The sequence below is a fragment of the Citrobacter sp. Cu096 genome (assembly GCF_030332285.1).
GTDB lineage: Bacteria > Pseudomonadota > Gammaproteobacteria > Enterobacterales > Enterobacteriaceae > Citrobacter > Citrobacter meridianamericanus.
Map to the genome: position 1 here is coordinate 400578 of NZ_JAOWID010000018.1, position 115343 is coordinate 515920.

General features: G+C 52.8%; 99 protein-coding genes and 1 riboswitch (1 of these 100 only partly in view). Of the genes, 53 read left to right on the top strand and 46 right to left on the bottom strand.

The window, feature by feature from the left end; all coding sequences use genetic code 11:
- Positions 1-48: 48 nt before the first annotated feature.
- Together araC and OGX99_RS03350 are read left to right on the top strand one after the other, a co-directional pair.
- Complete coding sequence (gene araC, locus OGX99_RS03345) at positions 49-894, top strand: arabinose operon transcriptional regulator AraC (RefSeq protein ID WP_151216725.1); 846 nt, start codon at positions 49-51, stop codon at positions 892-894.
- A gap of 119 nt (positions 895-1013) precedes the next feature.
- Positions 1014-1781 (top strand): DedA family protein, encoded by a 768-nt coding sequence (locus tag OGX99_RS03350; RefSeq protein ID WP_151224543.1) that lies wholly within the window; start codon positions 1014-1016, stop codon positions 1779-1781.
- A 57-nt stretch (positions 1782-1838) separates the two neighbouring features.
- Here the strand turns inward: OGX99_RS03350 and thiQ are convergent, their stop codons facing one another.
- From thiQ to sgrR, 4 genes are all read right to left on the bottom strand, one after another.
- Complete coding sequence (gene thiQ / locus OGX99_RS03355; protein WP_278238265.1) at positions 1839-2540, bottom strand: thiamine ABC transporter ATP-binding protein ThiQ; 702 nt, start codon at positions 2538-2540, stop codon at positions 1839-1841.
- Complete coding sequence (gene thiP / locus OGX99_RS03360; RefSeq protein ID WP_151216728.1) at positions 2524-4134, bottom strand: thiamine/thiamine pyrophosphate ABC transporter permease ThiP; 1611 nt, start codon at positions 4132-4134, stop codon at positions 2524-2526. Before thiP ends, thiQ begins: the two co-directional genes overlap by 17 nt.
- Positions 4110-5093 carry a thiamine ABC transporter substrate binding subunit gene (thiB, locus tag OGX99_RS03365; RefSeq protein WP_151216729.1) on the bottom strand — a complete coding sequence of 328 codons (984 nt, stop codon included), beginning with the start codon at positions 5091-5093 and terminating at the stop codon, positions 4110-4112. The genes thiP and thiB overlap by 25 nt, the downstream gene beginning before the upstream one ends.
- A 30-nt stretch (positions 5094-5123) precedes the next feature.
- Positions 5124-5247, bottom strand: a riboswitch (TPP riboswitch).
- Positions 5248-5293: 46 nt separating this feature from the next.
- Positions 5294-6949, bottom strand: a complete 1656-nt coding sequence (sgrR, locus tag OGX99_RS03370) for an HTH-type transcriptional regulator SgrR (RefSeq protein WP_286542682.1) — start codon at positions 6947-6949, stop codon at positions 5294-5296.
- A 99-nt stretch (positions 6950-7048) separates the two neighbouring features.
- On the opposite strand from sgrR, the gene sgrT reads away from it, so the two are divergent.
- Both sgrT and OGX99_RS03380 read left to right on the top strand, forming a co-directional pair.
- Positions 7049-7177, top strand: coding sequence for a glucose uptake inhibitor SgrT (gene sgrT / locus OGX99_RS03375; protein ID WP_003018817.1), 129 nt, complete (start codon positions 7049-7051; stop codon positions 7175-7177).
- Between the two features lie 108 nt (positions 7178-7285).
- Positions 7286-8464: a sugar efflux transporter gene (locus tag OGX99_RS03380; RefSeq protein ID WP_151216731.1), complete on the top strand. Its 1179-nt coding sequence runs from the start codon at positions 7286-7288 to the stop codon at positions 8462-8464.
- Positions 8465-8506: 42 nt separating this feature from the next.
- Here OGX99_RS03380 and leuD read toward each other — a convergent pair whose 3' ends face one another.
- From leuD to leuL, 5 genes are all read right to left on the bottom strand, one after another.
- Positions 8507-9112 (bottom strand): 3-isopropylmalate dehydratase small subunit, encoded by a 606-nt coding sequence (gene leuD / locus OGX99_RS03385; protein WP_151216732.1) that lies wholly within the window; start codon positions 9110-9112, stop codon positions 8507-8509.
- Between the two features lie 10 nt (positions 9113-9122).
- Complete coding sequence (gene leuC / locus OGX99_RS03390; RefSeq protein ID WP_151216733.1) at positions 9123-10523, bottom strand: 3-isopropylmalate dehydratase large subunit; 1401 nt, start codon at positions 10521-10523, stop codon at positions 9123-9125.
- A 2-nt stretch (positions 10524-10525) separates the two neighbouring features.
- The gene (gene leuB, locus OGX99_RS03395; RefSeq protein ID WP_003845728.1) at positions 10526-11617 is read right to left on the bottom strand and encodes a 3-isopropylmalate dehydrogenase; all 1092 of its coding nucleotides are present in this window, start codon (positions 11615-11617) and stop codon (positions 10526-10528) included.
- Positions 11617-13188: a 2-isopropylmalate synthase gene (leuA, locus tag OGX99_RS03400; RefSeq protein WP_048212702.1), complete on the bottom strand. Its 1572-nt coding sequence runs from the start codon at positions 13186-13188 to the stop codon at positions 11617-11619. The genes leuB and leuA overlap by 1 nt, the downstream gene beginning before the upstream one ends.
- An 89-nt stretch (positions 13189-13277) precedes the next feature.
- Positions 13278-13433, bottom strand: a complete 156-nt coding sequence (gene leuL, locus OGX99_RS23770; RefSeq protein ID WP_348772783.1) for a leu operon leader peptide — start codon at positions 13431-13433, stop codon at positions 13278-13280.
- A gap of 588 nt (positions 13434-14021) precedes the next feature.
- On the opposite strand from leuL, the gene leuO reads away from it, so the two are divergent.
- The 23 genes from leuO (at position 14022) to mutT (ending at position 41146) form a co-directional block, all read left to right on the top strand.
- Positions 14022-14969 carry a transcriptional regulator LeuO gene (leuO, locus tag OGX99_RS03410; RefSeq protein ID WP_151216734.1) on the top strand — a complete coding sequence of 316 codons (948 nt, stop codon included), beginning with the start codon at positions 14022-14024 and terminating at the stop codon, positions 14967-14969.
- A 318-nt stretch (positions 14970-15287) separates the two neighbouring features.
- On the top strand, positions 15288-17012 hold the full coding sequence (gene ilvI / locus OGX99_RS03415) for an acetolactate synthase 3 large subunit (protein ID WP_286542685.1): 1725 nt from the start codon (positions 15288-15290) through the stop codon (positions 17010-17012).
- 2 nt (positions 17013-17014) lie between these two features.
- The gene (ilvN, locus tag OGX99_RS03420; RefSeq protein ID WP_003829566.1) at positions 17015-17506 is read left to right on the top strand and encodes an acetolactate synthase small subunit; all 492 of its coding nucleotides are present in this window, start codon (positions 17015-17017) and stop codon (positions 17504-17506) included.
- A gap of 180 nt (positions 17507-17686) precedes the next feature.
- Complete coding sequence (gene cra / locus OGX99_RS03425; protein WP_003018794.1) at positions 17687-18691, top strand: catabolite repressor/activator; 1005 nt, start codon at positions 17687-17689, stop codon at positions 18689-18691.
- Between the two features lie 610 nt (positions 18692-19301).
- A complete protein-coding gene (gene mraZ / locus OGX99_RS03430; protein ID WP_005124560.1) occupies positions 19302-19760 on the top strand; it encodes a division/cell wall cluster transcriptional repressor MraZ in 459 nt (152 codons plus the stop codon).
- Between the two features lies 1 nt (position 19761).
- Positions 19762-20703, top strand: a complete 942-nt coding sequence (gene rsmH / locus OGX99_RS03435; RefSeq protein WP_042312345.1) for a 16S rRNA (cytosine(1402)-N(4))-methyltransferase RsmH — start codon at positions 19762-19764, stop codon at positions 20701-20703.
- A complete protein-coding gene (ftsL, locus tag OGX99_RS03440; protein WP_151216736.1) occupies positions 20700-21065 on the top strand; it encodes a cell division protein FtsL in 366 nt (121 codons plus the stop codon). Before rsmH ends, ftsL begins: the two co-directional genes overlap by 4 nt.
- 15 nt (positions 21066-21080) lie before the next feature.
- Positions 21081-22847, top strand: a complete 1767-nt coding sequence (ftsI, locus tag OGX99_RS03445) for a peptidoglycan glycosyltransferase FtsI (RefSeq protein ID WP_151224550.1) — start codon at positions 21081-21083, stop codon at positions 22845-22847.
- Positions 22834-24321, top strand: a complete 1488-nt coding sequence (murE, locus tag OGX99_RS03450) for a UDP-N-acetylmuramoyl-L-alanyl-D-glutamate--2,6-diaminopimelate ligase (protein ID WP_151216737.1) — start codon at positions 22834-22836, stop codon at positions 24319-24321. Before ftsI ends, murE begins: the two co-directional genes overlap by 14 nt.
- Complete coding sequence (murF, locus tag OGX99_RS03455; RefSeq protein WP_286542687.1) at positions 24318-25676, top strand: UDP-N-acetylmuramoyl-tripeptide--D-alanyl-D-alanine ligase; 1359 nt, start codon at positions 24318-24320, stop codon at positions 25674-25676. Before murE ends, murF begins: the two co-directional genes overlap by 4 nt.
- A complete protein-coding gene (mraY, locus tag OGX99_RS03460; RefSeq protein WP_045439803.1) occupies positions 25670-26752 on the top strand; it encodes a phospho-N-acetylmuramoyl-pentapeptide-transferase in 1083 nt (360 codons plus the stop codon). The genes murF and mraY overlap by 7 nt, the downstream gene beginning before the upstream one ends.
- A gap of 2 nt (positions 26753-26754) precedes the next feature.
- Complete coding sequence (gene murD, locus OGX99_RS03465) at positions 26755-28071, top strand: UDP-N-acetylmuramoyl-L-alanine--D-glutamate ligase (protein ID WP_286542689.1); 1317 nt, start codon at positions 26755-26757, stop codon at positions 28069-28071.
- The gene (gene ftsW, locus OGX99_RS03470) at positions 28071-29315 is read left to right on the top strand and encodes a cell division protein FtsW (RefSeq protein ID WP_149691212.1); all 1245 of its coding nucleotides are present in this window, start codon (positions 28071-28073) and stop codon (positions 29313-29315) included. The genes murD and ftsW overlap by 1 nt, the downstream gene beginning before the upstream one ends.
- Entirely contained in the window at positions 29312-30379 is a 1068-nt protein-coding gene (gene murG, locus OGX99_RS03475; protein WP_151216740.1) for an undecaprenyldiphospho-muramoylpentapeptide beta-N-acetylglucosaminyltransferase, read from the top strand. Before ftsW ends, murG begins: the two co-directional genes overlap by 4 nt.
- A gap of 51 nt (positions 30380-30430) precedes the next feature.
- Positions 30431-31906 (top strand): UDP-N-acetylmuramate--L-alanine ligase, encoded by a 1476-nt coding sequence (gene murC / locus OGX99_RS03480; RefSeq protein WP_151216741.1) that lies wholly within the window; start codon positions 30431-30433, stop codon positions 31904-31906.
- Positions 31899-32819, top strand: a complete 921-nt coding sequence (locus tag OGX99_RS03485; RefSeq protein WP_286542692.1) for a D-alanine--D-alanine ligase — start codon at positions 31899-31901, stop codon at positions 32817-32819. The genes murC and OGX99_RS03485 overlap by 8 nt, the downstream gene beginning before the upstream one ends.
- 1 nt (position 32820) lies before the next feature.
- Positions 32821-33654 carry a cell division protein FtsQ gene (gene ftsQ, locus OGX99_RS03490; RefSeq protein ID WP_003018758.1) on the top strand — a complete coding sequence of 278 codons (834 nt, stop codon included), beginning with the start codon at positions 32821-32823 and terminating at the stop codon, positions 33652-33654.
- Positions 33651-34913 carry a cell division protein FtsA gene (gene ftsA, locus OGX99_RS03495; RefSeq protein ID WP_003018755.1) on the top strand — a complete coding sequence of 421 codons (1263 nt, stop codon included), beginning with the start codon at positions 33651-33653 and terminating at the stop codon, positions 34911-34913. Before ftsQ ends, ftsA begins: the two co-directional genes overlap by 4 nt.
- 62 nt (positions 34914-34975) lie before the next feature.
- Positions 34976-36127 carry a cell division protein FtsZ gene (gene ftsZ / locus OGX99_RS03500; RefSeq protein ID WP_003018753.1) on the top strand — a complete coding sequence of 384 codons (1152 nt, stop codon included), beginning with the start codon at positions 34976-34978 and terminating at the stop codon, positions 36125-36127.
- Positions 36128-36227: 100 nt separating this feature from the next.
- Entirely contained in the window at positions 36228-37145 is a 918-nt protein-coding gene (gene lpxC / locus OGX99_RS03505) for a UDP-3-O-acyl-N-acetylglucosamine deacetylase (RefSeq protein WP_003018750.1), read from the top strand.
- 282 nt (positions 37146-37427) lie between these two features.
- Entirely contained in the window at positions 37428-37934 is a 507-nt protein-coding gene (gene secM / locus OGX99_RS03510) for a secA translation cis-regulator SecM (RefSeq protein ID WP_151216742.1), read from the top strand.
- 60 nt (positions 37935-37994) lie between these two features.
- Positions 37995-40700 (top strand): preprotein translocase subunit SecA, encoded by a 2706-nt coding sequence (gene secA / locus OGX99_RS03515; protein WP_151216743.1) that lies wholly within the window; start codon positions 37995-37997, stop codon positions 40698-40700.
- Between the two features lie 56 nt (positions 40701-40756).
- Positions 40757-41146, top strand: a complete 390-nt coding sequence (gene mutT, locus OGX99_RS03520) for an 8-oxo-dGTP diphosphatase MutT (protein ID WP_151216744.1) — start codon at positions 40757-40759, stop codon at positions 41144-41146.
- A gap of 93 nt (positions 41147-41239) precedes the next feature.
- Here the strand turns inward: mutT and yacG are convergent, their stop codons facing one another.
- From yacG to coaE, 3 genes are read right to left on the bottom strand one after another with little or no spacing between them, the layout of a single operon-like run.
- Complete coding sequence (gene yacG / locus OGX99_RS03525) at positions 41240-41434, bottom strand: DNA gyrase inhibitor YacG (protein ID WP_003018740.1); 195 nt, start codon at positions 41432-41434, stop codon at positions 41240-41242.
- 9 nt (positions 41435-41443) lie between these two features.
- Positions 41444-42187: a cell division protein ZapD gene (zapD, locus tag OGX99_RS03530; RefSeq protein ID WP_151216745.1), complete on the bottom strand. Its 744-nt coding sequence runs from the start codon at positions 42185-42187 to the stop codon at positions 41444-41446.
- Positions 42187-42807, bottom strand: a complete 621-nt coding sequence (coaE, locus tag OGX99_RS03535) for a dephospho-CoA kinase (RefSeq protein ID WP_210904432.1) — start codon at positions 42805-42807, stop codon at positions 42187-42189. Before coaE ends, zapD begins: the two co-directional genes overlap by 1 nt.
- Before the next feature lie 225 nt (positions 42808-43032).
- Here coaE and OGX99_RS03540 point away from each other — a divergent pair, with 225 nt between their 5' ends.
- Positions 43033-44076: a GMP reductase gene (locus OGX99_RS03540; protein WP_003018732.1), complete on the top strand. Its 1044-nt coding sequence runs from the start codon at positions 43033-43035 to the stop codon at positions 44074-44076.
- A gap of 31 nt (positions 44077-44107) precedes the next feature.
- Here the strand turns inward: OGX99_RS03540 and hofC are convergent, their stop codons facing one another.
- The 4 genes from hofC to nadC form a co-directional block, all read right to left on the bottom strand.
- Complete coding sequence (hofC, locus tag OGX99_RS03545; RefSeq protein ID WP_252838412.1) at positions 44108-45310, bottom strand: protein transport protein HofC; 1203 nt, start codon at positions 45308-45310, stop codon at positions 44108-44110.
- Positions 45300-46685, bottom strand: a complete 1386-nt coding sequence (gene gspE, locus OGX99_RS03550) for a type II secretion system protein GspE (RefSeq protein WP_187253723.1) — start codon at positions 46683-46685, stop codon at positions 45300-45302. Before gspE ends, hofC begins: the two co-directional genes overlap by 11 nt.
- A 9-nt stretch (positions 46686-46694) precedes the next feature.
- Positions 46695-47132, bottom strand: coding sequence for a prepilin peptidase-dependent pilin (gene ppdD / locus OGX99_RS03555; protein ID WP_151216747.1), 438 nt, complete (start codon positions 47130-47132; stop codon positions 46695-46697).
- A 229-nt stretch (positions 47133-47361) separates the two neighbouring features.
- A complete protein-coding gene (gene nadC, locus OGX99_RS03560) occupies positions 47362-48255 on the bottom strand; it encodes a carboxylating nicotinate-nucleotide diphosphorylase (RefSeq protein WP_187253724.1) in 894 nt (297 codons plus the stop codon).
- A gap of 87 nt (positions 48256-48342) precedes the next feature.
- Between nadC and ampD the strand changes: the two genes are divergently transcribed.
- On the top strand, positions 48343-48906 hold the full coding sequence (gene ampD, locus OGX99_RS03565; protein WP_151216748.1) for a 1,6-anhydro-N-acetylmuramyl-L-alanine amidase AmpD: 564 nt from the start codon (positions 48343-48345) through the stop codon (positions 48904-48906).
- Positions 48903-49757 (top strand): beta-lactamase regulator AmpE, encoded by an 855-nt coding sequence (gene ampE, locus OGX99_RS03570; protein ID WP_151224556.1) that lies wholly within the window; start codon positions 48903-48905, stop codon positions 49755-49757. Before ampD ends, ampE begins: the two co-directional genes overlap by 4 nt.
- Before the next feature lie 76 nt (positions 49758-49833).
- Here the strand turns inward: ampE and OGX99_RS03575 are convergent, their stop codons facing one another.
- The 3 genes from OGX99_RS03575 to aroP all read right to left on the bottom strand — a co-directional run bounded on the left by OGX99_RS03575 (position 49834) and on the right by aroP (position 53721).
- Positions 49834-50784 (bottom strand): glycoside hydrolase family 43 protein, encoded by a 951-nt coding sequence (locus tag OGX99_RS03575; RefSeq protein WP_187253725.1) that lies wholly within the window; start codon positions 50782-50784, stop codon positions 49834-49836.
- Positions 50784-52190: a glycoside-pentoside-hexuronide (GPH):cation symporter gene (locus OGX99_RS03580; protein WP_151216751.1), complete on the bottom strand. Its 1407-nt coding sequence runs from the start codon at positions 52188-52190 to the stop codon at positions 50784-50786. The genes OGX99_RS03575 and OGX99_RS03580 overlap by 1 nt, the downstream gene beginning before the upstream one ends.
- A gap of 157 nt (positions 52191-52347) precedes the next feature.
- Positions 52348-53721, bottom strand: coding sequence for an aromatic amino acid transporter AroP (aroP, locus tag OGX99_RS03585; protein ID WP_187253726.1), 1374 nt, complete (start codon positions 53719-53721; stop codon positions 52348-52350).
- Positions 53722-54285: 564 nt separating this feature from the next.
- On the opposite strand from aroP, the gene pdhR reads away from it, so the two are divergent.
- The 5 genes from pdhR to traT all read left to right on the top strand — a co-directional run bounded on the left by pdhR (position 54286) and on the right by traT (position 62309).
- The gene (gene pdhR / locus OGX99_RS03590; protein ID WP_151216752.1) at positions 54286-55050 is read left to right on the top strand and encodes a pyruvate dehydrogenase complex transcriptional repressor PdhR; all 765 of its coding nucleotides are present in this window, start codon (positions 54286-54288) and stop codon (positions 55048-55050) included.
- A gap of 163 nt (positions 55051-55213) precedes the next feature.
- Positions 55214-57877 carry a pyruvate dehydrogenase (acetyl-transferring), homodimeric type gene (gene aceE, locus OGX99_RS03595; protein WP_040229997.1) on the top strand — a complete coding sequence of 888 codons (2664 nt, stop codon included), beginning with the start codon at positions 55214-55216 and terminating at the stop codon, positions 57875-57877.
- 14 nt (positions 57878-57891) lie between these two features.
- Positions 57892-59784: a pyruvate dehydrogenase complex dihydrolipoyllysine-residue acetyltransferase gene (gene aceF / locus OGX99_RS03600; RefSeq protein ID WP_187253727.1), complete on the top strand. Its 1893-nt coding sequence runs from the start codon at positions 57892-57894 to the stop codon at positions 59782-59784.
- Between the two features lie 175 nt (positions 59785-59959).
- Positions 59960-61384, top strand: coding sequence for a dihydrolipoyl dehydrogenase (gene lpdA, locus OGX99_RS03605; RefSeq protein WP_003018686.1), 1425 nt, complete (start codon positions 59960-59962; stop codon positions 61382-61384).
- A 193-nt stretch (positions 61385-61577) separates the two neighbouring features.
- The gene (gene traT, locus OGX99_RS03610; RefSeq protein ID WP_032940388.1) at positions 61578-62309 is read left to right on the top strand and encodes a conjugal transfer complement resistance protein TraT; all 732 of its coding nucleotides are present in this window, start codon (positions 61578-61580) and stop codon (positions 62307-62309) included.
- A gap of 68 nt (positions 62310-62377) precedes the next feature.
- On the opposite strand, the gene OGX99_RS03615 is transcribed toward traT, so the two are convergent.
- On the bottom strand, positions 62378-63172 hold the full coding sequence (locus OGX99_RS03615) for a DUF2950 family protein (RefSeq protein ID WP_187253728.1): 795 nt from the start codon (positions 63170-63172) through the stop codon (positions 62378-62380).
- A 10-nt stretch (positions 63173-63182) separates the two neighbouring features.
- On the bottom strand, positions 63183-64769 hold the full coding sequence (locus OGX99_RS03620; RefSeq protein ID WP_151216755.1) for a DUF3300 domain-containing protein: 1587 nt from the start codon (positions 64767-64769) through the stop codon (positions 63183-63185).
- Positions 64770-65217: 448 nt separating this feature from the next.
- Here OGX99_RS03620 and acnB point away from each other — a divergent pair, with 448 nt between their 5' ends.
- Positions 65218-67815: a bifunctional aconitate hydratase 2/2-methylisocitrate dehydratase gene (acnB, locus tag OGX99_RS03625; protein WP_151216756.1), complete on the top strand. Its 2598-nt coding sequence runs from the start codon at positions 65218-65220 to the stop codon at positions 67813-67815.
- Between the two features lie 174 nt (positions 67816-67989).
- Positions 67990-68352 carry a protein YacL gene (gene yacL, locus OGX99_RS03630; protein ID WP_151216757.1) on the top strand — a complete coding sequence of 121 codons (363 nt, stop codon included), beginning with the start codon at positions 67990-67992 and terminating at the stop codon, positions 68350-68352.
- A gap of 33 nt (positions 68353-68385) precedes the next feature.
- Here the strand turns inward: yacL and OGX99_RS03635 are convergent, their stop codons facing one another.
- Positions 68386-68733 carry a YacC family pilotin-like protein gene (locus tag OGX99_RS03635; protein ID WP_003018667.1) on the bottom strand — a complete coding sequence of 116 codons (348 nt, stop codon included), beginning with the start codon at positions 68731-68733 and terminating at the stop codon, positions 68386-68388.
- A gap of 153 nt (positions 68734-68886) precedes the next feature.
- On the opposite strand from OGX99_RS03635, the gene cueO reads away from it, so the two are divergent.
- Entirely contained in the window at positions 68887-70506 is a 1620-nt protein-coding gene (gene cueO / locus OGX99_RS03640; RefSeq protein ID WP_210904436.1) for a multicopper oxidase CueO, read from the top strand.
- Between the two features lie 86 nt (positions 70507-70592).
- Here cueO and OGX99_RS03645 read toward each other — a convergent pair whose 3' ends face one another.
- The gene (locus OGX99_RS03645) at positions 70593-72983 is read right to left on the bottom strand and encodes a glucose/quinate/shikimate family membrane-bound PQQ-dependent dehydrogenase (protein WP_286542698.1); all 2391 of its coding nucleotides are present in this window, start codon (positions 72981-72983) and stop codon (positions 70593-70595) included.
- A 203-nt stretch (positions 72984-73186) separates the two neighbouring features.
- On the opposite strand from OGX99_RS03645, the gene hpt reads away from it, so the two are divergent.
- Complete coding sequence (gene hpt, locus OGX99_RS03650) at positions 73187-73723, top strand: hypoxanthine phosphoribosyltransferase (protein ID WP_042312274.1); 537 nt, start codon at positions 73187-73189, stop codon at positions 73721-73723.
- A gap of 68 nt (positions 73724-73791) precedes the next feature.
- Here hpt and can read toward each other — a convergent pair whose 3' ends face one another.
- The gene (gene can, locus OGX99_RS03655) at positions 73792-74481 is read right to left on the bottom strand and encodes a carbonate dehydratase (RefSeq protein WP_151216759.1); all 690 of its coding nucleotides are present in this window, start codon (positions 74479-74481) and stop codon (positions 73792-73794) included.
- Positions 74482-74589: 108 nt separating this feature from the next.
- Here can and OGX99_RS03660 point away from each other — a divergent pair, with 108 nt between their 5' ends.
- Positions 74590-75516 (top strand): ABC transporter ATP-binding protein, encoded by a 927-nt coding sequence (locus OGX99_RS03660; protein WP_151216760.1) that lies wholly within the window; start codon positions 74590-74592, stop codon positions 75514-75516.
- Positions 75513-76283 carry an ABC transporter permease gene (locus tag OGX99_RS03665; RefSeq protein WP_042312267.1) on the top strand — a complete coding sequence of 257 codons (771 nt, stop codon included), beginning with the start codon at positions 75513-75515 and terminating at the stop codon, positions 76281-76283. Before OGX99_RS03660 ends, OGX99_RS03665 begins: the two co-directional genes overlap by 4 nt.
- Positions 76284-76330: 47 nt before the next feature.
- Here OGX99_RS03665 and OGX99_RS03670 read toward each other — a convergent pair whose 3' ends face one another.
- The 5 genes from OGX99_RS03670 to OGX99_RS03690 all read right to left on the bottom strand — a co-directional run bounded on the left by OGX99_RS03670 (position 76331) and on the right by OGX99_RS03690 (position 81734).
- On the bottom strand, positions 76331-76891 hold the full coding sequence (locus tag OGX99_RS03670; protein ID WP_252838408.1) for a DUF1120 domain-containing protein: 561 nt from the start codon (positions 76889-76891) through the stop codon (positions 76331-76333).
- On the bottom strand, positions 76888-79323 hold the full coding sequence (locus OGX99_RS03675; RefSeq protein ID WP_252838407.1) for a fimbrial biogenesis usher protein: 2436 nt from the start codon (positions 79321-79323) through the stop codon (positions 76888-76890). Before OGX99_RS03675 ends, OGX99_RS03670 begins: the two co-directional genes overlap by 4 nt.
- A 16-nt stretch (positions 79324-79339) precedes the next feature.
- Complete coding sequence (locus OGX99_RS03680) at positions 79340-80050, bottom strand: fimbria/pilus chaperone family protein (protein ID WP_256484190.1); 711 nt, start codon at positions 80048-80050, stop codon at positions 79340-79342.
- Positions 80051-80106: 56 nt separating this feature from the next.
- Positions 80107-80799, bottom strand: coding sequence for a DUF1120 domain-containing protein (locus tag OGX99_RS03685; RefSeq protein WP_252838406.1), 693 nt, complete (start codon positions 80797-80799; stop codon positions 80107-80109).
- A 254-nt stretch (positions 80800-81053) separates the two neighbouring features.
- Entirely contained in the window at positions 81054-81734 is a 681-nt protein-coding gene (locus OGX99_RS03690; protein WP_252838405.1) for a DUF1120 domain-containing protein, read from the bottom strand.
- A gap of 376 nt (positions 81735-82110) precedes the next feature.
- Between OGX99_RS03690 and OGX99_RS03695 the strand changes: the two genes are divergently transcribed.
- Together OGX99_RS03695 and OGX99_RS03700 are read left to right on the top strand one after the other, a co-directional pair.
- Entirely contained in the window at positions 82111-82551 is a 441-nt protein-coding gene (locus tag OGX99_RS03695; RefSeq protein WP_187253734.1) for a PTS sugar transporter subunit IIA, read from the top strand.
- Positions 82552-82612: 61 nt separating this feature from the next.
- Positions 82613-83842 (top strand): polysaccharide deacetylase family protein, encoded by a 1230-nt coding sequence (locus OGX99_RS03700; RefSeq protein ID WP_151216764.1) that lies wholly within the window; start codon positions 82613-82615, stop codon positions 83840-83842.
- Positions 83843-83848: 6 nt separating this feature from the next.
- On the opposite strand, the gene panD is transcribed toward OGX99_RS03700, so the two are convergent.
- From panD to thpR, 17 genes are all read right to left on the bottom strand, one after another.
- On the bottom strand, positions 83849-84229 hold the full coding sequence (panD, locus tag OGX99_RS03705) for an aspartate 1-decarboxylase (RefSeq protein WP_000621526.1): 381 nt from the start codon (positions 84227-84229) through the stop codon (positions 83849-83851).
- Between the two features lie 93 nt (positions 84230-84322).
- Complete coding sequence (panC, locus tag OGX99_RS03710; RefSeq protein ID WP_286542702.1) at positions 84323-85177, bottom strand: pantoate--beta-alanine ligase; 855 nt, start codon at positions 85175-85177, stop codon at positions 84323-84325.
- Positions 85178-85186: 9 nt separating this feature from the next.
- Positions 85187-85978, bottom strand: a complete 792-nt coding sequence (gene panB / locus OGX99_RS03715; protein ID WP_252838512.1) for a 3-methyl-2-oxobutanoate hydroxymethyltransferase — start codon at positions 85976-85978, stop codon at positions 85187-85189.
- A 117-nt stretch (positions 85979-86095) separates the two neighbouring features.
- Positions 86096-87352: a fimbrial protein gene (locus OGX99_RS03720; RefSeq protein ID WP_252838404.1), complete on the bottom strand. Its 1257-nt coding sequence runs from the start codon at positions 87350-87352 to the stop codon at positions 86096-86098.
- 10 nt (positions 87353-87362) lie between these two features.
- Positions 87363-87938: a fimbrial-like protein gene (locus OGX99_RS03725; protein ID WP_252838403.1), complete on the bottom strand. Its 576-nt coding sequence runs from the start codon at positions 87936-87938 to the stop codon at positions 87363-87365.
- Positions 87939-87944: 6 nt separating this feature from the next.
- On the bottom strand, positions 87945-88535 hold the full coding sequence (locus tag OGX99_RS03730) for a fimbrial protein (RefSeq protein WP_252838402.1): 591 nt from the start codon (positions 88533-88535) through the stop codon (positions 87945-87947).
- 16 nt (positions 88536-88551) lie between these two features.
- Positions 88552-89127, bottom strand: coding sequence for a fimbrial protein (locus OGX99_RS03735; protein WP_151216769.1), 576 nt, complete (start codon positions 89125-89127; stop codon positions 88552-88554).
- Between the two features lie 13 nt (positions 89128-89140).
- The gene (locus OGX99_RS03740; RefSeq protein ID WP_420869112.1) at positions 89141-91741 is read right to left on the bottom strand and encodes an outer membrane usher protein; all 2601 of its coding nucleotides are present in this window, start codon (positions 91739-91741) and stop codon (positions 89141-89143) included.
- Positions 91742-91762: 21 nt separating this feature from the next.
- The gene (locus OGX99_RS03745) at positions 91763-92506 is read right to left on the bottom strand and encodes a fimbrial chaperone (RefSeq protein WP_252838401.1); all 744 of its coding nucleotides are present in this window, start codon (positions 92504-92506) and stop codon (positions 91763-91765) included.
- A gap of 70 nt (positions 92507-92576) precedes the next feature.
- Positions 92577-93164 (bottom strand): fimbrial protein, encoded by a 588-nt coding sequence (locus tag OGX99_RS03750; RefSeq protein WP_151216771.1) that lies wholly within the window; start codon positions 93162-93164, stop codon positions 92577-92579.
- Between the two features lie 402 nt (positions 93165-93566).
- Positions 93567-94157: a fimbrial protein gene (locus tag OGX99_RS03755; protein ID WP_151224571.1), complete on the bottom strand. Its 591-nt coding sequence runs from the start codon at positions 94155-94157 to the stop codon at positions 93567-93569.
- 579 nt (positions 94158-94736) lie between these two features.
- Positions 94737-95216, bottom strand: a complete 480-nt coding sequence (gene folK, locus OGX99_RS03760; RefSeq protein WP_210904452.1) for a 2-amino-4-hydroxy-6-hydroxymethyldihydropteridine diphosphokinase — start codon at positions 95214-95216, stop codon at positions 94737-94739.
- Positions 95213-96607 (bottom strand): polynucleotide adenylyltransferase PcnB, encoded by a 1395-nt coding sequence (pcnB, locus tag OGX99_RS03765; RefSeq protein WP_210904658.1) that lies wholly within the window; start codon positions 96605-96607, stop codon positions 95213-95215. The genes folK and pcnB overlap by 4 nt, the downstream gene beginning before the upstream one ends.
- A gap of 71 nt (positions 96608-96678) precedes the next feature.
- Positions 96679-97575: a tRNA glutamyl-Q(34) synthetase GluQRS gene (gluQRS, locus tag OGX99_RS03770; RefSeq protein WP_252838400.1), complete on the bottom strand. Its 897-nt coding sequence runs from the start codon at positions 97573-97575 to the stop codon at positions 96679-96681.
- A 69-nt stretch (positions 97576-97644) separates the two neighbouring features.
- Complete coding sequence (dksA, locus tag OGX99_RS03775; protein WP_003018625.1) at positions 97645-98100, bottom strand: RNA polymerase-binding protein DksA; 456 nt, start codon at positions 98098-98100, stop codon at positions 97645-97647.
- Positions 98101-98277: 177 nt separating this feature from the next.
- Complete coding sequence (gene sfsA, locus OGX99_RS03780; RefSeq protein WP_151216775.1) at positions 98278-98982, bottom strand: DNA/RNA nuclease SfsA; 705 nt, start codon at positions 98980-98982, stop codon at positions 98278-98280.
- Between the two features lie 15 nt (positions 98983-98997).
- A complete protein-coding gene (gene thpR / locus OGX99_RS03785; protein ID WP_286542709.1) occupies positions 98998-99528 on the bottom strand; it encodes an RNA 2',3'-cyclic phosphodiesterase in 531 nt (176 codons plus the stop codon).
- 73 nt (positions 99529-99601) lie between these two features.
- Between thpR and hrpB the strand changes: the two genes are divergently transcribed.
- The 10 genes from hrpB to fhuB form a co-directional block, all read left to right on the top strand.
- On the top strand, positions 99602-102031 hold the full coding sequence (hrpB, locus tag OGX99_RS03790; RefSeq protein WP_286542711.1) for an ATP-dependent helicase HrpB: 2430 nt from the start codon (positions 99602-99604) through the stop codon (positions 102029-102031).
- A gap of 79 nt (positions 102032-102110) precedes the next feature.
- On the top strand, positions 102111-104648 hold the full coding sequence (gene mrcB, locus OGX99_RS03795; protein ID WP_210904455.1) for a bifunctional glycosyl transferase/transpeptidase: 2538 nt from the start codon (positions 102111-102113) through the stop codon (positions 104646-104648).
- Positions 104649-105249: 601 nt separating this feature from the next.
- The gene (locus tag OGX99_RS03800; protein ID WP_286542715.1) at positions 105250-105792 is read left to right on the top strand and encodes a fimbrial protein; all 543 of its coding nucleotides are present in this window, start codon (positions 105250-105252) and stop codon (positions 105790-105792) included.
- 51 nt (positions 105793-105843) lie between these two features.
- A complete protein-coding gene (locus OGX99_RS03805) occupies positions 105844-106557 on the top strand; it encodes a fimbrial biogenesis chaperone (protein WP_286542717.1) in 714 nt (237 codons plus the stop codon).
- 31 nt (positions 106558-106588) lie between these two features.
- A complete protein-coding gene (locus OGX99_RS03810) occupies positions 106589-109072 on the top strand; it encodes a fimbria/pilus outer membrane usher protein (protein ID WP_286542719.1) in 2484 nt (827 codons plus the stop codon).
- 14 nt (positions 109073-109086) lie between these two features.
- Positions 109087-110103 carry a fimbrial protein gene (locus OGX99_RS03815; RefSeq protein ID WP_252838396.1) on the top strand — a complete coding sequence of 339 codons (1017 nt, stop codon included), beginning with the start codon at positions 109087-109089 and terminating at the stop codon, positions 110101-110103.
- A 218-nt stretch (positions 110104-110321) separates the two neighbouring features.
- Positions 110322-112571: a ferrichrome porin FhuA gene (fhuA, locus tag OGX99_RS03820; protein ID WP_151216781.1), complete on the top strand. Its 2250-nt coding sequence runs from the start codon at positions 110322-110324 to the stop codon at positions 112569-112571.
- A 46-nt stretch (positions 112572-112617) separates the two neighbouring features.
- Positions 112618-113415: a Fe3+-hydroxamate ABC transporter ATP-binding protein FhuC gene (gene fhuC / locus OGX99_RS03825; protein ID WP_151216782.1), complete on the top strand. Its 798-nt coding sequence runs from the start codon at positions 112618-112620 to the stop codon at positions 113413-113415.
- Positions 113415-114305, top strand: coding sequence for a Fe(3+)-hydroxamate ABC transporter substrate-binding protein FhuD (gene fhuD / locus OGX99_RS03830; RefSeq protein ID WP_151216783.1), 891 nt, complete (start codon positions 113415-113417; stop codon positions 114303-114305). The genes fhuC and fhuD overlap by 1 nt, the downstream gene beginning before the upstream one ends.
- Positions 114302-115343 carry the 5' portion of a Fe(3+)-hydroxamate ABC transporter permease FhuB gene (gene fhuB / locus OGX99_RS03835; protein WP_151216784.1) on the top strand. It continues 941 nt past the right edge of the window, so only the first 1042 of its 1983 coding nucleotides appear in the window; the start codon lies at positions 114302-114304; the stop codon falls past the right edge of the window. Before fhuD ends, fhuB begins: the two co-directional genes overlap by 4 nt.

Genomic DNA, 115343 nt, shown 5'->3' on the forward strand with positions numbered 1-115343 from the left:
TAATATGGACAAATTGTTTCTTAGCAGAACATAGGGAGTATTGAAATTATGGCTGAAACGCAAAACGATCCCCTGCTGCCGGGCTATTCGTTTAACGCGCATTTGGTGGCTGGATTAACCCCCATTGAGGCGAACGGATACCTGGATTTTTTTATCGACAGGCCGTTGGGTATGAAGGGCTATATCCTCAATCTTACCATCCGTGGCGAAGGGGTTATCAATAATCAGGGTCAGCAGTTTGTCTGCCGTCCCGGGGATATTTTGCTGTTTCCTCCTGGAGAAATTCACCACTATGGACGACACCCCAACGCCAGTGAGTGGTATCACCAGTGGGTTTACTTTCGCCCGCGCGCCTACTGGCAGGAGTGGCTGACCTGGCCGGCCATTTTCGCCCAGACTGGCTTTTTTCGTCCGGACGAAGCGCATCAGCCGCATTTTAACGAACTGTTTGGGCAGATAATCAACGCGGGGCAGGGAGAAGGCCGCTATTCCGAGCTGCTGGCGATTAATTTACTGGAGCAGTTATTACTGCGACGTATGGAAGCCATTAATGAATCGCTGCACCCACCTATGGACAACCGCGTGCGCGATGCCTGCCAGTACATCAGCGATCACCTGGCGGACAGTAATTTTGATATTGCCAGCGTCGCACAACACGTCTGCCTGTCGCCTTCCCGTTTGTCGCATCTGTTCCGCCAACAGTTGGGCATCAGCGTATTAAGCTGGCGCGAGGATCAGCGTATCAGCCAGGCCAAGCTATTGTTAAGTACGACGCGTATGCCCATTGCTACGGTGGGTCGCAATGTTGGCTTCGACGACCAACTCTATTTCTCGCGCGTTTTCAAAAAATGTACCGGCGCCAGTCCGAGCGAGTTTCGCGCTGGATGTGAATAAAAAGTGAATGATGTGTCCTGAAAGTTGTCATAACTCGCAATCTATTCAGACAATTGATGGCTTGACGAAGTTGAGAAGGGTTAGCAGAATCCCTGCTTCGTAAATCTGACGGACACATTATGCAAGCATTGCTGGAACACTTTATTCTCCAGTCCGCCCTGTACTCTCTGATCGCCGTACTTTTGGTGGCCTTTCTGGAGTCTCTGGCGCTGGTTGGCCTGATTCTGCCCGGTACCGTGATGATGGCGGGGCTGGGGGCGCTGATTGGTAGTGGCGAACTGAACTTCTGGCATGCCTGGCTTGTGGGCATCATTGGTTGCTTATTGGGAGACTGGATCTCCTTCTGGCTGGGCTGGCGTTTTAAAAAGCCGCTGCACCGTTGGTCGTTCATGAAAAAGAACAAGGCGTTGCTGGATAAAACCGAGCACGCGCTGCATCAGCACAGCATGTTTACCATCCTGGTGGGGCGCTTTGTTGGCCCGACGCGGCCTTTGGTGCCGATGGTGGCGGGCATGCTGGATCTGCCTGTCGCGAAATTTATTGTGCCCAATATCATCGGCTGTGTGTTGTGGCCACCGTTCTATTTTCTGCCGGGTATCCTGGCGGGGGCAGCAATCGATATTCCTGCTGATATGCAGAGCGGGGATTTCAAATGGTTGCTGCTGGCGACGGCGCTGCTGCTGTGGGTAGGCGGTTGGTTTTGCTGGCGATTGTGGCGCAGCGGCAAAGCGGCTGTCGATCGCTTAACCGCGTATTTCCCCCGCAGCCGTTTGTTGTATCTGGCGCCGTTGACGCTCGGCATCGGCGTGGTTGCGTTGGTGGCGTTGCTGCGACATCCACTGATGCCGGTGTATATCGATATTCTGCGTAAAGTCGTGGGTTACTGACGAATCTTTTGCCGGATGGCGCTAATGCTTATCCGGCCTGGGAAATCTGCCAACTTGTCATCCGGTTTTAATGCCCAATAGCGCCGAGGCGCTAGCGTTGCCGCTTAACAGATCGTCCGTATCGCCCTGCCAGGCGATGTGCCCGTCGGCGACCACTATCGAACGTGTCGCAATGCGCGCCGCATCTTCTACGCTGTGGGAAACCATCAGTAACGTCAGTTGCTTCTCGCGACAGACCTCGGCCACCAGCGTTAACATCTCCTGGCGCAGCGCAGGGTCTAGTGCAGAAAAAGGTTCATCAAGCAGCAAAATGGGTTGTTCGCGTACCAGACAACGCGCCAGCGCCACGCGCTGTCGTTGCCCGCCGGAAAGCTCTCCGGGCAGTCGCTCCAGCAGTGAGTCAATTCCCATTTGCCGGGCGATGAAGTGCATTTTCTCCCGTTGCGATGCGTTCAGCTTCAATCCAGGATTAAGGCCCAGGCCGATATTTTGCTGCACGTTCAGATGACTGAACAGGTTGTTTTCCTGAAACAGCATCGAAACGGGGCGAAGAGAGGGCGGTGTGGTGGTGTGATCTTCACCTGCAATCATCATGGTGCCGCTGGCTGGCGTGAGAAAGCCGGCTATCAAATTCAGCAGCGTGCTTTTCCCGGCGCCGCTTGGCCCGAGTATCGCTACCTGCTCACCGCGCGCGATTGACAACGTAAAGCGCATTGGCAAATGGTGATAAAGCCATGTGATATCAATCAGTTTTAACATTTCGCCCCGGCAATTTCTCAATAACAGTAAACAGTGTAAAGCACAGGATCAGCAGCAATAACGCCGTCACCGCGCCATCCTGACTGCGATAAGATCCAATCTGCTGATATAAATAAAACGGCAGGGTGCGGAAATCCTCGTTGCCAAATAACGCCACTACGCCAAAATCACCAATCGACAGCACACAGGCAAATGCCATCGCCTGCGCCAGCGGGCGCTTCAGGGCGCGAAGTTCAACCATTTTCAGGCGCGACCATCCCTCGATTCCTAACGACTGGCACAACATACTGTAACGCGCGGTCACGTCACGCATTGGGTTTTCCAGCACCTTCAATGCGTAGGGGATCGCCATGAGTGCATTGGTAAAAATGACAATGCCGTCAGCGGATTCGGGGAGCCCAACAGTATTATTGAGCAGCAGAAAGAAGCCGGTTGCCAGCACGATGCCTGGCATAGCGAGGATCATCATGCCGCTCAGCTCCAGCATTTGTCCTGCCAGCATCTGTTGGCGGGCACGCAGTTCACGACTACTCCATAACAGCATCATGGTGAGTATGACGCACAACGCACCTGCCGCCAGCGCGATGCGCAGTGAGGTTCCCAACGCCTGCCATAGTGCTGGCTGCGTAAGCACATCCAGTACCTGACGGTTAAGACCATCGACAATCACCGCCAGCAGCGGCGGTAGCAACAGCAGCAGGGCCAGAATAATCAGCAGCGAGTCGGCCAGACGGCTGTGCAAACGATCGTCTGGATCGCGCCAGCCCTGAACCAGTGTGGTGCCCGGCGCAATAGCACGGCTCAGGCGTTGGCTGAGTAGCACCAGCGCTAAACAACACAGCATCTGGATCAACGCCAGCATGGCGGCGCGGGCAGGATCGTAATCAAAATTCAGCGCCTGATAGATAGCCAGTTCGATAGTGGTGGCCTGTGGCCCGCCGCCCAGCGACAGAACGGTGGCGAAGCTGGCGAAGCACAGCATAAAGATGAGCGCTGCGACGGGAAGGATTTGCCGACGAAGCCACGGCCATTCAACAAAACGGAAGAAATGCCAGCCGCGCATCCCGAGTTGAGCGGCTAACTGTCGCTGTTCGCCGGGAATATTCTCCAGCGACTGCAACAGCAGACGGCTGGCCATCGGCAGATTGAAAAAGACGTGCGCCAGCAGAATGCCCTGCAAACCGTAAGGCGAAAAGGTCCATTCCAGCCCTAAGGCATGCCAGAGCGAGGCCAACCAGCCCTGACGACCATAGACGCTAAGAATACCGAATACCGCGACCAGCACCGGCAGGATTAACGTCATGGCGCACAGGCGCAGCAGCGCCAGACGTCCTGGAAAACGGCGACGATAGAGCGCCCGGGCAAGGAAAATCGCCGGGATAACCGACAACACAGCGGATAGAAAAGCCTGCCAGAAAGAAAAGCGCACCACATGCCACAGGTAGTCATCTTGCCACAGCGAGGACCACTCTCCCTGCGGGGCGTTAAACCACAGCGCCAGAAACGCGGCCAGGGCCACGGTCACCATCAGCGTGGCGGCGGTAAGCCCTGGAACCAGCCAGCCGGGAATTAACGGCTGACGGCGCGTTGCCATTCGCTAATCCATGCCTGACGTTGAGCCGCAACCTGCTGCGGGGTAAATTCGAGCGCAGTGGCTGGTTTTTCCAATTGCTCAAATCCTGACGGTAGGGCGACCTGCGTCACCGGATACATCCAGTTGCCGGTTGGAATCGCATTCTGGAATGCCGTAGACACCATAAACTTGAGGAACTTCTCGGCCAGTTCCGGCTGCTTGCTGGCCGCAGTACGCGCGGCGACTTCCACCTGCAAATAATGGCCTTCGCTAAAGTTAGCGGCGGCGTAGTTGTCTTTTTTCTCGGCGATGATGTGATAAGCCGGAGAGGTGGTATAGCTGAGTACCAGATCGCTTTCACCTTTCAGGAACAGGCCGTAGGCTTCACTCCAGCCCTTGGTGACGGTGACGGTTTTTGCCGCCAGTTTCTGCCAGGCCTCTGGCGCTTTATCGCCATAGACTTTCTGCATCCATAGCAGCAGACCCAGCCCCGGCGTGCTGGTACGCGGATCCTGATAAATGACGCGCCATTTTTGGTCGCTTTCAACCAGTTCCTTCAGGCTTTTAGGCGGATTCGTCAGCTTGTTTTTATCATAAACGAAGGCGAAATAACCGTAGTCAAACGGAACGAAGGTATCGTTTTTCCAGCCACCGGGCACGTTAACGGCGTCACTTGCTACGCCACTTTTGGCGAACAGGTTAGTTTGTGTAGCGGCTTCCAGAAGATTGTTATCCAGGCCCAGCACAACGTCGGCTTTGCTGTTTTTTCCTTCCATGCGCAGGCGGTTAAGCAGCGAAACGCCATCTTCCAGCGCGACCAGTTTCAATTCACAGTTGCAGTCAGCTTCAAACGCTTTTTTGATTGTCGGACCCGGCCCCCAGTCAGCAGCGAACGAGTCGTAGGTATAGACGGTCAGTACAGGTTTGGCGAAGACAGGCGCTGCGCACAGCAGTAAAAGCGGAAGACATTTTTTAAACACTTTGCACCTCAAGAGTTGGGTGGCAAAGGACTTGAGATAAGCCTCAAATCCCTTCGCCGGCATTATCCGGATCAGGTTCGACGGGTATCTCTCAGCCCATACGCAGATCGAATGATTTTGTGTATGTTTTTATTTAGCACCCCGTTGAGAACGGCGTTAGTGTAATGATTTTGTTGCTATGCGGCAATTAAGAGCCGGATCTACGGATCCGGTGGCGCAAACCACGCCGATTTAAAATCAAACCAGCCGAGAGTATTCATACGCAGTCCGCGCATACTGCGCTGCCCCTGAATGATCAGCCAGTGGTGGATTAACGGCACAATGGCCTTTGTGGCGAGCAGCTGTTGGCACCATGCAGCCAGGTTCATTTCGCCCGTTCGCCAGCGGGCCGCATCGTTTTCCCAGTCACGCGAGATACAGTTTTGCAGTAACGGGACTTCGCACAAATGGGCGAACAGTGAGAAGTCGAGCGGTAGGGTAAAGTTGGCGCTGTTGAGCCAGATATCGCTGACGATTTCTCCTGCATGCCATTGATCGTAGTCGATCTCCTGAATATTTAACTGTACCTGATGTTCCGCCAGCAGTGTTTTCATGATCTGCGCGATATTCCGGTGTTCGATGTGATCGCGATAGTAGGTGATCGTCAGCGTTTCCAGCCCGGCTGGTTTTTCACCATGGCCGGGTTTTGCGTGATGCCAGCGGGGGAGTAAACCATACGCGGGAAACCACAGTCGCTGGTACTGTTCGTCGGCGTGGCAGATTAAATTGGCCGGCGAGAGAATGCGGCTTACCCATTCGCGGACCTCCTGGTTAGCTCCACGGTGGCTACGCGAATCAAACAGCAGGTAGTAGCAACCTTCTTCGAGGCGGCTTTCGATCTCCTTTTCATCCTCTGTGGGACCTTGTAGCGTCAAACCGCCGCCTGGCTCTTCGCCGATGTCAGGTAATACCCAAACGTTAACTTCGTCGATCAGGGCCCGGTAGCCAAAGTAATCATCAAATGCATGAATTTTCAGTTGGTTATTGGTGTTTCGTATTACCGCATACGGACCGGTACCAATCGGGTGACTGGAGAAGTTGTTTAGCGTTTCCCATTCTCGCGGCAGGATCATGGCGGGGACCTGCCCCAATAGCCAGGGAAGCCAGCGGTCTGGCTGGGCCAGATGGATATCCAGCGTCCAGGCCGTGGGAGAGACGATCTGCGTGATGTGTGAGTACAGCGGCAGGCTGTTAATGCGCATCAGTGAGGCGATAACATCTGCCATTTCCAGTTCGCGGCCATGATGAAAATGGATCCCCGGACGCAGGAAGAATCGCCAGTGTAAAGGTGAAATTTGCTGCCAGTGATGGGCAATGTCCGCTTCCAGTTCCCCATTTTCCTCATTTACCCGAATTAAGGCGCTGAAGATTTGCCGGGCGATATGGGTTTCGGAGCGGCGTAATGCCGTGCCGGGCAGCAGGTTGTGCATGGGGCGATAATAGAGAACGCGCATGATATGCCGACCCTGGCGAAAGCTGCGACCCAGATGGGAGACCAGCATTTGCCGTACGGCCGTTTTGTCACCGACCAGTTGCACCAGTTGATCGATGCGATCCTGTTCCAGTAGGTCTTCCGCGCGCTGCTGCTGGAGCGCCAGCCCGGTATAGAGGAATGTCAGTCGCGAGCGTTTACCTCGTCCAACTTCAGCTTCCCACGTTAACCAGCCGCGATCTTGCATGGTATTAAGCAGCGTACGCATATGGCGGCGCGAGCAGCTTAGCAGTTCCGCCAGCTCGTTCAGCGTCGTGTCTTGCGTTTTGCCGTCACAGCATTGCCACAGACGGATGAACTGTTGTTGCAAACGACCAGAAGACATAAAAGGGGAACTCCTGCGGAAAACTCAGCAATTTTATAATCCCTATATTAAGCCAATAATAGATTCCGATGAAGCGATGAGACAACGAAGGGGTCATCTATGCGTCAGTTCTGGTTGAAGTACTTTACCACGACAGAAAAATCGTCCTGGTTGGCTTGCCTGAGCGCACCGCAGCGCTTAAAGATGCTCGAAGAGCTGATGCAGTGGGAGATGACATCTGACTCCTGAATTGGAAATTGCAGACATCATGTGTGACTGAGTATTGGTGTTAATCGCCGCGCCAGCAGGTATTATCTGCTGGCTTTTTTCGTTTCAGCTGCGCTTAAAAGGAAAGATATGCTCTGGATTATGACCATGGGACGGCGCCTCAACGGCGTTTACGCGGCATTTATGCTGGTCGCTTTTATGATGGGCGTGGCGGGGGCATTGCAGGCACCCACTCTGAGTCTGTTCCTGAGCCGTGAAGTCGGAGTGCAGCCATTTTGGGTCGGGCTGTTTTATACCGTCAATGCGATTGTCGGGATCGTCGTCAGCCTTGGCCTCGCGAAACGATCCGACAGCCAGGGCGATCGGCGTAAGCTGATCATGTTCTGCTGCCTGATGGCGATTGGCAACGCGCTGCTGTTTGCCTTCAATCGCCATTATCTCACGTTGATCACCTGTGGTGTGCTGTTGGCCTCGCTGGCGAATACAGCCATGCCGCAGTTGTTTGCGTTGGCGAGGGAATATGCGGATAACTCCGCGCGTGAAGTAGTGATGTTTAGTTCGGTGATGCGTGCGCAGCTTTCGCTGGCCTGGGTGATCGGACCGCCGCTGGCCTTCATGCTGGCGCTGAATTACGGCTTCACGGCAATGTTTTCTATTGCCGCAGGGATTTTTGCCATTAGCCTGGTGCTGATTGCGCTGATTCTGCCGTCTGTCGCTCGGGTGGAGCAGCCCGTTGACGTGCCGTTGGAACAGACCGGCGGTTGGCAGGACAAAAATGTGCGTATGCTATTTGTTGCCTCCACGCTGATGTGGACCTGCAACACCATGTACATCATCGATATGCCGCTGTGGATAAGCCTTGAGCTGGGTTTGCCGGACAAGCTGGCCGGGATCCTGATGGGGACGGCGGCCGGGCTGGAAATTCCGGCGATGATTCTGGCGGGCTACTACGTGAAGCGCTTTGGTAAACGGCGAATGATGATCGCTGCCGTCGCGGCAGGTGTGCTGTTTTACCTTGGGCTGATCTTCTTTCATAGCCGGATAGCACTGCTGGTGCTGCAACTGTTTAACGCGATCTTCATCGGCATTATTGCCGGGATAGGTATGCTGTGGTTTCAGGATCTAATGCCCGGACGTGCGGGTTCAGCGACCACATTATTTACCAACAGTATTTCGACCGGCGTCATCCTCGCGGGGGTGATTCAGGGTGCTGTTGCGCAAAGTTACGGGCATTTTGCCGTTTATTGGGTGATTGCGGCGATTTCTATGGTCACGCTGATGATGACCGGGCGGGTGAAGGACGTGTAATGACGTTGCCGGATGCAATATGCGCATCCGGCATAACAAGGTCTAGCGCATAAACGCCGGCTGCTTGTCTTCGTACTCAGTGATGGCCGCTTCATGCTGCAGCGTCAGCCCGATGCTGTCGAGACCATTCAGCATGCAATGACGGCGGAAGTCGTCGATTTTAAAGCGATAGGACTTCTCGCCCGCTTTCACTTCCTGCGCCTGGAGATCCACTTCAAATTTAATCCCCGGATTGGCTTTTACCAGATCGAACAGTTCATCAACCTGCGCATCGCTCAGGGTGACCGGCAGCAGTTGGTTATTGAAGCTGTTGCCGTAGAAGATGTCGGCGAAGCTTGGGGCGATCACCACTTTAAAGCCATAATCGGTCAGCGCCCACGGCGCATGTTCGCGAGATGAGCCGCAGCCAAAGTTTTCCCGCGCGAGCAGAATTGACGCACCTTTATATTCCGGGAAGTTCAGCACGAAGTCAGGATTAGGTTGTTGGCCTTTTTCGTCCAGAAAACGCCAGTCGTTGAACAGATGAGCGCCAAAACCGGTGCGAGTAACCTTCTGCAAAAACTGTTTGGGAATAATAGCGTCGGTATCAACGTTGGCGGCATCCAGTGGGACAACCAGGCCGGTATGCTGGGTAAATTTCTCTGCCATGGTAGTTTCCTTATTTGATGCTGCGAATGTCGGCAAAATGACCAGTAACGGCGGCAGCGGCGGCCATGGCCGGGCTGACTAAGTGTGTGCGACCACCGCGGCCCTGACGGCCTTCAAAGTTGCGGTTGCTGGTGGAGGCACAGCGCTCGCCTGGGTTCAGGCGGTCATTGTTCATCGCCAGACACATCGAGCAGCCCGGTAAACGCCATTCAAACCCAGCTTCGATGAAGATCTTGTCCAGACCCTCCGCTTCCGCCTGCGCTTTCACCGGACCAGAACCCGGCACTACCAGCGCCTGTACGCCCGGCGCGACTTTGCGCCCTTTGGCGATTTCTGCCGCTGCGCGTAAATCTTCAATACGCGAGTTGGTGCAGGAACCGATGAACACTTTATCAATAGCGACTTCTGTTAAGGGAATGCCCGGTTTTAATCCCATGTAAGCCAACGCTTTCTCAGCCGATGCGCGCTCTACCGGATCGGCAAATGACGCCGGGTCGGGAATATTATCGTTCACTGAGATGACCTGACCCGGATTCGTTCCCCAGGTAACCTGCGGCGCAATCTCTTCTGCCTGCAGGGTGACGACGGTATCAAAGGTTGCGTTGTCGTCGGTTTTCAGTGTGTTCCAGTACTCAACCGCGTGGGTAAAATCTTCGCCCTTCGGAGCGTGTAAACGCCCTTGCACATAGTTAAAGGTGGTTTCATCCGGTGCGACCAGACCCGCTTTGGCACCCATTTCAATGGCCATGTTACACAGGGTCATTCGGCCTTCCATACTCAACGCGCGGATGGCTTCGCCACAAAACTCAACCACGTGTCCAGTACCGCCTGCGCTACCGGTTTTACCGATAATCGCCAGCACGATATCTTTGGCAGTAATGCCTGGGGCTGCTTTGCCATTGACTTCAATCTTCATGGTTTTAGCGCGCCCTTGTTTCAGGGTTTGCGTCGCCAGCACGTGTTCAACTTCAGAGGTGCCAATACCAAAGGCCAACGCGCCAAACGCGCCGTGTGTAGCGGTGTGGGAATCGCCGCAGACGATGGTCATTCCCGGCAACGTCACGCCTTGTTCAGGCCCCATTACATGGACGATCCCCTGATACGGATGGTTCAGATCGTACAATTCGACACCAAATTCATTGCAGTTTTTGATCAATTCCTGCATCTGAATACGCGCCATTTCGCCGGAGGCGTTAATGTCTTTGGTCTGTGTGGAGACGTTGTGGTCCATGGTGGCAAAGGTTTTACCTGGCTGGCGAACTTGACGTCCATGCGCGCGCAGCCCATCAAATGCCTGCGGAGAGGTCACTTCATGCACCAGATGTCTGTCGATATACAACAGCGGGGTTTCGTTTTGCGCCTCATAGACGACGTGCGCATCAAACAATTTTTCGTATAACGTTTTGGCCATGATTACACCCCTTCTGCGACATAACGGGCAATAATGTCACCCATTTCATCGGTACCGACTGCGGCAGCGCCACGGGCTAAGTCACCGGTGCGAATGCCTTCTTCTAATGCGCGGTTGATGGCGCTCTCAATTGCGGTTGCCGCATCATTGGCGTCCAGGCTGTAGCGCAGCAGCAGCGCCAGTGACAGGATTTGCGCGATCGGGTTGGCAATGTTTTTTCCGGCGATGTCCGGGGCGGAGCCGCCAGCGGGCTCGTACAGGCCAAAACCCTGATCATTCAGGCTGGCGGACGGTAACATGCCCATTGAACCGGTGATCATGGCGCACTCGTCAGACAGAATATCGCCAAACAGGTTGGAACACAGCAGCACGTCGAACTGCGAGGGATCTTTGATCAACTGCATTGTCGCGTTGTCGATGTACATATGCGCCAGTTCAACGTCCGGATATTCATTCGCAATTTCATTGACGATTTCGCGCCACAGAATCGATGTTTGCAGTACGTTTGCTTTATCAATCGACGTGACTTTACGGCGACGCTGGCGAGCGGATTCAAACGCGATACGCGCAATACGTTCGATCTCGAAACGGTGATAAACCTCGGTATCAAACGCTTTTTCATGCTGTCCGCTGCCTTCGCGACCTTTTGGCTGACCGAAGTAGATCCCGCCGGTCAGTTCGCGCACGCACAGGATGTCGAAACCGTTGGCGGCAATATCTGCACGCAGAGGGCAAAATGCTTCCAGTCCCTGGTACAGCTTAGCCGGACGCAGGTTGCTGAATAATTTAAAGTGCTTACGCAATGGCAGCAGCGCGCCGCGTTCAGGTTGCTGGTTTGGCGGCAGGTTTTCCCATTTCGGGCCGCCAACGGAGCCAAACAAAATGGCGTCAGCTTGCTCACAGCCTTCAACCGTCGCAGGCGGCAGCGGCTGGCCGTGGTTATCAATGGCCGCACCACCCACGTCGTAGTGGCTGGTGGTAATGCGCATGTTAAAACGGTTGCGGATTGCGTCCAGTACCTTCAAGGCTTGCGCCATCACTTCCGGGCCAATACCGTCACCCGGCAAAACAGCAATATGATAATTCTTCGACATCACACGGTTTCCTTGTTGTTCTCGTTGTTCTGAGCTTTGCGTTGCAATTCTTTTTCGACTTCTTCAGCGCGCCAGATGTTGTTCAGCACATGAACCATCGCTTTTGCGGAAGATTCGACGATATCCGTTGCCAGACCGACGCCATGGAAGCGACGACCGTTATAGTTGGCAACGATATCCACCTGACCCAGCGCATCTTTACCGTGCCCTTTGGCGGTCAGACTGTATTTCACCAGTTCGATGTTATATTCGGTGACACGGTTGATGGCCTGATAGATGGCATCGACTGGACCGTTACCGTTCGCCGCTTCGGCTTTAACTTCTTCACCGCAGGCCAGTTTGACGGAGGCGGTGGCGATGTCATTTGAGCCGGACTGCACGCTGAAGTAATCCAGACGGAAATGCTCTGGCTCTTCTTGCTGTTTGTTAATAAAGGCCAGCGCTTCCAGGTCGTAATCAAATACCTGACCTTTTTTATCCGCCAGTTTCAGGAAAGCGTCGTACAGGTTGTCCAGGTTGTATTCATTTTCTTTATATCCCATCTCGTCCATACGGTGTTTTACCGCAGCGCGTCCGGAACGAGAGGTCAGGTTCAACTGTACCTGGTTCAGGCCGATGGATTCAGGGGTCATGATTTCGTAGTTTTCACGATTTTTCAGCACACCATCCTGATGGATACCAGAAGAGTGGGCAAACGCGCCGCTACCAACAATCGCTTTGTTGGCCGGGATAGGCATGTTGCAGATTTGGCTGACTAACTGACTGGTACGCCAGATTTCCTGGTGATTAATGCGGGTCTGTACGTTCAAAATATCTTTGCGTACTTTGATTGCCATGATCACCTCTTCCAGTGAGCAGTTACCGGCGCGTTCGCCGATACCGTTCATTGCGCCTTCCACCTGGCGAGCACCTGCGTGAACGGCTGCCAGTGCGTTGCCAACGCCCAGACCTAAATCATCATGGGTGTGCACGGAGATAATGGCTTTATCGATATTCGGTACGCGCTCATACAGGCCGGAAATAATTCCGCCAAACTCAAATGGCATGGTGTAACCGACGGTATCGGGGATATTGATGGTTTTTGCACCTGCGTTAATCGCGGCTTCTACCACGCGGGCCAGATCGGCGATAGGAGTACGTCCCGCATCTTCACATGAGAACTCCACGTCATCCGTATAATTACGCGCACGCTTAACCATGTAGATTGCTCGTTCGATCACTTCATCCAATGTGCTGCGTAATTTCGTCGCGATATGCATCGGTGAGGTGGCGATAAACGTATGAATACGAAAAGCTTCTGCGACCTTCAGCGATTCCGCGGCAACGTCGATATCTTTTTCTACGCAGCGGGCTAAGGCGCACACGCGACTGTTCTTAACCTGACGAGCGATGGTTTGTACGGATTCAAAGTCACCTGGAGAAGAAACCGGGAAACCCACTTCCATCACGTCAACGCCCATACGCTCGAGGGCCAGCGCAATCTGCAGTTTTTCTTTTACACTCAGGCTCGCCTGTAACGCCTGTTCACCGTCGCGTAAGGTGGTATCGAAAATAATGACTTGCTGGCTCATGGTTTTGGTCCTTGGTCTTTAGGGCGCCTTGCTTCGAGCATAAAAAAACCCGCGCAACGGCGCGGGTTTTTGTCTTAACTGGAGCTGACTTAATGCTGAATGTCGTCCACCAGTCTACCGCGCAATGAAGATGCGTTTAGTAGTAGTAGACCGTTAAAACGAGCAATGTAAGTCATCAATCTGGCTCCAGGCGAATGCGATATGCTTTTAGTGGTACTGGATATGAGGTCTGATGTCAACCCCATGCCTCGTAAATGCCCTGCTTAAGGGATAAAGTTTCAACAAAACTTAAGCGAATTGTGCTGAATTTTTCTGGGTATATAAAATTAATTCACTGAGGGCTGAACACAGTTTTCACGGTTTGACATATTTGAGCATACTTATTTGCATTTATTGTAACGATGAACTAGAGATATCATCCCGATTGGGATTTTATATCTTTATGATTTATCTATTTTTATAGTAACTATGAATGGGTATGACCAGTGTACCACCCCAAAATTGATAAATTAATGTTAACTTTTAATGTATTAATAATATAAACATTTAATTAAAACTTAAATACGTATTCATGAAGCGTATGATTGTTTATTCGCCATGCTTATGGTTATATTGCTTTTGAAATTTAAACATATGAATCATCGCGCAATGACTTCTTCCGCGCGGCGTTTGTAGTGTTTTTTTGCACATTCAGATTTGTGCCTTTATGTTTTCCTAATTTTAATGTTTTCTCTTTTTCTCATTTTATATGCATGGTAAATCATATTAACGGAGGTTATTTCTTCACTCCGTCTGGGATTAAAAGGGAGTTTAGAGTGACAGTGGAGTTAAATATGCCAGAAGTAAAAATAATAGATAAACCAAATCTTATAGAGATGGGGAAGCCACAGCTTCGCATGGTTGATCTAAATTTATTAACCGTCTTTGATGCGGTGATGCAGGAACAAAACATTACTCGTGCTGCCCATTCGTTGGGGATGTCGCAACCTGCAGTCAGTAATGCGGTTGCGCGCCTGAAGGTCATGTTCAACGATGAACTTTTTGTGCGTTATGGTCGCGGGATCCAGCCGACTGCCAGGGCCTTCCAGCTATTTGGTTCCGTTCGCCAGGCGTTGCAATTAGTACAGAACGAACTGCCAGGTTCGGGCTTTGAACCTGGCAGCAGCGAGCGTGTATTCAATCTTTGCGTATGCAGTCCGTTAGATAATATCCTTACTTCGATGATTTATAATCGGGTTGAACAAGTCGCGCCAAACATTAATGTCGTATTTAAATCTTCGCTCAACCAGAATACAGAACATCAATTACGTTATCAGGAAACTGAGTTTGTTATTAGCTATGAAGACTTCCGTCGTCCGGAATTCACCAGTATTCCGTTATTCAATGACGAAATGGTGTTAGTGGCGAGCAAAAAGCATCCGCGCATTAGTGGTCCGCTGCTGGAAAGCGATCTCTATAATGAACAGCATGCCGTGGTTTCGCTCGATCGCTTCGCTTCATTCAGTCAACCGTGGTACGACACCCCGGATAAACAATCCTGCGTGGCCTATCAGGGCATGGCATTAATTAGCGTTCTTAATATTGTATCGCAAACGCATCTGGTCTCTATAGCGCCACGTTGGTTGGCAGAGGAATTTGCCGATTCTTTAGAGCTGCAGGTATTGCCTTTACCTTTAAAATTGAACAGCCGCACATGTTATCTTTCCTGGCATGAAGCTGCGGGGCGCGATAAAGGGCATCAATGGATGGAAGAACTGTTAGTCTCTGTCTGTAAACAGTAGCCACTGGCAGAATAAACTGGATAGCTCATCTGGTTTATTCTGCTTTTCGATTTATATCTGAAATTTTATGCTGAACTCTGGTTTTTACGCTTACCTGAAAGTGTAAAAAAATAGACTAATTGCTGTAAGCCCCCCTTTTTAAGCGATTATTTATCATATCAATTGCTTATGCTGGTTTAATTCTCCATATATTCGATTCTTTCCTTCATTTTATTCTTATTTACTCCGGTGTCACCCCTTCGGAGTCAATTGCCATGCGTCATCGTCAGCGGTTAATGTGTTGTTAAACCGTTATTCATTATAAGAGTGAGGCAAGCCATGGAGATGTTGTCTGGAGCCGAGATGGTCGTCCGATCGCTCATCGATCAGGGTGTGAAGCAGGTATTCGGTTATCCCGGGGGGGCCGTCCTCGATATTTATGATGCGTTGCATACAGTCGGCGGTATTGATCATGTGCTGGTTCGTCATGAGCAAGCCGCAGTACATATGGCTGATGGTTTGGCGCGTGCCACGGGAGAGGTGGGCGTCGTTTTAGTCACTTCCGGACCGGGGGCAACCAATGCGATCACCGGTATTGCAACAGCCTATATGGATTCCATTCCGTTGGTGGTCCTCTCCGGGCAGGTCGCTACTTCACTGATTGGTTACGATGCCTTTCAGGAGTGTGACATGGTGGGCATATCCCGTCCGGTGGTAAAGCACAGCTTTCTGGTTAAACAAACGGAAGACATCCCGCAGGTGCTAAAAAAAGCCTTCTGGCTGGCGGCAAGCGGTCGTCCGGGACCTGTGGTGGTGGATTTACCGAAAGATATTCTGAATCCCGCGAAGAAACTGCCTTACAGCTGGCCAGAGTCAGTGAGTATGCGTTCGTATAATCCGACGACGACCGGGCACAAAGGACAGATAAAACGGGCTTTGCAGACGCTGGTCGCAGCGAAGAAACCGGTTGTGTATGTGGGAGGCGGGGCGGTGAATGCTGCCTGCCACGAACAGCTGAGGCAGATGGCTGAAGCACTTAATCTGCCAGTTGTCTCCTCGCTAATGGGCTTAGGTGCGTTCCCGGCAACGCATCGCCAGGCGCTGGGCATGTTGGGTATGCATGGTACTTACGAAGCCAATATGACCATGCATCATTCCGATGTGATCTTTGCCGTCGGCGTTCGCTTCGATGATCGCACGACCAATAACCTGGCAAAATATTGCCCGAATGCGACCGTGCTGCATATCGACATCGATCCGACCTCTATTTCAAAAACTGTCACGGCAGATATTCCGATTGTGGGCGATGCTCGCCTGGTGTTGGATCAGATGCTTGAACTGCTGGAGCAGGAGAAGTCGCTGCAGCCGCTGGATGATAACCGTGACTGGTGGCAACACATCGAGCACTGGCGTGCCCGTCAATGCCTGAAATACGACACGCAAAGCGAAAGTATTAAACCGCAGGCGGTGATCGAAACCATCTGGCGCCTGACGAAAGGGGATGCGTATGTGACCTCTGACGTTGGCCAGCATCAGATGTTTGCCGCACTATACTATCCGTTTGATAAACCGCGGCGCTGGATCAACTCAGGCGGCCTCGGCACCATGGGATTTGGTTTGCCCGCGGCGTTAGGCGTGAAAATGGCGCTGCCGGATGAAACGGTGGTCTGCGTCACCGGAGATGGCAGCATTCAGATGAACATTCAGGAGCTGTCGACGGCGCTGCAATATGAGCTGCCTGTGCTGGTACTCAACCTTAACAACCGTTATCTCGGCATGGTCAAACAGTGGCAGGACATGATCTATTCTGGGCGTCATTCCCAATCTTACATGCAGTCGCTACCCGATTTTGTGCGCCTGGCTGAGGCTTATGGGCATATCGGTATCCAGATTAATCGGCCTGATGAACTGGAGAGCAAGCTGGGCGAAGCGCTGGAACATGTGCGTAACCACCGTCTGGTGTTTGTCGATGTTACCGTCGACGGTAGTGAACATGTCTACCCGATGCAGATTCGTGGAGGCGGGATGGATGAAATGTGGTTAAGCAAAACGGAGAGGACCTGATTATGCGCCGGATATTATCAGTATTGCTGGAAAACGAGTCGGGTGCATTATCGCGTGTTATTGGCCTCTTCGCCCAGCGTGGATACAACATTGAAAGCCTGACCGTCGCGCCGACTGACGATCCGACCTTATCGCGGATGACGATCCAGACGGTTGGAGATGAGAAAGTCCTGGAGCAGATCGAAAAGCAGCTTCACAAACTGGTGGACGTTTTGCGCGTCAGCGAACTGGGGCAGGGTGCTCACGTTGAACGAGAAATTATGTTGGTGAAAATTCAGGCCAGCGGTTATGGCCGGGAAGAGGTGAAACGCAACACGGAGATTTTCCGCGGGCAAATTATCGACGTTACGCCGTCTATCTACACCGTACAACTGGCGGGCACCAGCGATAAGCTGGATGCGTTTCTGGCAACGCTGCGTGAAGTCGCTAAAATTGTGGAAGTCGCTCGTTCCGGCGTGGTGGGGCTTTCCCGCGGCGATAAAATCATGCGCTAATCATGATCGGGTTCTTAATTCGCAAGCCCAACGACTCAGGTTGGGCTTTTTTTTGCGAAATCAGCGGTAACCAGAGACAAAAGCGGTTGCCGGAGTCATTATTCTGCGCTTAGATGTTAATAAATTTAACCCATGCCATCTCAAAGGTTATGGTTTGTACATTTTACGCAAGGGGCAATTGTGAAACTGGATGAAATCGCTCGGTTGGCCGGCGTTTCGCGAACGACTGCAAGCTACGTTATTAACGGTAAAGCAAAGCAATATCGCGTAAGCGACAAAACGGTTGAAAAAGTCATGGCGGTGGTGCGCGAGCATAATTACCACCCTAATGCCGTGGCGGCCGGGCTGCGTGCTGGACGCACACGTTCTATTGGGCTTGTGATCCCGGATCTCGAGAACACGAGCTATACCCGGATCGCAAACTATCTGGAGCGTCAGGCGCGTCAGCGCGGATATCAATTGCTGATTGCCTGCTCTGAAGATCAGCCGGATAACGAAATGCGCTGTATTGAGCATCTTTTACAACGCCAGGTTGATGCCATTATCGTGTCGACCTCCTTGCCGCCTGAACATCCGTTCTATCAGCGTTGGGCGAACAGTTCATTCCCAATTGTGGCGCTGGACCGCGCGCTGGATCGCGAACACTTTACCAGCGTCGTGGGCGCAGACCAGGATGATGCGGAAATGTTGGCGGAGGAACTGCGTAAATTCCCTGCTGAAACCGTGCTCTATCTGGGGGCGCTCCCTGAATTATCCGTCAGTTTCCTGCGCGAACAGGGTTTCCGTACCGCGTGGAAGGACGATCCGCGTGAAGTGCATTTCCTGTATGCCAACAGCTACGAGCGGGAAGCGGCCGCGCAATTGTTTGATAAATGGCTGGAAACGCATCCCATGCCTCAGGCGCTGTTTACCACGTCGTTTGCCCTGCTGCAGGGAGTGATGGATGTGACCCTGCGTCGCGATGGTCAATTACCGTCTGATTTAGCGATTGCGACGTTTGGCGATCACGAACTGCTCGACTTCCTGCAGTGCCCGGTACTGGCGGTGGCGCAGCGCCATCGTGATGTTGCAGAACGCGTGCTGGAGATTGTATTGGCAAGCCTTGACGAGCCACGTAAACCAAAACCAGGTTTAACGCGTATACGGCGTAATCTGTACCGTCGCGGTATTCTCAGCCGTAACTAAGTCCTCTCTATTGATGACGTCGGCAGGATATCTCTGGCGTCATCAAATTTTCCATTATCAGAAATAACCGCATTATAATTAAGAATATTCTTTAGAATTATCTTAATTTCATCTTAAATAATGGCGAATTAAAAAAGCAACTAACCATTTTCGGGTTATTGATACGTAACTGCGCGTTACGGTTGTATTATTTTGTTACATGCTTGTATGGAATTGACGAATTAACAAACACTTCGCTGCCGTACTGCGACAATCTCGCCCCTGCCTCACTCCTGTGCGGTGTACAGACTGATTAACTGGTACTGTTATCTCGCTGCATATTGTCCTAAAATGCCGCTCGCGTCGCAAACTGACACTTTATATTTTCTTCTGATGATATTCAGTTGTTTTAAACAATGATGAGTTGTTGGATTTTTTTCTTACAAATATTCATGACGTTAATTTGCTTCGTTTGCTGTACGGAATTTGCTCAACGCAGATATTAGCCGTAAACAATGGGTTTTTTGCTCCGCTAAGCGCCGTGACTTGCTTGACAAGGTTTTCCTCCGCTCCGTAAACTCCTTTAAGTGGGAATTTGTGGGATAAAGTGGTAATCGGGGGTGAGACTGGCATGTTCCGGGGAGCAACGTTAGTTAATCTCGACAGTAAAGGGCGCTTATCGGTGCCTACCCGTTATCGGGATCAACTGCTCGAGAGCGCTACCGGTCAAATGGTTTGTACCATTGACATCCATCACCCGTGCCTGCTGCTGTACCCCCTGCCTGAATGGGAAATTATCGAGCAGAAGTTATCGCGTCTGTCGAGCATGAATCCAGTTGAGCGTCGCGTACAGCGCTTATTGCTGGGTCATGCCAGCGAATGTCAGATGGATAGCGCTGGTCGATTATTGATAGCGCCCATTCTGCGGCAACACGCAGGGCTAACGAAAGAAGTGATGCTGGTTGGGCAGTTCAATAAGTTTGAGCTGTGGGATGAAACGACCTGGTATCAACAGGTCAAGGAAGATATCGACGCTGAGCAGTCTGTTACCGGCGCGCTGTCGGAACGATTGCAGGATTTGTCTCTATAAAATGATGGAAAACTATAAACATACAACGGTGTTGTTGGATGAAGCCGTAAACGGCCTGAATATTCGTCCAGACGGCATCTACATTGACGGGACATTTGGTCGCGGCGGTCACTCACGTCTGATCCTCTCACAGCTTGGCGAAGAAGGACGTTTACTGGCTATCGATCGCGATCCACAGGCGATTGCCGTTGCACAGACGATTACCGATCCCCGTTTTTCCATAGTACATGGACCTTTTTCTGCGCTGGCTGACTATGTCGCCGAACGCGGACTGACCGGTAAGATCGACGGGATTCTTCTCGATCTTGGGGTTTCTTCTCCGCAGCTTGATGACGCGGAACGCGGATTCTCATTTATGCGTGACGGTCCATTAGATATGCGTATGGACCCAACACGTGGTCAGTCAGCAGCTGAATGGCTGCAAACCGCCGATGAAGCAGACATTGCCTGGGTGATTAAAACCTTTGGCGAAGAACGCTTCGGCAAACGCATTGCTCGCGCCATCGTAGAGCGCAATCGCATCGAACCGATGACCCGCACCAAAGAGCTGGCGGAAGTGATTGCGGCGGCAATGCCGGTGAAAGACAAATTCAAACATCCCGCGACCCGTACCTTCCAGGCGGTGCGCATTTGGGTGAACAGTGAACTGGAGGAGATAGAGCAGGCGCTAAAAAGCTCGCTCAGCGTGCTGGCACCAGGTGGTCGCCTTTCGATAATCAGTTTCCATTCGCTTGAAGATCGCATTGTGAAACGCTTTATGCGTGAACAAAGCCGTGGTCCTCAGGTTCCGGCTGGAATACCGATGACCGAAGCGCAGATCAAAAAGCTGGGCGGCCGTGAGTTAAGAGCACTAGGCAAGATGATGCCGGGCGAAGAAGAGGTTGCTGAAAATCCTCGTGCCCGTAGTTCAGTTCTGCGTATTGCAGAGAGGACGAACGCATGATCGGCAGAGTGACAGAAGCCCTCAGCAAAGTTAAGGGATCGATAGGAAGCAACGAGCGCCATGCCTTGCCTGGCGTGATCGGTGACGATCTTTTGCGGTATGGGAAGCTGCCACTCTGCCTGTTCATTTGCATTATTTTGACGGCGGTTACCGTCGTGACCACAGCACACCATACGCGGTTACTGACCGCGCAGCGTGAGCAACTGGTTCTGGAGCGAGATGCGTTAGATATCGAATGGCGCAACTTGATCCTTGAGGAGAATGCGCTCGGTGATCATAGCCGTGTTGAACGGATCGCAACGGAAAAGCTGCAAATGCAGCATGTTGATCCCTCACAAGAAAACATCGTAGTACAAAAATAAGGATAAACGCGACGCATGAAAGCAGCGGCAAAAACGCACAAACCAAAACGCCAGGAAGAACAAGCCAACTTTATCAGTTGGCGTTTTGCGTTACTGTGCGGCTGTATTTTGCTGGCACTGGGTTTTCTGCTGGGGCGCGTTGCCTGGCTGCAAATCATCGCGCCGGACATGCTGGTACGTCAGGGCGATATGCGCTCTCTGCGCGTCCAGGAAGTGTCCACCTCGCGCGGAATGATTACCGACCGTTCAGGACGTCCGCTGGCGGTGAGCGTACCGGTGAAGGCGATTTGGGCCGATCCGAAAGAGGTGCATGATGCAGGCGGCGTGAGCGTTGGCGAGCGCTGGCGAGCGCTGTCGACGGCCCTGAATATCCCGCTTGATCAACTGGCTTCCCGCATTAACGCCAACCCGAAAGGACGCTTTATCTATCTGGCACGTCAGGTAAACCCTGACATGGCTGACTACATCAAAAAACTCAAGCTGCCAGGGATTCACCTGCGTGAAGAGTCCCGCCGTTACTATCCTTCCGGAGAAGTGACCGCTCACCTCATCGGTTTTACTAACGTCGACAGTCAGGGGATTGAAGGCGTTGAGAAAAGCTTCGACAAATGGCTCACCGGACAACCGGGTGAGCGTATTGTACGTAAAGACCGTTATGGCCGCGTTATTGAGGATATTTCCTCTACCGACAGCCAGGCGGCGCATAACCTTGCGCTGAGTATTGATGAGCGTTTACAGGCGCTGGTCTACCGTGAACTGAATAACGCTGTGGCCTTTAACAAGGCGGAATCAGGCAGCGCGGTGCTGGTGGATGTAAATACTGGTGAAGTGCTGGCGATGGCGAACAGCCCGTCTTACAACCCAAACAATCTCACCGGTACGCCAAAAGACGCTATGCGCAACCGTACCATTACCGACGTGTTTGAACCGGGTTCTACCGTTAAGCCGATGGTGGTGATGACGGCGCTGCAGCGTGGCGTTGTACGCGAAAACACCGTGCTCAACACTATCCCTTACCGAATTAATGGCCACGAAATCAAAGACGTGGCGCGTTATAGCGAATTGACCCTCACCGGGGTTTTGCAGAAGTCGAGTAACGTCGGTGTTTCCAAGCTGGCGTTAGCGATGCCGTCCTCAGCGTTAGTAGACACTTACTCACGTTTTGGGCTGGGAAAAGCGACCAATTTGGGGTTGGTCGGAGAACGCAGTGGCTTATATCCTCAAAAACAACGGTGGTCTGACATAGAGAGGGCCACCTTCTCTTTCGGCTACGGGCTGATGGTAACGCCGTTACAGTTAGCGCGAGTCTACGCAACGATCGGCAGCTATGGCGTTTATCGCCCGCTGTCGATTACCAAAGTTGATCCTCCCGTTCCGGGCGAGCGTATCTTCCCGGAAGCGACCGTACGCACCGTGGTGCACATGATGGAAAGCGTGGCGCTGCCCGGTGGCGGCGGCGTGAAGGCGGCGATTAAAGGCTATCGTATCGCCATTAAAACCGGTACGGCGAAAAAAGTAGGGCCGGATGGCCGCTACATCAACAAATACATTGCTTATACCGCAGGCGTTGCGCCTGCGAGTCAGCCGCGCTTCGCGCTGGTTGTTGTTATCAACGATCCGCAGGCGGGTAAATACTACGGTGGCGCCGTTTCCGCGCCGGTCTTTGGTGCCATCATGGGCGGCGTTCTGCGCACCATGAACATCGAGCCGGATGCGCTGACAACGGGCGATAAAAATGAATTTGTGAATAATCAAGGCGAGGCAACAGGTGGCAGATCGTAATTTGCGCGACCTTCTTGCTCCATGGGTGCCGGGTGCACCGGAGCGAGCACTGCGGGAGATGACGCTCGACAGCCGTGTGGCTGCATCAGGCGATCTCTTTGTCGCAGTATTGGGTCATCAGGCGGACGGGCGTCGGTATATCCCGCAGGCGATAGCGCAAGGTGTGGCTGCCATTATTGCAGAAGCAAAAGATGAAGCTGCTGACGGTGAAATCCGCGAAATGCACGGTGTACCGGTTATCTATCTGAGCCAGCTTAACGAACGCTTATCTGCACTGGCAGGCCGTTTTTACCACGAGCCTTCTGAGAAAATGCGTCTGGTCGGCGTGACCGGGACGAACGGTAAAACCACCACCACCCAATTGCTGGCACAGTGGAGCCAACTGCTTGGTGAAACCAGCGCGGTAATGGGCACGGTAGGCAATGGCCTGTTGGGTAAAGTGATCCCAACGGAAAACACCACCGGTTCAGCCGTTGATGTCCAGCATGTGCTGGCAGGGCTGGTTGCGCAGGGTGCCACGGTGGGCGCGATGGAAGTCTCCTCGCACGGTCTGGTGCAACATCGTGTGGCGGCGCTGAAGTTTGCCGCCTCGGTATTCACCAACCTGAGCCGCGATCATCTGGATTACCACGGCGATATGGAGCACTACGAAGCCGCGAAATGGCTGCTGTATTCCACGCACCATTGCGGTCAGGCTATTGTCAATGCGGATGATGAAGTCGGTCGTCGCTGGCTGGCAAAATTGCCGGATGCGGTTGCTGTGTCGATGGAAGGCCATATCAACCCGAACTGTCACGGTCGTTGGTTAAAAGCGATTGACGTGGATTATCACGACAGCGGCGCGACGATTCGATTTTCCTCCTCATGGGGCGACGGCGAAATTGAAAGCCGCCTGATGGGGGCGTTTAACGTCAGCAATCTGCTGCTGGCGCTGGCAACGCTGCTGGCGCTGGGGTATCCGTTAGCTGATTTACTGAAAACGGCGGCACAATTACAGCCGGTTTGCGGGCGTATGGAAGTGTTCAGCGCACCGGGTAAAACCACCGTGGTGGTTGATTACGCCCATACGCCAGATGCGCTGGAAAAAGCGCTGCAGGCAGCGCGTTTGCACTGCACTGGCAAACTGTGGTGCGTCTTTGGCTGCGGCGGGGATCGCGATAAAGGCAAACGTCCGTTGATGGGCGCAATTGCCGAGCAGTTTGCAGATGTTGTTGTGGTGACCGATGACAACCCGCGTACCGAAGAGCCGCGCGCCATTATTAACGATATTCTGGCGGGGATGCTGGATGCCGGGCAGGCGAAGGTGATGGAAGGTCGCGCAGAAGCGGTGACAAACGCCATTATGCAGGCGAAAGAAAACGACGTGGTGCTGGTGGCCGGGAAAGGTCACGAAGACTACCAGATCGTCGGCGCACAGCGCCTTGACTATTCTGACCGCGTAACGGCAGCGCGCCTGCTGGGGGTAATCGCATGATTAGCGTAACGCTCAGCCAACTGGCTGAGATCCTCCGCGGCGAACTGAAAGGGGCCGATCTGACCCTTGATGCGGTGACAACCGATACGCGTAAAGTGACACCAGGCTGCTTGTTTGTGGCACTGAAAGGCGAACGTTTTGACGCTCATGATTTTGCCGACAAGGCACAAGAGAGCGGGGCGGGCGCGCTGTTGGTCAGCCGTCCTCTGGACACCGATCTGCCGCAGTTGATTGTTAACGATACGCGTCTGGCGTTTGGTGAACTGGCAGCGTGGGTACGCGCCCAGGTTCCGGCGCGTGTTGTCGCGTTGACCGGCTCTTCTGGTAAAACGTCAGTCAAAGAGATGACGGCCTCCATTTTGAGTAAGTGTGGCAACACGTTATATACCGCGGGAAACCTGAATAACGACATCGGCGTTCCGATGACGCTGCTGCGCTTAAACAACGATTACGACTATGCCGTGATTGAGCTCGGCGCCAATCATCAGGGTGAAATCGCCTGGACCGTTGGCCTGACTCGCCCGGAAGCCGCGCTGGTGAACAACCTTGCCGCCGCGCATCTGGAAGGTTTCGGTTCTCTGGCGGGTGTAGCGAAGGCAAAAGGTGAGATTTTTACCGGCCTGTCAGCGAACGGTATCGCCATTATGAATGCCGACAACAACGACTGGCTGAACTGGCAGAACATTATCGGCAATCGCAAAGTCTGGCGTTTTTCGCCGAATGCGGCTAACAGCGACTTTTCGGCGGCCAACGTACATGTGACCTCACACGGCACGGAATTTACGCTGCAAACGCCAACCGGAAGCATTGATGTTCTGCTACCGCTGCCGGGTCGCCATAACATTGCTAACGCTCTGGCGGCGGCGGCGCTCGCTATGGCGGTAGGCGCGACACACGACGCGATCAAAGCGGGTCTGAAGGATTTGCAAGCGGTACCGGGGCGTCTGTTCCCGATTCAACTGGCAGAAAACCAACTGCTGCTGGACGACTCCTATAACGCTAACGTCGGATCCATGACCGCAGCGGTACAGGTGCTGTCTGAAATGCCAGGCTATCGCGTGCTGGTGGTTGGCGATATGGCAGAGCTTGGCGCGGAAAGCGAAGCATGTCACGTGCAGGTGGGTATCGCTGCGAAGGCGGCGGGTATCGACCGTGTGCTGAGTATAGGGAAACTGAGTCAGGCAATTAGCCATGCCAGCGGCGTTGGTGAGCATTTTGCGGATAAAACCGCGCTGACCGCGCATCTTAAAGCATTGATTGCAGAACATCAGGTCATGACGATTTTAGTGAAGGGTTCACGTAGTGCCGCCATGGAAGAGGTAGTACGCGCATTACAGGAGAATGGGACATGTTAGTTTGGCTGGCCGAACATTTGGTCAAATATTATTCCGGCTTTAACGTCTTTTCCTATCTGACGTTTCGCGCCATCGTCAGCCTGCTGACCGCGCTGTTCATCTCTTTGTGGATGGGCCCGCGCATGATCGCCCGCTTGCAAAAAATGTCCTTCGGACAGGTCGTGCGTAACGACGGTCCGGAATCGCACTTCAGTAAACGCGGTACGCCTACCATGGGCGGGATTATGATCCTCACCGCAATTGTTATCTCTGTTCTGTTGTGGGCATACCCGTCGAACCCGTACGTCTGGTGCGTGCTGGTGGTTCTGATCGGTTACGGCATTATCGGTTTTGTCGATGACTACCGCAAAGTGGTACGCAAAGACACCAAAGGCCTGATTGCGCGCTGGAAATATTTCTGGATGTCGGTGATTGCGCTGGGCGTGGCCTTTGCGCTGTATCTGGCCGGTAAAGATACTCCGGCGACCGAGTTGGTGGTGCCGTTCTTTAAAGACGTGATGCCGCAACTGGGTCTGTTCTATGTTCTGCTGGCGTACTTCGTGATTGTGGGGACCGGCAACGCGGTCAATCTCACCGACGGTCTGGATGGCCTTGCCATTATGCCGACTGTGTTCGTCGCAGCAGGCTTTGCGCTGGTGGCGTGGGCGACCGGTAACATGAACTTCGCCAGCTATCTGCACATTCCCTATTTACGTCATGCGGGTGAACTGGTGATCGTCTGTACGGCGATTGTCGGCGCGGGCCTGGGCTTCCTGTGGTTTAACACCTATCCGGCGCAGGTCTTTATGGGCGACGTCGGATCGCTGGCGCTGGGCGGCGCGCTGGGCATTATTGCCGTGCTGCTGCGTCAGGAGTTCCTGCTGGTGATCATGGGCGGCGTATTTGTTGTAGAAACGCTGTCGGTCATTCTGCAGGTTGGCTCATTTAAGCTGCGCGGACAGCGCATCTTCCGTATGGCGCCGATTCACCACCACTATGAACTGAAGGGCTGGCCGGAACCGCGCGTCATTGTGCGCTTCTGGATTATTTCGCTGATGCTGGTGCTGATTGGCCTGGCAACGCTGAAGGTACGTTAATCATGGCTGATTACCAGGGTAAAAAAGTCGTCATTATCGGTCTGGGGTTGACCGGACTGTCCTGCGTGGATTTCTTCCTGGCGCGTGGCGTGACGCCGCGCGTGATGGATACCCGTGCGACGCCGCCTGGTCTGGATAAATTACCGGAAGCGGTTGAGCGTCATGTTGGTAGCCTGAATGATGACTGGCTGCTGGCTGCCGATCTCATCGTCGCCAGCCCTGGTATTGCCCTGGCGCACCCTTCGTTGAGCGCTGCTGCTGATGCCGGGATTGAAATTGTTGGCGACATTGAGCTGTTTTGTCGCGAAGCTCAGGCGCCGATCGTCGCGATCACTGGGTCCAACGGGAAAAGTACCGTCACTACGCTGGTCGGCGAGATGGCGAAAGCTGCCGGTGTGAATGTGGGGGTTGGCGGTAATATTGGCCTGCCTGCGCTGATGCTGCTGGACGACGAACGCGAGCTGTATGTTCTCGAGCTGTCGAGCTTCCAACTGGAAACAACCTCCAGTTTACAGGCCGTGGCGGCCACCATTTTGAACGTCACCGAAGATCATATGGACAGGTATCCGTTTGGCCTGCAGCAGTACCGTGCGGCCAAACTGCGCGTCTATGAGAACGCGAAAGTATGTGTGGTCAACGCCGATGATGCGCTGACCATGCCGATTCGCGGGGCGGATGAGCGCTGCGTGAGCTTTGGCGTCAATATGGGGGACTATCACCTGAATCGTCAGCAGGGCGAAACCTGGTTGCGGGTGAAAGGGGAAAAAGTCCTCAACGTGAAAGAGATGACGCTTTCAGGTCAGCATAACTATACCAACGCCCTGGCTGCGCTGGCGCTGGCGGATGCCGTAGGTTTACCACGGGCGTCGAGTCTGAAAGCGCTGACCACCTTTACCGGTCTGGCGCACCGTTTTCAGTTGGTGCTGAACCATAACGGCGTACGCTGGATTAACGATTCTAAAGCCACCAACGTCGGCAGCACTGAAGCCGCACTGAATGGCCTGCACGTTGACGGCACGCTGCACCTGCTGCTGGGCGGCGACGGGAAATCCGCTGACTTTATGCCGCTGCAGCGTTACCTGACCGGCAATAACATTCGTCTGTACTGCTTTGGCCGCGATGGCGCGCAACTCGCCGCTCTGCGACCTGAGATTGCGGAACAAACTGAAACTATGGAGCAGGCTATGCGTCTGCTTGCGCCGCGCGTGAAGTCGGGCGATATGGTGCTGCTGTCGCCAGCCTGCGCCAGCCTCGATCAGTTCAAGAACTTTGAGCAACGCGGTGATGTCTTTGCCCGTCTGGCGAAGGAGTTGGGTTGATGCGCTTATCTCTCCCTCGTCTGAGACTGCCGCGCTTACCAGGACTGGGTGTCCTGGCGTGGATCTTCGCGGCGCTTAAAGGCTGGGTGATGGCTTCGCGTGATAAAGACGCCGACAGCCTGATCATGTATGACCGCATGCTGCTGTGGCTAACCTTTGGTTTGGCGGCGATCGGCTTCGTGATGGTGACATCGGCATCGATGCCCGTAGGGCAACGCCTGGCGGGTGATCCTTTCCTGTTTGCTAAGCGTGACGCGTTGTACATCTTCCTCGCGTTTTGTCTGGCGATGGTGACGCTGCGTCTGCCGATGGAGTTCTGGCAAAAGTACAGTACGACGATGCTGATAGCCTCAATCATCATGCTGCTGATCGTGCTGGTGGTGGGTAGCTCCGTTAACGGGGCGTCGCGCTGGATTGCGTTGGGTCCGCTGCGTATTCAGCCAGCAGAATTTACCAAGCTGTCGCTGTTCTGTTATCTCGCCAATTACCTGGTGCGTAAAGTGGATGAGGTGCGTAACAACCTGCGCGGCTTCTTAAAACCGATGGGCGTGATCCTGGTGCTGGCTATTTTACTGCTGGCGCAGCCTGACCTTGGTACGGTGGTGGTGCTGTTTGTTACTACTTTGGCGATGCTGTTTCTCGCCGGCGCGAAACTGTGGCAGTTCATCGCCATCATCGGCATGGGGATTTCGGCGGTCGTACTGCTGATCCTTGCCGAGCCGTATCGTATTCGCCGCGTAACTTCTTTCTGGAACCCGTGGGAAGATCCGTTCGGCAGCGGTTACCAGCTGACACAATCTCTGATGGCTTTTGGTCGCGGTGAGGTTTGGGGACAAGGCTTAGGTAATTCAGTACAAAAACTGGAGTATTTACCGGAAGCGCACACCGACTTCATCTTCGCCATCATTGGGGAGGAGCTGGGTTATATCGGTGTGGTATTGGCACTTTTAATGGTATTCTTCGTCGCTTTTCGCGCGATGTCGATTGGTCGTAAAGCGCTGGAAATTGATCACCGTTTTTCAGGCTTTTTAGCCTGCTCCATCGGGATCTGGTTTAGCTTCCAGGCGCTGGTAAATGTCGGTGCGGCGGCAGGTATGCTGCCAACCAAAGGTCTGACGTTGCCGCTGATCAGTTATGGTGGTTCCAGTTTGTTGATTATGTCGACGGCCATCATGTTTTTGTTACGTATTGATTATGAAACGCGTCTGGAAAAAGCCCAGGCGTTTACACGAGGTGCACGATGAGTGGTCAACCGAAGCGGTTAATGGTGATGGCGGGCGGTACCGGCGGGCATGTGTTCCCGGGGCTGGCGGTCGCGCACCATTTAATGGCGCAGGGCTGGCAGGTTCGTTGGCTGGGCACCGCCGATCGTATGGAAGCGGACTTAGTGCCGAAACATGGCATTGAAATTGACTTTATTCGCATCTCCGGTTTGCGTGGCAAAGGCGTTAACGCACTGCTTGCCGCGCCCGTGCGTATTTTTAATGCCTGGCGTCAGGCGCGCGCCATCATGAAGCAGTTTAAGCCTGATGTGGTGCTGGGTATGGGCGGCTACGTGTCTGGCCCTGGCGGTCTGGCGGCCTGGTCATTAGGCATTCCGGTGGTTCTGCATGAGCAGAACGGCATTGCTGGATTAACCAACAAATGGCTGGCGAAGATTGCAACGAAGGTGATGCAAGCCTTTCCTGGCGCATTCCCAAATGCGGATGTGGTGGGCAACCCGGTACGTACTGACGTGCTGGCGCTGCCATTACCTGAAGCGCGTCTGGCTGGACGTGAAGGTCCGGTTCGCGTGCTGGTCGTCGGTGGTTCTCAGGGCGCACGCGTGCTTAACCAGACGATGCCGCAGGTTGCCGCCAGGCTTGGTGATGCGGTGACTATCTGGCATCAGAGCGGTAAAGGTGCGCAGCAAACCGTTGAGCAGGCTTATGTCGACGCGGGACAACCGCAACACAAGGTCACTGAGTTTATTGATGATATGGCGGCAGCTTACGCGTGGGCGGATGTCGTGGTCTGTCGCTCAGGTGCGCTGACGGTGAGCGAAATTGCCGCCGCAGGTTTGCCTGCGCTGTTTGTACCGTTCCAGCACAAAGACAGACAGCAATACTGGAATGCGCTGCCGCTGGAGAAAGCGGGCGCGGCCAAAATTCTTGAGCAGCCGCAGTTTACTGTGGATGCCGTCGCCAGCACCCTTGCCGGGTGGTCGCGAGAAACCTTATTAACCATGGCAGAACGTGCGCGCGCCGCATCCATACCGGATGCCACAGAGCGTGTTGCAAACGAAGTGAGCCGGGCTGCCCGGGCGTAATTGTGGTGATGCCTTTTGCATCGCATGAACTAAGAAGTTAATGGCTAAAGAATGAATACACAACAACTGGCAAAACTGCGTTCCATCGTGCCCGAAATGCGTCGCGTTCGGCACATTCACTTTGTCGGCATCGGTGGTGCTGGTATGGGCGGTATTGCCGAAGTTTTGGCCAATGAAGGTTATCAGATCAGCGGTTCTGACTTAGCGCCGAATCCGGTGACGCAGCAGTTGACGAATCTGGGCGCCACGATTTTCTTTAATCACCGCCCGGAAAACGTGCGTGATGCGAGCGTGGTGGTGGTATCCAGCGCTATTTCTGCAGATAACCCGGAAATTGTTGCGGCGCATGAAGCGCGCATTCCGGTGATCCGTCGTGCTGAAATGCTGGCGGAGTTAATGCGTTTTCGTCACGGTATCGCCATTGCCGGGACGCACGGTAAAACCACGACCACGGCGATGGTCTCCAGCATCTATGCGGAAGCGGGTCTGGATCCGACTTTCGTCAACGGTGGTCTGGTGAAAGCAGCAGGCGTCCATGCGCGTCTGGGTCATAGCCGTTATTTGATTGCCGAAGCGGATGAGAGCGACGCGTCGTTCCTGCATTTGCAGCCGATGGTGGCGATTGTCACCAATATCGAAGCTGACCATATGGATACCTACCATGGCGACTTCGAAAATTTAAAGCAGACGTTTATAAATTTCCTGCACAACTTGCCGTTTTATGGTCGTGCGGTGATGTGTGTTGACGATCCGGTGATCCGCGAACTGTTACCGCGAGTCGGCCGTCAAACCACAACCTATGGTTTTAGCGACGATGCCGATGTGCGCGTTGAAGATTACCAGCAGATCGGCCCACAAGGGCACTTTACGCTGCTGCGCCAGGGGATGGCTGATTTACGCGTTACGTTAAACGCGCCGGGTCGCCACAATGCCCTGAATGCGGCGGCGGCGGTGGCGGTCGCGACAGAAGAAGGTATTGAAGACGAGGCTATTTTACGTGCGCTGGAAAGTTTCCAGGGGACCGGGCGTCGTTTTGACTTCCTCGGTGAATTCCCGCTTGAGCCGGTGAACGGTAAAACCGGGACTGCGATGCTGGTTGATGATTATGGTCATCACCCAACGGAAGTTGACGCCACGATCAAAGCTGCGCGCGCGGGCTGGCCGGACAAAAATTTGGTGATGCTGTTCCAGCCGCACCGGTTCACACGTACGCGCGATTTATACGACGACTTTGCCAACGTGCTGACCCAGGTCGATGCGCTGCTGATGCTGGATGTGTATGCCGCAGGCGAAGCCGCGATTCCGGGTGCTGACAGCCGCTCGCTGTGCCGTACGATTCGCAGTCGCGGTAAGATCGATCCGATTCTGGTCTCCGATCCGGCCCTGGCGGCTGAAATGTTGGCCCCCGTATTAACCGGCAACGATCTGATTTTGGTGCAAGGCGCTGGAAATATCGGCAAAATCGCGCGTTCCTTAGCTGAAATCAAACTGAAGCCGCAAAACCCGGAGGAAGGACAACATGGCTGATAAAATCGCGGTCCTGTTAGGGGGAACCTCCGCAGAGCGTGAAGTATCGCTGAATTCCGGCGCGGCCGTGCTGGCTGGGTTACGTGAGGGGGGTGTGGATGCCCATCCGATTGACCCAAAAGAGGTTGATGTCACTCTTCTGAAATCAATGGGTTTTCAGAAGGCGTTTATTGCGCTGCATGGTCGTGGTGGTGAAGATGGCACGTTGCAGGGCATGCTGGAGCTGATTGGCCTGCCGTATACCGGCAGCGGCGTCATGGCTTCCGCGATTTCGATGGACAAACTGCGCAGCAAGTTGCTGTGGCAGGGCGCAGGTTTACCCGTCGCACCTTGGGTTGCGCTGACCCGCGCTGAGTTCGAAAAAGGTCTTAGCGATGAAGTGGTTACAAAAATTTCTGCGTTAGGCCTGCCGCTAATTGTGAAGCCAATCCGTGAAGGCTCTAGCGTAGGGATGTCAAAAGTTGAAGAAGAAAATGCTTTGCATGGTGCATTAGCATTGGCTTTTCAGCATGATGAAGAAGTACTGATTGAAAAATGGCTCAGTGGCCCGGAATTTACAGTTGCGATGCTCGGCGAAGAAATTTTACCGTCAATACGTATCCAACCCGCGGGAACCTTCTATGATTATGAGGCGAAGTATCTCTCTGATGAGACACAATATTTCTGCCCAGCAGGTCTGGAAGTTGAACAAGAGGCCCGTTTGCAGGAATTAGTCCTGAAAGCATGGACCGCATTGGGCTGTAAAGGTTGGGGCCGTATTGACGTCATGCTGGACAGCGATGACCAGTTTTATCTGCTGGAAGCCAATACCTCTCCGGGTATGACCAGCCACAGCCTGGTGCCGATGGCGGCGCGTCAGGCGGGTTTGAGCTTCTCGCAGTTGGTGGTACGAATTCTGGAGTTGGCGGACTGATATGTCGCAGGCTGCGCTGAACACACGAAACGGTGATGAAGAAGAAGTAAACTCCTCACGCCGCAATAATGGAACGCGTCTTGCAGGAATACTGTTTCTGTTGACAGTGCTGTGCACCGTGTTTGTCAGCGGCTGGGTAGTATTGGGATGGATGGAAGATGCGCAGCGTTTGCCATTGTCAAAACTGGTGTTAACCGGTGAACGGCATTACACGCGCAATGACGATATCCGTCAGTCCATCCTGGCGCTGGGCGCTCCGGGAACCTTTATGACTCAGGATGTGAACATCATCCAGAGCCAGATTGAACGTCTCCCCTGGATCAAACAGGCGAGCGTCAGAAAGCAATGGCCTGATGAATTGAAGATTCATCTGGTTGAATATGTGCCAATAGCGCGTTGGAATGACCAACATATGGTGGATGCCGAAGGAAATACGTTCAGCGTCCCAACCGGTCGGGCCAATAAGCAGGTATTACCCATGTTGTACGGGCCGGAAGGCAGCGCGAGTGAAGTGTTGCAAGGGTTCCGTGACATGGGGCAGGTGCTGGCTAAGGATAGATTCACCCTGAAGGAAGCGGCAATGACCGCTCGTCGTTCCTGGCAGTTGACGCTGAATAACGATATTAAGCTGAATCTGGGCAGGGGCGATACGATAAAACGTTTGGCTCGCTTTGTGGAACTCTACCCGGTTTTACAGCAGCAGGCGCAAACCGATGGCAAACGGATTAGCTACGTTGATTTGCGTTATGACTCAGGAGCGGCAGTAGGCTGGGTTCCCTTGCCTCCTGAGGAATCTAATCAGCAACAGAATCAGGCACAGGCAGAACAACAATGATCAAGGCGACGGACAGAAAACTGGTAGTTGGACTGGAGATTGGCACCGCGAAGGTAGCCGCTTTAGTAGGGGAAGTTCTGCCCGACGGTATGGTCAATATCATTGGCGTGGGCAGTTGCCCATCGCGAGGTATGGATAAAGGCGGGGTGAACGACCTTGAGTCTGTGGTGAAGTGCGTACAGCGCGCCATTGACCAGGCTGAGCTGATGGCAGATTGCCAGATCTCCTCTGTGTATCTGGCGCTTTCCGGTAAACACATTAGCTGTCAGAATGAAATTGGTATGGTGCCCATTTCCGAAGAGGAAGTGACGCAGGAAGATGTGGAAAACGTGGTTCATACGGCAAAGTCCGTACGTGTTCGCGATGAACATCGCGTTCTGCACGTTATTCCGCAGGAATACGCCATTGACTACCAGGAAGGTATCAAAAATCCGGTCGGTCTTTCCGGCGTGCGTATGCAGGCAAAAGTCCACCTTATAACCTGCCACAACGACATGGCGAAGAACATCGTCAAAGCTGTTGAACGTTGTGGTCTGAAAGTTGACCAACTGATTTTTGCCGGGTTGGCAGCCAGTTATTCCGTCCTGACGGAAGATGAACGTGAGCTGGGTGTCTGCGTGGTCGATATTGGTGGTGGTACAATGGACATCGCCGTTTATACTGGCGGGGCGTTGCGCCACACTAAAGTTATCCCTTATGCAGGGAATGTCGTGACCAGCGATATCGCGTATGCCTTTGGTACGCCGCCAAGCGATGCCGAAGCCATCAAAGTGCGTCATGGTTGCGCACTGGGTTCCATCGTGGGTAAAGACGAGAGCGTTGAAGTGCCAAGCGTGGGGGGGCGTCCACCGCGTAGCCTGCAACGTCAGACTCTGGCAGAGGTCATTGAGCCGCGTTATACCGAGCTGCTCAACCTGGTCAACGAAGAAATTTTGCAATTACAAGAACAGCTTCGTCAGCAGGGTGTGAAACATCATCTGGCGGCGGGGATTGTGTTAACCGGCGGTGCTGCGCAAATTGAAGGCCTTGCGGCCTGCGCACAGCGTGTGTTCCATACGCAAGTGCGTATTGGCGCACCGCTGAATATTACTGGTCTGACGGATTATGCTCAGGAGCCGTATTATTCAACGGCGGTGGGGCTGCTTCACTACGGGAAAGAATCCCATTTGAGTGGTGAGGCTGAAGTAGAAAAACGCGTAACGGCATCAGTTGGCTCGTGGATCAAACGACTCAATAGCTGGCTGAGAAAAGAGTTTTAATTTTTAAAGAGACCGACGCACATTAACGGTCTCAGGCGACAGGCACAACGGAGAGAGAAACTATGTTTGAACCTATGGAACTTACCAATGACGCGGTGATTAAAGTCATCGGCGTCGGCGGCGGTGGCGGTAATGCCGTTGAACACATGGTGCGCGAGCGCATCGAAGGTGTTGAATTCTTCGCGGTGAATACCGACGCGCAGGCGTTGCGTAAGACGGCGGTAGGACAGACCATTCAGATTGGTAGCGGCATCACCAAAGGTCTGGGCGCGGGTGCAAACCCGGAAGTCGGTCGCAATGCGGCAGATGAAGATCGTGAAGCTCTGCGTGCAGCGCTTGACGGTGCAGACATGGTGTTTATCGCCGCTGGCATGGGCGGCGGTACCGGTACTGGTGCAGCGCCAGTAGTGGCTGAAGTGGCAAAAGATTTAGGTATCCTGACCGTTGCTGTCGTGACCAAGCCTTTCAACTTTGAAGGCAAGAAGCGTATGGCATTCGCGGAGCAGGGTATCACTGAGCTGTCCAAACACGTGGACTCTCTGATCACTATCCCGAATGACAAACTGTTGAAAGTGCTGGGTCGCGGGATCTCCCTGCTGGATGCGTTTGGCGCAGCGAATGACGTGCTGAAAGGCGCAGTACAGGGTATCGCTGAACTGATTACCCGCCCGGGTCTGATGAACGTCGACTTTGCAGATGTGCGTACCGTGATGTCTGAAATGGGCTACGCAATGATGGGTTCTGGCGTGGCGAGCGGTGAAGATCGTGCAGAAGAAGCGGCTGAAATGGCAATTTCTTCTCCGCTGTTGGAAGACATCGATCTGTCCGGCGCACGTGGCGTGCTGGTCAACATTACTGCGGGCTTCGACCTGCGTCTGGATGAATTCGAAACCGTGGGTAACACCATCCGTGCCTTTGCATCGGATAACGCGACCGTGGTAATCGGTACCTCTCTGGACCCGGATATGAACGACGAACTGCGCGTAACCGTTGTTGCGACTGGAATTGGTATGGACAAGCGTCCTGAAATCACTCTGGTAACCAACAAGCAGGTACAACAGCCGGTAATGGATCGTTACCAACAACACGGCATGGCGCCGTTGACGCAAGAGCAAAAACCGGTAGCGAAAGTGGTTAACGACAATACGCCGCAAACCACTAAAGAGCCGGATTATCTGGATATCCCAGCATTCCTGCGTAAGCAAGCTGATTAAGAATTAGCTGGAATTTGGGAATCTGCGCTCTTTGTGCTAAACTGGCCCGCCGAATGTATAGTACACTTCGGTTGGATAGTTAATTTGGCGAGATTATACGATGATCAAACAAAGGACACTTAAACGTATCGTTCAGGCGACTGGCGTCGGTTTACATACCGGCAAAAAAGTCACGCTGACGCTACGCCCTGCGCCGGCCAACACCGGGGTCATCTATCGTCGCACCGACTTGAATCCTCCGGTAGATTTCCCGGCCGATGCCAAATCTGTGCGTGATACCATGCTCTGTACGTGTCTGGTCAATGAGCATGATGTGCGGATTTCAACCGTAGAGCACCTTAACGCTGCTCTGGCAGGCTTAGGTATCGATAACATTGTTATTGAAGTTAACGCCCCGGAAATCCCGATCATGGATGGTAGTGCTGCTCCATTCGTATACCTGCTGCTCGATGCGGGTATTGAAGAACTGAACAGCGCTAAGAAATTTGTTCGCATCAAAGAGACCGTTCGTGTCGAAGATGGCGATAAGTGGGCTGAATTCAAACCGTTTAATGGTTTCTCGTTGGATTTTACCATCGACTTTAACCATCCGGCGATTGATGCCAGCACGCAGCGCTATGCGATGAACTTCTCTGCAGATGCGTTCATGCGCCAGATCAGCCGTGCGCGTACTTTCGGCTTCATGCGTGATATCGAATATCTGCAGTCCCGTGGCCTGGCCTTGGGCGGCAGCTTCGATTGTGCCATCGTTGTTGACGATTATCGCGTATTGAACGAAGACGGTCTGCGTTTTGAAGACGAATTCGTTCGTCACAAAATGCTCGACGCGATTGGTGACTTGTTCATGTGTGGTCACAACATTATTGGTGCATTCACCGCGTATAAATCCGGTCATGCATTGAATAACAAACTGTTGCAGGCAGTCCTGGCAAAACAGGAAGCCTGGGAATATGTGACCTTCCAGGACGATGCAGAACTGCCTCTGGCGTTCAAAGCACCTTCGACCGTACTGGCATAACGACATACGCTGTCGTATAAATTCGACTGGTAAATCTGGCACTCTCTCCGGCCAGGTGAGCCAGTCGTTTTTTTATGTACTCATTAACGCAGTCTTTTCCAACGCAAATTTTTCCCTGCCACTAGGTTAAAATAGTGTGCGATCGCTGCTTTCTTGAGCATATTTACCCATGGCTGGTTGTCATTACTGCTGTGGAGCGTACGCTTTAATGATAAGATTCGTGCGCAAAAAAATGTTTTGCATTCGTAACCCCAAACGCAGGGTATATCAGGTGGCAAAAACGTGAGTGGAATACTGACGCGTTGGCGACAGTTAGGCAGACGGTACTTCTGGCCGCATCTCCTGTTGGGGATGGTCGCGGCGAGTTTTGGCCTGCCCGCGCTCAGTAATGCTGCTGAACCCAATACCCCTGCGAAGGCAACCGCCAGCAATCACGATCAATCCGGTAAAGTTAACTTTAGCCAGCTTGCTTTGCTGGAAGCGACCAATCGTCGCCCTAATTTTACCGTCGATTACTGGCATCAGCATGCCATTCGTACGGTTATTCGCCATCTTTCTTTTGCTATGGCTCCTCAGGCGTTGCCTGTTGCCGAAGAGCCGTTGCCAATCCAGGCGCACCATCTTGCGTTGCTGAATACGCTCAGCGCGATGCTGACGCAAGAAGGCAGACCGCCCGCGACCGTGAGTCGCGTGACATATACCCATTTTACCTCTCAGGCCGCGTTTAGCGTTCCGGTCTGGATCAGCCAGTTGCAGGGTATCCGCGCTGGTCCTCAACGCCTCAGCTAAAAAAGAACCTTTCAACTTATAATTTTTGACTCCGCACCGCGGGGCGTTTGAGATTTTATTATGCTAATCAAATTATTAACAAAAGTATTCGGTAGTCGTAACGAGCGTACGCTGCGTCGTATGCGTAAAGTGGTCAATGTTATCAACGCAATGGAACCGGAGATGGAAAAACTCTCCGATGATGAACTGAAAGCGAAGACCGCTGAATTCCGCGCCCGTCTGGAAAAAGGCGCCAGCGTTGAGAGCCTAATCCCGGAAGCGTTCGCGGTGGTCCGTGAAGCGAGTAAGCGCGTATTCGGCATGCGTCACTTCGACGTCCAGCTGCTCGGCGGCATGGTGCTTAACGATCGCTGTATCGCGGAAATGCGTACCGGTGAAGGTAAAACCTTGACCGCGACGTTGCCTGCCTACCTGAACGCATTGAGCGGGAAGGGTGTACACGTGGTGACCGTGAACGACTATCTGGCTCAGCGTGACGCCGAAAATAACCGCCCGCTGTTTGAATTCCTCGGCATGACCGTAGGGATCAACATGTCTGGCCTGCCAGCGCCAGCCAAGCGTGAGGCCTACAATGCCGATATTACTTACGGTACTAACAACGAATACGGTTTTGACTACCTGCGCGACAACATGGCGTTTAGCCCGGAAGAGCGTGTTCAGCGTAAACTGCATTATGCGCTGGTCGATGAAGTCGACTCCATCCTGATCGATGAAGCGCGTACGCCGCTGATCATTTCCGGTCCGGCTGAAGACAGCTCGGAAATGTATAAAAAAGTGAACAAAATCATCCCACACCTGATTCGTCAGGAGAAGGAAGATTCCGACACGTTCCAGGGGGAAGGCCACTTCTCTGTTGATGAGAAAGCGCGCCAGGTTAACCTGACCGAACGTGGTCTGGTACTGATTGAAGAGCTGCTGGTTAACGAAGGCATTATGGATGAAGGCGAGTCTCTGTACTCTCCTGGCAACATTATGCTGATGCACCACGTGACTGCCGCACTGCGCGCGCATGTGCTGTTTACCCGCGATGTCGACTACATCGTAAAAGACGGCGAAGTTATCATCGTCGACGAACACACCGGCCGTACTATGCAGGGCCGTCGCTGGTCTGATGGTCTGCACCAGGCCGTTGAAGCCAAAGAAGGTGTTGATATCCAGAACGAGAACCAGACGCTGGCATCCATTACCTTCCAGAACTACTTCCGTTTGTATGAAAAACTGGCCGGTATGACCGGTACCGCTGATACTGAAGCCTTTGAATTCAGCTCCATCTACAAATTGGATACCGTGGTTGTGCCGACCAACCGTCCGATGATTCGTAAGGATTTACCGGATCTGGTGTACATGACTGAAGCGGAAAAAATTCAGGCGATCATTGAAGATATTAAAGAACGTACCGCAAATGGCCAGCCGGTGCTGGTGGGTACTATCTCTATTGAAAAATCTGAAGTGGTCTCTAACGAACTGACCAAAGCTGGTATCAAACATAACGTTTTGAACGCCAAGTTCCACGCCAGCGAAGCGGATATCGTCGCGCAGGCGGGTTACCCGTCGGCCGTGACAATCGCCACTAACATGGCGGGTCGTGGTACCGATATCGTGCTGGGCGGTAGCTGGCAGGCGGAAGTTGCCGAGCTGGAAAACCCGACTCCGGAACAAATCGCGCAGATCAAAGCCGCCTGGCAGGTTCGCCATGACGCAGTGTTAGCTGCCGGTGGTTTACATATTATTGGTACTGAGCGTCATGAATCTCGCCGTATCGATAACCAGCTGCGTGGTCGTTCTGGTCGTCAGGGGGATGCGGGTTCTTCTCGTTTCTATCTGTCGATGGAAGATGCGCTGATGCGTATTTTTGCCTCTGACCGCGTGTCCGGCATGATGCGTAAACTGGGTATGAAGCCAGGTGAAGCGATTGAACACCCGTGGGTCACCAAAGCGATTGCTAACGCGCAGCGTAAAGTGGAAAGTCGCAACTTCGACATTCGTAAGCAATTGCTGGAATATGATGATGTCGCCAACGACCAGCGTCGCGCAATCTACACCCAGCGTAACGAACTGCTGGACGTATCTGATGTTAGCGAAACCATCAACAGCATCCGTGAAGATGTCTTCAAAGCAACGATTGATGCCTATATTCCGCCACAATCTCTGGAAGAAATGTGGGATATCCCAGGTCTGCAGGAACGTCTGAAAAACGACTTCGATCTGGATATGCCGATTTCAGAGTGGCTGGATAAGGAGCCTGAGCTGCACGAAGAAACGCTGCGCGAACGAATTCTGGCAAACGCCGTAGAAGTTTATCAGCGTAAAGAAGAAGTTGTGGGCGCGGAGATGATGCGTCACTTTGAAAAAGGCGTGATGCTGCAAACTCTCGACTCCCTGTGGAAAGAGCACCTTGCGGCGATGGACTATCTGCGTCAGGGTATCCACCTGCGTGGTTATGCGCAAAAAGATCCGAAACAGGAATACAAGCGTGAATCCTTCTCTATGTTTGCATCAATGCTGGAATCACTGAAGTACGAAGTGATCAGCACCCTGAGCAAAGTTCAGGTGCGTATGCCTGAAGAAGTAGAAGCGATGGAGCAGCAGCGTCGCGAAGAAGCTGAACGTTTAGCGCAGATGCAGCAACTGAGCCATAAAGGTGATGATTCTGCTGCGGCAGAAGAGCTGGCGGCACAAACCGGCGATCGTAAAGTGGGTCGTAACGATCCGTGTCCTTGCGGTTCCGGCAAAAAATACAAACAGTGCCATGGCCGTCTGAGCTAAGTAAATAACTTACTGAAAAGGCGCAGAATTCTGCGCCTTTTTTATGGAAGATAAAGATGAAAATACTGCAGATCGCCGTCGGAATTATTCGTAATCCGCAACATGAAATTTTTATAACCCAGCGTGCGGCGGATGCCCACATGGCAAATAAGCTGGAGTTCCCCGGCGGAAAAATAGAAGCGGGCGAAACGCCGGAACAGGCGCTGGTTCGCGAGCTACAGGAAGAAGTTGGTATTACGCCGACTCAAAGCTCGTTGTTCGAAAAGCTGGAGTATCAGTTTCCGGACAGACATATCACGCTGTGGTTCTGGCTGGTTGAAAGCTGGGAAGGCGAGCCGTGGGGAAAAGAAGGGCAGCCAGCGCAGTGGATTGGGCAACATGCTTTGAATGCGGAAGATTTCCCGCCTGCGAATGCACCGGTCATTGAAAAGCTGATTGCTGGTTAATGGTGTTCGTCGCGCGTAAGCCGGATAAGGTAACGCCGTATCCGGCAAATTAGGGCGGGGCTGTACGCTTGCCCGCCCTCCGTTTTAGTCGAATTACTTCTGTTCTTCACTCCAGTCGTCGCTTTCCGACAAGTCGCCTGAGCTTGGGATACGTTTCTCTTCTGCAGCCCACTCACCGAGATCGATTAACTGGCAGCGCTTGCTGCAGAATGGGCGAAACGGACTGACTTCAGCCCACACGACGGGTTTGCCGCAGGTTGGGCAGTTGACGATGGTTTGTTCAGACATGTTGACTCCTTAACAGCACGCCAGATCAAAATCTAGACGCTCAGGCACCTGGCCATTCTCGCTATCCAGCGGCATAAAGCGAATGGCAAAACGGCTCTTATGACCAGAGATTTGCGGATAAAGCTGCGAATCAAGCGGCAGCTGCAAGCGAAGAAGATCCGCATCTTCGCCGTTGTCCTGGTAAAAACCATTCAGGCTGGTTTGCTTACGAAACGGCGCAGAGTTGCGAATTAAATCCAGCACCAGCGACAGCGCCTGATTGAGCGGATTCAGGCTGGCAAGCCAGGTTTCAACCTGCGCGTCGCGATGTGATTGCGGTAAATGTAACCAGATATGCAGGGTTGGCAGATCGAAACTGCAGCACCCGCCAGGAATGCTTAAACGTTGACGCACGAGGCCAATCAGACGATCTTCGCGCAGCGTTTGTCCAATCCGCGGGGCCGAAATCAGAATGCTGCCTGCGCTTTTTAACTGCTGGCGCAAAGCGTCGATCCTGCTTTGATCGACGCCGGGAACTTCAACCCAGGCCTGGAGTTTACGCTGTTGTCTTTCCAGCTCTTTGAGGAGTTCGGTACGGACTTCACCGCGTTCAAATACATCCAGTAAATCTCCGATATTACGGAAAAAATGCAGTGCACCTGCATGGTCCGCAATGGGTAAATTAACGGAGAGCTGTTGGATTAAAAACTCAATGCGCAGCCATGTACGCATCTTCTCATTGAGAGGGTGTTCAAAAAGGACCTGGGTGTGCATTACGGTTTTTCCTGTGAGACAAACTGCAACGCGCATTGCAAATAGAGCGCGTGCAGGCGGGCGACATCCGAAGCGATGGCTTCCGGTGCGCCATTATTATCAATAACATCGTCTGCCACGGCCAAACGCGCTTCACGCGTTGCCTGAGCAGCAAGAATTTGTTCCACATGCTCACGCGTGACGTCATCACGCTGCATAGTGCGTCTGAGCTGTGTATCGGGGTTAACATCTACCACCAGTACGCGGTTGGCTTTTTTATACAGCGAATTTTCCACCAGCAAAGGTACAACCCACAACAGATAAGGGGACGTCGCTTGCTGAAACTGGCGCTGCGTTTCCTGCTGAATAAGCGGATGGAGCAGGGCATTCAGCCATTTTTTCTCCTCTGGGGCGGAAAAAATGCGTTCGCGTAAAATGCGTCGCTGCAACGAGCCGTCTGCGGCAATCACCTCGGAACCAAAATGTTCTTCAATCGCCTTAAGGGCGGGTGTGCCGGGTTCAACCACCTGGCGCGCAATAATATCTGCATCAATGACGTTTATTCCGAGGTCAGCGAACGCATTTGCAACGGTGCTTTTACCACTGCCAATGCCGCCGGTTAAGGCTACCGTATACCTCATAGATGCAGATCCCGGAGTTTAAGTTTGATTATCAAACAGTTAAAAGTTAAGCGTGCGAAGGCGAGGCTGCTGCAGGATTAACCTGCTATTCGCCAGGTAAATTTATGGGATTGTAGCGTAAAAAAAGAGAATTTCGCAGTCTTGCGCGGCATTGATTAGTGCGTATGATAGCGTCACTGGAGTTGTGAGTTTCGATTTTTCGCCATTAACCCCAGGAATCCGCACATGCGTATCGAAGAAGATCTGAAGTTAGGTTTCAAAGACGTTCTTATCCGCCCTAAGCGTTCTACTCTCAAAAGCCGTTCCGATGTTGAGCTGGAACGTCAATTTACCTTTAAGCATTCAGGTCAGACCTGGTCCGGTGTTCCCATTATTGCCGCGAACATGGACACTGTCGGTACGTTTGCCATGGCAACGGCGCTGGCATCCTTCGACATCCTGACCGCTGTGCACAAACACTATTCTGTTGAAGACTGGGCCGCATTCATCGCAGAGACTTCTGCCGATGTACTCAAACACGTAATGGTTTCAACCGGCACGTCTGACGCAGACTTCGAAAAAACCAAACAGATTCTGGCGCTCAACCCAGCGCTGAACTTTATCTGCATTGATGTGGCAAATGGCTACTCAGAGCATTTTGTTCAGTTTGTGTCGAAAGCACGTGAAGCATGGCCGACAAAAACGATTTGTGCGGGTAATGTGGTCACCGGAGAAATGTGCGAAGAGCTGGTACTTTCCGGCGCGGACATTGTTAAAGTCGGCATTGGCCCGGGTTCTGTATGTACCACGCGTGTAAAAACCGGTGTTGGCTATCCGCAACTTTCGGCGGTTATTGAATGTGCCGATGCTGCTCACGGTCTGGGGGGCATGATTGTCAGCGACGGTGGTTGCACGATGCCTGGCGACGTGGCAAAAGCGTTTGGCGGCGGTGCAGACTTCGTTATGCTCGGCGGTATGTTAGCTGGTCATGAAGAAAGCGGAGGCAAAATTGTTGAAGAAAACGGCGAAAAATTCATGCTGTTCTACGGCATGAGCTCTGAATCTGCCATGACGCGTCACGTTGGTGGCGTTGCGCAGTACCGCGCAGCGGAAGGTAAAACCGTTAAGCTGCCTCTGCGCGGCCCGGTTGATAATACCGCTCGCGATATCCTCGGCGGCCTGCGCTCTGCTTGTACCTATGTCGGTGCTTCCCGTCTGAAAGAGCTGACCAAACGTACAACGTTTATTCGTGTACAGGAACAAGAAAACCGCGTTTTCAATAGCCTGTAATATGATAGCTGGCGCGTTCTTCGCGCCAGCGTCATCCCACCCCGCTCATCGCATCTCCCAAATGAAAAATCGGTAAATACATCGCGACGACCAACGTACCGATAATCACCCCCGTAACGATCAGCAGCGCAGGCTCAAGTAGCGCAGCCAGATTCTCCGCCTGAGACAAGGTTTTATCGCCGTGGTGATGGGCCAGATTACTCAGCATGGCATCCAGCGAGCCGGATGCTTCACCTGTTCTGACCAGTTGTATACACAATGGGCTGAATTCACCACAATTTTTAAGCGCTAACCAGATGGGGTTCCCGGCGCTGATGTTGTGATGTACTTGTATTAATCGTTGCGACCAGAAAGGGTTGTCCAGCGTTTCAGCTACGCTCTCAAGGCCTTGCAGAAAAGGAATACCTGCATTTTGCGTTAATGCCAGAACAGTGAAGATTTGCGTGAGTTTTTGCCCTCTCACCATTGGCCCAATGACCGGAAGACCGAGCAGAAATTTCTGGCGCAGAATAAGCCAGTAGGGTTGTTGTTTTATCAGGTGATATACCGCAATCGCAACCATGCTGAATACTACTGCCAGCCATCCCCATTGGCTGCTAAAGTGCGCGATGGCAATAATCCACTGAGTAAGTACCGGTAGCGGAGTGTTGAACGTCCGGTAGATGGCGGCAAACTCAGGGAGTACAAACTGCAACATCGCAAATACGACCATCATTGCCATCGTGATGATGATAATCGGATAGCGCAGGGCTTTTTTCACTTTATCAGCGAGCTGCTGTTGATTCTGTTGCTGGCGCGCGAGTTCAAAACAGCAGTCGTCCAGCTTACCTGTAAGCTCTCCGGTGCGGATCATTGCCTGATAAAGCGGCGGAAAAACGTGTTGCCATTGCGATAGCGAGGTGGAGAGCGAAATCCCCTGCTCCATATCGTGAGCCAGCGTGCGCAGTAGCGCCTGCCACTGGCTGCTCGGGTGCTGTTCAGCCAGCAGAGTTAAGCTTGCCGAGAGCGTTAGTCCTGCTTTCAGTAATGTTGCCAGTTGATGTACGGTTTCGGCGCTTCTGTCGCGACTCCAGTGTGAAGTTTTGATGTGCATACGGTTAATGCGCAGTGGCGTAATATGCAGTTGTTCGAGAGCAAGTATCAATGAGGGGCGGGTATCAGCCCACAGTACGCCTTCCTGTGGATGACCTTCGTTGCTAATACCTTGCCAGCGCCAAAGCTGTTTAGCTGACATGGGGCATGCCCAGTACGCGGATCAGCTCTTCAAATGTTGTTAGCCCTTGTTCGACGGCCTGACAGCCATTTTCAAACAGCGTACTCATCCCCAATTGCTGCGCAGCCGATTCTACTGCGTCTACTGACGTCCCGTTGGCGATGCTTTGGCGCAATGCGGGCGTAACGGGAAGCACTTCAAACAATGCGGTACGGCCATAAAATCCGTGATAGCAGTGTTCGCAGCCAGCGGCTTGCCAACGTGGCAGTGGCGTAGGCCAGGCAGCTTCGGGGAGCGTGATTGGTTTTTCCAGACGTTGTCGGCAGTGGGGACACAGTTTTCTTGCCAACCGCTGGGCAATAACGAGCGTCAGCGCGGAGGCGATCATCCAGCGAGCAACCCCCATTTGCTGCAGGCGTACCAGCGTTTCAGTGGTGGAATTGGTATGCAGTGTTGATAGCACCAGATGACCGGTTTGTGCGGCTTTAAGGGCTATTTCAGCCGTTTCGCCATCGCGGATTTCACCCACCATGATAATGTCGGGATCCTGGCGCAGCAGAGCGCGCAATACGCCCTGAAAAGTGAGACCGGCGCGGGGATGAATTTGAGTCTGGTTAAGCCCGGCGATCGGGATCTCTACCGGATCTTCCACGCTGCAAAGATTCACCTGCGGGGTGTTTCGGGTTTGCAGCGCACTGTACAGCGTGACCGTTTTACCGCTTCCTGTGGGGCCGGTGACCAGAATCAGCCCTTGAGGCTGCTGCAACGCTTGTGAAAATGCTGCTAACTGCGCGTCCTGCATTCCCAGCGCAGTGAGTTCCAGCGTTTGATTGACCTGATGAAGTAGCCGCAGCACTACTTTTTCGCCGAAGCGACAGGGCAGGGTGGCGATGCGAAAAGAGACCGATTCTCCTGAAATCTCAACGGTAAATTGTCCGTCTTGCGCAAGTCGATGCTCGGCAATATCCAGACTGCCTAAAACTTTTAACCTTGCGGTAATAGCGATACCCATCTCGATTGTGACTTCCGGTAAAACATGCAGTACGCCATCCACACGTAATCTGATCCGATAGTGACTTTCCGCTGGCTCAAAATGAATATCAGAAGCCCGTTGCACCAGAGCGGATTGGAACGTCTGATTCAGCAAGTCTGCGGCGCTGGCACTGCTTTTAGTGACGACCGTCGGGAGCATTTTGCGTGGCGTATGCGTGTGGCCTTCCATTTGCTGACGCGTCCAGCAAACAATGTCGATGCGTCGGGTAGTCGCAAAATGCAGTGCGTCCAGTAGCTCGTGGGATGGGGCCTCCACGACGGCGATGTGCACCACTTCATTATCTGCATCCAGTAATGTGGCCTGATAACGTTGGCACAGCGCTGTAAGTTGGGTGGTATTCATCTCTTTTCCTTAGTTGATATCGAAACGAAAAACGTCTTCGCAGGCCTGTTGCAATGCGCTGTCATTCTGGATGACGCAGTTACGACTCCAGCCAGTAATGCCGTTTGCATCGTCCCAACCCGGCGCCATGGTGATGCTTAGCCCGTTCAGGCTTTCCTGCCCGCTGAGGCTGACAATGCCTTTTTCCACGCTCATGGCGGAGACATATCGGGTGGTGGTTGGAGAAGGGATGCCATTGGTTCCGGCATCGCAGGTTTCTGTCCCGCCATGCTCCAGCGCACAAAGCTCAACTGCCGTGCGATAGGGAACAAAGGTTTGCAGCATGTCGGTCAGCGCGGCTTTGCGCAGATAGTTTTGATAAGCCGGAATGCCGATGGCGCTAAGAATGGCAATAATGCCAATGACCACCATAAGTTCGATAAGCGTGAATCCTCGTTGCTTGTCCATCGTTCGCTCCTTGAGTTAGCTGGCGCTACTTTGGCAAACGCTCTGGGCCACGGCGAGAGGCAAATAACTGAATGGGAAGGCGGGTTCCGAGGATTTTTACGAGATTACAGAATCAAACAACGTATTTGCGAAGAGGCTCGAAGAAACTGCCGGATAACGGCGAAAACGCCTTCTCCGGCATGCAGAATGGCCCGATAAGCAAAGCGCCATCGGGCAATACAAACAGCAATTAGCGAAAACGCATGGAGAGATCGAGCGCGCGAACGTGCTTGGTCAACGCGCCAACAGAGATGAAATCCACGCCGGTTTCGGCAAATTCGCGCAGCGTTTCGTGGGTGACGTTACCCGACACTTCCAGACGCGCCTGGCCGTTGGTGCGTTTTACTGCTTCACGCATTTGGTCAGTTTCGAAGTTATCAAGCATTATGATGTCAGCCCCGGCTTTCAGCGCGTCGTCCAGTTCATCCAGGCTTTCGACTTCGACTTCAACCGGCACATCCGGGTGCAGCCAGAAAGCTTTTTCCACGGCCTGACGTACCGAGCCAGACGCAATAATGTGGTTTTCCTTGATCAGGAAAGCGTCAGAAAGCCCCAGACGATGATTTGCGCCGCCGCCGCACAATACGGCGTATTTCAGCGCGGTACGCAGACCCGGCAGGGTTTTACGCGTATCCAGAAGCTGGGTTTTTGTCCCCGCCAGCAGGTCGACGTATTTACGTACTTCGCTCGCCACACCGGAAAGCGTCTGCACAAAATTAAGCGCGGTACGTTCGCCGGTCAGCAGTACGCGGGAAGGGCCGTCCAGTTCAAACAGTGGCTGATTAGCCTTAATGCTGTCGCCATCTTTGACATGCCAGGTGATGTTGACATCATCGCCCGCCAGTTGAATAAAGACCTCTTCCACCCAACGTTTCCCACAAAAAACGCCATCTTCGCGGGTAATGACGGTAGCGTGGGAGCGCATGTCTTCGGGTAAAAGCTGTGCGGTGATATCGTTATTGGCATCAACTTCTCCGCCTAAATCTTCACGCAGCGCCTGAGCTACAGCGGCAGGGATATCGAGATTTATGCGTTCCAACAGCGCGTCACGTCGGTAGTCAGGGTTATAGCGGCGAGGCGGCATGATAAAACTCCAAATTGCTAACGAATCATAAGGTGGAAACATGCTACCCTGAACCTGATATGAGCACCACCAATAAGGAGATTCTGCATGTTGTTAGACGAGGGCTGGCTGGCAGAGGCGCGACGCGTTCCCTCTCCTCATTATGATTGCCGCCCGGATGACGAAACCCCTTCTCTGCTGGTGGTGCATAATATCAGCCTGCCGCCCGGTGAGTTTGGCGGCCCGTGGATCGACGCGCTGTTTACGGGCACGATTGATCCCAATGCCCATCCTTATTTTGCCGGAATCGCCCATTTGCGCGTTTCTGCCCATTGTTTGATTCGCCGTGACGGTGAAATCGTGCAGTATGTCCCCTTTAATAAACGCGCCTGGCATGCTGGCGTCTCGAGCTATCAGGGTCGTGAACGCTGTAATGATTTCTCAATTGGTATTGAGCTGGAAGGGACGGATACGCTGGCCTATACCGATGCGCAGTACCGGCAACTGGCCGCCGTGACGAACGCCCTGATTACGCGTTATCCGGCCATTGCCAACAATATGACAGGACATTGCAATATTGCGCCCGAGCGTAAGACCGATCCCGGGCCCTCATTTGACTGGGCAAGGTTTCGCGCCCTGGTCACCCCCTCGTCGGACAAGGAGATGACATGACGCTGTTTACAACATTACTGGTGTTGATTGTTGAACGCCTTTTTAAGCTGGGTGAGCACTGGCAGCTTGATCACCGGGTTGAAGTTCTTTTCCGCCGGGTTAAGCATTTCTCGATGATGCGTACGGTAGGCATGGTCCTGATTGCGATGGGGGTGACGTTCCTGCTGCTACGTGCACTCCATGGGCTACTGTTTAACGTGCCCTTACTGGTGGCGTGGATCGTAATTGGCTTGCTGTGCATCGGCGCTGGCAAGACGCGTCTTCATTATCATGCATATTTGAACGCGGCTGCCCGCGCTGACGCTCACGCTCGTGAGGCGATGGCCAGCGAGCTGACACTTATTCATGGGGTTCCGCCGGACTGCGATGAGCGTGAGTTTTTGCGTGAACTGCAGAATGCGCTGTTATGGAACAACTTTCGCTTTTACCTGGCGCCGTTATTCTGGCTGATTGTCGGTGGTCCGTGGGGACCAGTGACGCTGGTGGGTTATGCTTTTTTACGTGCCTGGCAGTCCTGGCTGGCGCGCTATCAGACGCCGCACCAGCGTCTGCAATCGGGTATCGATGCGATCCTGCATGTGCTGGACTGGATCCCGGTGCGTCTGGCGGGCGTGGTCTATGCGCTGTTAGGACACGGCGAGAAAGCGCTGCCTGCCTGGTTTGCATCGCTTGCTGATCTCCATACTTCGCAATACCAGGTGCTTACTCGTTTGGCGCAGTTTTCTCTGGCGCGCGAACCCCATACCGATAAAGTCGAAACGCCAAAAGCCGCTGTTTCAATGGCGAAGAAAACCTCGTTTGTGGTGGTGGTGGTCATTGCGCTGCTGACAATTTATGGCACGCTGATCTAGCGATTGTAGCCGGGATTGCGACGTAACCGCGTTATCCGGTCTGGCGCATATGTAGACCGGATAACGGTGCAATGACTCAATACGTATCCGCTGGCGGGATGCCAAAATCAGGCATTCCGTTTTTGTCCCAGCGCACGAGCTTCAGACGCGTATGGCGGTTTGGGTCGTACAGCGGATCGCCCTCGATTTCGGTGTAATTTCTGGCGTGGTACACCAGCACATCTTCACCTTCCGGCGTTTGCGTAAAACTGTTGTGCCCAGGGCCGAACTGGCGGTTTTCGTAGCTGGTGGTAAAGACCGGGCGTGGTGATTTGTGCCAGTGCTGTGGGTTGAGCGGATCGGCATTGAGGTCAATCCACAATAATCCCATACAGTAATTCTCATCGGTGGCGCTGGCAGAATAACTGATAAACAGCTTGTCGCCGTGAACCATGACCGCCGGACCTTCGTTGACCCAAAAACCCCTACATTCCCAGTCATATTCTGGATGGCTGAGCATCACCGGCTCACCTTTAATCGTCCATGGGTTTTCCATCTCAGCAAGATAGATATTGGAGTTCCCGGCAATATCGGGCGATTTCTGCGCCCACAGATACCACTGTTTTCCCTGATGGTTAAAGGTGGTGGCATCAAGTGCGAAGGTATCAAACTGCGTTTTGATCTGGCCTTTTTCTGTCCAAATACCTGCCAGCGGATCGCTGTCCGCGCATTCGAGCGCAAACATACGGTGCTGAAACATTCCCTGCTTGTCGAGCGTCTGTGTGTGGCTGGCGGCAAAATAGATGTACCACTTACCAGCCAGATGATGGATTTCAGGCGCCCAGATGAGTTGGCTCATGGGACCACTTTCTGGTTTGCGCCAGACGACAACCGGGAAGGCGGTGCGCAGCCCTTCCAGCGAGTCAGCCCGGCGGATCTCCAGTCGATCGTATTCGGGCACTGAAGCAATGAAATAATAGTGGCTACCGTCACGTAAAATAAACGGATCGGCACGTTGTTCAATAAAGGGATTAGGCCACTGATTCATCAGGCTTTCCTTACGGTTTCTGTTGTTTTTATCTCGTGGTATTCATTCAGTTCACGATAGTTGGCGCGGCGCTTTTCTAAATCTGTCTGGATTTGCTGCATAAACTCGCGGTCAACTTTCAGCAGACGAACCACGCCTGCGGTAATCAGGTAGCCTACGCCAGGTATGATGGTAAACAGCAGCATAATGCCGTTAATAGCGGAGTCGCTTTGCGCTTTCGCCCCTGCGTCGTAGCCGTACCAGGAAAGCAGGAAGCCAACCATCGCTCCGGCAATCGCCAGGCCCAGTTTCAGGAAGAACAGGTTGCCGGAGAAGCTGATTCCAGTGATGCGTTTACCGGTTTTCCACTCGCCGTAGTCATCGACATCCGCCATCAGCGACCAGTGCAGCGGGGATGGGATCTGATGCAGGATGTTGAGCAGGAAGTAGAGCAGCATAATCATCATGGTGGCTTTCGGATCGAAGAAGTAAAACGCTGCGGAGAAAATCGCCAGGATGATGTTGGTCCAGAAGAAGACTTTCAGTTTGCACCAGCGATCGGTTAACACCTTCGCCAACATGCTGCCGATCATCATGCCTATAACGCCAAGGCTGATAAACAATGTCGCAAATTGCGTACTCTGCTGCATAACCCAGGTCACGTAGTACATGGTGGCGGCCATGCGAATAAAGCCCGGACAGACGTTGCACAGGGTTAACAGCAGAATTTTTACCCATTGATCGTTCTTCCATACGTCTTTCAGATCGGCTTTTAAATCGTCGTTAGTCGGGACGGCAGGACGTACACGCTCACGGACGGTTGCAAAGCAAAACAGGAACATACACATGCCGATGAAGGCCAGTACCGCCATCGCCATTTGATACCCTTTGGCTTTGTCTTCTCCACCGAACCAGTCCGCCATTGGCAGCAGAGTGAGGGAGAGCAGCAGAGTTGCAATTCCTACCAATACAAAGCGATATGACTGGCAGGCGACGCGTTCTTGCGGATCGTTGGTGATGACGCTGCCGAGAGAGCAATAGGGGATATTGATCGCTGTGTAGGTAATTGAGAGCAGGAAGTAGGTGACAAAGGCATAGATAACTTTGCTGTTATATGTCCACTCCGGGGTGGTAAACATCAGTACGCTGAATAATGCGTACGGGAAAGCCATCCACAATAACCATGGACGAAATCGACCATATTTGCTGCGCGTACGGTCGGCCATTGCGCCCATAATGGGATCGGTAACGGCATCAATAACGCGTACTGAGAGCAGTAATACGCCGACCAGGGCAGGCGCCAGACCAAAAATATCTGTATAAAAATAGTTAACAAACAACATGATGGCGCCAAAAATGATGTTGCATCCGGCGTCGCCCATTCCATAGCCGATCTTTTCTTTCACCGTGAGCTTACTGGTTTCCATCAACTGCACTCCATGAATGAGATATGGAGAGAATTATTGTCTGGTACCGGTGTTTTTGCGTTGCAGGATAACGCCGCTGATATGGACTAAACAGTCATGAGTGGGAAAGTGTGAGGCAGGTAACAACCCCCACCTGGTGCAGGTGGGGGAGGGAAAATTAATGTGCTTTAACTGTGCCGGCGGTTTTCTGTTTGAACAGGTAACCAATGCCAAGAACAGCAATCCATACCGGGATTAAGTACACTGAGATCGCCATGCCCGGCGTCATCAGCATAATCACCAGTACTGCGGCCATGAAAATCAGGCATACCCAGTTACCCAGCGGATAGAGCAGAGCCGGGAAGCGGGTGGTAACCCCCTGCTGCTGTTTGGCTTTGCGGAACTTCATGTGCGCCAGGCTGATCATTGCCCAGTTGATCACCAGCGCGGAAACCACCAGCGCCATCAGCAGACCAAAGGCGGATTCTGGCGCCAGATAGTTGATCAGCACACACAGAGCCGTAACCAGCGCGGAAACCAGAATGGTGTTCACCGGTACGCCGCGTTTGTCGACATTCATCAGCGCTTTTGGCGCGTTACCCTGCTGTGCAAGACCGAACAGCATGCGGCTGTTGCAGTAAACGCAGCTGTTATAGACAGAAAGAGCGGCGGTCAGCACCACGATGTTCAGCGCATTGGCAACAAACGTATCGCCCAGTTCGTGGAAAATGAGGACAAACGGGCTGGTATCAGCCGTGACGCGCGTCCATGGCATCAGGGAAAGCAGAACAGCCAACGAACCCACATAGAAAATCAGGATACGGTAGATAACCTGGTTGGTGGCTTTGGGAATACTTTGCTCCGGGTTATCGGCTTCTGCTGCGGTGATCCCGACCAGCTCCAGCCCACCGAAAGAGAACATAATAATCGCCATCATCATCACCAGACCGGTGAAGCCGTGCGGCAGGAAGCCACCCTGGTTCCACAGGTTACTGACGCTGGCCTGCGGCCCGCCGTTGCCGCTGAATAACAGCCAGCCGCCGAAGATGATCATCGCGACTACGGCAATGACTTTAATAATGGCAAACCAGAACTCCATCTCACCAAACACTTTTACGTTGGTCAGGTTGATGGCGTTGATAATCACGAAGAAAGCTGCCGCAGAGGCCCAGGTTGGGATCTCCGGGTACCAGAACTGGATATATTTACCGACAGCCGTCAGCTCAGCCATGGCAACCAGAACGTACAGCACCCAGTAGTTCCAGCCAGAGGCGAAACCCGCAAAACTCCCCCAGTATTTATAAGCAAAGTGACTAAAGGAGCCTGCTACCGGCTCTTCAACCACCATTTCACCAAGCTGGCGCATAATCAAAAAGGCGATAAAGCCGGCAATAGCGTAACCCAGAATAATACCCGGTCCTGCAGACTGGATAACGGATGCGCTACCGAGGAATAACCCGGTACCAATCGCGCCACCCAGTGCGATTAGCTGTATATGGCGGTTCTTAAGACCGCGCTTGAGCTGATCGCCATGCTGTTGACTTTCCATCATTAAACCTCGTGTGTGGTTTTACTCTTCATCTTTCGAGTACTTATTTTTTGAACTACGCAGCAATGCGTGTGTAAGTTTGCAATTCCGTTTGTTGTATTAATTTGTTTACAGATACTTTTGATAAAATGTTGCCTTAATACTTTTGTCTTGATCAGAATAATGATATGCGAGCGCGAATGCACCTGCTTTATGCGGGGAAGCTATCGAGTTGAATAAAAAGAAACCATTTGTAAATGCGAGTTTATCTACCTCAAAATTTCCATTTTGAATTTCTATTCATTATTTGTAATTGAAATATCGATAAATAAGCTGGTGAATCGGTTCAGATAAGATAATTTTTCGTTTCAATTCCGTTAAAACTACCTCGGGGTGGGTAAATTTAACATTTGTGCATAGTTACATGTTTGAAACGTTATATCTGTAATGTTGTTAAAATATGCCCCCTTTACTGATTTCAATCAAAACCTGTATGGACAGAAGGTGAATACTTTGTTACTTTAGCGTCAAGAACATGAAATTGGTAAGACCAATTGACTCCGGGCAAATGGCTTAAGACAGGAAATCATGGCCTACAGCAAAATCCGCCAACCAAAACTCTCCGATGTGATTGAGCAGCAGCTGGAGTTTTTAATTCTTGAGGGGACACTTCGCCCCGGAGAAAAACTCCCACCGGAACGCGAGCTGGCAAAGCAGTTCGACGTCTCCCGCCCCTCCTTACGCGAGGCGATCCAACGCCTTGAAGCGAAGGGGTTACTGCTTCGTCGTCAGGGCGGTGGCACTTTTGTTCAGAGCAGCCTGTGGCAAAGCTTTAGCGACCCACTGGTAGAGCTGCTCTCCGACCATCCTGAATCCCAGTTTGACCTGCTTGAGACGCGCCATGCGCTGGAAGGTATTGCAGCCTATTACGCTGCACTGCGCAGCACGGATGAAGACAAAACGCGAATCCGTGAACTCCACCATGCGATCGAGCTGGCTCAACAGTCCGGCGATCTTGACGGCGAATCTGATGCGGTACTGCAGTATCAAATTGCTGTCACCGAAGCGGCGCATAATGTGGTGCTGCTCCATTTGCTAAGGTGTATGGAGCCAATGCTGGCTCAGAACGTTCGGCAAAACTTCGAATTGCTGTATGCGCGTCGCGAGATGTTGCCGCTGGTAAGCAGTCACCGTACCCGTATCTTTGAAGCAATTATCGCTGGGAAGCCTATTGATGCGCGTGAAGCGTCTCACCGTCACCTGGCCTTTATCGAAGAGATTCTGCTGGACAGAAGTCGTGAGGAAAGTCGTCGTGAACGCGCCTTACGCCGCCTGGAGCAACGAAAGAATTAGTGATTTTTCTGGTAGAACGTTAACCAGAAGATGTTGTAAATCAAGCGCCAATTAAAGTGCGCGGCAACTAAACGCAGAACCTGTCTTATTGCGTTCTCTGGCGAGAACGCAATGGGACAGGTTCCAGATAACTCAACGTATTAGATAGATAAGGAATACCCCCATGTCAGAACGTTTCCCAAATGACGTGGATCCGATCGAAACTCGCGACTGGCTACAGGCGATCGAATCGGTCATCCGTGAAGAAGGTGTTGAGCGTGCTCAGTATCTGATCGACCAACTGCTTTCAGAAGCTCGCAAAGGCGGCGTGAAAGTAGCGGCAGGTGCAGGGGCAAGCAATTATGTAAACACTATTGCCGTTGAAGATGAACCGGAATACCCGGGCAATCTGGAGCTGGAACGTCGTATTCGTTCTGCAATTCGCTGGAACGCCATCATGACCGTACTGCGTGCGTCTAAAAAGGACCTCGAGCTGGGTGGTCACATGGCATCCTTCCAGTCCTCCGCTACGGTATATGATGTTTGCTTCAACCACTTCTTCCGTGCACGCAACGAGCAGGATGGCGGCGACCTGATTTACTTCCAGGGCCACATCTCTCCGGGCATCTACGCACGCGCATTCCTGGAAGGTCGTCTGACTGAAGAGCAGATGAACAACTTCCGTCAGGAAGTTCATGGCAAAGGCCTGTCTTCCTACCCGCACCCGAAACTGATGCCTGAATTCTGGCAGTTCCCGACCGTATCTATGGGTCTGGGTCCAATCGGTGCTATCTACCAGGCTAAATTCCTGAAGTATCTGGAACACCGTGGCCTGAAAGATACCTCTAAACAAACCGTTTACGCCTTCCTGGGCGACGGTGAGATGGATGAGCCAGAATCTAAAGGTGCGATCACCATCGCCACCCGTGAAAAACTGGACAACCTGGTCTTTGTTATCAACTGTAACCTGCAGCGTCTTGACGGCCCGGTCACCGGTAACGGCAAGATTGTTAACGAACTGGAAGGCATCTTTGCAGGTGCTGGCTGGAACGTTATCAAAGTCATGTGGGGCGGTCGTTGGGATGAACTGCTGCGTAAAGACACCAGCGGTAAACTGATCCAACTGATGAACGAAACCGTTGATGGCGACTACCAGACCTTCAAATCCAAAGACGGCGCATACGTACGTGAGCACTTCTTCGGTAAATACCCGGAAACCGCAGCGCTGGTTGCTGACTGGACTGACGAGCAGATTTGGGCTCTGAACCGCGGTGGTCACGATCCGAAGAAAGTCTACGCTGCGCTGAAAAAAGCACAGGAAACCAAAGGCAAAGCAACTGTAATCCTCGCCCATACCATCAAAGGTTACGGCATGGGTGACACCGCCGAAGGTAAAAACATCGCTCACCAGGTTAAGAAAATGAACATGGACGGCGTGCGTTACATCCGCGACCGTTTCAACGTTCCTGTGACCGATGAGCAGGTTGAAAACCTGTCTTACATCACCTTCCCGGAAGGTTCTGAAGAGCACACTTATCTGCACGCTCAGCGTCAGAAGCTGCACGGCTACCTGCCTGCTCGTCAGCCGAATTTCACCGAGAAGCTGGAACTGCCAGCTCTGGAAGACTTCGGTGCGCTGCTGGAAGAGCAGAACAAAGAAATCTCTACCACTATCGCTTTCGTTCGTGCTCTGAACGTGATGCTGAAGAACAAGTCGATCAAAGATCGTCTGGTGCCGATCATCGCTGACGAAGCACGTACTTTCGGTATGGAAGGCCTGTTCCGCCAGATCGGTATTTACAGCCCGAACGGCCAGCAGTACACCCCGCAGGACCGTGAGCAGGTTGCTTACTACAAAGAAGACGAGAAAGGTCAGATCCTGCAGGAAGGTATCAACGAGCTGGGTGCTGGCGCATCCTGGTTGGCTGCTGCGACCTCTTACAGCACCAACGATCTGCCGATGATCCCGTTCTACATCTACTACTCCATGTTTGGGTTCCAGCGTATCGGTGACCTGTGCTGGCAGGCAGGCGACCAACAGGCTCGCGGCTTCCTGATCGGTGGTACTTCCGGTCGTACGACGCTGAACGGCGAAGGTCTGCAGCACGAAGATGGTCACAGCCATATTCAGTCTCTGACTATCCCGAACTGTATCTCTTACGATCCGTCTTACGCGTACGAAGTTGCGGTCATCATGCACGATGGTCTGGAGCGTATGTACGGTGAGAAACAAGAGAACGTTTACTACTACATCACCACGCTGAACGAAAACTACCACATGCCGGCCATGCCAGCAGGTGCCGAGGAAGGTATCCGTAAAGGTATCTACAAACTCGAAACCCTCGAAGGTAAGAAAGGTAAAGTTCAGCTGCTGGGCTCCGGTTCTATCCTGCGTCACGTCCGTGAAGCCGCGCAGATCCTGGCGAACGACTACGGCGTAGGCTCTGACGTATATAGCGTCACTTCCTTCACTGAACTGGCGCGTGATGGCCAGGATTGTGAGCGCTGGAACATGCTGCACCCGATGGAAACGCCTCGCGTTCCGTACATCGCTCAGGTGATGAATGACGCGCCGGCAGTGGCATCTACTGACTATATGAAACTGTTTGCCGAACAGGTTCGTACTTATGTACCGGCTGATGACTATCGCGTACTGGGTACTGACGGTTTCGGTCGCTCTGACAGCCGTGAAAACTTGCGTCACCACTTCGAAGTTGATGCTTCCTATGTGGTTGTAGCGGCCCTGGGCGAATTGGCTAAACGTGGCGAAATCGATAAGAAAGTGGTTGCTGACGCAATCATCAAATTCAACATCGATGCAGATAAAGTTAACCCGCGTCTGGCGTAAGAGGTAAAAGAATAATGGCTATCGAAATCAATGTACCGGACATCGGGGCTGATGAAGTTGAAATCACCGAGATCCTGGTCAAAGTGGGCGACAAAGTTGAAGCTGAACAGTCGCTGATCACCGTAGAAGGCGACAAGGCCTCTATGGAAGTTCCGTCTCCTCAGGCTGGTATCGTTAAAGAGATCAAAGTCTCTGTTGGCGACAAAACTGAGACCGGCAAACTGATCATGATTTTCGATTCCGCCGACGGTGCAGCAGCTGCTGCACCTGCTCCGGCAGAAGAGAAGAAAGAAGCTGCGAGTGCGCCTGCAGCACCTGCTGCGGCAGCGGCGAAAGAAGTCCACGTACCGGACATCGGTGGTGACGAAGTTGAAGTTACCGAAGTCATGGTTAAAGTGGGCGACACCGTTGCGGCTGAACAGTCTCTGATCACCGTTGAAGGTGACAAGGCTTCCATGGAAGTTCCGGCGCCGTTCGCGGGTACCGTTAAAGAGATCAAAATCAACACCGGCGACAAAGTGTCTACCGGTTCCCTGATTATGGTCTTCGAAGTGGCGGGCGCAGCGCCTGCTGCCGCACCGGCTCAGGCTGCCGCTCCGGCAGCTGCAGCGGCTCCAGCGGCTTCTGGTTCGAAAGACGTTAACGTACCGGACATCGGCGGTGACGAAGTTGAAGTCACTGAAGTGATGGTGAAAGTGGGCGATAAAATTGCCGCTGAGCAGTCACTGATCACCGTAGAAGGCGACAAAGCCTCTATGGAAGTTCCGGCACCGTTCGCCGGTACCGTAAAAGAAATCAAAATCAGCACCGGCGACAAAGTGAAAACCGGTTCTCTGATTATGGTCTTCGAAGTAGAAGGCGCAGCACCGGCAGCCGCTCCTGCGCAAGCTGCGGCTCCGGCTCCGGCCGCTGCACCTGCACAAGCAGCAGCACCTGCTGCGGCAGCGAAAGCAGAAAGCAAATCTGAATTTGCTGAGAACGACGCTTACGTCCACGCTACGCCGCTGATTCGTCGCCTGGCGCGCGAATTTGGTGTTAACCTGGCGAAAGTGAAAGGGTCTGGCCGCAAAGGTCGTATCCTGCGTGAAGACGTTCAGGCTTACGTGAAAGATGCTATCAAGCGTGCTGAAGCGGCTCCGACTGCAGCAGCAGGCGGTGGTATCCCGGGTATGCTGCCTTGGCCGAAAGTGGACTTCAGCAAGTTCGGCGAAATCGAAGAAGTGGAACTGGGCCGTATCCAGAAAATCTCTGGTGCTAACCTGAGCCGTAACTGGGTGATGATCCCGCACGTTACGCACTTCGATAAGACCGATATCACCGATCTGGAAGCGTTCCGTAAACAACAGAACGCCGAAGCTGAGAAACGTAAACTGGACGTGAAATTCACCCCAGTGGTCTTCATCATGAAAGCCGTTGCCGCTGCTCTGGAACAGATGCCACGCTTCAACAGCTCTCTGTCTGAAGACGGTCAGCGCCTGACTCTGAAAAAATACATCAACATCGGTGTGGCGGTAGATACGCCGAATGGTCTGGTGGTTCCGGTCTTCAAAGACGTGAACAAGAAGAGCATTACCGAGCTGTCTCGTGAACTGACCGTGATCTCCAAGAAAGCGCGTGATGGCAAGCTGACCGCTGGCGAAATGCAGGGCGGTTGCTTCACTATCTCCAGCATCGGCGGCCTGGGTACTACCCACTTCGCGCCGATTGTGAACGCGCCGGAAGTGGCTATCCTCGGTGTCTCCAAGTCCTCTATGGAGCCAGTGTGGAACGGTAAAGAGTTTATGCCGCGTCTGATGATGCCGATTTCGCTCTCCTTCGACCACCGCGTAATCGACGGTGCGGATGGTGCGCGCTTTATTACCATCATCAACAACATGCTGTCTGACATTCGCCGCCTGGTGATGTAAGCGAAAAAGCCGGCCCGACGGCCGGCTTTTTTCTGGTAATCTCATGAAGTCAGTGAGGTTATTGTGCGAAAGACAAATCGGTTGCCGTTTGTTGTTTCAAAATTGTTAACAATTTTGTAAAATACGGGCGGATAGAACGACCCGGTGGACGACGGGTATAAATTAAGAGGTCATGATGAGCACTGAAATCAAAACTCAGGTCGTGGTACTTGGGGCAGGCCCTGCAGGTTACTCTGCTGCCTTCCGTTGCGCAGATTTAGGTCTGGAGACCGTCATCGTAGAACGTTACAGCACCCTCGGTGGTGTTTGTCTGAACGTCGGCTGTATCCCTTCTAAAGCGCTGCTGCACGTAGCAAAAGTTATCGAAGAAGCCAAAGCGCTGGCTGAACACGGTATCGTTTTTGGCGAGCCGAAAACCGATATCGACAAGATTCGTACCTGGAAAGAAAAAGTTATCACTCAGCTGACCGGCGGTCTGGCTGGTATGGCTAAAGGCCGTAAAGTGAAAGTGGTTAACGGTCTGGGTAAATTCACCGGGGCGAACACCCTGGAAGTTGAAGGCGAAAACGGCAAAACCGTGATCAACTTCGACAACGCGATCATCGCGGCGGGTTCCCGTCCGATCGAACTGCCATTCATTCCGCATGAAGATCCGCGCGTGTGGGATTCCACTGATGCGCTGGAACTGAAAACCGTTCCTAAACGCCTGCTGGTTATGGGCGGCGGTATCATTGGTCTGGAAATGGGTACCGTGTACCATGCGCTGGGTTCAGAGATCGACGTGGTTGAAATGTTCGACCAGGTTATCCCGGCTGCCGATAAAGACGTGGTTAAAGTCTTCACTAAACGCATCAGCAAGAAATTCAACCTGATGCTGGAAACTAAAGTGACCGCCGTTGAAGCGAAAGAAGACGGCATCTACGTTTCCATGGAAGGCAAAAAAGCGCCTGCTGAAGCACAGCGTTACGACGCCGTACTGGTGGCAATCGGTCGTGTACCGAACGGCAAAAACCTCGACGCGGGCAAAGCGGGCGTGGAAGTTGATGACCGTGGCTTCATCCGCGTTGACAAACAGCTGCGCACCAATGTGCCGCACATCTTTGCTATCGGCGATATCGTCGGTCAGCCGATGCTGGCGCACAAAGGTGTTCACGAAGGTCACGTTGCCGCTGAAGTTATCGCCGGTAAGAAACACTACTTCGATCCGAAAGTTATCCCATCCATCGCCTACACTGAACCAGAAGTGGCATGGGTTGGCCTGACCGAGAAAGAAGCAAAAGAAAAAGGCATCAGCTACGAAACCGCCACCTTCCCGTGGGCTGCTTCTGGCCGTGCTATCGCCTCCGACTGCGCGGACGGTATGACCAAACTGATTTTCGACAAAGAGTCTCACCGTGTTATCGGTGGTGCGATTGTCGGTACTAACGGCGGCGAGCTGCTGGGCGAAATCGGTCTGGCGATCGAAATGGGTTGTGACGCTGAAGACATCGCGCTGACCATCCACGCGCACCCGACTCTGCATGAGTCTGTGGGTCTGGCGGCAGAAGTGTTCGAAGGTAGCATCACCGACCTGCCAAACCCGAAAGCGAAGAAGAAGTAATCTTCCCGCTTTGTGAAAACGCCTCTTCTGAGGCGTTTTTTTTGACCTAAAGCTACCTGTTCTGGTAGTCATCTTATTGATATTTTCGCTAAAAAAAATTGCGCAACTGCCGATACTTTTTTCGCCATTGTGTGGCTACTGGTCGCACGGAGAAGAGGCTCTGGACTCTTATTACACGAAAAAAGGAAAAAACATGTCTTTAAAAAAAATCGCGGTTGTTGGCATGGTTGTCGCGACAATGACGCTGACCGGGTGTGGTGCCATGACTACTGCCGTTAAAAAACGTAATCTTGAAGTGAAAACGCAGATGAGCGAAACCATCTGGCTGGAGCCTTCCAGCGAGAAGACCGTCTACATTCAGGTAAAAAACACTTCTGATAAAGACATGAGCAACCTGCAAACTCTGCTGGCAAATGATCTCTCAGCAAAGGGCTATAAGGTGACCAGTTCACCGGACAGCGCATACTACTGGGTACAGGCGAACGTTCTGAAAGCGGACAAAATGGATCTGCGTGAAGCTCAGGGATTCCTGAAGACCGGCTATGAAGGGGCGGCGATGGGGGCGGCTCTGGGCGCGGGGATTACTGCTTATAACAGCAACTCCTCCGGCGCGGCGCTGGGTGTTGGCCTGGCGGCGGGACTGATCGGTATGGCCGCGGATGCCATGGTAGAAGATGTGAATTACACCATGGTTACTGACCTGCAGATCTCCGAGCGTAGCAAAGCGAAAGTGACGACGGATAACGTTGCCGCACTGCGTCAGGGCACATCCGGTATCAAGCTGCAAACCAGCAGCGCACAGGGCGATCGCGCAAAATACCAAACCCGCGTCGTGTCTAATGCCAACAAGGTGAACCTGAAATTCGAAGAAGCGAAGCCGGTTCTGGAAGCGCAACTGGCGAAATCCGTCGCTAATATCCTGTAATTTAAATTGAGTAGCCGGGTGGCTACTTCGCCTTACCCGGCTTATAAAATGTGGTCCGTTGACGTTACTCAGGGGGCGACGGGCTGCCAGCTTTTATCTGGGCTATAGGTGGACAGCGCCCGAGCTTTCTGATCAGAATCACTGCCGAGATCGGACTGGTACACCTTGTCGTCCTGGTTTATCACAAAGCTCATGACGCCCGTCTGACCATAGCTAACAGGCCAGGCAACCATAGCAAATCCGCTGCTTTTGTCGGGAAGGATACGAAAACGATAGCCGTGATAGCCCGTACCAGGCTCCTGTGGACTGAAGGCTGGGCCAAGCGGGCTTGGTGCTTCGCCGGGCGAAACTGGCCAGTACAGACCATCCTTTTTCCCATCAGAACTGACAATCTTTTGCGCGTATTTTTGGTTCATCGCAAAATAGCTCTGCTGAGCATCTACATAGGCGTGTAATGCCTCAATGGCGGCGAGTTCGTTGCGGCCAATTTCGCGGGTCTGGATCTCTTCGGCAGCTTCAAGCATGTCAAATCGCCAGCCGGAAGTGGTTTTGACAACAGGGATCGGCAGTTGCCAGTTGCTGTCTCCGACAACCAGATGCGCCGTATCACCGTCAATGACGGTGCTATGATGAACCTTCCAGTCGCGCAGGAAACGATCGACAGCATTCGGATCAACGCCTTCCGGCGGCAGAAAATCGCGCCAGTTATCGCCAAGCAGGCTGCTCATCGCGCTCTCATTTTGCTCACTAATGGCTTTGGCAAGTGCATCGGTTGCCTGGTCAGGTGTGCTAAAGGATTGCTGCGCCATCACCGAGGCCGAAAGCATGAACAACACCATTCCACTAAGTAGTTTATTTTTCATGTCGGCTCCCTTAACGATGACGAAATTCACGGTGTTCAGCGCGTCCACCAGACGCCTGACGTGGCTGCTGGCGGGCAGCGAGTTGTCTGCTTTGTGCGCCGCGCTGCTGCTGTGCCTGCCAGTTCGCGGAGCGGCTATCGTTGCCGCTCAGCGCATTGGCCCGTGGCTGAGTGCTTCGCTGCTGGGGAGGACGTTGCTGTGCGGGCTGTGATGCGCGTTTCTCTTGTCTTTGCGAGGTGGTCTGGCGATTTTCTCGCTGCTGCGTGGTGCTCCGCTTCGTCGTCTGCGGTTTGGTGTCGTAGCCACGGTAGTTATTACGCTGGGAAATTTGCTTCAGCTGTTGGCTGGATGCCTGACGCTGGGCGTCTTTCGTGCCCGTACGCGCCGTCTGCGGGAATGTTTTCCCCGTCGATTTTTCCATCTGGCTCAGGGCTGCCTGACGCTGGCTATCGCGGTTAACCGGTTTTTGCTGTGTTGAACTGAGCCCGGTAGCTGTGTTGGTGGCGTGAAAGCGGTTATTGAGTTGGCTATTAGGGTATGGCACGCCCTCGCGATAGGCCGGGTTGTGCTGCCAGGTTCGGTTGGCGTCCGTCAGCCGTTGTCCACTGATTTTATTGAAATTATCAACGTTGATATTGATGTTGTTATCACCGTTACGGTTATAACCGCCATGGTTATCCCAGTCATCATTATGATGATGATCCCAGTCATCATCGTCATCCCAGTCGATATTGCTGAAGATGGCATAAGTTGTGGCAACGCCGAGGCTGAAGCCTAAACCGTTAACGAAGCTGTTGCCAAACTGCTCACCTGGCGTTGGTGGCAGATAGGTTGGCGGATAAGCTGTATTTGGCCAGGTACCGTAAACCGTATTCGGGTTATAGGTGGGAACGTACACCACCTGCGGATCGGCGGATTCAATCTTAATTACCGTTGGGCTTGCTGTGGCCGTTGTGGCTGATGTGCTCGCTGAACGGGTTGTCGACTCGCTGGCTACGGTTTTAGACGGTGCTGCTTTGGTCACGGTGGTGACTGTCTGCTGCGGTGTCGATTGTAACGCCCCGGTCTGTTGCGCCAGCGCACGCAGGCGTTGCACGGAATCCATAACATCTTTTGGTTGTGCAAGGAAAGCATCTCCCAGGCTCTGTACCCACGGCGGATTTTCACCCATCAGCGACATTAACTGCGGAAAAGCCACCAGCGATTTCACGCTGGGATCCCAGGGTTGACTGGCAACGGCCTGAATAGCGGCGTCACCCTGCATTTTGGGGTTGTCTTTAGACCACTGCGCGGCCTGGATGACGTTGGCCGGGTAGGTTGAAGCCATCAAAATTTGCGACAGTAGTGAGTCCGGATAGAGTGCGATAGGCGCAACCCACTGATCGATTTGTGCCGCCGTGTACGTAGGTATTGCAGCAGGCGCTGGTTGGTCGACCGGGGTAGGGGCCGCTACGGGAGCTGGAGCCGGTACTGACGGTTGCTGTGTCACCGGGGCAGGCTCCGTGGTGCGACTTTTAACGAACATCACGCCAGAGGCGGCAAACAGCCCGGCACTGCACAGAAGGACAAGCAAGTGTGGCTTAAAGGGCAACTTCATAAAATGACTCCAACGAGACAAGCGCTGTGCCGTGAGGCGTTCCTGTTGCCGCGAGTATTATTCACCCGTGTTAGACAGTTTTGACTTTTATTGGGGATTCAGCCGGGAGGTCCGGAAAAAGAGTGTGAAGATTTATTACACAATTATATCTGATGGCTGAGAAATCGCTGGAATATTCAGCAGGTCGCGCTTGAAAATCAATCGTTTCAGGGCGCCTTCAGGCAGCCTTAATTGCCTCTCGCCTTGTCGCTATACCATTCTTAACGATTCAGCCAATTTTTTATGTTGCTTTTTTGTAAACAGATTAACACTTAATGAAAATCCTGTTATTGTGCCTTATGCGGTACCGGGCATTTACCCTACTAACTACTGTCTCACAGGAGCGTGAAGAGAATCGCCCATCTACAAAAGCGCCGCATTATGACAATGAGAGCGAGGAGATATCGTCGTGCTAGAAGAATACCGTAAGCACGTAGCTGAGCGTGCTGCCCAGGGGATTGTGCCAAAACCTTTAGACGCAACCCAAATGGCCGCACTTGTCGAGCTGCTGAAGACCCCGCCTGTGGGCGAAGAAGAATTCCTGTTAGACCTGTTGATCAACCGTGTTCCTCCTGGCGTAGATGAAGCCGCTTATGTTAAAGCCGGTTTTCTCGCTGCCGTCGCGAAAGGCGACACCACCTCCCCGCTGGTAACACCAGAAAAAGCCATTGAACTGCTGGGCACCATGCAGGGTGGTTACAACATTCATCCGCTGATCGACGCGCTGGACGATGCCAAACTGGCGCCGATTGCCGCCAAAGCGCTCTCTTCAACGCTGCTGATGTTCGATAACTTCTACGATGTGGAAGAAAAAGCCAAAGCGGGCAACGAATATGCGAAGCAGGTAATGCAGTCCTGGGCTGATGCCGAATGGTTCCTGAACCGTCCTGCTCTGGCTGAAAAAATCACCGTTACCGTCTTTAAAGTGACCGGTGAAACCAACACCGATGACCTCTCTCCGGCACCGGACGCATGGTCTCGCCCGGATATCCCGCTGCACGCGCTGGCGATGCTGAAAAACGCCCGTGAAGGCATTAACCCGGATCAGCCGGGCGTGGTAGGCCCGATCAAACAGATCGAAGAATTGCAGAAAAAAGGCTACCCGCTGGCTTATGTGGGTGACGTTGTCGGTACCGGCTCTTCGCGTAAATCCGCCACCAACTCCGTGCTGTGGTTCATGGGCGATGATATCCCGCATGTGCCGAACAAGCGCGGTGGCGGTCTGTGCCTCGGCGGCAAAATTGCGCCGATCTTCTTCAACACCATGGAAGATGCGGGTGCGCTGCCAATTGAAGTCGACGTTTCAAACATGAACATGGGGGACGTGATTGACGTTTACCCGTTCAAAGGCGAGGTGCGTAACCACGAAACCGGCGAACTGCTGGCCAGCTTTGAGCTGAAAACCGACGTGCTGATCGACGAAGTGCGTGCCGGTGGCCGTATTCCGCTGATCATCGGTCGTGGCCTGACCACCAAAGCGCGCGAAGCGCTGGGTCTGCCGCACTCAGACGTCTTCCGTCAGGCGAAAGACGTGGCGGAAAGCAGCCGCGGCTTCTCGTTGGCACAGAAAATGGTTGGCCGCGCCTGCGGCGTGAAAGGTATTCGTCCGGGCGCGTACTGCGAACCGAAGATGACCTCCGTGGGTTCTCAGGATACTACCGGCCCGATGACCCGTGATGAACTGAAAGACCTGGCGTGCCTGGGCTTCTCAGCTGATCTGGTGATGCAGTCCTTCTGTCATACCGCCGCGTATCCGAAGCCGGTTGACGTAACCACGCACCACACGCTGCCAGATTTCATCATGAACCGTGGCGGGGTGTCGTTGCGTCCTGGCGATGGCGTCATCCACTCCTGGCTGAACCGCATGCTGCTGCCGGATACTGTCGGCACCGGCGGTGACTCCCATACCCGTTTCCCGATTGGCATCTCCTTCCCGGCAGGTTCGGGTCTGGTCGCGTTTGCCGCGGCGACCGGCGTGATGCCGCTGGATATGCCGGAATCCGTTCTGGTTCGTTTTAAAGGTAAAATGCAGCCGGGCATCACCCTGCGCGATCTGGTACACGCCATTCCGCTGTATGCGATCAAACAGGGGCTGCTGACCGTTGAGAAGAAAGGCAAGAAAAACATCTTCTCTGGCCGCATCCTGGAAATCGAAGGTCTGCCGGATCTGAAAGTGGAGCAGGCGTTCGAACTGACCGATGCCTCCGCTGAACGTTCCGCTGCCGGTTGTACCATCAAGTTGAACAAAGAGCCGATCGTTGAGTATCTGAACTCTAACATCGTACTGCTGAAGTGGATGATCGCAGAAGGTTACGGCGATCGCCGTACGCTGGAACGTCGTGTGCAGGGGATGGAAAAATGGCTGGCGGATCCGCAGTTGCTGGAAGCCGATGCTGACGCAGAATACGCGGCGGTGATCGACATCGATCTGGCGGATATTAAAGAGCCAATCCTGTGTGCGCCGAACGATCCGGACGATGCGCGTCTGCTGTCTGACGTGCAGGGCGAGAAGATTGACGAAGTGTTTATCGGTTCCTGTATGACCAACATCGGCCACTTCCGTGCGGCCGGTAAGCTGCTGGATGCGCACAAAGGCCAGCTGCCGACGCGTCTGTGGGTGGCGCCGCCAACCCGTATGGACGCCGCGCAGCTGACCGAAGAAGGTTACTACAGCGTGTTTGGCAAGAGCGGGGCGCGTATTGAGATCCCGGGTTGTTCACTGTGCATGGGTAACCAGGCGCGCGTGGCGGACAACTCAACCGTGGTGTCGACCTCTACCCGTAACTTCCCGAACCGTTTAGGGACCGGGGCGAACGTCTACCTGGCTTCTGCGGAGCTGGCGGCGGTCGCGGCACTGATCGGCAAACTGCCGACGCCGGACGAGTATCAAACCTATGTGGCGCAGGTGGATAAAACCGCTGTCGACACCTACCGTTATCTGAACTTCGACCAGCTGTCTCAGTACACTGAGAAAGCCGACGGCGTGATTTTCCAGACCGCGGTGTAATGCGCTAACGCGTTTTGTGTAAAAACGCATCAATGCCCGGAGAAGTCGGCTTCTCCGGGCATTTTTATTTCTATTCCTTATACCCGCTACGCTTTTTTTCTGCGGCGCTGCTGCGATAATTACAGCAAGGCGCAATGCGGTATTGGCGCATTGCCGGGAGCAGAGGAAGACATTATGGATTACGAATTTCTGCGCGATATTACCGGAGTGGTAAAAGTGCGTATGTCCATGGGCCACGAAGTGGTGGGGCACTGGTTTAACGAAGAAGTGAAAGAAAACCTGGCCTTACTTGATGAAGTGGAACAGGCGGCGCGTGCGGTGAAGGGCAGTGAGCGCTCCTGGCAGCGGGCAGGACATGAATACACGCTCTGGCTGGATGGCGAAGAGGTGATGGTACGCGCCAATCAACTGGAGTTCTCCGGAGATGAAATAGAAGAGGGGATGAGCTACTACGACGAAGAGAGCTTTTCACTTTGCGGCGTAGAGGATTTTCTTCAGGTAGTGGCGGCATACCGCGAATTTGTGCAACAGCGTTAATTTATGCGGAGCCTGTAGGCTCCGCAAAACTATCTATTTAACGTAAGCCAACAGGCTCAGGGAGTCACGCGCGAGCGCTTTGCATTTCTTTGCTGTAGGAATGCCGATACCGCTGAGATCGCGATAGCTGTCTTCACCCAGCGCTTTCATATTGAAGGTGTCGTAATTACTTAGGTCCCACTGGTTTTGCTGGGCAAAAAAGACCAGTGCGCGACGAATCTGCCCATTAGGTAAATTCTGGTATCCACAGTCATTTTTCAGAAAAACAAAAACTGCCGTTAAATCGGCCATATCTTCGGCTTCGGACTCACTCAGCGCATAGCTGTTTGCGCATACGGCCATCAGGCTGCCGAACAAAACTGTTCTGAAAAACGTCTTCATTGCTTCTACCACTGCATCACGGAATTTAAACGTTAGCACACTGCGAGCGAAGCGACGACCTTTATTATTTGCCATTCACTTGACCTTCCCGTAAGGGGAAGGCTTATGCTTAAAAGATAGCCTGCTTAAGCTGCTGAATATAAGGAAGTGAGAATGCAACGTCGTGACTTTTTAAAGTACTCCGTGGCGCTGGGCGTCGCGTCAGCGTTACCTTTATGGAGCCGGAGCGTATTTGCCGCCGACCGTCCCGCCTTACCCATTCCTGATCTGTTAACCGCCGATGCTTCGAATCGCATCCAGCTGATCGTGCAAACCGGGCAGTCAAACTTTGCCGGTAAAACGGCCACGACCTGGGGATATAACGGCAATCTGCTCGGACCGGCGGTCAAGCTGAATAAAGGGCAATCGGTGACCGTCGACATTCATAACCAGCTTACCGAAGAGACAACGCTACACTGGCACGGACTGGAAATCCCCGGTGAAGTCGATGGCGGGCCGCAAGGCATTATTCCTGCAGGCGGGAAACGCTCCGTGACCTTTACGCCGGATCAACGGGCAGCAACCTGTTGGATCCACCCACATCAGCATGGCAAGACTGGTCGTCAGGTGGCGATGGGGCTGGCCGGGCTGGTGCTGATTGAAGATGAAGAGATTCGCAAGCTGCTGCTGCCTAAGCAGTGGGGCATTGATGATGTGCCGGTAATCATGCAGGACAAGCAGTTTTCCGCGGATGGACAGATTAACTATCAACTGGACATCATGACCGCTGCCGTCGGCTGGTTTGGCGATACGCTGCTGACCAACGGGGCGATTTTTCCTCAGCATGCGGCGCCGCGCGGCTGGCTGCGCCTGCGTCTGCTTAATGGGTGTAATGCCCGCTCACTGAATATCGCGGCCAGCGATAATCGCCCGCTGTATGTCATTGCCAGCGATGGCGGTTTGTTGGCGGAGCCGGTAAAAGTGACCGAGCTTCCTATGCTGATGGGCGAACGCTTCGAAGTGCTGGTGGATGTGAGCGACGGTAAAGCTTTTGATCTGGTCACATTGCCTGTCAGTCAGATGGGCATGGCGGTGGCGCCGTTTGATAAACCGCACCCGGTCATGCGCGTTCAGCCGCTGCTGATTACCGCCTCCGGCACGTTACCGGATATGCTGACATCTATGCCAGTGCTGCCGTCGCTTGATGGGCTGACGGTACGCAAACTGCAGTTGTCTATGGATCCGATGCTCGACATGATGGGCATGCAAATGCTGATGAAGAAATACGGCGGGCAGGCCATGGCAGGGATGGATCATGGGAAGATGATGGGCCATATGAATAACGACAATATGGGTCACGGGAACATGGATCATGGCAATATGAACCACGGTGAGATGGGGAATATGCAGCATGGCGGCATGGGCAACATGAAGCAGGAGGGTACATTTGATTTCCATAATGCTAACCGGATTAACGGGTTGGCGTTTGATATGAATAAACCGATGTTCGCCGCGGCGAAAGGTCAGCACGAACGCTGGGTGATTTCTGGCCAGGGAGACATGATGCTGCATCCGTTCCACATTCACGGCACGCAGTTCCGCATTCTGTCTGAAAATGGCAAAGCGCCTGCTGCCCACCGTACGGGATGGAAAGACACGGTGCGGGTAGAGGGCGGCGTCAGCGAGGTGCTGGTGAAGTTTGACCACGACGCGCCAAAAGAGCATGCCTATATGGCGCACTGTCATCTGTTAGAGCATGAAGATACCGGCATGATGCTCGGATTCACGGTATAAAAAAAGCCGGGGGGCGGCTTCGCCTTGCCCGGCCGACATGTCGCATCCGTAGGCCCGGTAAGCATTAGCGCCACCGGGCTTTTCAGTTATTTAGCGTCGTCCGGCAACGCGTACGCCACGATATAATCGCCCATTTTCGTCCCAAATGAGCCGTGGCCTCCGGCGGATATAACCACATACTGCTTACCGTTAACTTCATACGTCATCGGTGTTGCCTGGCCACCGGCCGGTAAGCGCCCCTGCCACAGTTTTTCACCGTTGCTCATGTTGTATGCGCGCAGATAGTTATCGGCAGTTGCGGCAATAAACAGCACGTAGCCCGCAGTGGAGATTGGTCCACCCAGCATCGGCATCCCCATATTGAATGGCACCGGAACCGGCATCGGGAACGGCATGCTGTCCTGCGGTGTACCAATACGTTTTTTCCACACTACCTTATTGGATTTCAGATCGAGCGCGGAGATATATCCCCAGGCCGGTTGCTTGCACGGCAGTCCAAATGGCGAAAGGAACGGGTTCAGCGTGACGCCAAACGGCACACCGTACTGCGGCTGAATACCGGATTCCGTACCGCTGCCTTTGGCATCTTTCGGCGGCTCCATTGGGTTGCCGGGACCGCGTGGGATCAGCTTCGAAACGAACGGCAGCGCCATCGGGTTAGCAATAGCGACCTGACGGTTAGGATCAACGGAGATACCGCCCCATTCGAACATACCGAGGTTACCAGGGAAGACCAACGTGCCTTGTTCAGATGGCGGGGTGAATATCCCCTCATAACGCAGTTGGTGGAACATCACGCGGCACACCAGCTGGTCAAACATGGTTGCGCCCCACATGTCGGCCCCGCTGAGATCTTTTTTCGGACGGAAGCTGAGATCGGAGAACGGCTGGGTTGGGCTGACATAATCTCCTTTAGCTGCGCCTTGCGGCACCGGTTTTTCCGGGGCAGGTACCACCAGCTCGCCATTACGGCGGTCGAGGACGAAGATATTACCGGTTTTCGCCGGAGCATAAATGACCGGAACTTTCTCTCCTTTAACGGTGATATCTGCAAGGGTCGGCTGCGCCGGTAAATCCATATCCCACAGATCGTGGTGAACGGTCTGATAACGCCAGGCAAGCTTACCGGTGCTGGCATTCAATGCCAGAATCGAACTCGCGTAGCGTTCCTGTTCCGGCGTGCGGTTACCGCCCCAGATATCCGGGGTGGTGACGCCCATCGGTAGATACACCAGGTCCAGCTTCGCGTCATAGGCCGCAGGCGCCCAGGAGTTCGGAGAATTAAAGGTGTAGTGCCCGCCCGGCTGCGGGATCGCGTTTGGATCTTTCGCACCTGGGTCAAAGGCCCACAACAGTTTACCGCTGTTAACGTCAAAGCCGCGAATTACGCCTGACGGCTCGCGGGTAGAGAAGTTATCAGTCACCGCTCCGGCAATTACTATCACTTTATCGGTGATAATCGGCGGAGATGTCGGCTCGTACATACCTGGCGTGGTTACCGGCATATCGGTTTGCAGGTTCAGAATACCTTTGTTCGCAAAGGATTCGCACAGCTTACCGGTGTCAGCGTTGAGAGCAAAAATGCGCCCATCGTTGACCGGCAGAATAATGCGACGCGGACAGTCGGCCACCACGTCAGACGAAGCATTCGCCGCCGTTGCTTCATGATAAGACACCCCACGACAGGTGACGTGCTGGAAGCTGGTGTTGGTATTGAGCTGTGGATCGAAATGCCACTTCTCCTTCCCGCTGGCCGCATCGAGGGCAAACAGCCGCTGGTGGGCGGTACACAGATAAAGACTGTCGCCCACTTTTATGGGGGTAACTTCGTTGGTGATTTCACCAGGATCGTTCGGTTGTTTTAAATCACCGGTACGAAATACCCACGCTTCTTTCAACTGATGAACGTTGTCAGCGTTAATTTGTTTTAACGGAGAATAGCGTTGGCCTTCCTGATTACGACCATAAGCAGGCCAGTCCCCATCGGCAACCGGCGAGATTGCGTCGGCCTCTGTGGCATCAGCACTCAGCGTGCCGTGAACCTCTTGCGGATCGTTAAAGCCAGCCCAGGTCAGGATGCCGCCGCTTATCAGCAGGGCCACAACCAGCGCGGCTACCGCACCGCTGGATGGGATTATCAGACGATGCCAGACGAAAGGTAAAATAAGCCAGATACCAAAGAAAACCAGGATGTCGCTTCGCGGCGTCAGTGCCCAGAAATCAAAGCCGACTTCCCAAACACCCCAAATCATGGTGGCGAGAAGTAGGACAGCATACAGCCAGAGAGCAGAACGTTTACTTCGCCACAGCAGGAAAGCCACACCGAGCATGACAAGGCCCGCGATCGGGTAGTACCAGGAGCCTCCGATAGCGACCAGCCAGCCTCCGCCAATCAGGAGATAGAGTCCACAAAGTGCCGCGAACAGGGCGCTCAGGGTCACGATAAGCCGTTGAGAACGTACGTTGTTATTTGCCATAAAAAATACCATCACGGGTGTTATTTATTTATTCGCAGTTAATTATAGGAGCTAAAACGCGTGATACTCGTCACGTTATGAACTTTATCAACAGATGCCGCGTGTGAATGCTTTTACTGGTATACTGCGTGCCTTGCGCTTAGATGCTCGCTTATTACAAGTAAGCATTGAGTGATTTGTTTTTAAATCATATGGTTAGAGATATGAAACATACTGTTGAAGTCATGATCCCGGAAGCGGAGATCAAAGCGCGTATTGCTGAACTGGGACGTCAAATTAACGAACGTTATAAGGACAGCGGCAGCGATATGGTGCTGGTTGGTCTGTTACGCGGCTCATTTATGTTTATGGCCGACCTGTGCCGTGAAGTGCATGTCTCCCACGAAGTCGATTTCATGACTGCATCCAGCTACGGCAGCGGAATGTCTACCACGCGTGATGTTAAAATCCTGAAAGACCTGGATGAAGATATTCGTGGCAAGGACGTGCTGATTGTCGAAGACATTATTGACTCCGGCAATACGTTGTCTAAAGTGCGTGAGATTCTGAGCCTGCGCGAGCCGAAATCCCTGGCCATCTGTACGTTGCTGGACAAACCTTCCCGTCGTGAAGTGGATGTTCCGGTTGAGTTTATCGGATTCTCTATTCCAGATGAGTTTGTTGTTGGCTACGGCATTGACTACGCCCAGCGTTATCGCCATCTGCCGTATGTTGGCAAAGTGGTGCTGTTGGACGAGTAATATTGGGAGCGCCTGCTGGCGCTTCGCTTATTCGGCCTGCACGTTACTTCCGCAGGCCGAAAAGTCGCTTACGCGTCGCTGCCGTTTGTTGGCATCTGCTTGTGATTGGTATGTTTCTGACTGAGGTTAGACAACCCCTGGCGATAGCGCTGCTCCAGCGTTTCGCGACTGGTGGCGGTGACGTCAAGATCGCGCAGCAGGCCATCATGAATACCGTAAGCCCAGCCGTGAATTGTGACTTTCTGACCGCGCTTCCAGGCTGAACGCATAATGGTTGAGTGGCCGAGGTTGTAGACCTGCTCCATGACATTCAGTTCGCAAAGGGTATCAATGCGGCGTTCCTGTGGCATTTCGCCCAGTAGTGAGCTGTGTTTAAACCAGATATCGCGAATATGAAGTAACCAGTTATCAATCAGTCCCTGTTCTTTATTTTCAATAGCCGCCTGGACGCCGCCGCAACCATAGTGACCACAAATAATAATATGTTCCACTTCCAGCACATCCACCGCATACTGCACTACTGAGAGGCAGTTCAGGTCGGTGTGAATAACCAGATTGGCAACATTACGGTGGACAAATAATTCGCCCGGCTCAAGACCGGTTAATCGTTCAGCGGGTACGCGGCTATCGGAACATCCAATCCATAGAAAACGCGGATTCTGCGCATGTGTCAGCGTTTCAAAAAATCCGGGATCCTCTTCTACCAGCATCTTTGACCATAGTGCATTGTTGCTGATGAGTGTATCTATGTCTTTCATGGAGTTGTACGACCCGAAGCCAGATAAATTCGATGGGCTAATATAGGTTAACTCCAACATTATTTAAACTATATATAAAATGTCAGAACGTAAGGTAAGTAAAAAACCATGACCATTGCTCTGGAACTTCAACAACTTAAGAAAACCTATCCCGGTGGTGTTCAGGCGCTACGCGGCATAGATTTGCAAGTCGAAGCGGGCGATTTCTATGCGCTCCTGGGACCTAACGGCGCAGGGAAGTCCACCACCATCGGGATAATCAGCTCGCTGGTGAATAAAACCTCCGGACGGGTTAGCGTTTTCGGCTACGATCTCGATAAAGATACGGTTAACGCCAAACGCCAGCTTGGGCTGGTCCCGCAGGAGTTTAACTTTAACCCGTTTGAAACCGTGCAGCAGATCGTGGTTAACCAGGCCGGTTACTACGGCGTTGAGCATAAAGAGGCGGTCAAACGCAGCGAATTATATTTAAAGCAGCTCGATTTATGGGAAAAACGCAACGAGCGCGCGCGCATGCTTTCCGGTGGGATGAAGCGCCGTCTGATGATTGCCCGGGCACTCATGCACGAGCCCAAATTACTCATCCTTGATGAACCGACGGCGGGCGTGGATATTGAGCTGCGCCGTTCAATGTGGGGCTTTTTAAAAGATTTAAACGACAAAGGCACCACGATTATTCTGACCACCCACTATCTCGAAGAAGCTGAAATGCTGTGTCGCAATATCGGCATTATTCAGCATGGTGAGCTGGTGGAAAACACCTCAATGAAGAGCCTGCTCTCTAAACTGAAATCCGAGACCTTTATTCTCGATCTGGCGCCGAAAAGCCCGTTGCCAAAACTGGAAGGCTATCAGTATCGTCTGGTGGATACTTCCACGCTGGAAGTGGAAGTTCTGCGCGAGCAGGGCATTAACAGCGTCTTCTCCCAACTGAGCGCTCAGGGGATTCAAGTATTGAGTATGCGGAACAAAGCAAACCGACTGGAAGAACTGTTTGTTTCTCTGGTGCATGAAAAACAAGGAGATGGCGCATGATGCAGCTTTATTGGGTTGCGCTGAAAAGCATTTGGGCGAAAGAAATTCACCGCTTTATGCGTATCTGGGTCCAGACTCTGGTTCCCCCCGTCATCACCATGACGCTCTATTTTATTATCTTTGGTAACCTGATCGGCTCGCGTATTGGCGAAATGCACGGTTTTAGCTATATGCAGTTTATCGTGCCGGGTCTGATTATGATGGCAGTGATCACCAACTCATACGCTAACGTGGCATCGTCATTCTTCAGCGCCAAGTTTCAACGCAATATTGAAGAGTTGCTGGTCGCCCCGGTGCCAACACACGTGATCATCGCCGGTTTTGTCGGCGGCGGCGTGGCGCGTGGCCTGTGCGTCGGGATCCTGGTCACGGCGATTTCACTGTTCTTCGTGCCGTTCCAGGTGCATTCCTGGGTCTTTGTGGCGCTCACGCTGGTGTTAACGGCAGTGCTGTTTTCGCTGGCCGGTTTGTTGAACGCGGTTTTCGCCAAAACCTTTGACGATATCAGCCTGATCCCAACTTTCGTGCTGACCCCTCTGACCTATCTGGGTGGTGTGTTCTATTCGTTAACACTGCTGCCGCCGTTCTGGCAGGGGCTTTCGCATCTGAATCCGATCGTCTACATGATTAGCGGCTTCCGCTACGGCTTCCTGGGGATTCATGATGTTCCCCTGGTCACCACATTTGGCGTGCTGGTGGTGTTTATCGCTGTGTTTTATTTGCTGTGCTGGTACCTGATTCAGCGCGGTCGAGGATTGCGCAGCTAACGTTGCGTTGTGCCGGATGGCGTTTTGAGCGGCGCATCCGGCCAGCATTATCGTGTGAGCAACTCCCAGCGTAAGTCCGCCTCCAGACTGGTGACATCGGTGGTATGCGAAAACTGGTTATCGTTGAGTACTGGGGTTAGCGTCAGGGTAAATGACATCTGCTTTCCCGATACCTGCGCATGGTTTTCTACTGCCACAATACCGTCATTGTTATGTAGTAACAGCGTCTCGCCGGCATTTTCTTCGGCGGTCAGATTCTGGCGGTCGCTGGTTTTTGCCACCGAATAGTGGCGCCCATCAACGACCAGTTGGCTCACCCGTACCGCGAGCCCGCCACCGTTACCAAATAAAAAACGCCCTTGCGGGCCAGCGCTTCCCTGTACAAACACGCCCATTACGGTGTCTTGCGGGCAGTAAGCGTTCACACTGATCTCTTTCGTTGGCATTTGATGCCACTGCTGGCGTGTGTTGACACTATCTTCCCGTCGGAACGTGTTAAACCCCACGGTCGGTTGAGATAAAGTCAGTTGGCACTCACTCTGCGCCATTGCAGAGGGGGAAGAGAGCACCAAAGCGGCAACGACCCCATAAATCCCATTTATCTTCACTGGCAGGTTCCCTCCACGGTTTCATAAAACGCCTCTTTATCCTGCTCGTCGCTGAGCGTGTAATGTATGCGACAAATCCGCTGCATATTGTCATCCACGGCATAAAGTGCAGGGTTGCCTTCCACGTCGCTGATAAAGACGCGACCGCTGTCTACCACACTGACCTGATAATTATCGTGCTCATCAACGATACTCATTCCTTTCGGTAACCATTGCCCGTCCGCACCTTTTACCGTCAGCATGACCCGACGTGTATTCAGTACGTTAAAATCCACTTTGCTTACCGAGCCGTGGGCGGCAACCACGCTCTTGATCCCGTTCGCCAGATCCATATTTTGCGGCAAGCTGTTGGCATTAATTTCAATACGTGATTTTCGCCACTCCGACACGCCCGGGATCACCGCTTGCCCCCAGACGTCAGTCCACACGGAGCCCTGCGGCGTGGAAATTTCGACACCGCTTTGTGATTCGCTTAACCGCGCGATGCCAAAGGTATTTTTGATGGCGTAAGGCGAGAAGGTGAGGCCATGATCGTGAATTGCCACTCCACCCGACAGTGTTCCGTTGTAAGTGCGCTGCCGATCGCTGTCGGCAGTAGCCGCGAGGCTCAGCTGCGTGTAATGCAGGTTGGTGCTGAGGCCTCCGCTGAGCGAATTAACGTCGCGTTCGGCGCTTTCACGCTCTGCCGCCAGATAATAGTTGGTATTTCTGCCAATAATGCCGCTATTTTGTACGCCATAGGCGGTTCGGTCGCCCTGATCGCGCATATAAGCGCTGATATTCTGATTTGCGCCAAGCGGTATACTGAGATTGACATACACCATGTCATCATCGTTGTAGCGGCTACCGTTATCGTCACTGATATGACTGTTTAACGCATGCTGCCAGTTGACGCTCACGGACCCATACTGGAACGATTTACTCCATGAGGCGATCATATAGCGAGAGTCTTCCGTGTCGCTGTCGCTTGCCTGTTCATAGTTGTAACCCAGCGAAAAGGTGCCCACCAGCGGCGCACTCCAGCTCAGGTTGCCGCCCCAGCTATTTTTGCTGCGCTCAAACTCATCATCCAGCGCTTCGGTTAATTCGCGATAGCCGTTCGAATAATGCGCCGCATTGAGGGATAACGCGAAGTTACTGGTGAGGTACAGATTACTTTGTAACTCCGTTTTCATGCCGTTTTGCGCACTGCCAAAGGATTCGCGGCTGCCGAGCAAACTCGACGAGAGCGTCCAGCTATCGTTCACCGCCCAATCAAGCATCGTTCCGGCTGCCTGATAATCCTGTGCCGCCACGCCGGACGCCTGCAAAGAAAGCTGCGGATGTAACAGCCAGCCATCAGAGACGTTATAAACCCACGGGTTGCTATAGTCGCCTTCCACCTCGCGGACTTTACCCAATGACATCGTTAATCCTGTCGGGCGCGACAGGCCATTACGGCGGAAAGAGGCGGCCGGGATCATAAAACGGGTCACCGAGTTATCGGTTTCCACTACGCTGACGTCCAGGTTGGCATTGTGCCGCACGATCGGCACATTCTCGAGCGTAAACGGCCCGGCCTGTACCACGGAGGAGTAAATAAGCTGCCCGGACTGACGCACTTCCACGCGAGCCTGCTGGGTGCGGGCAATGCCGGAAACGCTCACCCCGGAGAAATTTGAGATAAGTCCTTGCTCTGGTTGAATCTGCACGCCGCTTATCGGCGCACCGCTAAACAGTGCCGACTGCACGTTGATCTGGCCAACCTGAGCGCGTATTTTCTGCTGCATAAACACGTGCTCAGCAAAGGTATAGAGGCTGTCGGCATTGCGTTCACCGTTATCATCGGTGACGATATAACGGCTGCGTAGAGTCCAGTCAGCGATATTCATTCCCGCTTCCAGATCTGCCTGTGAATAATCGTTGCTGGCGGTGTCAAACTCGTTGTGTGAGTTGAATACCGTATAGTTCAGCAGCCCCGCCGTGCCGCCAGTGGCGTAGTTTTCCTGTGTGTAAAAGTCGTTATCCAGCGCCACGGTGGGCACAAACAGTTCCACGGTTTCATCGTTGGGGCGGTAATTGAGGGTGGCGTCAGGATAATCGCTGTGAATTTCGTGGCACGTTTCGCTGGCGGAGATGGACAACGTGCGCAGCCCCGCCGCGTCGGTAAAATCATTATCTACGCAAAGTTGCCCTTTATCACCAAAGCGCAGGGCAAGCGTGCCTTTTTCCGTGCCATTCACTTTGAGTGAAACCGCGTGCCGTCCTGGCAGAAAACGGGCTTCGTTGGCAAAGTATTGTGCCACGCTGGTACTGATCCCACGCGCTTTGAGAATATCGGTACTGAATGTCACTTCTCTGGCATTGGCTGCTGTCATCGGGAATAAACAGATCGTCAGTGAACAGCAGAGCGCATGGCGAATACTGCAAGTCAGTGGCTTGAGCTTATTCACTCATCTATCCTTCTGATCAGGGGGCTAATGGGGCGGTAAAGGTTGGAACTTCAATGCCATAGCGGCTGGCAGGCGAAAAGCGTACCGATTTGTCTGCGGCGATGGCTTTGGGTACCGCAACATTCAGCGTTTCACCGGGCAGAATATAGGTTTTAGGCAGTCTCCCCGCCGTGCCGGAAGGTTGATACGTAACGTTCATGTCCATGCGCACTACGTAAGGCGAGGGGTTTTTCACCGTGAGATGTTGCCCGCTGCCTGACCAGGTGAGCAGTTTCCAGGCGTCGGTAACCACGGGTAAACTTTTCGGGCGGATTAGCACCGGTAAATCCTGGCGAATATTAAAACTAATTTTGCGTTTTTTGGTTGGGTCTTTGGGTGGAATTCCCTCAAAGACGACGCGTTTGTAATGCTCTACCGTGAGCGGCTCGGTGGTTTGCAGAATAAAACGCACCTGCTGCTGTTGCCCCGGCTCTACGCGCACCACGGGCTGGGTGACGTGTACCTGAGTGCCTTTGTCGTCGGGCAGGTCAGTGATGGTGGTGTACAGTAATGCCGGGTAGTCGTCAGTATTTTTGACGTTCATGACCCCACCGCCATCTGATTCATCAATGACCAGCAGCGTGGTGTCCGGCACCATGCCAGCGGCATGTGCCGCTATCATTGGGCACAGGGAAAGAGACAGCACCAGTAATGCGCGTTTGGATGTCAGGTATTGCAGGGAAATCATTGTTATCCTCCATGGGGAAATACGCTCTCCACATCCGGTGGAGAGCGGGGAACCGATTACAGATAGCCCAGGGTAATGGTGGCTTCACCATCAAGTGGGGTATCGTCGGTGATGGCAAGCGTTGTTGTATTCTGAATGGCGGCAGAGACTACCAGTGGGAAAACCGCTTCGGTAATGGCCAGTGGATCCACACTGCCAGTGGTGGCGACGCTGTACCAGATAAGATCTCCGGCATCGTTGGTTATTGCTCCCGTCGTTGATTTCTTCCAGGCTTGCGTTAGCGTGCCGTTACCTTCAACCATATCCACGACCGCGCCGTTGGCCTTCAGGTTCGGCAGGTCAACATAGAGAGCCCAGCCACCAATCTTGACGTTCCCGGCCGTTTTGCCGAGGCCATTTGTTCGTGGAGCCAAATCTGTTGAGGCTCCCGAGATGTCTGCATTGGCCACTTCGATACCTAACGGGCGAGTACCAGTGCGGTTTTCCGAAAGGCGCCAGGCCATTTTGGTGGCCGCTGTGCAGTTAAGGGTCAGCGTGATATTTTTGTGTCCTAGCTGGTTGGTTTCGGTGGCGCTCAGGTTGCCGAGGTAAATCTTCCCATAGTCGGCCACCCCCGCATCACTCATGGTGGGAGTACAGGCGGCATTGGTGAGCTTCCCGGCGACTTTCAGAGTGGCGGTATCCGCTGCGTGAGCGGCGGAGCCCAGTAGAGCCAGTGATAACGCTGAAATTAAAAGTGTTTTTTTCATTGTTAATCCTTACAGGTAAAGCAACTAAACGGTGTATTTGTTTTTCTCTTTAATATCCGTCATTCTCCAGGCTGCAGGTGCGTTGGCTTTATCCGGCTCTTCAAGAGCCGCGGCAAGCGGCGTTCAAAATGCAGAGGCGTTTTGACCTGCAACTCGAATTATTTAGGGGATATACAGGCCAGCCGCGTATGAAACGTTCGCTGGCCGTCAGGCAACACCTTCAGCAATTGCGCCGGTGGCGTTGGATGCCCGGATTAGAGATATTTCAGCGTGATGGTTGCTTCACCGTCGAGATTGGTGTCATCAGTGATAGCCAGGGTAGTGGTATCCTGAATGGCAGCAGACACCACCAGCGGGAATTCCGCCGATGTGACCGCTACCGGGTCAGTTGTTCCGGTTGTTGCCAAAGAGAGCATACCGGCATTTTGCATTTTGACCGCACCAGTGGTGGATTTTGACCAGCTTACGGTGGCGACATCGCTGGAGATCAAGTCAGCCGCAGCGGTGTTTGCTTTCACGCCCGTAGGATCGACATATACCGCCCAGGCACCAATGTTTACCGCGCCCGCTTTACCCAGGCCCGCCGTCAATGTTGCCCCCGTGGCTTCTCCACCTGCCGAGTCCGCGTTTTTCACTGTGATGCCGGAAGCCAGCGTGTCGGCATGGTTATCGGTCAGCGTCCATGCCACTTTGGTAGCGGTGTTGCAGGTAATATTCAGACTGACATTTTTTTTGCCTAACTGGTTGGTTGCAGTGCTGCTCAGATCGCCGAGGTAGATACGGCCATAGTCAGCAACACCGACCTGATCCAGCGCAGGGGTACAGGCGGCGTTGGTCAGCAGACCTTTTACTTTCAGTAAGGTGGTATCTGCAGCGTGGGCGTTGGACATCAGTGTTGCGAGTGATAATGCTGAAATTAAAAATACCTTTTTCATTGCTAATCCTTTATAGAATATAAATAAAACATCTCGCTCTTAATAATAAGAGAAAGATAAAAAATATTAATAGCATTTGCTATGCTAATGTTTTTTTCGTGTAAAATTATATTTTAGCTGGAGTGGGAAACATATATATTTTTTCTTAATAGCTTTTCAATTATAGCTAATAAATAGCGCAGGGTTGCACAGTTCTTATTTAAATATGAAATAATTTCCATTGCGTTTATTTATTCCACGAATAAATAGATCAATGATTTTCGGATTAAGAACAAAAATTAAGAAAATATTGATATATGTGATGCAACGGTAAGAAACATGCAGGTCCGGTGTATGATAAGCTGTTTGCTGATTCAGACTCATTGGGAGAGTTGCGATGCTGGGTTGGGTAATTACCTGTCATGACGATAAGGCACAGGATATGCTGCATCGTCTGGAAACAAAACACGGTCCTTTGGTCCAGTGTCAGGCGGTAAGTTTTTGGCGAGGGCTCAGCTCGAACATGCTAAGTCGCATGATGTGCCATGCCCTGCATGCTACAGACTCGGGCGAGGGCGTGATATTCCTGACCGATATGGCCGGGGCTGCGCCTTACCGTGTGGCTTCGTTAATGAGCCATAAACACCCCCAGTGTGAAGTGATTTCAGGTATCACTTATCCGTTACTTGAGCGAATGCTGTCGTCACGGGAATCGATGAGCAGTGCTGCGTTTCGCGACAGCATCGTCGCGCTTGGCGGGCCTGAAGTCTCCAGTCTCTGGCATCAGCAACAAAAAAATCCCCCCTTCGTGTTGAAGCATGATTTGTATGAGTATTAATCATTGGTATTGATGGCGTTTTTGCTACAATAGCCAGGGTTTCTCGCCTCGGTTATCTCATATGGTTATGCGCGTTCTGCTTATTTTATTGCTCCTGTTTTCTGGCAGCGCCACTGCGGCTTTGCCTGCTCGCTATATGCAAACCACCGAAGCCGCCGCCGTATGGGCGCAAATTGGCAATAAAATGGTGACGGTCGGGAATATTCGCGCCGGGCAGATCCTCGCCGTTGAGCCCATCGCGGCAGACTATTACGAATTTGCCTTTGGTTTTGGCACCGGGTTTATTGATAAGGGGCACCTGGAGCCCGTTCAGGGGCGGCAGAAAGTCGATGATGGCCTGGGCGATCTCAATAAACCGCTGAGTAATCAAAGTCTGATAACCTGGAAAGATACATCGGTTTATAACGCTCCGGATGTCGGTAGCGCCCCATTTGGGGTGCTGGCTGATAATCTGCGTTATCCGATTATCAGCAAGCTTAAAGACCGACTCAACCAGACCTGGTACCAGATCCGCATTGGTGGCCGACTGGCTTATGTTAGCGCGCTGGATGCGCAGGAAGACAACGGTATTCCGGTGCTAACTTACCATCATATTCTGCGCGATGAAGAGAATACCCGCTTTCGCCATACCTCCACCACAACCTCCGTACGTGCGTTTAGCAACCAGATGGCCTGGCTCCAGGATCGTGGCTACACCACGTTGACGATGTATCAACTGGAAGGCTACGTGCAGAATAAAATGAATCTTCCGGCGCGGGCGGTGGTGCTGACCTTTGATGATGGTCTCAAGTCGGTGAGCCGTTATGCTTACCCCATTTTGAAGCAGTACGGTATGAAGGCCACGGCGTTTATCATCTCCTCACGCATCAAGCGCCACCCGCAGAAGTGGGATCCGAAATCGCTGCAGTTTATGAGCCTCTCTGAACTGAACGAGATCCGGGATGTGTTCGACTTCCAGTCGCATACCCATTTTTTACATCGGGTTGATGCGAATCACCGACCGATCCTGCTGAGTCGCAGCTATCACAATATTCTGTTCGATTTCGCCCGTTCGCGCCGGGCGTTGTCCCAGTTTAATCCTCACGTCCTGTATCTTTCGTATCCGTTTGGCGGTTATAACGCCACGGCGGTAAAAGCCGCAGGCGACGCAGGATTCCATATGGCGGTCACTACGGTGAGAGGGAAGGTTAAGCCGGGAGATAATCCGTTCTTATTGAAAAGACTTTATATTTTAAGAACGGATTCGCTGGAGACAATGTCGCGGCTGATAAGCAACCAGCCGCAGGGGTAATGGCTGTCAGGCAACCTGTACCGGAATGGCTTTCGCGGTGCGCTTCATTTCGTTGTCGCCTTCAAAGTAGGCTACTTTTGGACGCCAGGTACGGGCTTCTTCATCAGACATGGTGACGAAGCTGGCAATAATCACAATGTCGCCAACCTCGGCGCAATGCGCTGCCGCACCGTTCACTGAGATAATTCTGGAGCCGCGTTCAGCCGCAATCGCGTAGGTGGAGAAACGTTTCCCGTTGGTCACGTTCCAGATATCAATCGCTTCGTTTTCCAGAATACCAGAGGCGTCAAGAAAATCCTGGTCAATGGCGCAGGAGCCTTCATAGTGCAGGTCTGCCTGCGTGACTTTTACACGGTGGAGCTTGCCTTGCAGCATGGTGCGAATCATAACTTCTATACCCTGTCGTTTATCTTGGCTAAGCAGGCGCAATTGACCTGCTTTGAGAATTTCAGGCAGTATTGCCTGATTTTTAACCCCTGTCTACTGGGCTAATGTAACGCTTTGATTATCGATCAGACGCGCCTGACCCAGCCAGGCGGCGACCAGAATCACTGCGCGTTTGCTGGTTTCAGCCAACTCCAACAGTGTGTCGGCATCACGGATCTGAATGTCGTCGGCGCGGAAGCCTTTTTCATTCAGTTCGTGCTCAGCAATGGCGACAATCTCTTCCAGATCGCGCTCACCAGCCTGTAATTTTTCACCGATATGGCTCATTACTTTGTATAAACCAGGGGCGATTTTACGCTGCTCTGCCGTGAGATAGCCGTTACGTGAGCTGAGGGCTAAGCCGTCTTTGGCACGAATAATGGGTACGCCGACGATCTCAATGTCATAACCCATATCCGCTACCATTTTGCGGATCAACGCCAGTTGCTGGAAATCTTTCTCGCCAAAGCAGGCGATATCTGGCTGGATCAGGTTAAACAGCTTGCTGACGATAGTGGAAACACCGCGGAAGTGACCCGGACGGCTGGCGCCTTCCAGCATAGTAGACAGTCCAGGAACATCTACATAGGTATGGCCTTCTGTGCCCTGCGGGTAGATTTCTTTCTCTGACGGTGCAAAGACGACATCGACTTTACGCTTGTTCAGTTTTTCGCAATCTTCCTGCAGCGTGCGTGGATAGCGCGCCAGGTCTTCCACACGATCAAATTGCATTGGGTTAACGAAAATACTGACGATCACGACATCAGCCTGAGCCTTTGCTTCATCAACCAACTTCATATGACCGTCGTGTAGGTTCCCCATGGTAGGGACCAGCGCGACGCGTTTGCCTTCCTGACGCAGACGACGAATATGCTGGCGCAGCAACGGCAGAGTTTCAATAATTAACACGTTGACTCCTTAATGGAAACTGTGTTCTTCACCCGGATAGACGCCGGATTCAACCTCAGCAATATACTGCCGTACTGCGGCGCGCATGTCGCCCGCTTCAGTGAGGAAATTTTTGGCAAATTTAGGGATATGGCCGCCGGTAATGCCGAAGGCATCGTGCATGACGAGGATTTGTCCATCAGTGACGTTACCTGCGCCAATACCGATAACCGGAATAGACAGCGCATTTGTGACTCGCCTCGCCAGCTCAACCGGTACGCATTCCAGCACCAGCAACTGAGCGCCAGCGGCTTCCAGCGCCAGCGCATCTTCCAGCAGAACGTCTCCGGCATTGCCGCGGCCCTGAATTTTATAGCCACCAAAGATATTCACCGACTGCGGGGTTAACCCCAGATGACCGCAAACCGGCACGGCACGTTCGGTGAGCATTTTCACCGTATCAACCAGCCAGGCTCCGCCTTCAATTTTTACCATATTGGCGCCCGCACGCATAACCACCGCGGCGTTTTCAAACGCCTGTTGCGGCGTGGCATAAGCCATAAATGGCAGGTCTGAAAGCAGCAGGCAGTTGGGCGCACCACGACGCACGGCGCGGGTGTGGTAGGCAATATCTTCAACGGTCACAGGCAGGGTAGAATCATGACCCTGAACTGTCATTCCCAGGGAGTCACCGACCAGCATCACGTTAACGCCTTCGTCAGCAAACAGTTTGGCAAAACTGTAGTCATAGGCGGTGATGGTGGCGAAGCGTTTCTTTTCTTGTTTGCATTTCTGCAGCAAGGCGATGGTGGTTGGTTTCATCATAACCCCTGTTGGTCATCAATAATCTGAATATAATGGCCGCATTGTAGGGGAAGCGACGATGGAAAGTTAGCCCTTTATGGAGATCTCCCGGCCATAGACAGCCGGGAGTGAGCGTTACGGGTAGTCCATCGTGAAGATACCGGTGGCTCTGAAATTACCCGCGGTGATTGGCTGATTACTGTCTTGCTTCAGCGTTGCCAGGAAATTGAGGGTTTGAGATTGCGCTACGCCCGGCTCATTACCCACAACCGTGCCATCATAAATGTTGTTTTCACCGGTGGTATCGTGCCGATCGCGATACACCGAGTTCTCGTCATTTGGCACCAGAATAGTCTGCGGGCTGAAGTTATTTGCCGCGCCGCTGATTTGCACTCCCACGCCGTCGGCTCGATCGTTGGCTAACGCATTGGCGAGCAGGCTAGGGTCTCTACCCACTGCATTTGAAGAGAGCGTCACGTTAATATTGTTGAGCCCTCTGCAGCCTGCGAGCTGAATAGCGAAAGGTACTGGCGTCGCACCTGTGAGAATATCACGCGGGCTGTAGCGCCCCAGGTCGACAACACCGCCGCTGACGCTGCGACCGCTGACAGCTGGTTGAGCCGTGCAGGTGGGTTCGCTGATTTTGATTTTGCTGATATCGTAAGTGACAAGGATGTCGTGGCTGGCAATACCTGGGCCGGGACTCTCATTCCAAATGCGAAGGCCGTAACCGTTCGTTAGCAGTTGAATAGAATTTCCACCAGGGACATAGGTCTGGTCGGTATAAAAGGTGATCGTATTGTAAAAAGCAAAGCCGCCATCGGTGGCGTAGTTCACACCACCGCTGGTGTTGGTTTTATCGCACCAGTTTCCACTGGGGATGGGGGTCAGCACATTGGACTGAATGCTATTACGAATATTCAATTCAGTGACGTTCACGGTAAACTGATTTGCGGCGCTAAAGTTATGTAGCTTAAGCGAAAAGTAGAGTCCCTGAATATTGGTTTTAAAGATATCCACTCCGTTATAGCTGCCGGCGGAGATAAAACCCGACTGTACTGAAAATCCACGTTCCGTACCGCTGGATGACTGGGTGCAGAATGCGCCAGTTGAGTTTTTTCCCGAACCATGGTTGTTATCCCATTTCAACACCACGTTGGCCGGCGCCAGGGTGGTGTTATGGCTAAATACCACCGTGGGGGCTGCGTTATAGGTCATATTAACCGTGCCATCTTTTGAGGGGCCGCGGCCGTCCTGGTAAGAAGTCTGGTATTCGCCTAACACATAGGTTTTTTTCGCGAGGCTATCGGTGCTGACGCCAGACAGCAGGCTGACGAGCAGGAGGGCGGTAACGCCTTTCCCGCCGCGTCGTTCGAATAATGTCCTTATCATGTTCAATTCCTTATTCATAATAAACGGAAATCAGCACGCTGCTTTTGACCGGGCCGCCGGTAATCGACTGCGCAGAGACCACTTTCTGCATCCTGGCATAGAAGGTGTACATGCTGTCCTGATAGGTGGCGGCGGTCACGTCATATTGACTGCGCGGCGTGCCGTCGGGGTTCATCACGTTGACGATATGGCTGGGATCCTGAGTGGAGAAGATCACCACGCCCACGTTTTGTGCACCCGGCGTGGCGTCGTTTGGGAAAATTTGCGCTGACCCGGTGGCAAAACGCCCGGAAAGCGGCGAAAAGTTGAGGGTAATTTTTGACGGTTCTTTCCCGCTGACCGGCATACAGTTTTTCACGCGGACGTAGAACGTAGAGCCCCCCTGGTAAGGATCTTCTGGCGTAATGCCGCGCGCGAAATAGTCGATATCTTTGGTGCCTAATTCCACCAGCCCATTGTTATCCAGGGAGATTTCGCAGCTGGTGTTCAGAATATTGGCTCTGATTTCCACCTCGTTATCGGCGTGGGCGAAAGAGGTTAATAACAACAGGCCAATCGTCAGCGTGCGGCGCAATAGTGTGCTCATGGCGTTTTACTCATAGGTGACGGTGAACAGGCCCTGGGTGGAGAATCCCCCGGTGTGTATATCGGCGATGGTGTTACCATTGGCTATTACGATGCGGGCGCTGAGCGGCCACTTGACGATATTGTCGTCGTGCGCGTCGGTGACATTAACCGCTTGTTTAACCGGGTTGTTGCACTGCAGTTGTACGCTGCCGCTGCTGCCCGGCGAGGCGGTAGTCCACACTTCCGCTGAGACGCCAGCGGCATCTTCGCCACCGTTGAGCGCGTTACGAAATCCGTTGCCGCTACCGGAAAGACCATCGCAACCGGTTCTGGGGGTCAGGGTGACTGAGGCCTGATTCTTCACCAGCCCGGAGCAGTTTTTGAAGGCCAAATAAAAGGCGCGGAAATTGGTTTTATTCACCACCTGCGGAAGATAAATATCGCCGATATTGACCACCGAGTTCACCGTACCGCTGCTGTCAGTGATCGTTGTCTCGCAGGTGGGCTGGAGGAAGGTGGTGGACACCGTCATCTCCAGCGCGTTGATGCCCGCAAACCCAGGAAAGGCGATCAGCAGGGCCGGAAGCGCACCGCAGAGTGAGAAGAGAGATCGCATCAACGTAGCCTCATTGCTATTCATAGGTAAACGTAAACGTCGCCTTGGCCTGAAAATCCCCGCTGGTGGGGGCGATTGAAGAACTGCTGCGACGGAAAAAGGCGCTGATATCAAAGCCGTTCTCTATCTGGTCGGCGCGCCATAGCACCTCTTGCGAACCATCCAGACGGAAAAGGGCGCCGTCATCGCTGCCTTTGGGCTTAAAACCAAGCGAAATGTTTTCTGCGCCGCCGCTCAGGCTGTTTTGCAGCTTGTAGTCGGTGCTGGGCATCCGGTCGGCTGACCATATGGTCATTTTCAGCGTGGTAATATTGTTATTGCACTCTTGCGGCAGAAGTTTGAAACTGCCTTCGGCCTCTGCTGTGGCATTAACCACTGCCGTCAGCGCCATGGTAGGTATCTTAAGCGAATATTGCGGGTCATTGCCGCTGACCGTGGCGTTCGTCACGCTGCTGACTTTCATGCTGCAGGTGGTTTCCGCTATCACGGCGGTAAAGTCGACACTTATCCCTTGATTGCCTGCAAAACAGGACGGGGAAAACAGCAGTCCGGTTAGGCTCAACGCGGAGATTACGCGGCGTATTTTCATCATCTTTCCTCGTAATCTATTGCATTATGCAGGGAACGGCATTGAACACGAGTGTTTTGCCGCCGTTCTGCTCATCTTGCTGCGTCACCTGGTAATGCAGGCGGCAGCTTTGGGATTGGTTTTTGAGCGTCCAGCGCACCACCAGATCGCCGCTGTCGCCAATGCCGCGTACAAAGGCCTGGCTGCCCTGGCCTACGGTACCTAACAGTGTCTGTTTCTCGTCGTAAACTTCGGCGGTGAACGGAACCGGTTTATGGTCGCTGCGTACGAGGTTAATAATGGCTGCGCGGCCCTGGTCGGTCTCAAATCGACTCAGTACCACCGCGCCACGGCGTGGAATCACCGTCGAGCTGGTGCTTTTCAGTTCGACGTCATTTTCCAACTGGTCAATATCCAGCGAGACCATATTTTCCCGGTACGGGGTCAGCGAACTGCCCACGCCGTAGCCAAAGCGGTCAACCGTACTGTTGCCATAGTCAATTCGCGCCCCTTTGGCGCCAGGCGCTTCTATCAGCACCAGCGTATCGCTATCACCAAAACTCTGGTTGCTGAAGGTCAGGCCACCACGGTGCAAAATAAAGCCGCCGTCGGTGTTAAGGGAATATTGACGCGAGCTATCGTTGCTGGCAGAGGCGGACGCGGCCAGGCTGCCATACCCAGAGTCATAGCTGACGTAAGAGCTGACGGTGGAGAGGTTTTTATCCTCTTTGCGCATGTCATAGGCGGTGCTGACACTGTAGTTCCAGCGGTTGTCGGCACTGTAGCCGCTGGCGCTGGTGTTGAACTGGTTGTTGCCGTTAAAATCGCTGTTTACGCTGCTGTTTAAAGTGTGGAAACCGCCGCCGCTGGTTTCTCTACCCAGTAATTTATCCAGTGGAATGGTCAGACTGAGATACACCGAGTCGTCGCGGTTATTGTCTTCATCGTAGGTGCGCTGCAGGCTCACGCTATAGCTGGCCCAGCCCCAGTTGTTGCTGTAGCCTGCCGAGAAGCTACTGCGTGAATCATTGGTGACCCAGTAATCAGACCAGCTGCCGGTAAGGTATATGGAGCCATAGGTCTCGTCGCCGCTTTGCAGGGTTTGGTTAAGACTGATGGTGAACTGGTTTTTCATTCGCGCGTAGCTATTCATGTTGCGGACTCTATCGCCACTACTGTGGTTCGCATCATCAATCAACGTCAGCGCATCTTTCAGTCCCAGGTAGTCTTTCGTGGAGTAGCGGTAGGCCGCGATATTCAGTGAGGTGTCGGTCGGTGTGAAAAATTTGTTCCACGATACGCGATAGCTCTGGCCGGAGTAAGTTTGATCCTCCGGGATCCTGGCTTGCGATTGCGTCACGTCAAAGGAGATGGCGCCCGCCGAGGTATTCATCCCCAGGCCGAGCAGCCCGGCGAGATAGCCGTTATCTGTGGCCTGAATGCCGCTATAGCCGGTAAACGTACTGTTGAAGCCGTAATAAAAGGTGCCCTGCGCCAGGCCGGGTTTATCTCGCAGGCTGTCGTCATTGACTTCGCCTATGCTGACGTCCCAACGGCCGACGCCAGGGTGCATCATTTGCACCAGCGATGAGAACGGTTGGGTGAAGGTATGCTTCGTGCCATCGGCCTCGGTGATGGTGACTTCTAAATCCGCGCCATAGCCGGACGGTGAAAGATCGTCAATAACAAATGGCCCAGGCGGGACGGTGGTTTCGTAAATTTTATAGCCGTTCTGGGTGATTGAGACGCGGGCGTTGCTTTTGGCGACGCCGCGTATGGTCGGCGCGAAGCTGGCAAGCTGTGGCGGCAGCATTTGCGACTCGCTGTATAGGCGCGCGCCGCGAATATTCACCGTGTCGAAGGTTTCACCGCTGGTACCAGACTCGCCGAGAATGAGCTGTGAACGCAGAAAAGCAATGTCCCTCTGGACGTACCGGTTTTGGTACTCAATGCTGCTTTCGCCCTCTTTTTGCCAGGAGTAGTTACCCTGAGCGCGAAAATGCCATGCGCCAAGGTTGACTCCGCCATTAAAGCCGGCGTATACGCTGTCATCGGTACCTTCATTGTTTTGGTTTTTCCACGCATTGAGGTTATACGACAGCATGGCGGCTGGGATACCATCGTCCCATAACGAAGGGTCAACGCTGTTGGCAAAACCTTTCTGCACCCACATTTGCGGCACGCCGATATCCAGACGCTGGTCGCCACCATCGAAGTGAACGGTTGACTGGTCAATGGCACGCGACAGCTTAAGGCAGCTGTTCGCGCGATCGTCGCGCTTGAGCCATACGGCATCTTCCGGCATATCGTCGGGCAGGCGGACGTGCAACTGGCTGAGTATTTTAGGCGTGATACAGGCTTCGGTTTTGCCGTTCTTGGCGTCAATAAATTCAAGTTTTAGCGTGGTGACCAGCGTGTTATTGACATAGCCGCTGACGTCATAGATCCCGGCAGCAATGGCGTTGCCGTTGGTGTAGCGGCTAAGGTCGACGCTGTTAGAGCCGGGTCCCATGAGAAATGAACTGTCAAATTCGACGTTTTCATTTTCAGCCCATGCGAGAGGACAAGCCGAACAAACGGCGAACATAATCACGCGGGCTAACAGCGAAACAGCGAACTTTTTTGACGACATATTCATCAAGGTGTCCAGAAGCTAAATTTAAAGATCGGCTTTACCGTTGATGGCACCGCCAAAATCGTTAATGGCCATATAATTGACGCTGGCTTTACCCGGCATGCCGCTTAAGCCAGGGATCGCAAAGTCCGCTTCGGTTTTCGGTGCGACCATGGATGACGAAGCGGTATATTTTCGGCCATTCACGTTGGTTTCTACTTTATTAAACGAAACAAAATAGCCAGTGGGATTGGTGACGTGCAGTACGGGCTTGCCCGCTTTTTGCTGCAGGCGCCACTGTAATTTATGCGGTGCTTCCGAGGCGTTATCGTTCAGCCCGCTTGGGCGGTAGAACATTTTAATTCGTGTACGGAATGCCAACTGCAGAAGATTTTTTTCGTTAACGTCTTCGTCTTTCATTTTGGGCGGCACTTCAAGGACGTTAAACCAATAGATACTTTCCCGATCTTTCGGTAATGCGCGTCCGCCGGTAAAGGTGATTTTCACTGTCTGCCCGCGGCCCGCTTCAATGCGCGACACCGGCGGCGTGGCGTTGAAAGGAAGATTAATCGTGCTTGGGTCGGCGTTTTGATTGCCGTCATCCAGCCAGCTTTGCGTTAATGCCGGGCGCGAACCTTTATTTTCCAGCCGAATAGTGGTGTCTTTTTGGGCTTCGTTGTAAACGATTCGGGTGCCTGACAGAATAATATCGGCCCTCGCCGGGTTAATAGCCGAGGTGGTGGCGAGTAGAGATAATGTAATAAGAGTAGAACGACGCATCCTGGTCATTATTATTCCTCCATGTTTTTCATTAAAAGGGAATAATGGAATTCTTTATTCCCTTATAAAGCGTTAACGATTACTCATAGGTAAACGTATAGGCGGTATTCGATTTCACGTAGCCCGGCGTTACAGGAACTGCGCTGGCCTGTCTGACGTAGGACACCACAAAGTTAAAGGTGGCGATGCCGCTTTTGAACGCCACCTGGTGAGTATCAGTAGGGTTGTTGACTTTCACCTGTTTGTACGCCACGGCAGCGCCAGACGAATCGACCATATGAATCGCCAGGTTAACGCCGCTGGCCGGGCTGATGATGGCTTTATCGTTCTCCAGCGTGCCGTTGGCGTTGCTGAAGAACGTGGAGGCCATGCTGAGATTGGCTTTGGTATTCGACGTCGCAGCGCCGCAGTCTACGGTGATGTAGAACTTCTCAGGCATAACGCCCGGTGTGGTGTCTGATACGCCGGGGTTGGCAGTGATATCAGCGGTTTTGGCGGTTTTCAGCTGTACCTGGCCGTCCTGGCTGCCGCCGTTTACGTGCGGCGTACAGGTGTTGTCACTGACCAGACCGGCGAAGTCGACCTGACCACCGTCTAATGCTGCAAATGCCGTTGTGGTTGACGCTGCAGACAGCACCAGCGATAAAGCTATTAACTTTAATTTCATGTAGAAATATCCTTGTTAAAAATAATTTCATGTAAAGCAGCGCTCATTATATGGAGCGTCAATGAAATATAAAAATATAACATTTGGATGATTTTATTTTAAATTATTAATCAGGGTGATGATTCTTGTTCATTGCCTCATGTATATGCGATATAAAGCCTCGGTGTTTTTATCCTTTATGACACTTTGGATAATTATGCATTATTATTTTTGGGGCCATTTTCGCAATCTTGCTGTTTACGCTATTGATTATATAAAATTATTTTGTTTTTGCTTTTTGTTATTTTCGTTGTCTATTGTTACGGCTGGATAAAACCGCATCCGCCTGCTATGTGCTTATTATGCGGTAGCAGGGAAAAGAGGAGCTATCCCATTACTGCCGATAGCTCCAGAACCGAGCCTTTACTCGTAGGTCAGAGTATAGGCGGTGTTCGATTTCACGTAACCCGGTGTTACAGGAACCGCGCTGGCCTGTCTGACGTAGGACGCCACAAAGTTAAAGGTAGCGATGCCGCTTTTGAATGCCACCTGGTGAGTATCTGCGGGATTGTTGACTTTCACCTGTTTGTACGCCACGGCAGCGCCAGACGAATCGACCATGTGAATCGCCAGGTTAACGCCGCTGGCCGGGTTGATGATGGCTTTATCGTTGTTCAGTGTGCCGTTGGCATTGCTGAAGAACGTGGAAGCCATGCTGAGATTGGCTTTGGTATTCGACGTCGCAGCGCCGCAGTCTACGGTGATATAGAATCTTTCTGGCATAACGCCCGGTGTGGTGTCTGATACGCCGGGGTTGGCAGTGATATCAGCGGTTTTGGCGGTTTTCAGCTGTACCTGGCCGTCCTGGCTGCCACCGTTTACATGTGGCGCACAGGTGTTGTCACTCACCAGACCAGCGAAGTCGACCTGACCGCCGTCTAATGCTGCAAGTGCAGAGGCGGAGAGCAGGGCAGCGGAGAAAGCAACCGATAGTGCGATGATTTTTTTCTTCACAAGAATATCCTTATATAAAGTTAATATGTGGCGCAATTTTTTATCTGGTAAATAAAAATATGGTTTATATGAAATTAATTCGTGTGAATTAAACCTGAATGTGGTTACTTTGTAAAATCCATGAGTTGAATTTAAAAAGTTTTATCATTCATAAATTGAATATTATTTTTTTACGTTATCTCCTTTGTCTTGAAGAAGATGTCATTGATATGTCTTTTTTACGCTAAACCATAGGTTTTGATTAATTTTTGAATGAAATGAGCATTTTTTTGTTTTTTTATTCGTTTTGGGGTGGTTTTAATACATGTCGAAATGGTTATTAAATATTAGAGGAGTGTCGGTATATTATTTATATTATTTGTTTTAATGATGTAATTGCGTTATTTAGAATTTTTGAATTGTTTTGTTAGAAGATATAAGGAGATGTGGGTTAAAATTTCAGCTAATATTAAAGGCGTTTCGGTAGATTGATTTAATATTTCTCGATAGATTATATGGTGATACTCGTCATCTACTCAAAACTCAGGCACGTGTTGTGACGCAAGCTGAATGATTCGTGCCTGCTTTATAAGCGCAATATTACCAGCGTTCGGGGCAGGGTGACACGTGACGCAGGCAGATAGCCAGCGGCTGGTTGTCATCGGGGAAGCGTAATTCAGGGGCTATTTCAAACAGTGGCCACAGCATAAATCCACGGTTCTTCATGTCATAATGTGGCACGGTCAGACGGTCGGTATTCATCACTTCATCCCCAAACAGCATTATATCAAGGTCCAGCGTACGCGGCCCCCAGCGTTCGGCTTTACGCACGCGTCCCTGCTGTAGCTCAATGCGTTGGGTGTGATTAAGCAGTTCTTCGGGCGCGAGAGTCGTTTCCAGCGCCACGGCGGCGTTCAGGTAGTCTGGCTGATCCTGTGGGCCTAACGGCGGTGTACGGTAAAACGAGGAAACTGCGACGATGCGGCTGTCGGGAATATCGCCTATCGCTTGCACGGCAGCATTAACCTGCTCCAGAGGTGAGGCTAAATTACTGCCGAGCGCAATATAAACGAGGGTCACGAAGAACCTTCACGGCGCGGGGCACGTTTACGCGGGCGACGATGTCGACGGCGCTCTGGTTCTTCGTCGAGTTCGTTCAGCATGCCTTTTTGTTCCGGCGGCGCGGAAACCTGGAATTCACTCCACCACTGCGCCAGACGCTGCAGCTCTGCGTTGTGTTCCACTTCGGCGCGCAGGGCCAGTAGGTCGTAGGCAGCGCGGAATTTTGGATGCTCCATCAGCTTCCAGGCGCGTTTGCCCTGACGGCGGGACATACGTAGTTGTAGCTGCCAGATATCGCGGGTCAACGAGGTCAGGCGCTTAGGAATAGCCAGCGAGCGGCAGGCTTCGTCCAGTACGTCGTTCATCGCCAGCGCGAAAGCGTCGTAGTAGGCCAGACCGCTCTCCTGCGCGATTTTCTGCGCGGCTTCCAGTAACGGATACCAGAACATGGCGGCGAACAGGAACGCCGGGTTAACGCGCATATCATTGTTGATGCGGTTATCGGTATTCTTCAGCACCTGGGCGATGATGCGCTCCATCGGGCTGTCGCCGTCTTCGGTGAAATAGCGCGTAATAGTTGGGAACAACGGCTGGAACAGGCTGTACTCACGCAGTTTTTTATAGGTTTCATACCCATAGCCCGCCTGTAACAGCTTGAGCGCTTCTTCAAACAAGCGCGCGGGAGGAATATCGTTAAGCAGCGTTGCCAGACGCGGGATCGGTTCTGCGGTTTCCGGGCTGATGCGCATGTCGAGCTTGGCGGCAAAGCGTACGGCACGCAGCATACGTACAGGATCTTCACGATAGCGCGTTTCTGGATTACCGATCAGGCGGATGACGCCATCTTCGAGATCCTGCATGCCTCCGACGTAATCACGTACGGTGAAATCGGCCACGCTGTAATACAGGCTGTTAATCGTGAAGTCGCGACGCTGAGCATCTTCCTCGATGGAGCCGAAGATGTTGTCGCGCAGCAGCATACCGTTTTGCCCGCGTTGTGACGTTGTGCGATCGGACTCGCTGCCTTCATGGTGTCCACGAAAGGTCGCGACTTCGATAATTTCCGGGCCAAACATGACATGGGCCAGACGGAATCGACGCCCAACCAGGCGACAGTTACGAAACAGTTTTCGCACCTGATCCGGCGTTGCATTGGTGGTGACATCAAAATCTTTCGGCTTTTTGCCCAGCAAAAGATCACGTACGCCACCGCCTACCAGCCATGCCTCGTATCCGGCCTTATTGAGCCTGTACATTACCTTCAGGGCATTTTCACTGATATCTTTGCGGGAGATAGAGTGCTGCTCACGCGGGATTACCGTCATATGTGGACGGGCGACGGCAAGCTCGGCCTCGCGCTCCTCGCGGCTTAGCACCTTGCGGCAAAAATTAGCGACTCGGGTAAAAATAGTGCACCTCGGTAGTGTCAAACTTCAGTAAAGACAAGTGTTGCTGTGTAAAAATCGCGGCTAATCATAGCTCAGCATGAGGCATTTGAGAATGCCGGATTTATGCTTACCTGTTCTGGTACCCTGGTGAGATCCCAGTTAGCCACGGCAAATTGCAGGAGTTGTGCCACTGACATATCCCGCCAGTCGTTATAACTGGGCTGCCCCAAAAAGCGTAATGCATCAATCAGTACCGGGCGCGGATCGCCATTGGGCAGTGCAGGCGCATGATTCTGCTTGGAAAGTTTAGCGCCTTGTTCATTGAGCGCCAGTGGCAGATGAATATAGTCTGGTGCTTGCCAGCCGAACTGTTGATACAACGAAATCTGCCGTACCGTTGGTTCGATAAGATCGGCACCACGCACAATCTCCGTCACGCCCTGGAAGTGATCGTCCACCACCACCGCGAGATTATAGGCAAACAGCCCGTCACGCCGATGGATGATAAAATCTTCCCTTGCGAGTTGCGGGTCAGCCTGAATCACACCGCGCAGTTGGTCGGTAAACTGCAGTACCGGATGGTGCTGTTTAATACGTACCGCCGCCTGCTCTGGCCCATGACGTAACTCACGGCAGTGACCATCGTAAATACCGCCGACGCTTTGAATACGCGCACGTGTGCAGGTGCAGTAATAGCTCAGATCCTGCTGATGCAGCCAGGCGAGTGCCTCGCGGTAAGCGTCATGACGTTGAGATTGCCATAAAATATCGCCGTCCCAATGCAGTCCGTAATGTTCCAGCTGACGCAGAATTGTGTCTGCAGCACCGGGAACTTCACGAGGGGGGTCAATATCTTCAATACGTACGCGCCAGATTCCGCGATGAGCCCGCGCCTGCAGGTAGCTCCCGAGGGCGGCAATCAGTGAACCGAAATGTAGCTCGCCAGAGGGGGAAGGGGCGAAGCGGCCAATATAGTGTGAATCGCTCATTTTGCGGGCTAACAAATAATAAGGCGGGAGAAGCTCCCGCCTGTAGTCAACGTGGTAAAATGGCCGGAATTAACCTGCCATTTGTTTTTCGCGGATTTCTGCCAGCGTTTTACAGTCGATGCACAGATCGGCTGTTGGACGCGCTTCCAGACGGCGAATACCAATTTCTACGCCGCATGATTCGCAGTAGCCGAAATCTTCATCTTCTACTTTCTTCAGCGTCTTCTCGATCTTTTTGATCAGTTTGCGCTCACGATCACGGTTACGCAGCTCAAGGCTGAATTCTTCTTCCTGCGCGGCACGGTCCACCGGATCAGGGAAGTTAGCCGCTTCGTCTTGCATATGAGATACGGTGCGATCAACTTCATCCCTAAGTTGATTACGCCATGCCTCAAGAATACGCCTGAAGTGCGACAGCTGGGCTTCGTTCATATACTCTTCGCCCGGTTTCTCCTGGTACGGCTCCACCCCAGCGATGGCGAGAATACTCAGGGACGATGTTTTACGGTTTTGCCCTTCTTGCATGTTGCTTCTCCTTAACACGCACTATCGATCCCCATGTTCGGGGGAAAAATCAGGTCGCTATAAATAGCAGATGCTTTTCCGGATAGCAATTATCTAAACGTAACACTTGACAACCCTGTGAGGAAAAGCGTATTTGCCCACGCGCCCAGAATACTAATTAACCAAATGTTTACACCATTACAAGGTAATGGGCAATGGCTCTTTAAGAGTCATACCATGGGCAGAAAGTTCCGCTTTATAAACCAGAATTTCTACCCCCTTAAGCTGTGCTTCAACTAATAATTGCGCATATTTAGCATCGATATGACGCGCGGGTGAAAACCGTGTAATGGCTGAATGCAACACCGCAAAAAATATCACGGCACGCTTGCCTTCAGCCGCTACGCTCATCAATTCCCGAAGATGTTTCTGACCTCGTTCAGTAATGGCATCGGGAAAATAACCCTGATCTTTTTCCGCCAACGTGACTGATTTCACTTCAATATAGCAGTCAGGTCGGGAATCCGCCTGTAACAAAAAGTCTATGCGACTCCCTTCGGTGCCGTATTTTACTTCACTTTTCAAGGTGCTGTAGCCTGAAACTTCTGAAATGAGCTCATTCTCAATAGCTTCTTTAGTTAATTTGTTGGCCCACAGCGTGTTAACACAAATAAAAGCGCCCTTTTGCGTTTGTGTTAATTCCCAGGTATGGGGATATTTCCGTTTAGTATTTTCTGATGTCGAATACCAGACTGTGTCCCCCGGCGTTGCACATCCCGTCATCGCTCCCGTATTGGGGCAGTGTAATGTTAGCGCTGTGCCATCCGGTGTAATCACATCCGCTAAAAAACGCTTATAGCGCAGGATGAGCGTGGCAGGTTGTAAAGGTGGAGAAAATTGCATGAACAGTCCCTTTGATTATTCAGTCAGCATCCAGCGTTGCAGTGGCGTGTAACGCGTGCGTCCCCGCGATAGTGAAGAGGAATACAGCGCAAACTCCGTGACCGGAAATGACCAGCCAAAGCCAGGTGCGGGGAGAGATACCGCATGACCCGCATCGCGCAGCAGCGTGATATGTGGATGAAACGGCAGCGGACTTTGGTAGCACCCGCTTCGTGCGGCCTGCGCCCGCAGCATATTCGCCAGTTGCAGCAGGCCGCGCGGCGGCTGACGCATTCCCAGCCACACAACCCGCGAGCGCAGCCATTGTCCGGCATCATCAAGTTTGAGGGTAAAACCCGGCTGGCGAATACGTCCGGCAAGCTGTGACAGCGCCTGCTGTTTCTCCGCGCTGACGTCGCCTAAAAAGGCCAGCGTCAGATGCAGATTATCAGCGGCGACGGGACGACCCGCTTCAGCGGGAAACTGCGCGGCCCGCCAGTGGATGAGCTGCTCCCGAACCTCGCCTGGCAATTCAATCGCAAAGAACAGCCTTTTTGGCTCAGTCATGATGGATACTCGGTTATGAATTAACGCGATGCTACAATGCAGCGCGAAGAATGTTAACCCTCTGGAGCCATTTGTGACGTCGTTGCCCGTTGCCGCCGTAGTGCCTGAACTGCTTACCGCCCTTGATGCCTCGTTGCAGGTTTTGCTGACGGCGCCGACTGGTGCCGGGAAATCGACCTGGCTGCCGTTGCGACTTCTTGAGCACCGCGGCATCAAGGGGCGCATTATTTTGCTGGAGCCTCGGCGTCTGGCTGCGCGTAATGTGGCGCAACGATTAGCGGAATTGCTGAATGAAAAGCCTGGTGAGACTGTCGGCTACCGGATGCGTGCGCAAAGCTGCGTAGGGCCGCAGACCCGCCTTGAGGTGGTGACGGAAGGTGTCCTGACGCGCATGATCCAGCGCGATCCTGAGTTGTCGGGCGTTGGGCTGGTGATCCTCGACGAATTTCACGAGCGGAGTTTGCAAGCTGACCTGGCGCTGGCGCTGTTACTGGATGTGCAGCAAGGGCTGCGCGACGACCTGAAGCTGTTGATCATGTCCGCCACTCTGGATAATGGGCGTTTGCAGCAGATGTTACCCGATGCGCCGACGATTGTCTCTGAAGGCCGGGCATTTCCTGTTGAACGGCGGTATCAGCCGTTGGCGGCACACCTGCGTTTTGATGAAGCGGTAGCGATAGCTGCGGCAGAATTCTTGCGCCATGAAAGCGGGTCGCTGCTGCTGTTTTTACCGGGCGTGGGGGAAATCCTGCGCGTGCAGGAACAGCTGACATCACGTGTGGGCAGTGATGTGCTGCTATGTCCACTATACGGTGCATTGACGCTTGCCGAGCAGCGTCAGGCGATTTTGCCCGCGCCGCAAGGTAAGCGCAAAGTGGTGCTGGCGACCAATATTGCCGAAACCAGCTTAACGATTGAAGGCATCCGGTTGGTGGTCGACTGCGCCCAGGAGCGAGTGGCGCGCTATGACGCGCGCACCGGTTTAACGCGGTTGATTACCCAGCGCATTAGCCAGGCATCGATGACCCAGCGAGCCGGGCGTGCAGGTCGTCTGGAGCCCGGTATCTGTCTGCATCTGCTTGCCAAAGAGCAGGCCGAAAGAGCGGCGGCGCAGGGCGAACCCGAGATATTACAGAGCGATCTGTCCGGACTGTTGATGGAACTGCTGCAATGGGGATGCACCGATCCTGCGCAGTTGAACTGGCTGGATACGCCGCCAGCTATCAACCTGCAGGCAGCAAAACGGCTGTTGCAGATGCTGGGCGCGCTTGAGGGCGACAGACTTAGCGTCACGGGGCAAAAAATGGCGGCGTTGGGTAACGATCCCCGTTTAGCGGCTATGCTGGTTAGCACCAACAGTGACGATGAAGCGGCATCGGCGGCAAAACTGGCAGCAATTCTGGAAGAGCCGCCGCGCGGTGGCAGTATCGATTTGGCTGTTGTGTTTTCACGAAATCAGCCCGTCTGGCAGCAGCGTAGTCAACAATTACTGAAACGGCTTAACGTTCGCAGCGGGCAGCCAGACAGCGCGCTGCTCCCCTCGTTGCTGGCGCAGGCGTTTGCCGATCGGATCGCGCGTCGACGTGGACAAGAAGGACGCTATCAACTGGCCAACGGCATGGGGGCAATGCTGGATGCCGATGACGCTCTTGGACGCCATGAATGGTTGATTGCGCCGTTGTTATTGCAAGGCAGCGCGTCACCAGATGCGCGTATTTTACTGGCCTTGCCGCTGGATATTGAAGTGTTGATGCAGAGGTGTCCTGAACTGCTGCAACAGTCCGACACCATCGAATGGGATGAAGCCCAGGGAACGTTAAAAGCACTGCGCCGTACGCGGATAGGCCAGTTGACGCTAAAAGTGCAGCCACTGGCCAAGCCCTCGGAAGAGGAGTTGCATCAGGCGATGCTGAATGGTATTCGCGATAAAGGGCTAAGTGTGCTCAACTGGACACCGGAGGCCGAGCAGTTTCGGCTGCGTTTGCAATGTGCGGCAATCTGGTTGCCGGAGTACGACTGGCCCGCGGTAGATGAGGATTCTCTGTTGAAGACGCTGGAGCGTTGGCTGCTGCCACACATGAGCGGTGTGCACTCTTTACGCGCGTTAAAAGCACTCAATGTGGGTCAGGCATTGCGAGGTTTGCTGGACTGGTCAATGCTGCAACGTCTGGATAGTGAACTGCCAGCGCATTACACTGTGCCAACGGGAAGCCGGATTGCCATTCGCTATCATGAGGATAATCCTCCTGTATTGGCCGTTCGGATGCAGGAAATGTTTGGTGAAGCAAACACTCCGACTATCGCCCAGGGACGCGTGCCGCTGGTGCTGGAGCTGTTGTCTCCGGCCCAAAGACCGCTACAGGTGACGAGCGATCTAAGCGCGTTCTGGCAGGGATCGTACCGCGAGGTGCAAAAAGAGATGAAAGGGCGTTATCCCAAACATGTCTGGCCGGACGATCCGGCGAATACCGCGCCAACGCGGCGCACCAAAAAGTATTCATAATTTGAGAGATTTCTTCTTCTGTCGCAGGGCGGAAGAACTGAGAATCGGCCTTTGCGCCTGAATGTTGCGGAGAAAAAGCATGGCGGGGAATGACCGCGAGCCAATTGGACGTAAAGGGAAACCCTCGCGTCCGGTGAAACAAAAGGTGAGCCGTCGTCAACTCAGAGATGAAGAGTATGACGACGATTATGATGATGATGACTATGAGGATGAAGAACCGATGCCGCGTAAGGGTAAAGGCAAAGGGCGTAAGCCTCGTGGTAAACGCGGCTGGTTCTGGCTGCTGGTAAAACTGTCGATTGTTTTTTTGGTGCTGATCGCCATTTACGGCGTGTATCTGGACCAAAAAATCCGTAGCCGTATAGACGGTAAAGTCTGGCAGCTTCCTGCTGCAGTATATGGTCGCATGGTTAACCTTGAGCCAGAAATGCCGATCGGCAAGAACGAAATGGTGAAGTTGCTGGAAGCCACGCAGTACCGTCAGGTAACGAAGATGACGCGTCCAGGCGAATTCACCGTGCAGGCGAAAAGCATTGAGATGATTCGTCGTCCGTTTGACTTCCCGGACAGTAAAGAAGGGCAGGTGCGTGCGCGTCTGACCTTTGACGGTGATCATCTGGACACCATCGAGAATATGGATAACAACCGCCAGTTCGGTTTCTTCCGTCTCGATCCACGCCTGATTACCATGCTCTCTTCACCTAATGGCGAGCAGCGCTTGTTTGTCCCGCGCAGTGGATTCCCGGATCTGCTGGTCGATACGCTACTGGCAACCGAAGACCGTCACTTCTATGAGCATGATGGCGTCAGCCTCTACTCGATTGGTCGTGCGGTGCTGGCCAACCTGACGGCCGGTCGCACGGTGCAGGGGGCGAGTACGCTGACTCAGCAGCTCGTGAAGAACCTGTTCCTGTCCAGCGAACGTTCTTACTGGCGTAAGGCCAACGAAGCTTACATGGCGCTGCTGATGGATGCGCGTTACAGCAAAGATCGCATTCTTGAGCTGTACATGAACGAAGTCTATCTCGGTCAAAGCGGCGATAATGAAATTCGCGGCTTCCCGCTGGCGAGCCTCTATTATTTCGGTCGTCCGGTGGAAGAACTGAGCCTCGACCAGCAGGCGTTGCTGGTGGGGATGGTTAAAGGGGCGTCAATCTATAACCCATGGCGTAACCCGAAGCTGGCGCTGGAGCGTCGTAACCTGGTGCTACGTTTGCTGCAACAGCAGCAGATTATCGACCAGGATCTGTATGACATGCTGAGCGCGCGTCCGTTAGGCGTACAGCCGCGTGGTGGAGTGATCTCGCCGCAGCCAGCCTTTATGCAGATGGTGCGTCAGGAGCTCCAGGCGAAGCTGGGCGATAAAGTTAAAGATCTCTCCGGCGTGAAGATTTTCACCACCTTTGATTCCGTGGCGCAGGACGCTGCGGAAAAAGCGGCGGTGGAAGGCATTCCGGTGCTGAAGAAACAGCGTAAGCTGAGCGATCTGGAAACCGCGATTGTAGTGGTTGACCGCTTCAGTGGCGAAGTGCGTGCCATGGTTGGTGGAGCAGAACCGCAGTTTGCGGGCTATAACCGTGCGATGCAGGCGCGTCGTTCGATTGGTTCTCTGGCAAAGCCAGCGACTTATCTGACCGCGCTCAGTCAGCCGAAACTGTATCGCCTGAATACCTGGATTGCTGATGCGCCGATTGCGCTGCGTCAGCCGAACGGACAGGTCTGGTCGCCACAGAACGATGATCGTCGCTATAGCGAAAGCGGAAAAGTGATGCTGGTGGATGCGTTAACCCGCTCCATGAACGTACCGACGGTAAATCTGGGGATGGCGCTGGGCTTGCCTGCTGTGACTGATACCTGGATTAAACTGGGTGTGCCGAAGGATCAGCTCCACCCGGTTCCGGCCATGCTGCTCGGGGCGTTGAACCTGACGCCGATCGAAGTGGCGCAGGCGTTCCAGACTATCGCCAGCGGCGGCAACCGCGCGCCGCTGTCGGCGTTGCGTTCGGTGATTGCTGAAGATGGCACCGTGCTGTATCAGAGCTTCCCGCAGGCCGAGCGTGCCGTGCCAGCACAGGCGGCGTATATGACGCTGTGGACCATGCAGCAGGTGGTTCAGCGTGGTACGGGTCGTCAGCTTGGCGCGAAATATCCAGGCTTGCATCTGGCAGGGAAAACCGGGACCACTAACAACAACGTGGATACCTGGTTTGCCGGGATCGACGGCAGCCAGGTGACCATCACCTGGGTGGGACGTGATAACAACCAGCCAACCAAGCTGTACGGTGCCAGCGGTGCAATGTCGATTTATCAGCGTTATCTGGCTAACCAAACGCCAACTCCGCTGGTGCTGACGCCGCCGGAAGATGTGGTGGATATGGGCGTGGACTACGATGGTAACTTCGTGTGTAGCGGCGGTATGCGCACGCTGCCGGTCTGGACTACCGATCCTGATTCACTGTGTCAGCAGGGTGAAATGATGCAGCAGCCGACCGGAAATCCGTTCGATCAATCTTCTCAACCGCAGCAGCAACAGCAGCAACAGCAGCCACCGCAGCAAGAGAAGAAAGACAGCGATGGCGTAGCGGGCTGGATTAAGGATATGTTTGGCGGGAATTAATCTCGCTACCGTTGTACTTCCCCCATATCAGCATGATGCCAATGCGTGCTGATGTGGGGATTTCCCCCTGTTTGACATCCCTGTTTTTACGCCGCTTCCTGACTAACCTCCAGTTTTTAAAGCAAATAGCATTGAAAATCGATTCGATTATTATGTGCCAATCATAAACAATAATTTTTTTGTATTTATTTCTGTGACAATTAAACGTTAAATTTTTTTGTTTTCGTTTTCTGGTTGCATTTTACAGTGAATTTCATAGTGAAAATAATTAAATCCATCTAAAGTATTCTTTTGGTGTATGTATTTTTATCTTCTTAATGTTGAATTAAGTATAAATAATTTATGGGGATATTCTTAATTTAATCAATGTGTTGATTGTTATGTTATTTCACTGTGTGTGGGAAGGCTATTCGCTTTTATTCGTTTATCCTCGTATGATAAATCATCAAAGGGAATATTTTGATGTTGATAGATCTGATGTTTGTATAATATTCATGGAAATATATTGCTCATCATCATTTGCAGCCAGACTCTGTATTTCCTTTGATGCAATCCATTTATTTTAATGTTGATTTTTATGAGCATATGTAAGGAATACGTTATGTGCAAAAAAATTCTCACCGACTTGTTCATGGGCGGTATGTTGGCAGGGATTGTGGCCCCAGCGTTAGCTGTTGATACGGGAAGCATTACTTTTACCGGGAAGATTGTCCCTGACTCTTGCGTAGTCGATGTCAATGGCGCTGGAGGAGAGGGGACGGTTACCTTTAATCAGTTGTCAAAAACTGCGTTCGGCGCAGATAAGAAAGTTGGCGATTCGCAATCTTTTGCCATCACCATCACGGGTTGTGATGAGGCGGTTCAAAACCTCAATATCAAGTTTGATGGGGCAAGCATCCCCGGATACAACGAGGAAGTATTGCAGCCTGGAGGAGAGGCAAAGAATGTCGGGGTTCGTATGCTGCCTGAAGGGAGCAGTAATTATGTGAAATTTGATGGTTCAGAACCGGATGTCGCGCTAAATAAGGCCAACGTTGGGAACGTAATATTTAACTATAAGGCTGAAGTGATTCAGGTGGGTAGCACTGCGCCGACCGCCGGAGATTACACAGCACAAGCTACTTACACCCTGCTTTACCGTTAGTACCTGTCTAACCTGGCCCAGGCTGGGCCAGTATTTCAATGGAATGGAAATATGAAACGATTTATTATCGCATTAACCGCTATTTTCACTATCGGGATTAATCTTGCCCATGCTGGTGTTGTATTGGGGGGGACTCGCGTTATTTATCCTGCTAATCAGGCTGAAGTTCAGGTTGCGCTGAAAAATAAGGATAATGATAAGCGCTATCTTGTTCATAGCTGGGTAAGCAATATTGATGACAGCAAAGCCCCCTTTATTATTACTCCGCCAATTTATAAACTCGATGAAAATCATCAGACATTGTTGCATGTCGTTTATACCGGCAGTCAATCTTCTGTCCCTCAGGATCGTGAATCATTGTATATGGCAAATGTTAAATCTGTTTCTGCGATACCTGAAGCATTGCGTGATAATAATACACTGCAATTTGCCATTAAAACCAAATTAAAGTTGTTCTACCGCCCGGTATCGTTGAAAGAGAGCGAGGCTAAAACCGCCTGGCAGTCACTGCAGTTTAGTCGCAGCCAAAACCAGCTTATCGTGAAGAATCCTACGCCATTTTACGTCACTTTTGGCCAACTCACCGTTGCTGGAAAAGAAATTAAACCCGCTGCAGATGGGAAAACACCTTCTGCATTAGCGATGATGGTCGCGCCGTTTGGCGAGCAGCGTTTCCCTTTATCATCATCGGTGAAAGGGGATGTGGTCTGGACTGCAATTAATGATTTCGGTTCAGAAACCGGGCAGCACAAACAGTCGCTGTAAATCAACTATTGATTTATCACGGGTGGTATTTATGGCTTCTCATCATACTGTTCGGATACTGGCCCTCAATTCGCTGACATTGGCTTTATTTACGATGAGTGGTGCAGTCTATGCCGAGGATTATTTTAATCTCGATGTTCTGGAAACGGGAACACCATTGGAAAATACGGGGGCGCTTGAATCTTATTTACAGCATAACGGGTTATCACCCGGGCGTTATTTAACATCGATTGTCTGGGATCAGGACCGAATTGATAAGCGAAATATAAATTACCTCCTTTCAAAAGATAATAAAAAACTGATTCCACAACTGACCAAAGCAGAATGGCGCGAGCTCGGTGTGAAAGTGGATGCCATACCGACATTAAATAATATTGATGATAATACGCTGCTGGGCGATATCAGCGAATATATCGCCGATGCACACGATGACTTCAACCCGGAGACCCAGGTACTGCAATTACGCATCCCTCAGATATACCGTGACCGGCAAATGTCGGGGGAAAGCAACCCCGCTTCCTGGGATGACGGCATTCCGGCGCTGTGGACGAGCTACTATGTCTCGGGGACGCATCAACAATTGAACGGCGACAGCAATGTATCCAACTGGGCGAGCTTCAATTCTGGAATGAATATCGGCCCCTGGCGTTTGCGTAACGCCAGTAACTGGGGAAATGATGATGGCTGGCAATCCATTAGTACGACGCTTTCCCGTGATATCAAGCGCTTACGCAGCCAGCTTCAGTTTGGGCAAACCGCTACCAATGGTGAACTGTTCGACAGTGTGCAAATGACGGGTATGAAGCTGGAAACGGATACCAGCATGCTGCCCAGCGGGTTGCAGGGATTTGCGCCGGTCGTTCGTGGCATCGCCAACAGCGATGCCAAAGTGACCGTTAAGCAAAATGGTTACACCGTTTACCAGACAAACGTTTCACCGGGCCCATTTGAAATCCGTGATTTAGCGCAGGTGACGGCAGGGGCGGATCTGGAAGTCACTGTGACGGAAGCCGATGGCACGGAAAGGAGCTTTATTCAGGCGAGCTCCTCGGTGCCGATCATGCAGCGTGATGGCGCGTTGAAATACAGCCTGGCGATGGGGAAATATCGCGATACGGATAGCCATGAGAAACCAGAATTTGGTCAGGCAACGCTGATTTACGGCTTGCCGTATGGCATTACCGCTTACGGCGGTGTGCAGGGCGCGTCAATGTACCATGCCGGGCTGGTCGGTATCGGGGCGGATTTACATCATTTGGGCTCGCTGTCGATGGATTTAACCATGGCCAAAACGGCTTTTGACGACAGTCGCTCTGATACCAGCGGCCAGTCGTGGCGCGTGCAGTACGCCAAAGATTTTCCGCTGACCGATACCACGGTCACGTTAGCCAGCTATCGTTACTCCACGTCCGGGTTTTATACCTTTCAGGAGGCACTCGACCAGCGAAATAGTCGCTATGACGACGACAGCATCTACAGCTACCGCGACAGCTACAACCGTCGCAGCCGCCTGCAACTGAACGTGTCGCAGTCGTTACAGAGCTGGGGATCGGTGTATGCCAACGCTTATCAGCAGGACTACTGGGGAATGCAAGGCCATGAGCGCAGCGTCAGCATGGGCTACAGCAGCAGCTGGCAGGGCGTGAACTGGTCGCTGAATTACAGCCTCACCAAAACGCCGTCGACGGATAACGACCAGCAGTTTTCAGTATCGATTAACGTCCCGCTTTCGCGTTGGCTGCCGAATGCCTGGGGCACGTATAACCTGACGAGTTCGAAAACAGGCAACACGTCACATCAGGTTGGCGTTAACGGTACATTGCTGGAAAACAACAATTTAAATTACAACCTCCAGCAAACCTACACGGATAACAACGTGGGCTATGGGGCGTATCTCTCGTCACGCTATCGGGCTTCGGCGGGTGAATTCAGCGCCAATTACAGCTACCAGAAAAATAGCAAGCAGTGGGGCTATAGCGCGCAAGGATCTGTGGTGGCGCATTCGCAGGGGATTACGCTCGGGCAGTCAATTCAGGATGCCTTCGCCCTGGTGCATATCGCCGATGGTGACCACGTTAAAATACAGAATGCGCAGGGGATATACACCGATCGCTGGGGTAATGCGATCGTACCGAATTTAACTAACTATCGGCGTAATACTGTCACTGTGAATACCGTGGGGCGTGACGATCTGGATATTCAGGATGCTTCTGTGGATGTGGTTCCCACGAAAGGCGCGGTGGTGGCGGCTCACTTTAGTGCCCGTTCGGGGAAACGGGCCTTGCTGACGCTGCGGCATGGCCAGGGCGTGGTGCCGTTTGGCGCAGTGGTGAGTATGGACGGGACGACATCAATCGTCGGCGATGATGGTGAAGCGTATGTCACAGGGCTCAAAGGAACGCAACGTTTTGAGGCGCAATGGGGAAATACCGCGCAGACCAAATGTTCGGGCCGCGTGAGCGTGCCGGAGAACATAGGCGCAGGAATTCTTACGGCTACAGTGAATTGCCAATAACGGAAGGCTAGCGAATGAACTCACAAAAAATAAGATGCAGGATGCTAATTTTAATAGCATTTTTATCCTTTTGGTTGTCACCGGCAGTATTGGCCTCGTGTTATTTTTCTGGTGGTGGAGGAAATCCAGCGGAGGTGAATTTTACCATTCCTCAATTGATTGTGAATAGTGATGCACCGCCAGGAACTATTATTTACACGGCAGAAGCCACAAGCGCTTCGATTGCGGTGACATGTGATGCCGACGGCGATATTTATCAAGGATACAATAATGGTTTAATGCCAGAAAATGCCAGACCAGATAATCCACTCCAGGGGGTTTATGAAACGAATGTTCCGGGGATTGGTTTTCGCGCTGCCTGGGCGAATAATACCAGCGCAACATTAAATGAGGGGGCATTAATTAGCCTCTGGCATATGGGCAGTTCCAAAGTACGTAAATCAGATGGTTACTATCCCATAAAGCTTCATGCCATTATTCAGTTTGTGGTAACCGGTGCCGTTTATTCTGGCGGTGGCGTTGTGCATACCCCAAGGCTTTATGCAGACTGGAAATATGACAATCTGGTGATGGGGAAACTGCGTTTTTCCGATATAAGCGTTTTTGTACAATCACAAACCTGCGAGCTAACAGAAAAAAATATTACGGTGCCATTAAATGATATTACCGCTGGGGAGTTTACGAATAATGTCTCAAAAGTCGTTTCGGACGATCGTTTTAAAATCCAGTTAAATAATTGTGATGCCGGGATTCAAGTTGACTATCAGTTTACTTCTGCAGGCTCAACCGGTGTGACGGACGGCACTATTTTGAATATTGCTAATGGTGACAATGCCGCCAGCGGGGTGGGTATTCAAATTCTGGATAGCCACGATAATGTTCTTCGGTTTGATCAAAACTACACGGCGGTTGCGCAGACTACGCAGGATCAGTCTGTCACGATTCCGCTGAAAGCGCGTTATGCCAAAACCGGAACTGTGAAGGGAGGGCAGGTCAGCGCAGTGGCAACCTTTGAAGTGTATTATCGCTAAAGCCAGCCTCTGCTTGCCCTGAAACCGGGGGTTTTCTTTGATTCAACATTCCAGCTTATTTTATTAACCCTTTATTTTCATCTGGTTATTTCTTGAGCCCTTAGTTTTGGTAGGGGGCTGTATTGCTTGCTATCGCATCAAATTTTGGCCTATTATTCCCATCGTTATAATAATAATTCTCGTTTACGTTATCATTCACTTTCATCAGAGAAACACCAATGGCGCGTTTTAAAACTGCTAAGCCAAACTCATCGCTGCGTAAAATCGCAGTCGTGGTAGCCACAGCGGTTAGCGGCATGTCTGTCTATGCACAGGCGGCGGTTCAACCGAAAGAAGAAACCATCACTGTCACCGCAGCACCTGCCGTACAAGAAAGCGCATGGGGCCCCGCGGCGACGATTGCTGCTCGTCAGTCAGCGACGGCGACCAAAACCGACACACCGATTCAAAAAGTTCCTCAGTCTATTTCAGTGGTCACCGCCGAAGAGATGGCGTTGCATCAGCCGAAATCAGTTAAAGAGGCGCTCAGCTACACACCTGGTGTGGCAGTGGGTACTCGTGGCGCATCGAATACGTATGATTACCTGATCATCCGTGGCTTCGCTGCTGATGGCCAAAGTCAGAATAACTATCTGAATGGCCTGAAAATGCAGGGCAATTTCTACAATGATGCCGTGATCGACCCGTATATGTTGGAGCGTGCCGAAGTGATGCGCGGTCCGGTTTCCGTTCTCTACGGAAAAAGTAACCCAGGCGGTTTGTTGAACATGGTCAGCAAACGCCCGACCACAGAGCCGTTGAAAGAAATTCAGTTCAAGATGGGCACTGACAGCCTGTTCCAGACCGGTTTTGATTTCAGCGATGCGCTGGATGATGACGGCGTATACTCTTACCGCTTAACTGGCCTGGCGCGTTCCGCGAATGCCCAGCAACAGGGCGCAGAAGAACAACGCTATGCCATCGCGCCATCTTTCTCATGGCGTCCGGACGATAAGACAAACTTCACCTTCCTTTCCTACTTCCAGAACGAGCCGGAAACCGGTTATTACGGTTGGTTGCCGAAAGAAGGGACGGTGACTGAGCTGCCGAACGGCAAGCGTCTGCCTACCGATTTCAACGAAGGTGCGAACAACAATACCTATTCTCGTAACGAGAAGATGGTGGGCTACAGCTTCGACCACGAATTTAACGACACCTTTACCGTGCGTCAGAACCTGCGTTACGCGCAAAATAAAGTCTCGCAGAACAGCGTGTATGGCTACGGTATGTGCTCCGATCCACTCTATACCAAGGATCCGGCTAACAGTCCTTGCGCCAGCGTTCCTCAGGCCGACTGGAATCACACGCTGACTCGTCAGTATGTTATCGACAATGAGAAATTGCAGAACTTCTCCGTCGATACCCAGTTGCAAAGCAAGTTCGCGACTGCTGATGTGGATCACACGCTGCTGACCGGCGTTGACTTTATGCGTATGCGTAATGATATCAACTCCTGGTTTGGCTATGCGGGTTCTGTTGCGCCGTCCGATATCTATAACCTCGACCGTAGCGACTTCGATTTTGGCTCACACCCAGGCCCTTCAGGTCCTTACAAAGTGCTGAACAAACAGAAGCAGACCGGCTTGTATGTCCAGGATCAGGCGCAATGGGATAAGGTGCTGGTTACTCTGGGCGGCCGTTACGACTGGGCTAAACAGGACTCTCTGAACCGTGTTTCTGGCGTAACGGATTCCCGCGATGATAAGCAATTCACCTGGCGCGGTGGGGTTAACTATCTGTTCGACAACGGCGTAACCCCGTATTTCAGCTACAGCGAGTCGTTTGAACCAGCTTCTCAGACGGGGGCAAGCGGTAATATCTTTGCGCCGTCCAAAGGTAAGCAGTACGAAGCTGGCGTGAAGTACGTGCCGAACGATCGTCCAATCGTGATCACCGGTGCTGTCTATCAGTTGACCAAAACCAACAATCTGATGGCCGATCCGAACGGATCGTTCTGGTCAGTGGAAGGCGGTGAAATTCGTTCTCGCGGAGTGGAAATTGAAGCGAAAGCGGCGCTGTCTGCCAGTGTTAACGTTGTCGGCTCTTATACCTATACCGATGCGGAATACACCACCGACACCAACTACAAAGGCAATACGCCTGCGCAGGTGCCAAAACACATGGCATCGCTGTGGGGCGATTATACCCTTTATGACGGCGTGCTTTCCGGGCTGACGCTGGGTACGGGCGTTCGTTATACTGGCTCCAGCTATGGCGATCCGGCAAACTCCTTTAAAGTAGGGAGCTACACGCTGGTGGATGCGTTAGTTCGTTATGATCTGGCTCGTGTCGGCATGGCGGGCTCCAACGTGGCGTTGCATGTGAACAACCTGTTTGACCGCGAATACGTCGCCAGCTGCTTCAATACCTATGGCTGCTTCTGGGGCGCAGAACGCCAGGTCGTTGCAACCGCAACCTTCCGTTTCTAATTTCTTTTGGGCACGCTTTGCGTGCCCGTTTTACAAGTTGGCTGCTATGCAGGAAAACAGATCCCATCCCGACACCACCTTTGCGTTGCGTAATGTCTCCTTTCGTGTGCCTGGCCGCACGCTTTTGCATCCTCTCTCTTTAACTTTTCCTGTGGGGAAAGTAACTGGCCTTATCGGCCACAACGGTTCCGGAAAATCGACGTTATTGAAAATGCTGGGGCGCCATCAGCCGCCGTCGGAAGGTGAAATTCTGCTCGACGAACAGCCGCTGGAGAACTGGAGCAGTAAAGCGTTTGCCCGTAAGGTCGCCTATCTGCCGCAACAGCTGCCGCAAGCGGAAGGAATGACGGTGCGGGAACTGGTGGCGATTGGCCGCTACCCGTGGCATGGCGCACTGGGACGTTTTGGTGTGGCTGACAGAGAGAAAGTAGAAGAAGCTATTTCGCTGGTCGGCTTAAAACCGCTGGCACATCGTCTGGTCGACAGCCTGTCCGGCGGGGAACGCCAGAGGGCGTGGATTGCGATGCTGGTGGCGCAGGACACCCGCTGCCTGCTGCTTGATGAACCGACTTCCGCGCTGGATATTGCCCATCAGGTTGATGTGCTTGCGCTGGTGCATCGCTTAAGTCAGCAGCGCGGGCTGACGGTGATTGCCGTACTGCATGATATCAACATGGCAGCTCGCTACTGCGATTATCTGGTGGCGCTGCGCGGTGGTGAAATGATTGCCCAGGGGTCGCCTGCTGAGCTGATGCGCAGTGAAACTCTGGAACAGATTTATGGTATCCCGATGGGCATTTTGCCACATCCGGCTGGTGCCGCACCCGTGAGTTTTGTCTATTAATGATTGAATTACATCATATTACCCGTCGGCGGCTGCTTGCGGCGATGGCGCTGTCGCCGCTGCTGTGGCGGATGAATACGGCACACGCTGCAGTGGTTGATACGCAACGCATTGTGGCGCTGGAATGGCTACCGGTAGAACTACTGCTGGCGCTGGGTATTACGCCGTATGGCATCGCGGATATCCCTAACTACAAGCTGTGGGTCAGTGAGCCCCCGTTGCCAGACTCGGTGATTGACGTTGGGCTACGCACGGAACCCAATCTCGAACTGCTGACCGAAATGAAACCCTCATTTCTGCTGTGGTCGGCAGGCTATGGTCCTTCTCCCGAAAAGCTGGCGCGAATTGCGCCTGGCCGGGGATTTAACTTCAGTGACGGTAAAAAGCCGCTGGCCGTTGCGCGACGATCGCTGCAGGAAATGGCGCAATTGTTCAATCTGCAAGCCTCTGCTGAACGCCATCTGACCGAGTACGATCGTTTTATCGCCAGCCTGAAACCGCGCTTTATTCAACGTGGTGCGCGTCCCGTGCTGCTGACATCCTTGCTTGATTCGCGACATATGCTGGTGTTTGGTCCGAACAGTCTGTTCCAGGACGTGCTGGACGAATATGCGATCCCCAACGCCTGGCAGGGCGAGACAAACTTTTGGGGCAGTACTGCCGTGAGTATTGACCGTCTGGCAGCCTTTCAGGATGCCGATGTTTTGTGCTTTGACCACGGCAACGATCAAGAGATGGCTGTGCTGATGTCTACGCCGTTGTGGCAGGCAATGCCGTTTGTCCGCAGCGGACGTTTTCAGCGTGTACCTGCCGTCTGGTTCTATGGCGCCACACTCTCGGCGATGCATTTTGCCCGCATTCTGGATAATGCGCTGGGAGGCAAAGCGTGAGTAAACGAATTGCGCTTTTCCCGCCCCTTCTGCTGGCGATTCTGTTTGTGGCTGCCTGCTGGTTGACCAGGATGAATTTTTCCGTTGCACTGCCGCGCAGCCAGTGGCAGCAGGCTATCTGGTCACCAAACATCAATCTCATTGAGCAGATGGTTTTCCACTACAGTCTGCTGCCGAGGCTGGCGATTTCGCTGCTGGTCGGCGCCGGACTGGGGCTGGTTGGCGTCTTGTTTCAGCAGGTGCTGCGTAACCCGCTGGCAGAACCAACCACACTGGGCGTCGCGACCGGTGCGCAGTTGGGCATTACCGTCACCACGCTATGGTCGATTCCTGGTGCCCTGACCACGCAATTTGCGGCGCTGGCGGGAGCATGTGTCGTTGGGGCGCTGGTGTTTGGCGTCGCCTGGGGCAAGCGTCTTTCCCCGGTGACGTTAATCCTTGCCGGGCTGGTGGTCAGCCTGTACTGCGGGGCGATTAACCAGTTGATGGTTATCTTCCATCACGATCAACTGCAAAGCATGTTTTTATGGAGCAGCGGTACGTTAACCCAAACCGACTGGAGCGGCGTACAACGCCTGTGGCCGCAGTTGCTGGGCGGCGTGATGCTGACGCTGCTGTTACTGCGCCCAATGACGCTGATGGGACTGGATGACGGCGTAGCGCGTAACCTCGGTCTGGCGTTATCGCTGGCGCGCCTGGCGGCCTTGTCGCTGGCGATTGTTCTCAGCGCATTGCTGGTTAACGCCGTCGGGATTATCGGTTTTATTGGCCTGTTTGCGCCGCTGCTGGCGAAAATGCTTGGCGCGCGGCGTTTGCTGTCGCGTCTGATGTTGGCTCCGCTGATTGGGGCATTAATCCTCTGGCTCTCTGACCAAATTATTCTGTGGCTGACCCGCGTATGGATGGAAGTTTCCACTGGTTCGGTGACGGCGCTGATTGGCGCGCCATTGTTGCTGTGGCTGTTGCCGCGCCTGAGGAGTATGAGCGCGCCGGATATGAATGCCGGCAACCGTATCGCCGCTGAGCGTCAGAATATAC

Bases quoted from the DNA above. Each gene is read 5' to 3' on its own strand.
- aceE (WP_040229997.1), top strand. From the start codon at position 55,214: ATGTCAGAACGTTTCCCAAATGACGTGGATCCGATCGAAACTCGCGAC.
- sgrR (WP_286542682.1), bottom strand. From the start codon at position 6,949: ATGTCTTCTGGTCGTTTGCAACAACAGTTCATCCGTCTGTGGCAATGC.
- araC (WP_151216725.1), top strand. From the start codon at position 49: ATGGCTGAAACGCAAAACGATCCCCTGCTGCCGGGCTATTCGTTTAAC.
- thpR (WP_286542709.1), bottom strand. From the start codon at position 99,528: ATGACTGAGCCAAAAAGGCTGTTCTTTGCGATTGAATTGCCAGGCGAG.
- OGX99_RS03485 (WP_286542692.1), top strand. From the start codon at position 31,899: ATGGCTGATAAAATCGCGGTCCTGTTAGGGGGAACCTCCGCAGAGCGT.
- yacG (WP_003018740.1), bottom strand. From the start codon at position 41,434: ATGTCTGAACAAACCATCGTCAACTGCCCAACCTGCGGCAAACCCGTC.
- OGX99_RS03540 (WP_003018732.1), top strand. From the start codon at position 43,033: ATGCGTATCGAAGAAGATCTGAAGTTAGGTTTCAAAGACGTTCTTATC.
- OGX99_RS03700 (WP_151216764.1), top strand. From the start codon at position 82,613: ATGGTTATGCGCGTTCTGCTTATTTTATTGCTCCTGTTTTCTGGCAGC.
- ppdD (WP_151216747.1), bottom strand. From the start codon at position 47,132: ATGGACAAGCAACGAGGATTCACGCTTATCGAACTTATGGTGGTCATT.
- nadC (WP_187253724.1), bottom strand. From the start codon at position 48,255: ATGCCGCCTCGCCGCTATAACCCTGACTACCGACGTGACGCGCTGTTG.
- OGX99_RS03730 (WP_252838402.1), bottom strand. From the start codon at position 88,535: ATGCGATCTCTCTTCTCACTCTGCGGTGCGCTTCCGGCCCTGCTGATC.
- sgrT (WP_003018817.1), top strand. From the start codon at position 7,049: ATGCGTCAGTTCTGGTTGAAGTACTTTACCACGACAGAAAAATCGTCC.
- yacL (WP_151216757.1), top strand. From the start codon at position 67,990: ATGGATTACGAATTTCTGCGCGATATTACCGGAGTGGTAAAAGTGCGT.
- ftsW (WP_149691212.1), top strand. From the start codon at position 28,071: ATGCGCTTATCTCTCCCTCGTCTGAGACTGCCGCGCTTACCAGGACTG.
- mraZ (WP_005124560.1), top strand. From the start codon at position 19,302: ATGTTCCGGGGAGCAACGTTAGTTAATCTCGACAGTAAAGGGCGCTTA.
- OGX99_RS03380 (WP_151216731.1), top strand. From the start codon at position 7,286: ATGCTCTGGATTATGACCATGGGACGGCGCCTCAACGGCGTTTACGCG.
- ilvI (WP_286542685.1), top strand. From the start codon at position 15,288: ATGGAGATGTTGTCTGGAGCCGAGATGGTCGTCCGATCGCTCATCGAT.
- OGX99_RS03645 (WP_286542698.1), bottom strand. From the start codon at position 72,983: ATGGCAAATAACAACGTACGTTCTCAACGGCTTATCGTGACCCTGAGC.
- mrcB (WP_210904455.1), top strand. From the start codon at position 102,111: ATGGCGGGGAATGACCGCGAGCCAATTGGACGTAAAGGGAAACCCTCG.
- gluQRS (WP_252838400.1), bottom strand. From the start codon at position 97,575: ATGAGCGATTCACACTATATTGGCCGCTTCGCCCCTTCCCCCTCTGGC.
- aceF (WP_187253727.1), top strand. From the start codon at position 57,892: ATGGCTATCGAAATCAATGTACCGGACATCGGGGCTGATGAAGTTGAA.
- OGX99_RS03805 (WP_286542717.1), top strand. From the start codon at position 105,844: ATGAAACGATTTATTATCGCATTAACCGCTATTTTCACTATCGGGATT.
- murG (WP_151216740.1), top strand. From the start codon at position 29,312: ATGAGTGGTCAACCGAAGCGGTTAATGGTGATGGCGGGCGGTACCGGC.
- OGX99_RS03350 (WP_151224543.1), top strand. From the start codon at position 1,014: ATGCAAGCATTGCTGGAACACTTTATTCTCCAGTCCGCCCTGTACTCT.
- fhuD (WP_151216783.1), top strand. From the start codon at position 113,415: ATGATTGAATTACATCATATTACCCGTCGGCGGCTGCTTGCGGCGATG.
- hpt (WP_042312274.1), top strand. From the start codon at position 73,187: ATGAAACATACTGTTGAAGTCATGATCCCGGAAGCGGAGATCAAAGCG.
- ampD (WP_151216748.1), top strand. From the start codon at position 48,343: ATGTTGTTAGACGAGGGCTGGCTGGCAGAGGCGCGACGCGTTCCCTCT.
- OGX99_RS03635 (WP_003018667.1), bottom strand. From the start codon at position 68,733: ATGAAGACGTTTTTCAGAACAGTTTTGTTCGGCAGCCTGATGGCCGTA.
- mutT (WP_151216744.1), top strand. From the start codon at position 40,757: ATGAAAATACTGCAGATCGCCGTCGGAATTATTCGTAATCCGCAACAT.
- cueO (WP_210904436.1), top strand. From the start codon at position 68,887: ATGCAACGTCGTGACTTTTTAAAGTACTCCGTGGCGCTGGGCGTCGCG.
- OGX99_RS03725 (WP_252838403.1), bottom strand. From the start codon at position 87,938: ATGAGCACACTATTGCGCCGCACGCTGACGATTGGCCTGTTGTTATTA.
- aroP (WP_187253726.1), bottom strand. From the start codon at position 53,721: ATGATGGAAAGTCAACAGCATGGCGATCAGCTCAAGCGCGGTCTTAAG.
- traT (WP_032940388.1), top strand. From the start codon at position 61,578: ATGTCTTTAAAAAAAATCGCGGTTGTTGGCATGGTTGTCGCGACAATG.
- thiQ (WP_278238265.1), bottom strand. From the start codon at position 2,540: ATGTTAAAACTGATTGATATCACATGGCTTTATCACCATTTGCCAATG.
- OGX99_RS03810 (WP_286542719.1), top strand. From the start codon at position 106,589: ATGGCTTCTCATCATACTGTTCGGATACTGGCCCTCAATTCGCTGACA.
- OGX99_RS03575 (WP_187253725.1), bottom strand. From the start codon at position 50,784: ATGAATCAGTGGCCTAATCCCTTTATTGAACAACGTGCCGATCCGTTT.
- OGX99_RS03800 (WP_286542715.1), top strand. From the start codon at position 105,250: ATGTGCAAAAAAATTCTCACCGACTTGTTCATGGGCGGTATGTTGGCA.
- rsmH (WP_042312345.1), top strand. From the start codon at position 19,762: ATGATGGAAAACTATAAACATACAACGGTGTTGTTGGATGAAGCCGTA.
- OGX99_RS03665 (WP_042312267.1), top strand. From the start codon at position 75,513: ATGATGCAGCTTTATTGGGTTGCGCTGAAAAGCATTTGGGCGAAAGAA.
- zapD (WP_151216745.1), bottom strand. From the start codon at position 42,187: ATGCACACCCAGGTCCTTTTTGAACACCCTCTCAATGAGAAGATGCGT.
- thiP (WP_151216728.1), bottom strand. From the start codon at position 4,134: ATGGCAACGCGCCGTCAGCCGTTAATTCCCGGCTGGCTGGTTCCAGGG.
- OGX99_RS03690 (WP_252838405.1), bottom strand. From the start codon at position 81,734: ATGAAAAAGGTATTTTTAATTTCAGCATTATCACTCGCAACACTGATG.
- lpdA (WP_003018686.1), top strand. From the start codon at position 59,960: ATGAGCACTGAAATCAAAACTCAGGTCGTGGTACTTGGGGCAGGCCCT.
- panD (WP_000621526.1), bottom strand. From the start codon at position 84,229: ATGATTCGCACCATGCTGCAAGGCAAGCTCCACCGTGTAAAAGTCACG.
- hofC (WP_252838412.1), bottom strand. From the start codon at position 45,310: ATGTCAGCTAAACAGCTTTGGCGCTGGCAAGGTATTAGCAACGAAGGT.
- OGX99_RS03680 (WP_256484190.1), bottom strand. From the start codon at position 80,050: ATGATTTCCCTGCAATACCTGACATCCAAACGCGCATTACTGGTGCTG.
- coaE (WP_210904432.1), bottom strand. From the start codon at position 42,807: ATGAGGTATACGGTAGCCTTAACCGGCGGCATTGGCAGTGGTAAAAGC.
- OGX99_RS03745 (WP_252838401.1), bottom strand. From the start codon at position 92,506: ATGACCAGGATGCGTCGTTCTACTCTTATTACATTATCTCTACTCGCC.
- OGX99_RS03580 (WP_151216751.1), bottom strand. From the start codon at position 52,190: ATGGAAACCAGTAAGCTCACGGTGAAAGAAAAGATCGGCTATGGAATG.
- OGX99_RS03660 (WP_151216760.1), top strand. From the start codon at position 74,590: ATGACCATTGCTCTGGAACTTCAACAACTTAAGAAAACCTATCCCGGT.
- OGX99_RS03695 (WP_187253734.1), top strand. From the start codon at position 82,111: ATGCTGGGTTGGGTAATTACCTGTCATGACGATAAGGCACAGGATATG.
- fhuA (WP_151216781.1), top strand. From the start codon at position 110,322: ATGGCGCGTTTTAAAACTGCTAAGCCAAACTCATCGCTGCGTAAAATC.
- ftsA (WP_003018755.1), top strand. From the start codon at position 33,651: ATGATCAAGGCGACGGACAGAAAACTGGTAGTTGGACTGGAGATTGGC.
- leuB (WP_003845728.1), bottom strand. From the start codon at position 11,617: ATGTCGAAGAATTATCATATTGCTGTTTTGCCGGGTGACGGTATTGGC.
- OGX99_RS03720 (WP_252838404.1), bottom strand. From the start codon at position 87,352: ATGATAAGGACATTATTCGAACGACGCGGCGGGAAAGGCGTTACCGCC.
- OGX99_RS03620 (WP_151216755.1), bottom strand. From the start codon at position 64,769: ATGAAGTTGCCCTTTAAGCCACACTTGCTTGTCCTTCTGTGCAGTGCC.
- can (WP_151216759.1), bottom strand. From the start codon at position 74,481: ATGAAAGACATAGATACACTCATCAGCAACAATGCACTATGGTCAAAG.
- murF (WP_286542687.1), top strand. From the start codon at position 24,318: ATGATTAGCGTAACGCTCAGCCAACTGGCTGAGATCCTCCGCGGCGAA.
- ftsQ (WP_003018758.1), top strand. From the start codon at position 32,821: ATGTCGCAGGCTGCGCTGAACACACGAAACGGTGATGAAGAAGAAGTA.
- leuL (WP_348772783.1), bottom strand. From the start codon at position 13,433: ATGGGGTTGACATCAGACCTCATATCCAGTACCACTAAAAGCATATCG.
- sfsA (WP_151216775.1), bottom strand. From the start codon at position 98,982: ATGCAATTTTCTCCACCTTTACAACCTGCCACGCTCATCCTGCGCTAT.
- panB (WP_252838512.1), bottom strand. From the start codon at position 85,978: ATGAAACCAACCACCATCGCCTTGCTGCAGAAATGCAAACAAGAAAAG.
- gspE (WP_187253723.1), bottom strand. From the start codon at position 46,685: ATGAATACCACCCAACTTACAGCGCTGTGCCAACGTTATCAGGCCACA.
- ftsI (WP_151224550.1), top strand. From the start codon at position 21,081: ATGAAAGCAGCGGCAAAAACGCACAAACCAAAACGCCAGGAAGAACAA.
- OGX99_RS03750 (WP_151216771.1), bottom strand. From the start codon at position 93,164: ATGAAATTAAAGTTAATAGCTTTATCGCTGGTGCTGTCTGCAGCGTCA.
- ftsZ (WP_003018753.1), top strand. From the start codon at position 34,976: ATGTTTGAACCTATGGAACTTACCAATGACGCGGTGATTAAAGTCATC.
- leuD (WP_151216732.1), bottom strand. From the start codon at position 9,112: ATGGCAGAGAAATTTACCCAGCATACCGGCCTGGTTGTCCCACTGGAT.
- OGX99_RS03735 (WP_151216769.1), bottom strand. From the start codon at position 89,127: ATGATGAAAATACGCCGCGTAATCTCCGCGTTGAGCCTAACCGGACTG.
- dksA (WP_003018625.1), bottom strand. From the start codon at position 98,100: ATGCAAGAAGGGCAAAACCGTAAAACATCGTCCCTGAGTATTCTCGCC.
- OGX99_RS03740 (WP_420869112.1), bottom strand. From the start codon at position 91,741: ATGAATATGTCGTCAAAAAAGTTCGCTGTTTCGCTGTTAGCCCGCGTG.
- secA (WP_151216743.1), top strand. From the start codon at position 37,995: ATGCTAATCAAATTATTAACAAAAGTATTCGGTAGTCGTAACGAGCGT.
- fhuC (WP_151216782.1), top strand. From the start codon at position 112,618: ATGCAGGAAAACAGATCCCATCCCGACACCACCTTTGCGTTGCGTAAT.
- lpxC (WP_003018750.1), top strand. From the start codon at position 36,228: ATGATCAAACAAAGGACACTTAAACGTATCGTTCAGGCGACTGGCGTC.
- leuA (WP_048212702.1), bottom strand. From the start codon at position 13,188: ATGAGCCAGCAAGTCATTATTTTCGATACCACCTTACGCGACGGTGAA.
- ilvN (WP_003829566.1), top strand. From the start codon at position 17,015: ATGCGCCGGATATTATCAGTATTGCTGGAAAACGAGTCGGGTGCATTA.
- OGX99_RS03685 (WP_252838406.1), bottom strand. From the start codon at position 80,799: ATGAAAAAAACACTTTTAATTTCAGCGTTATCACTGGCTCTACTGGGC.
- leuC (WP_151216733.1), bottom strand. From the start codon at position 10,523: ATGGCCAAAACGTTATACGAAAAATTGTTTGATGCGCACGTCGTCTAT.
- ampE (WP_151224556.1), top strand. From the start codon at position 48,903: ATGACGCTGTTTACAACATTACTGGTGTTGATTGTTGAACGCCTTTTT.
- OGX99_RS03615 (WP_187253728.1), bottom strand. From the start codon at position 63,172: ATGAAAAATAAACTACTTAGTGGAATGGTGTTGTTCATGCTTTCGGCC.
- pdhR (WP_151216752.1), top strand. From the start codon at position 54,286: ATGGCCTACAGCAAAATCCGCCAACCAAAACTCTCCGATGTGATTGAG.
- ftsL (WP_151216736.1), top strand. From the start codon at position 20,700: ATGATCGGCAGAGTGACAGAAGCCCTCAGCAAAGTTAAGGGATCGATA.
- mraY (WP_045439803.1), top strand. From the start codon at position 25,670: ATGTTAGTTTGGCTGGCCGAACATTTGGTCAAATATTATTCCGGCTTT.
- murC (WP_151216741.1), top strand. From the start codon at position 30,431: ATGAATACACAACAACTGGCAAAACTGCGTTCCATCGTGCCCGAAATG.
- leuO (WP_151216734.1), top strand. From the start codon at position 14,022: ATGCCAGAAGTAAAAATAATAGATAAACCAAATCTTATAGAGATGGGG.
- OGX99_RS03815 (WP_252838396.1), top strand. From the start codon at position 109,087: ATGAACTCACAAAAAATAAGATGCAGGATGCTAATTTTAATAGCATTT.
- murD (WP_286542689.1), top strand. From the start codon at position 26,755: ATGGCTGATTACCAGGGTAAAAAAGTCGTCATTATCGGTCTGGGGTTG.